The sequence below is a fragment of the Nocardia sp. NPDC004860 genome (assembly GCF_040609015.1).
Classification (GTDB): domain Bacteria; phylum Actinomycetota; class Actinomycetes; order Mycobacteriales; family Mycobacteriaceae; genus Nocardia.
This window is the reverse complement of record NZ_JBEXJI010000025.1, coordinates 1-115343: the sequence shown is the minus strand read 5'-3', so window position 1 is coordinate 115343 and position 115343 is coordinate 1. Positions and strand designations below refer to the sequence as shown.

The window sequence follows — 115343 nt, the reverse complement described above, 5'->3', positions numbered from 1 at the left end:
GAAAGCTGGTTCGTCAGCTTCGAAGTGGCGGCATCGGCCGTGGCGGAGGTCCGATCGACCAGCAGCACATCGATGGGCTCGAACAACGACTTGCCCTGATACTGCTGCCCCAGCCAGTCCGCGACATCCCCATTGGACTGCAACATCCACACCCCGATCGACCCGTACGCCGTCGAGACGCTCGTCCCCGCCACCGGTGGCGTCCCCGTCGAACTCTGGGACGTCCCAGTGGGCAGATCGGACGATCCGGTCGGCAGCGCGGCAGCCCCCGGCGCCATCACGACAACCGCCGCCGCAGCCACCGCCAACGGAATCGACCGAAGCTGAATGACAGAGCGAGACAACATATTCACCTTTCACCGACGATCCACAGGTCTTAGCAGAGAAAAACCGACCAAAGGACCGTTATGCCCGAGGAAGCCTCGGACCGATGGGTTCCGAGGCGGCCGGTCAGTGGAGTGGGGCCGACCAGCGGAGGCGGGTGCCGGTGTCGTCGGGGTTGGGGAGGATGGTGAAGGTGCCGCCCAGTTCCTGGGCTCTGCGGGCGAGGTTGGAGAGGCCGCTGGGGGTGATGTTGTCGGGGATGCCGGTGCCGTCGTCGGAGACGGTGATGGTGAGGTCGTCGGCCACGTCGACGGTGACGGCGAGGGAGTGGGCGTCGGCGTGGCGGACGGCGTTGGAAACCGCTTCTCGGACAACGGCTTCGGCGTGGTCCGCCAGGACGGGGGCGACGACGGAGAGGGGGCCGGAGGTGCGCAGGGAGGTGCGCAGGTCGATGTCGGCGGTGTGCTGGGCGATGACGTGTTCGAGGCGTTGACGCAGGCCGGGGGTCTGGCCGTTGCCGCCGTGCAGGTCGAAGATGGAGGTGCGGATTTCCTGCACCACATCCTGCAGGTCGTTGACGACATCCGTGAGGCGGCGGCGGATTTCGGGGGCGCGGGTGCGGGCGATGGTGCCCTGCAGGCTCAGGCCCGCGGCGAAGAGGCGCTGGATGACGTGGTCGTGCAGGTCGCGGGCGATGCGGTCACGGTCGGTGAGGACGTCGAGTTCGCGCACCCGCTGCTGGGCCTCGGCCAGCTGGATGGCCAGGGCCGCCTGCTCGGTGAAAGCCGCTGCCAATTCCAGGATTTCGTCCGAGAACGGGGGAGCGGAGATGGGGCGGACGATGACCAGCACGCCGAACGTGGAGCCCTGGGCGTGCAGCGGGAGGATCAGGGTCGGGCCGGGATCCGACAGCGGCTTGCCGAGATCGATGCCGGACGCGTCGTCGAAGCTCAGCGGGGTGCCCTCGGTGAACACCCGCCCGATCGCGGTGCCGGTGGTACGGGCGACCGGGCTACTGGGCCCATCGCCGGGCCCCGCCCAGCGCGCGATACGTAGCTCCTCCTCCGCCGGCATATCCGGATCGTCGTCGACGGCCAGGAAGGCGCGTTCGGCCTGCGTCAGCGTGCGCACATGCTCGACCACGTGCGCGAGCACGTCATCGGCGGCGGTCCCGGCCAGGAACGCGGTGGCGGTGTCGCGGGTCGCCTCGATCCACGCCTGCCGGGTGCGGGCCGACTCGTAGAGCCGCGCGTTGTCGATGGCGATGCCGGCCGCCGCGGCCAGCGCCTGGACGATCACCTCGTCGTCCTCGTTGAAGGGCAGCCCGTTCTTCTTCTCGGTCAGATACAGGTTGCCGAAGATCTCGTCCCGAATCCGCACCGGCACCCCGAGAAAGGTGTGCATGGGCGGGTGATTGGCCGGAAAGCCCACGGACGCAGGATGACTGGCGATGTCGTCGAGCCGGATCGGCTCGGGCTGGTGGAACAGCAGGCCCAGCACACCGCGCCCGGCCGGGAGGTCGCCGATGGATTCGGCGGTCACGTCGTCGATGCCCTCGTGCACGAACTGGGTGAGATGCGCGTCCACGCCGCGCACGCCCAGCGCGCCGTAGCGGGCCTCGACCAGGCTGGTGGCGGTGCGCACGATGGTGCGCAGCGTCTGGTCCAGATCCAGTCCGGCGGTCACCGACAGCATGGCCTCCACGAGACCGTCCATCCGGTCGCGGGCGTCGATGATCTGATCGACCCGATCCTTGACCTCGGTCAGCAGTTCGCGCAGTCGCAACTGCGACAACGTGCTTCGCACCGAATACGAGTCGTCGGAGAGGGCAGTCATCTGGAGGCGTCCTGGGTCCGGAGTGGGTGAAGCTGGGATACCGCTCACCCACAGTGTATTTGGGCCGTCGGAAGTTTCCGCCTGCGGCGCGGCGGGTGCGGCGAAGGCCCCGATCGGCTCATCCGGCCGCCGTTGCCGGATGGTGCAGCGCGTCCAGCGCCGCCGCGAGCAGCCGATGTGCCTCGGCGGCAATGGCGTTCAGGGCCGGCTGCGCGAGTGTGCCGGCCTGCACCTCCGGATCGGCCGCCTCGACCACGACCCCGGTGTCGTCGCCACGCAGCACGACCCGGCACGGTAGTAGCAGGCCGGCCTGCCGGTCGGCGGCGAGGGCTCGAGCGGTCAGCCGGGGATGGCAGACCTCCAGGACGAGGTAGTCATCCAGGTGCTCACCCGTTCTCTCCCGCAGGATCGCGCGCAGGTCGATCTCGGCGACGACACCGAAACCCTGGCAGCGCAGCGACTCCCGGGTGCGCTCGACCGCGTCGGCGAAGTTTCCGTCCATGTGCGTGGTGATCGCGGGCGCGGGCGCGACCGGCACCCGGATCTCGGTGATCAGCTGTCGCGGGTCGCTGACCTCGTCGGGTCCGATCAGATACGCCTCGGTGGGCGGCCCGATCGGTTTGCATCCCGACTGCCGCACCCACTCGCCGAGCGCCCGATAGGCCGCGTCGAGTCCCTGGTAGCCGCCGCGATGGCAGGTGCGCGCCACCAGCATCGGCGGCATCACCACCAGCTGTGCCCCGGACGCGGGCCCGAGGTTCGGCGCGGGTTCGATGGGCAGCCCGAAATCGACCCGGATGGTGTCCTCGACGGGGAGTTCATGATGAAAAGTCAGGGTGGGAGCGCCGGAAGCGGTCAATCCGGCCCGCTCTGCCACTTCCGTCATGCGTTCCACTCCGGCGGCTATGGTGTCGCTGAGCCGGTCCGGCCGGATCTGGAGGGGGATCCGCATCACCGTCTGCGCCGCCGTCTCGCACAGATCGATTCGATAGGTCATCGCGTCTCTCCTTGTCGAGGGTGTCTCCTCAGACTCCGGCGCGCGACAGCTCGGGCCACAGAGGCGAAAGTCCTGTCGACATGGGTAGAACCGCAGTTCGCGCTCGGGACAGGACCTAAGGCCCTGTCGGGCGCGGGAATTCGATGGTCATATGGAGGCTGGTACGCCCAGTGAACCGATGACGGGAGATGGCGGCATGACAGGTTTCCGGGTCGACGAGGTCGCGCGCCGCGTGGTGAACCTCTCCCGGGTCGAGTCGCTGCGCCTGCTGTCCGGTGTGCCGTTCGGCCGCGTCGTCTTCACCCGCGATGCGCTGCCTGCGATCCGGCCGGTGAACCACATCCTCGACGGGGACACCGTCATCGTGCGCACCCAGCTGACCTCGCGGCTCACCTCGACGGTGCGCGCCGACTCCGACGTGGTGGTCGCCTACGAGGCCGACGACATCGATCGGACGACCCGGCTGGGCTGGTCGGTGGTGGTGACCGGCATCGCGCGGACCATCACCGACCCGGACCTGGTGGCCCGCTACGATGCGCTGGTAAAGCCTTGGGCGGACGGGAACATGGACACCATCGTGGCCATCGAGCCGACGCTGGTGACCGGTATCCGGTTGGTCGGGCGGGCATCGATCGGGGCCGAGCCGCTCCGGTGAGCGACGCTCCGGCTACCATCCACGCTGCCGCGTCTCGGATGGTGTGCCGATCCGACGACGCCGTCCGACCCGACCGATCCCGAGAGGACCACCATCATGTGTCAACCGACCCCTTGCGACTGCGGCAAGATCACCTGGGCCGGCTGCGGCGAGCACATCGACCAGGTCAAGGTCAGCGTCCCCGCCGAGCAGTGGTGCGACGGCGAGCACGAGACCGCCGGCGAGTAGCCGCCGATCGCCGCCCGCGACCATCGGCCCGCGGCGGGGCGGTCTTTGGACCCCCGGTCCCATGACCATCGGCCGCAGTGCCGGCACCCCGGTGATTCATACCGTGAGGGTGGGCGGCGATCCGCCGCCCGGTAACCGCACCGCCGGGAGATGGCAATGGCTGAGCAGGAATACGACGATCCGCACCGACTGGTCTCCGCGGGAGTGGTCGTCGGCGTGGACGGGTCGTCGGGATCGGACATCGCGCTGCGCTGGGCAGCCGACCTGGCGGCGCGCCGGGGACGCACGCTGCAGGTCGTCCACGGGCTGGACCTGGTGGGCACCAGTGCCGTGATGGGCCCGTACGCGGTGGTGACACCCGAGGTGATCGACGCTGCACAGGCCAAGGGCCGGGACGTGGTTCGGCATGCGGTCGAGACCGCGCGGGCCGCGCACCCCGATCTGCAGGTGACGGCGCACCTGTTCAACGATTCCGCCGCGGGATTGCTGATCGACTTCAGCGCCCGCGCCTACGCCGTGGTGCTCGGCGCCACCGGGACCACCGGAACCTTCGCGCATCTGGGCTCGACGCTGCTGTCGGTCGCCTCGCACGCGACGGGCACTGTGTTCGTGGTGCGCCCGGATCACCAGGCGGACAACATCGTTCGTGATTCCGGTCCGGTGGTGGTCGGCATCGATTGCGGCCCGGTGAGCGAGCCCGCCATCGCCGCCGCGTTCGCCGAGGCGTCGGAGCGGGGCGCGGACCTGGTGGCGGTGCACGTCTGGAGTGACTGGAGTGCGGGGATCTTCGCCGGCGATCATCCGACTCCGATGCTCGAGGATGTCGAAGCCGTCGAGGAGTCGGTGCTGGCCGAGCGGCTCGCCGGGTGGCAGGAGAAGTACCCGGATGTGACCGTGGTCCGCCGCGTCCACTTCTCCGCTCCGGCTGCGCACCTGCAGGATTGGTCCAAGCACGCACAGCTGATCGTGGTCGGCAATCGCGGCCGCGGGGGATTCCTGGGCTTGCTGCTCGGGTCGACGGCGCACTCGCTGGTGCAGCACGCCCACTGCCCGGTCATGGTCGTCCACGCGGCCGACTGACGCCCGCACCGCCGATAACCGTCGGCCCGCCCGCACCCTCGTGAAACCCGTTCGACCACCGTCATTCCGCGGTACCGGGCGCATTCCCGCCGTCAGCGGGTTTCGATCATGTCCCCGAAGTGTCCCGCACGCCAGATGATGCGGTTCCGCACTTCGGTCATACGCCACCCATCGGGGGTGCGGGCCAGATCCGCGGTAACGACGCCGCCTGCCGTGAACGACCGCTCGAGCATGCTCGACTCGACCGGCATGCCCTTCCACAGATGTATCGCAACAAGATTGGCCCGCACGTCGGCCGTATCACCGTCGATCGCGACATCATGACCGCTGAGCAGATGCTGAGTGGCGTCGAAGCGAGCGAAGCTCACCGCATGACTGCCCGCGATACTCGCGGGCCCCGCCACAGCCACCCCGTTCGGCCGCACGATTCGCCCATTGCTGGCAAAGATCTGCTCGAAACGTGTTACGTCGAAACACATTTCGTCCAGAGCGCGAAAATAGCCGTTGAACACCTTGGTGATCCGCGCAGTGTCCACCCAGTAGCCAACTTCGATCTGATCGATTCTCGGCACAAGCTCCTCCTTCTAGCAGTCGCCCCCGACGCTAGATCCTGACCCAACGTCAGTTTCAAGTCCGCGCCGTCGATTCAAATCCGATCCCGGATGGCCGCAACGTTTTGCCGATTTCTACAAGCAGAGCAACGCCACCTCACCGTTACCGATGTCGTCGACCTCGGCAACGGCACGCTGACCGCTGATGCCGAGGCATCGATCAGCGGTGGTCAGCCGCAGCGGGCGGTCGTGCCGTTCGTCGCCGAGGGTGGCAGGTGGAAGGTGCAGAAGGAGTGGTTGTGCAACATGCTGTCGTTGGGTAATCAGACCTCTCCGGCGTGTAGTTGATCCGGAATCGTTGGGTTCTTGCTGGTCCGGGATGAATCGTGGGGGCGGCGGGGCGTTCTTGACAGGCAAGTGGTGACTTGCCTATGGTCGGGTGGTGGGCGATATTTTCAAGGCCCTCGCCGATCCCACGCGGCGGATCATTCTCGATGAATTGGCCGAGCGGGATGGGCAGACGCTGTTCGAGATCTGTGCCCGGCTCAGTGGGCGGCATCAGCTGAGTTTGACGCGGCAGGCCGTGTCGCAGCATTTGGCCGTGCTGGAGGAGGCCGGGCTGGTCGAGACGCGGAAGCAGGGCAGGTACAAGTTCCACCACCTCGATACGACTCCGCTGGCCGCCATTCAGGAACGGTGGCCGGTGCACAGGAAAGGGTAAGGGCCGTGCGGATTTACATCACCAGCGTGTTCGTGGACGATCAGCAGAAGGCGCTCGACTTCTACACCGGGGTACTGGGCTTCACCAAGAAGCATGATGTGCCGCTGGGCCCGGGGGCCCGTTGGCTGACCGTGGTGTCGCCGGAGGATCCGGAGGGCGCGGAGTTGCTGCTCGAACCGGATGAGCATCCGGCGGTCAAGCCCTACAAGGACGCGCTCGTCGATGACGGCATTCCGGCCGCCTCGTTCCAGGTGCCGGATGTGCGGGCCGAATTCGAGCGGCTGAGCGGTCTCGGGGTGACGTTCACGCAGCAGCCGCTGGCGGCGGGACCCGTCACCACCGCCGTATTCGACGACACCTGCGGGAATCTGATCCAGATCGTCACCCCGGCCTGACCCCTCCGCTCAGACGCGGGCGCGCTCACGGGCGAGGGAGCGGTCGCGCTGCTCCTCGAAACGCGGAATCTGCACCTGGTGGAGATTGTCGAGGTAGCGCGCCAGCCGCTCTCGCGCCTGTTCACCCTGGGCCCCGAAGTCGGTGCGGCCGAAGACATTCCAGTGCCGCAGCACCGGCATCAGCACGTCCTCGTAGTGCTGGCGCAGATCGTAGATCCCGTGCTTGGCCATGAGGACGCCGTGGCGGCGGAAGTTGGGCATGCCGGTGCCGGGCATGCGGAAGTTCTCGACGATCAGGTCGATGGCGGCCATGGCCTGGTCGGGCACGAGGTCCAGGGCCGCGCCGCACAGGGTGCGATAGAAGATCATGTGCAGGTTCTCGTCCAGGGCCAGCCGCTGCATGATGCGGTCGGCGACCGGGTCCGCGCAGACCTCGGCGGTGTTGCGGTGGCTGATCCGGGTGGCCAGCTCCTGGAAGCTGACATAGGCCACCGAGTAGAGGAAACCGGCATGCGCGGCCGCGGTGCCCGGATCGACGGGCGCGGCGAAACCATTGGTCATATGGGTCATCCGGTCGTTCTCCAGTGCGACCGGATCGACGCCGCGGGTGACCACCAGATAGTCGCGCAGGACCACGCTGTGCCGGTTCTCCTCCGCGGTCCAGCGGCCCACCCACGTGCCCCACGCCCCGTCGCGGGAGAAGTTCTCGGCGATCTCGCGGTGATAGGAGGGCAGATTGTCTTCGGTGAGCAGATTGGTGATGAGCGCGGCCTTCGCCACCTCGGAGAGCCCGGATTGGTCCGGATCCCAATCGATTCCGCCGAGCTGCGCGAAATTTCGCCCCTCGTCCCAGGGCACGTAATCGTGCGGATGCCAATCCTTGAACACCGACAGATGCCGGTCCAGCGCCTGCCCGGCGACCGGCTCCAGTTCCACGAGAATCTCCCGCTGCGTCAGCTCACGCGCCACGAGTACTGTCCGCCTTCCTGTCCGATGAGTGAGGGCCGTGCGGCCACCGCCCACCGTTCCGCGCCGCGCCCGCCGGCGACAGAGCCGAAGGTCCTCACCGGACCGGGACTTGGATCTCGAAATCGGTGAAAGGTGCGGCTCGCCATGTGATCCCGGGACCTTCGGCCCTGTTTGCGCCGCAGTGACCGGTGCTGACATGGGAGCGTCGACATCAGGGTCGATCACCACCAGGAGGTCGTGCAGCGTGCATGCGAACGAGGTCGCCACTATGGCGGGACCGGTCGTCGAGGTGATCGTGGACGGCACGATTTCCGGGCAGGAGATGGACCGGGCTCGCGCCGAGCTCGCGGAGGTATTGCGCCGCCACGGCCTGGCCGGCAGCGCGAGCCTGCGGCTCACCCGCGACGCCCACGTCGCCGGCACGTCGGTCGCGCAGGTCAACCTGTGCGTCGCCGGGACTGCGATGCGCTGCCAGATCCACGGCCCCGGCACTGTCGTCGTCCGCCTCGCCGCTGAACGCCTCGACCGCGCGCTGAATCGTCAACTGGCGCAAGCACCCCCGCGCTGGGCGCCCGACCCGGACCGCGCGCCACTGGTCACCATCGGCGAGGAGCGCCCCATCGTCCGCCGCAAGCACTGCGTGCCACACCGGTGCGACCCGGCGGCCGCCGTCGCGACCATGGACGCCCTGGACTACGACGCCCACCTCTTCACCGACCTCGACACCGGCGAGGACGCCATCGTGTATTGGGCCGGGCCCCTGGGCGTCCGGATGGCCCGCCAGCGCCGGGCATGCCCGCCTCGCGATTTCGAGCATCTCCCACTGACCATGAACCCCCACCCGACCCGCACCCTCACCGAGTCGGCCGCCGCCCTCCGCCTGTGCGGCTACGGCCTGCCCTTCCTCTTCTTCACCGACGCCGGGGACGGCCGCGGCCGTCTGCTCTACCGCCGCTACGACGGCGACCTCGGCCTGGTGGTCGCGACATCCGCTCTGCCGGTGTCGTAGCGGCGGCCCACCGGGTCGGGTGATCGGTCACAGCATCCTCTCAGCGACGTTCCGCTAAACCTCGAGTACGGCTTCGTAGGCTCACCGCCGACGTCACGACAGGAGAGTGCGGATCATCATGGGACCCACCACCATCAATGGGCTACCGGCCCACGTTCTCTTCGTTCACGCTGTGGTCGTGCTGGTGCCGGTGACCGCACTACTCGTCGTGGCCGCGGTGCTGTGGCCTTCGGCGCGGCGCCGGATCGGCGTGCTGTTGCCGGGGGTCGCCTTCCTCACCCTGGTGTTCGTGCCGCTGACCACCCACTCCGGTGAATGGCTCGAACACCACATGTCGCGAGATCCGCTGTTGCGCGTCCACACTCACCTCGGTGACGATCTGATCGTCTGGTCGGCGGCGACGTTCGTGTTCGCCACCGTGTGGTGGGCGATGCACAGTGAGCGCGCGCGGGACCTCCTGCGGCGGCGGGCGCCGCGGGTCGATGCGGTCTCCGGTCGCCGGGCGATCGCGGCCATGGTCGCGGTGGCTGCCCTCGCCGTGTCGGTCGGATCCGTCGTGCAGGTCTATCGCATCGGGGACAGCGGGGCGAAGGCCGCCTGGCACGATCGAACCGTTTCCCAGGCCCGGTGATCCCCGGTTGCCCGGCATGTCAGAGGGCGACGCGGCCGAAGAGGACTGACTCCATGAGGCGGATCACCCACTGGCGCGGGTAGATTCGCTCGTCGTCGCCGAAGACGCGGCCGTAGTCGACGACCAGCCCGAGGGCGGCGTGCACGAGAATGTGCCCCTCGGCGCGACTGAGCTCGGGGCGGACCCGGGCCAGCAGGGCCGCCCATTCGGCGACGACGAGACGTTGCACGACCCGCAGTGTCGCGCGTTCGTCGTCGGGGACGTGGCCGAATTCGGCGAAGTAGACGAAGATCAGCTCCCGTTCGTCGAACGCTCCGGCCACGTACATGTCGACGAGTTTGGCCAGAGCGTCAGCGGGACCGGAGGATTCGGCCAGAGTCGGGCCGATGACCGCCGACATGCGGTCGGCGGCCCGGCGGAACGCGGCATTGAGCAGGTCGCTCTTGCCGCGGTAGTAGCGGTACACCGCCGAGGGCGAGGGCAGGCCCGCGGCGGTGGCGATGTCCTCGACACTGACATTCGGGTAGCCGCGTTCGTAGAACAGCCGGATCGCCCGATGCAGCAGCAGTTCGTGCTCGAGTATCGGCGGTACCTCCACCGCGCGCAGCGCGGCCGCCGGGAGTCCGGGTGCGGGCAGATCGGCCTCGACCAGCGCCCAGCAGGCCGAATTCAGCAGGGCGGCCGTGGCTTTCGCGCCGAGGGTGATGCGGTGATCGCCCAGGGCGCTCGCCGTGCTGAAGACGCCCACTGCCCGGACCCGCCGCGCGTGGTCGGACAGTTCGGGCCGCACCTCACCCATCAGGCCGCCCAGCGCGGTGAGAGCGGTCGCGAAGTTCCCGTCCACCGTGCGCTTGTCGGCGTCGTCGAGGTAGCGGAACTCCCAGCGCGCCAGCCCGACCGTGGTCCGGTTGGCGATGGTGCCCGCGATGATCCCGTCGATCGCGTGCCCGAGCCGTCGCCGCGCGGGCCAGGCCGCGGCCTCCGGCGGCAGGCGCACCGCGGCCACGGTCAGTGCGCCCAGCCGCAGCAGTTCACTCGCGAACAGCGCGTACTTGCTCGGGTAGTGCCGATACAGCGCGGCGGAGGTGATCCCGAGCCGGGCCGCGATGTCCTCCATGCGCACCCGGTGATACCCGAGCGCGGCGAACTCCGCGGCCGACACCGCGGCGATCTGGGCCCGCCGGTTCTTGGGGCGTCGCCGCACCGCCCGCGCTCCCGGGTCGGAGGCGGGCGTGGTGGCGCGGTTCACGACTGCGGCTGTTGTGCCAGCGGCGAATTCACCTTGTTCACCAGCCACCGGCCGCCGGACCGCTCCAGCCGCATGACCATGGACAGCTGCCCGGGCGCGGGCTTGCCCTGGGTGCCGAGGCTCGTGATGGTCTGCCCGATCACCACGATGGCCTCGGCGGAATCGCGGTCGGCGGTGCGGACCGCGCACTGCACGTCGGTGGCCTTGGACACCACCTGGCCCTGGGTGAGCACGTCCCGCAGATCCTTGCTGGTGGAGTCGAATTGCTTGCGCCAGTCGCCGGTCGCGCCGTCCAGGACGGCGGTGAAGTAGGCGTCGAGATTCTTGGCATCGTAGGTGGCCAGCAGCGGGGCGTACTTGCAGGCCGCGGCCCGGGCCTGCTCCTGGGCGTTGAGCAGATCGCGGTGGTGCGCGTCCTGCTGCTGGAAGACGAAGCTCGAGCCGATCGACCCCGCGAGCGCGAGTACCACGGCGGCCCGGGCCACGACGCGGCCGCGCTTGCCCAGTACGGGTCCTCGCGGAAGCCGCGACTTCCTTACGCGCGCAGCGGCTTTGGGCGCTCCGGCGGGCGCCTGCGCAGCCTCGGTGTCGGCAGGCTCGGCCTGCTCCGCTTCTATGGCGGCCTTGTTCGCAGCACTGCTGCTGGTCTCGGCATCCGATTCGATGATTGCGGCGCTCGTTTGCGCGGCGTCGGCGCTCATGTCGACGTTCTCGGCGCTCGCCCGGTCGGCTTCCGCAGCCGGATCGTGCTGAATCGTGTTCTCGTTCATGAGAAGTCTCCTAACGGAGGACGGGCTGGGACATTTCGTTGCCGGTGGCCCCCGGCGGCTTGGTCACCCCGTTGTCGGGCACGTCGGGCCGTGGCGCGTCGGCCGAGCCGCGGATCTGTAGTGCCGGATTCGAGGTGACGCAGTAGTTGTAGAGCCGGACGCGGGTATCGGCCTGGACATCGGTCGACACCACCGGGATGGTGTCGTAATCGCAACTCGGCCGGGGCCAGGGGTCGACCAGGGTGTTGTACGCGCCGTCGTGCGCGGGAATCCCGAGCGCCTCGGTGCCCACCCGCAGGGCGGGGAACAGCGCGGCGATGGCCGGCGCGCGCAGCTTGGCGGCCTTGGTGACGGCCACGAAGTTGGTCACCAGATTGGTGATCGGGTCCTGGGTCTGGGTGATGAACCCGTTGAGGGTGGCCAACTGTCCCGGCCCCCGCTGGAGCAATGTACGCAATTCCTGGTCGGCGGAGGCGAACTGGTCGAACAGCACGCTGCCCGCCTTGGTCAGCGTGCCCAGGTCGGGCTGGGCGTGCTGGGTGGTGCCCGCGATGACCTCGAGGTTCTCGATGAGCCGGCGGGTCTGGGGGAGCAGGTCGTCGAGCCCGTTCATGGCCCGGCTGATGCCGGAGATCATGTTGCGTAGCCGATCCGGTCCGCCGGTCAGCGCCTTGTCCAGCTCGTCGATGATGACGTCGAGCCGGCCCGGGTTCATGCCGCCGATCAGATCGCTGAGATTGGTGAACACCGACTGGATCGGCACGGGCACACTGGTGCGCGCCCGCTCGACGAGCGAGCCGTCGTGCAGATAGGGACCGGTGTCGGAGTCGGGCCGGAAATCCAGGTACTGCTCGCCGGCCGCCGAGAGTCGCCCGACCGCGACGGTGCCGCCGATGGGAAGCTGTGCGCTGTCGTCGATCTCGGCGACCGCGGCCACACCGTCCCCGGCGACGTGCACGTCGGTGACCTTGCCGATCCGGCTGCCCCGGAAGGTGACGTCATTGCCGGGTAGCAGCCCGCCCGAGGACGCCAGCTCGACGGTCACCTTGTAGGTGTGCGGAATCGGGTTGAACCGCAGCACATATCCGCCGATGTAGCCCGACCCGAGCACCAGCACGACGACGAGCCCGATGTTCGCGATGGCGATGCGATGCCGCACCACCCAGTGCCACAGTGGCGGATTCACCGATCCCCTCCCTGCTGCGCCGGGCCGGGCTGCGCCGGATCCGGTTGTGCGTCCGGCTGCCGCGGCGGGCTGGTCAGCCGGCCGAACACCTTCTCCAGCACCTGCGCCAGGCTGCCGACGAACTGCCCGGCGTCGCCGAGTTCGGGCCAGCGGCTGCCGCTGGGGTCGGTGAGCGCGCCGACGCTCAGATACGACACGGTCGCCGCGACCGCCAGCGCGGGTCCGCGCAGGCTGGCCATGAGCGACGGGTAGATGGTGTGCAGCCCGTCCAGCGCCCCGGTCAGCTGATCGCTCTGCGCGAATCCGGACATGAGCGCTTGAATGCTGTTGAACAGGCTCACGAAATCCCGGCCGCTGGTGTCGGCGAAGTCGCCGAGTGCGTCGGTGGTGGTGGCCACCTTCGACAGCAGGTCCACGATCTGCTGATTGTTCTCGGTCAGCAGGGCGATGAGCGCGGGAAAGGTGTCGGCGGCGGCGCCGAGTTGCGCCTTGCGCCGGGCCAATTCGCCCGAGAGCGAGTTCATCCCGCCCAGCACCTGGTCGATATCCCCGGTGCGGGCATTGAGCGCTGCGATGGCGGCGGTCATCTCGGTGATCAGATGGGACAGCTCCGGCGCCCGGCCCGCGAACATGGAGTTCATCTCGCCGGTGATCTTGGCGGCCTGATTGATGCCGCCGCCGTTGAGCAGCAGCGAGATCGACATCATGAGCTGCTCCACCGACGCGCCCGCCGCCGTGTGATCGGTGCCGATGGTGTCGCCGTCGCGCAATGGATCCCCGGCCTCCTGCGCGGAGGGCAGCGTCATGGCCACGAACATGTCACCGAGCGGGGTCGCCTGCCGCAGCTCGACCGTGGTGCCCTTCGGGAGCCGGATGTCGTCGCGGATGAGCATCTGCACGTCGGCGATGAAGTTCGTGCTCTTGATCCTGGTGACCACGCCGATATCGGTGCCGCCGATCTTGACGTGCGCGTGGTCGGGCAAATTCAGCGCATCGGCGAAGGCCGCGTGAATCGTGTACCCGGGCGCGCCCAGGCCGGGCTTGGGCATGGGGAGCGTGTCCATCGTGACCGCGCACCCGGTGGTGGCGAGCAGGGTGGCGGCGGTGAGCAGTCCGCCGAGAGCTGATGTGCGTAGTCTCATTTCAGGTTCGCGATTCCCAGTAGTGCGGCGGTGAGGCCGAAGTCGGGGCCGAAGTCCAGGACCTTGCCGGTGCGGCAGCCATCGAGGCGCATCTGGATGCGCTCGCAGAAGGTCGACAGGATCTCGCCGTCGAGCAGCGACTTGTCCAGCAGGCCGTGCAGCCGCAGCGCCTGATCCTCCTTGCTGGTGGCATTGGCGATGTTCTGGAACAGCAGCGGCCCGACGTCCACGATCTCGGTCAGACCGCGAGCATTGGCGCGCATCTGATCGGTGATGGCCACGAAGCGGGTGAGCGCCCCGGCCAGCTGATCCCTGTTCTGCCCCACCAGGGTCGAGGTATTGGTGACGAAGTCGTCGAGCTGCCGCAGCACCGCCTCGATGCCGGGGGCCTGGTCGCCCATGAGGTTCACCAGCTCGGTGAGCCGCCCGCTGAAGTCCCGCACCGTCTGATCGTTGGCGGCGATGACCTGGGTGATGTCATTGAGTTTGATGATGGTGTTGGAGATCTGATCCTTGTTGGCGAAGGTCACCTCGAAGGCCGAGGACAGCTGGTCGAGGGTCTTGCGCAGCTTGTCGCCATTGCCGTTGAGCAGCGGGAACAGCACCCGGCTGGCCATCGGGCCGGTGGTGTTGTCGCCCTTCAGCGCCTCGCCGAGCTGGGAGAAGGTCGCCAGGATGCGGTCCAGTTCGACCGGAACCCTGGTGCGCTGCAGCGGAATATAGGCGCCATCGGTCAGGGTGGGGCCGTCGCCGGTGTAGGCCGGGGCCAGCTCCACGTGACGATTCGTGATCAGCTGCGGATTCACCAGTGCCGCAATGGCATCGGCGGGAATCTTGACATCCCGGTCCAGCGACATGGTGACCTGGACGTAACTGCCCTTGGGCGTGACGGTTTCGACGGTCCCGACCGGAACCCCGAGCACCGCAACGTCATTGCCCGCGTACAGGCCCGCCACGTTCTCGAAGTCCGCGGTGACCTTCATCTGCCCGCCGAGATACTCCTTCGACAGCGAGGACACCGAATCGGGCAGCATGCCACACGCCGAGGCGAGCAGGAGTGCGCCGCAGGCCGCGGCCAGCTTCATTCGTCTGCGCAGTGTCATCACTTGCACCCCTGCACGGCCTGCGCGAAGCACAGCCAATTGTCCGGGAACAGCCACGGCGCGTACACATTTCCGTACGGGCCGTCGCCGAGCACATTGTTGAACTGCCGCAAGGTCACCGGCATGATCTGGTACAGCCGGTCGAGGTTGCCCTTGTTCTTCTCCAGGCCCTCCGACATGGTGTTCAGGTCGGTGATGAGCGGGCCGAGCTGGTTGTTGTTCTCCAACCCCATCTGCTGCAACAGCTTCGACAGCGACGCCACATTGTCCAGCAGCTGTTTCAGCAGCGTCTGGCGCTGCTGCACCGCGCTGCCGATGGCCTCCCCACGGGTCAGCAGCAACAGCACGCTGTTCTGGTTGTCGGCGGTCAGCTGCGAGACCGTGTCCATGCTCTTCAGCAGGGTGTCCACCTCGTCGCGCCGGTCATTGATCACCTTCGCCAGCGCGCCCACACTGTCGAGTGCCTGCACGGTCAGCTCGGGGGAGTCGCCCATCTGCTGATCCACCAGATCCAGCGCCTGCCGTAGCTTCTGCGGGTCCAGCTTCTCGACGCGCTCGAAGCTGTTCTTGTACTGCGGATCCTGGATGACCTTGCCCAGGTTGTAGGGCACCGACGTGCGGTCGAGCTTGATCCGGTCGCCGGGCAGGGCCCGGCCGGCGCCGGGCGTCAGATCCACGTGTAACCGGCCCAGGATCGTCGACATCTTGATGGCCGCGCGCGCCTCGTCACCGAGCTGGATGTCGCGGTGCACCCGCATGTCCACCAGCACCTTGCCGTTGTCGAGCTTGACCGCGCTGACCTGACCGACCTCGATGCCCGACACGTCCACGGTCGCGCCCGGCCGCAACCCGGCGGCCTGGGCGAACTCGGCGTGAATCGTCTTGTCGCCCAGCTGCGCCTGCTCGATCAGGGTGGAGCCGACCAGCAGCAGCACCACGAATGCCGAGGCGATCAGACCCAGCCGCAGATAGCGGTTGCGCAGGAAGCCGGGATAGCGGATCGGGGGCCGGCGCAGCGCCGGAACGCGTGGCCGCCTCATCGGCACACCTCCGAATGGGATTGGCCGCCGATCTGATTGAACAGACCGGGCGGGAGCAGCACGCCCCACAGCGAGACGTCGAGGCTGCACAGGTAGGCATTGCCGTATGCGCCGTAACTGCTGAAACGCGCGACGCCATTGAGCATGTCGGGCAGTTCGACGGCCGCTTTGTCCAGTGAGGCGCCGTTGAGCAGCAGCAGGGCGACACCGGCGGAGGCGTCGGTCTGGGCCCAGGCCACGCCGGGCTTCACCTGGGCGAGCACGTTCACCAGCGAATTCGTCGCCGTCGCAACGCGTTCCACCGACGACTTCAGCGTGGAGCCCTGCGTGTACAGCGCCTCGGTGAGCGCCCGCGCCTGGGTGATCAGCGTTTCCAGCTCGTTGCTGCGGTGGGCCAGCCCGGAGATGACGCTGCTGAGATTGCCGACCACCTGTCCGAGAATCTCGTCGCGCTGGCCGAACGTGCCGGCCAGCTGTGCGGACTGGGTCACCAGCGCGCTCAGCGAGACGCCATTGCCCTGCAGGGCCTGAATCAGGGTCTCCGACAGCGAATTCACCTGATCCGGTTGCAGCACGCTGAACAGCGGCTCGAAACCGGACAGCAGCGAGGAGACGTCGAAGGAGGGTTCGGTGCGCTCGATCGGGATCTGCCCGCCCGGCGCCATCGGCTCACCGGCGTCCTTGCCGGGCATCAGCGCGATATAGCGCTGCCCGATGAGGTTCTGGTACCGCACCAGCGCCTTGGTCGTGGTGGTCGGATGCTGGTCGTCCTCGATGCGGAACCCGACCCGGGCCCGGTAGCCGTCGGTGAACTCGATCTTGTCGACCCGCCCGACGCGCACCCCCGCCATGCGGATGTCGTCGCCGATCCGCAGCCCGAGGACATCGGAGAACACGGCGGAGTAGTCGTGCGTGCGGCCGGGCACCGAGCGCTGCAGCGTGGACCACATGGTGTAGGTCAGCACGATCGCCGCCACGGCGAAAAGGCTGAAGCCCGCCAGGGCTTTTCCGGATTTCACGAGGCTCCTCCGGTCTCGGCGGGGACCAGGGATCCACCGGCCAGAATGGGGGTGAGCAGCAGGACCTGTGCGGCATTGGGCCTGCCGCCGACCAGGGCGGCGACGGCGTCGGTGCCGCGCAGCCCGGCGGGCTGCGCCGCGGCCGGATTCGTCTCGGTGGCCGCGGCCGGTGCGGTGAGCCCGGGGATCGCCGGTAGACCGGGAATCGCGGGCAGGCCGGGTGCCGCCGGCGTGGTCGCGACGGGCGCGGGTCCCGCGGCCTCGAGCCGCTTGGGCATGAGCTGCTGCGGAAACTCCTGCGCCGGAGCGGTTTCCGGCACGGTCGCACCGCCGCAACGCGGCCCGGAGAGGTCACCGTAGTGCGGGCAGTCCGCCGCGGTGTACTGCTGGAACGGCGTGAAGGTCACGTCCATCCGCCAGACCATCTGCTTCTTCGGTCCGAAGGTGAAGGTGCCCTGCAGACGCTGCAACGCCGTATTGAGATTGGCGATGGCGGTCGGAATCGCCTGCGGGTCCTGGGCCAGGCTGCCGAACAGCTGGTCGAGGCCCGACACCAGGAACTTGCCGGAGTCGGGATTGCGGGCGAAGAGCCCGTTCACGGTGTCCACCGCGGTGCCGCCGCTGGTGAGCAGATCCATGAGCGCCGCGCGCTGCTCGGTGAGGGTGCGCGCGGTGGTCACCGACTTCGCCAGTGTCCCCACCAGATCCGGGGCCGACTCGCTCAGGGCGGTGGCCGCGCGACCGAGATCGCCCAGCAGATCCCCGATGCCCTCGATGCCGCGCACCTCGGTGATCCAGTGATCGAGCCGCTCCACGGTGGAACCGGGCACGCGCGCCGACGGATCCAGCGCCGCGGACAGCGTTGACAGCACCCGGCCCAGCTTCTCCGGCTGAATGTTGGTCAGCACCGTGCGCAGCACATTGAGCGTAGTCTGCAGCTGCACGGTCGCGCTGCCGGTGTCCTCGGGAATGGTCGCGCCCGCCCGCAGGGTGTCCCCGGTGGGCGTGGTGTCGACGAGTTCGACGGCGGTCACCCCGAACAGGTTGCTGGGAATGACCCGCGCCGCCACGGTCGCCGGAATCGTGCCCGCCACTTGCGGTTTCAGCGCCAGCTCGGCCCGCTGCCGCTCACCCTTGGCCACTACCGACACCACCTCGACGCGGCCGACGACCATGCCGCGGAATTTCACGTCGGCGTGGTCGGGCAGCCCGTCGCCGGTGCTGGTGAGCTCGGCGGTGACCGCCACCTTGTCCTCGAAGCGGCCGTTGTAGCGCATCGCCAGCAGATACAGCAGCAGCGATACGGTGGCGATCAGGGCGAGCCCGGCCAGCGTGAGCTGCCGGGCCGTGGGGCCCCGCCCGCTGGGATCGAGAATCATCGAAACACCTATCCCGAGATGCGGAAGCCGGGGTCGATACCCCAGATCGCAAGGGTCAGAAAGAGATTGACGAAGACCATGACGACGATGACCATCTTGATGGCCTGCCCGGCCGCCACCCCGACGCCCTCCGGCCCGCCGGTGGCGACGAAGCCGTAGTAGCACTGGATGAACGTCGCGATCATCACGAAGACCATGACCTTGAGCAGCGACCAGAACACGTCCGGTCCCAGCAGGAACTGGAAGAAGTAATGGTCGTAGGTGCCGGCGGTGGTGCCGCCCAGGAACAGCACCGACAGCTTGGTCGCCAGATACGCCACCCCCAGGCCCACGCTGTAGAGCGGGATGATGGTCAGCGTGGAGGCGATCATGCGGGTGCTGATCAGATACGGAAGCGGCCGGATGGCAAGGGATTCCAGCGCGTCGATCTCCTCGGAGATGCGCATGGCGCCCAGCTGCGCGGTGAACCGGCACCCGGCCTGAATGGCGAACGCCAGGGTGGCGATGACCGGCGCGATCTCGCGGGTGGTGGCGAAACCGGAGATGGCGCCGGTGAGCGGCGACATGGTGAGCAGGTTCAGCGCCGTGAACGACTCCATGCCGACGGTGATGCCGCCGAATCCGCACAGCGCCACCACCACGCCGATGGTGCCGCCGCCCACCACCAGGGAGCCGTTGCCCCAGCCGATGTCCGCGGTCAGGCGCAGCACCTCCTGGCGATAGTGCCTGAGTGCGAACGGAATCGCGAGCAGGGCCTGGAAGAAGGTGATGACCTGGTGGCCGAGGCGCTGATTGGCCCGCACTGGAACGGACACGACATTCGTGGCCATCCGCACCGGCTCGAGCGCGGGGGGAGTGTAGGTCGTGCCCACCTCACACCACCTTCGACGGCAACAGCGTGTTGTAGAGCTGGGTGAGCACGATATTGGTGGCGAACAGCATGAGCGCCGAGCTCACCACCGCCGAGTTCACCGCATTGGCCACCCCGCCGGGGCCGCCGTGCGCGTGCAGGCCGATATCGCAGGCGATCACCGCGGTCAGCAGGCCGAAGACGGCCGCCTTCAGCACCGCGACGACCAGGTCATCGGCCACCGCGAAGGACGCGAACGAGCCGATGAACGAACCCGGCGTCCCCGACTGGGCGTAGACATTGAACATGTAGGCGGTGGCGAAGCCGACGAAGACGATGAACCCGCACAGCAGCATGCTCACCAGCACCGCGGCCGCGATGCGCGGCGCGACCAGCCGCCGGACCGGGTCCACGCCCATGACCATCATGGCGTCGATCTCCTCGCGAATGGTCCGCGAGCCCAGGTCGGCGGTGATGGCCGACCCGACCGCGCCCGCGATCATCAGCGAGGTGACCAGCGGCGCGCCCTGGCGGATGATGCCGAGCCCGGCCACCGCGCCGATGAACGTGGTCGCGCCGACCTGGTTGACCAGCGCGCCCAGCTGAATCGACACCACCACCGAGATCGGAATGGCCACCAGCACCGTCGGCGCGGCCGACACGCTCGTCATGAACGCGCACTGTTTGATGAACTCCTGATACGGGAACCGCCGGCGCAGGATCGACACCACCAGCTGCCGCAGTGCGTCGCGGCCCAGATCGACCTGTCGCCCAAGGGTTTCCAGCGAGCGCTGCGGATGCCGCCGCCACAGCCCGCGCACGCTCTCACCGATCCGTTCGAGCTCGGTGGGTTCGGCATCCGCTGCGGCGGAGGGCTTTTCGAGTGTCGTCATCAGGCCATGTCCTCGAGATAGCGCTGCAGCAGGACCAGCAGATACCCGGCCACCGAGAGGCCCGCGGCCACGGTGCACAGCACGGCCACCCACAGCCCGAAGCGCAGCACGGGATTGACTTCCATACGCCCACCGAGGATCTTGATGCCGATCACCAGGATGTCGATGAGCCAGACCAGGGCCATCATCTACGTCATGCACACATTCGAGAAGGTGAGCACGGGCCAGCACACGATGGATCCCAGGAACGAGATGATCACGTCGATGCCGTGCAGCTGCTTCAGATGCGAGGTGTGGGTGAGGGTCCAGATCACCCCGACCAGCCCGTAGGGGATGCCGAGAATGATGAGGGTCCCCAGGAACTCCGACACCTTCATCTCGTAGCTGAGCAGCCGATCCAATCGTTTCAGCATGTCGCGTATGTCCTTTCGCTTCCCTGCCGGCCTCGGACGCGGTGCGTGCCTCATTGCCGGTGCCGCGCTGTCCCCGATGCCGGTGCGCCCCCGGGCCGCTTCGCGAGAGCTGCCCGCAGCAGCGTATGTTACTGAGAATTCTTATAAGTGGAAGCGGTTCAGATGATCTTTTTCGGCCAATATGCTCTGCAGTAACGCCCGTGTCGGCTCGTTACTGCCGGAGCCGAGTATCTAAGTTATCTGTAATTCCTATGTCAAAAGACTGTCTGAGTGTGAGAATAGTCAGTAACATAGCAGCCGTGCCGGGGTGCTCGGCGCAGGTTCGGTGAGGAGTATCCAGGCAGGGGTCGGATACGCCGTGACCGCCACGGAGAGAGGGAACCCAAATGACGACCGGGGCAGCGCAGCCGTCCGGCTGGAATGATGATGAGGCACAGTCGAATCCGGATCCGGCGGGGGGCAGGGGCAGACCCCGGGTCCGGCGGATCTCGGTGGCGTCCGCACCGGCAGCCGGGGACGCGGCGACCCTGACCCTGGAGCAGACGCGCATCCACATCCCTGGCGTGCACCGCCCGGACACCAAGCGGCCGCCGAAACTCGAAGACGCGCTGGACTTCTGGCAGTTCTCGGGGGCCGCCGCGAATGTCGCCATGCAGATGGCGCGACCCGGCGTCGGCCACGGGGTCGCCGACAGCAGGGTGGAATCCGGCGCGCTCATGGTGCATCCCTGGAAGCGGTTGCGCACCACGGCCTCCTATCTGGCGGTGGCCATCCTGGGCACGCCCGAGGAGAAGATCGCCTTCCGGGAAGCGGTCAATGTGGCGCACCGCCAGGTGAAGTCGGAACCCGGTGCCGCGGTGAAGTACAACGCCTTCGACCGCGACCTGCAGATGTGGGTCGCGGCCTGCCTCTACATCGGGTTCGAGGACTCCTACCAGCTGCTCAACGGCCGGATGAGTCCCGAACAGGCGGAGGCGTTCTACTCCACCGCCGCACCGCTGGGCACCACACTGCAGGTGACCGAGGAGATGTGGCCCGGGACCCGCGCCGAGTTCGACGAATACTGGGTCGGGGCGTGCCGTCAGGTGGCCGCCGACGACAAGATCCGCCGCTTCATCGAGGATCTACTGCACCTGCGGATGATCCACTGGTATCTCCGGGTCATCTTCGGCGGACTGCTGCGCTTCCTGACCGTCGGCTACCTGCCGCCTTATTTCCGTGAGCAACTCGGTGTGGAGTGGACGGCCGCCGACCAACGCCGCTTCGAGCACCTGTTCCTGTTCGTCGGATTCGTCAACCGTTTCATCCCGAAGTTCCTGCGCACCATGGGCACCCGCACCATGATGGCCGACGTGCGCCGGCGCATACACCGGCACAAGGCACTGATCTGACAGCCGGTCCGGTCAGTTCGATTGCACCCCCTGCGGCTGGGTCCAGCGGTCGATCACCCCCTGCATGGTGCAGGCCGAAATGGCCAAAAGCCTGACGACGTCAGCGATTTCGGTACTCACGTCACGCAGGGCCGCCGCCTCGGCGGGGCAGTCCATCCCGAAGCAGCGGGTGTACAGCGCGCGCAGCATCCGGTCCGTGTCGCCGGAGATCCGGTTCAGCTCCAGCCAATACGCCGGCATGGTCCGTGGTGACCGTACGAGCGCCAGGCTCTGGGAGGTCGCCCAGGCGGCGTCGGCGGTCCGGCGGATGAGATCGAGGACCTCGTCCGGAAAGCCGGTGAGGCCATGGATCTCGATCAGCCGGCCCACCGATTCCAGGCGGTCCACCGCGTAGTCGAGTGCGCTGGCCACCCGGTAGAGCTCGGTGCGATCGGGCGTCTCGTAGCGTTCGGCGACCAGCAGGCACACCAGCTGTTCGGTCAGTTGGTGGCTGACTCGCGCGAAGGCGGAGAGCCGGACCCGCACGCCGTGCGGGTCGGGTACGTCGAGGCGGATCTCCTCGAGGGTGCGGGCGGCGGCGACGAGATTGTTGGCGGCCGAGGCGAAATAGAGCTCGATCGCCGGCCCCGGACGGGGCCGGCGCAGCTGTTCGTGGGTCACGCACTCACCGGCTGGGACAGGTCGTAGACGGTGGTTCCGCCCACGGTGACGGTGGCGAAGTGGGACTTCACCCACTCGGTGATCTGGGCGGCGGTGGAATTCGAACCGCCCATGGCGAAGCCCTCCAGGAAGTACCGGACCTGACCTGTCGATACATACTGCTGGAACTGCTGGAGCGTGGGAGAGTTGTCGCCGCCGGAGAAGCCACCGATGGCCATGACCGAGGTACCGGACTTCAGGGCGAGCGTCGCCGCCGACATCGAGCCGACCGACGCGGCGGACCACCGTCCGCCGGTGTGCGAGAGCAGACTGACCAGCTCGGCATTGCTCCCCGTATCGGAACCAGGTCCGTTCCCGCCCGGCGCGGCCGACGCGTCACCGGGGCCGCCACTCGGAAAGCCTTCGGGCCGTTGGCCGGAGTCCTCGGCCGGCGACTGGGCGGGAGCGTCCACGCCGGAGCCGGGACCGCCCGCGGGCATCGCTCCGAAGGACTGGCTGGTGGGTCCCGAGTTCGGACTGCCACCGCTGTGGCCCTGACCAGCGGTCGCGATCGCCCACGCTCCGGTGCCGCCCAGCCCGAACAGCAGGCCGGCGGTGGCCAGTGCGAAGGCGTAGCGGCGGGAGCCCCGGGTGCCCGCGACCAGGGCCAGTGCTACCAGGATCGAGCCGGCGAGGATCGTCCAGCGCAGCCACGGCAGCCAGTCGGGAGTGCGGTGCAGCAGGACGAAGGACCAGGCGCCGGTGACGGCGGCCATGGCCGCGAGCGTCAGCCGTGCGGCGGGATGCCCTGCCCGGGACCACAATTCACGCAGCGACAGGGCGACCAGCGCGCCGATGGCCGGGGCCAGCGCGACCGTGTAATAGGGGTGCACGATGCCGCTCATGTACGAGAAGGTCAGTCCTGTGACCAGTAGCCAGCCGCCCCACAGGAGGAAGGCCGCCCGGGTGCGGTCCGTGCGCGGGGCGCGGCGGGTGAGCCAGAGCCCGGTGACGAGCCCGATCAGCGCGGCGGGCAGCAGCCAGGAGATCTCCGCGCCCATCGCCGAATTGAACAGGCGGGTAATGCCATTGGCGCCGCTGAAGCTGGGGGCGCCGTGCATGCCCTCCGGCAGGTCGAACCCGCCCCCGCCCCCGCCGGAGCCCGGGTTGCCGTGGCCGCCGAAGATCCGGCCCAGGCCGTTGTAGTCGACCGCCAGCTGCCAGAGGCTGTTGGTGGTGGAACCGCCGATGTACGGCCGCGAACCCGCCGGCCACAGCTCCACCAGCGCGATGTACCAGCCCGCCGAGAACACCACGGCGACGCCGGCCAGGATCAGGCTCCAGATCCGCTGTCGCAGTGGCGCGTTGGCCGCGATCAGATATGCCAGGGCGAGACCGGGCAGGATGAGGAACGCCTGCATCATCTTGGTGAGGAACCCGAAACCGACTGCGACACCGGCCGATACCAGCCAGAGCGTCGACGCGGAGAGCAGACGGTCCCCGGTGGCCGTGATCGCGCGGACCGTGCAGTAGGCGGCCGCGACCAGCAGCAGGACCAACAGCGCGTCCGGATTGTCGAATCGGAAGATGAGCACGGCCACCGGGGTCAGCGCGGCGATCGCCCCGGCCACCAGCCCCGCGCCCGGCCCGCTGAGCCGGCGCACTGTCGCGACGAGCAGACCCGTCGAGGCGACGCCCATCAGCGCCTGCGGCAGCAGGACCGACCACTGGGAAAAGCCGAGCAGTCTGCCGGACAACCCCAGCACCCACAGCGCCGCGGGCGGCTTGTCCACGGTGATGGCATTGCCCGCGTCGAACGACCCGAACAGCAACGCCTTCCAACTCTGCGACCCCGCCTGTGCGGCCGCCGAGTAGTACTCGTTGGCCCACCCCGAATTGGTGAGGTCCCACAGATACAGCACCGCGGTCACGGCCAGCAGACCGAGCAGACCTGGCCGCGCCCACCGTGGTTGCTCCGGATGCCCGAAGAACGCGCGCCCGAACCAGTTCTCACGATCCATTCCGCTGCGCTCGGTCAGCCGGTGCGCCCCGGCCACCCCCGGCCGCTGCGTCGTCGATGTCATATCCACGTCCCTTCATTCACCGCGATGCCGTTGCTCCGGCGCGGTTCTCGCAGCCGATCCTGATCGCCCGCCCTCGGGGGAATGTGGTGCGAACCTGGGAACCAGCTGGCAATGCCGCGTGAGCACCCTGCGCCTCCGCTGTGCCCCGAACCCGGCGCACGGACGCGGCCGGATCCAACCACGGCGTCGCACCCGTTCCGGGCTGCTTTGATGGTCGTCACCGCATGCACCGAGTCCCGGCTGCGGGCTGAGCGGTGGTTCTCGAGTTGGCCAGAGGTTGGGCGGATACGGTCGGGGCGGTTCGGCGGTTGCGGCGCGGCGGAAGGAGTTCGGGGTGGTCAGGGAGCCGGAGGATGCGGGGTGGGAGGAGCGGCGCGTGCTGGTGCAGGGGTACGCGGAGCGGCGCTGGGCTGTGTTGAGGTGGGTGGCGTGAGCGATCTACCAGCCGGCACGGCGACCCTGGGAGGTGGTGCGGCGCGGCGGGTTCGGGGTCTGCGGCGGTGGACCCTGCGGACGCGACTGCTGGTGGCGGTCGTGGCGATCGCGGTGGTGGGGCTGACGGCGTTCGGGGTGCTGAGCGTTGCTGCGCTGATGCGATCGGAGCTCGCGCGGATCGATGGGCAGTTGAATTCGGTGGCGGCGGATATGGCCGCTCAGAGCCACCCGCCTCCGCCGCCGCGGTCCACCTCGACGGTGCAGGGATTGCCGTCGACGTTCCAGATCCAGTTCTTCGACAGTGCGGGACAGCAGGTCGGGCAGATCGGGGTCGGGGCGAACGATCTGGCCCTGCCCGCGATGGACCGGGCCGCGGTCGAGGCGCGCGGGAGCAAGATCTTCGAGGTCGACGACTCGCACGGGACACCGTGGCGGGTGCGCACTGTCGCGCAACCGCTCAACGAGGACCAGCCGGACGGCGGGCAGGCGGCGGTCGTCATGCCGCTGGACGGCTACTACGCCACCGCCCGGGAACTGCGCATCATCGAATTGGTCGCGGGCGCCGGGCTGATCCTGGTACTGGGCGGCGTGGCGGCCTGGCTGGTGCGGGTCGGCCTGCTGCCGCTGTCGCGCATCGAGCACACCGCCGAGGCCATCGCCGCCGGGGATCTGGAGCGCCGGGTCGAGTACGCGGACACCCGGACCGAGGTCGGGCGGCTGGGGACCGCGTTCAATGTCATGCTCGAGCGGTTGTCCACCACCATGCGGCGGCTCGAGGAATCCGAGTCGCGCATGCGGCTCTTCGTCGCCGACGCCTCGCACGAACTGCGCACGCCGCTGACCTCGATCCGCGGCTACGCCGAGCTGTACCGGATGGGCGGCGGCGCGGACCCGGCCCAGGTCGCCACCATGATGCGGCGCATCGAGGACGAGGCCGCGCGCATGGGCGTGCTCGTCGACGATCTGCTGCTGCTCGCGCGGCTCGACGAACAGCGCCCGCTCGATCTGACCGACGTGGACCTGTCCACCGTCGCCGACGAGGTGGTGCGGGACGCACGGGTCCGGCAGCCGGAACGCGTTGTGCGGCTGCGTCTTCCGGACGAACCAGTCCACGTCGTCGGCGACGGGCACCGGCTCCGTCAGGTGCTGACCAACCTGGTCGGCAACGCGCTCGTGCACACCCCCGCCGCGGCGCGGATCGATGTCCGGATCCGGCGGGGCGCGGTGCCCGCCGAGACCGCGGGCGGCCGGGCGGATTTGCCCCGGACCGGGGCGGCCGATGTCGAGCCGCGCGGCGCCGGGGTGGTCGCGGCGGCCGGGGCGGAACTGCCCGCGGGCGCTGCGGCCGTGATCGCCGAGGTATCGGACACCGGGCCCGGCATCCCGCCGGGGAAGGCCGAGCACGTGTTCGACCGCTTCTATCGGGTGGACGAATCCCGTTCGCGCGCAGGTGGTTCCGGCCTCGGCCTGGCGATCGTCGCGGCCGTGCTGACCGCGCACGGCGCACGGATCCAGCTGCTCACGGGCACGGGGTCCGGCACGACGTTCCGGATCGTGTTCCCGATATCGGACACGCCCGGTGCCACCGGCCGGCGTTCACAGGAAACGCCCAGCTGACGCCGAGCTGGAGCGGTGGTGGCGGCAACCAGGATGACCGGTATGAATCGGTGTGGGACGCGGGTGCGCATAGGGTGGCGAGCGTGAGCGATCGCGCCCCGGCGGGGGCGGCGACCGTGCTGGTCGTCGACGATGAGCCCTACATTCTGGACCTGCTCTGTTCCGCGCTGCGGCTGAGCGGGTTCGAGGTGTACTCGGCCGACACCGGGCGCGGCGCGCTGGAGGCGGCGACCCGGCGGCGACCCGATGTCATGGTCCTCGATGTCATGCTGCCGGACCTGGACGGATTCACCGTCGCCCGGCGGCTGCGCGCGGCCGGCAGCGAGGTGCCGGTGCTGTTCCTGACCGCCCGCGACGCCGTCGAGGACCGCATCGCCGGCCTCAGCGCCGGCGGCGACGACTATGTGAGCAAGCCGTTCAGCCTCGAAGAGGTGATCCTGCGGTTGCACGCGATCTTGCGCCGGACCCGGCCCGGCGACGAGGACGGACCCGGCCGGCTGCGCTTCGCCGACCTGGAACTCGACGCCGGCACGCACCTGGTGTTCCGCGCCGGGGAACAGATCTGGCTGTCCGCCACGGAATTCAAGCTGCTGCACTACCTGATGCTCAATGCGGGCAAGGTGGTGAGCAAACGCCAGATCCTCGATCGCGTGTGGCAGGCCGAGGAGGGCCGCGCCGACCGGGTGGTGGAGACCTTCGTCAGCCAGCTGCGCCGCAAGATCGACACCGGCCACCCGCCGCTCATCCACACCGTGCGCGGCGTCGGCTACACCCTGCGCGAATCCCCCTAGCGCGGACTCCGGTGATCACACCCGATCGAGGAAACCGTTGCCGTAGTCGATGTTCCGGGCATCACGCAGATCCGCGTCCGGTGTGAATCGCACCGTGTCGGTGCGATCCCACAGTTCCATTCCGGCCATGGCGGACCGGCAGTCGCGAATGCAGCGGCGGACGCCATTGCGGATTCTCGGCGGCAGCCGCAGCGCATCCATTTCTGCCGTAATTGCCTGAGCCGCGGCCTGATTGTCGGCGATTCGGACGTCTATCGAACGGCGGACTTCCGTCACCGCCTGCGGCAGATCCATTCCCAGATGATGCTGCAGAGTCGTCATCAGATTGATGGTGTCCTCGGAGTCGGTTTCGATTGCCAGTGAATGCAGATCATTGATCAGGCACATGATGTCCGCGGTGGTGGCGATTATCTCCTGATACGCTGGACCGTAATACAGGGCGTCGGGAATTTCGGTGTGTTCGATCACCTCTGCCAAATCCACCGTCGGCAATACGGTGCACGCGTCCCGGCGCAGTCGCGGATATTCGTCCGGGCTCGGCGATTTGCCCGCCTGACGAAATGCATTCTCGCGTGCGTGACCGACCAGCCACAATTCCAGATTCAATGCGAATCGGCGTGCCCAAGCCTCGGAATTACGCGGGAAGGTACGGGTGCAGAGATTGGACAGAGCTGCGATGACGGGCGGCACCGGACCCGCGACCCCGCGCTCGTGCACCACCTGCAATGCAGCGTGCCGGAGGCGGTCGTAGTCGTCGAGCCGGCCTGTGGCGATGGCCAGATCCTGCAGATCGTCGAAGACGAAGAATACGGTGATCCATTCGGCGACCAGGAGCATGTCGGCGAAAGACGAAGTGGGGCACCAATACGCCGAGAATCGCGCGTAGCCGAGCGATTCGAACTTGCGGGCGGCCGCCTCGTCCTGGAGCAATCCAAAACGCTGTGCCCAGATCTGAACTCTTTCCTGCGCCCGGTCGCTCATCGTATGCCGTTGCGGCGAGAACGGAAGCGGGATCTCCAGGTGCCGCAAGTCGTGTTCGTTCATCGGTAACACCTGGGTTCACTCGGGTGGAGGCGGGATCCCTCCGGCGGTCAGCATAACCGACATTTCGGGCAGATATTCGCGGATTCGCAAGATCCGCAGAGCGGCAACCAATTTCGCCGGGACCGCGGACGGCCGCACAACAGCTGCCGGAGGTGCGGTGAAGGGGTTCCCGTCTGGTCCGCAAACCCTGCGAGCCATCGGGTACGAGGAATCCACCGCCGCGGTCCGCAAGCCCGCCCTGATGTCGTTGTGGCAGTTGATCAAGGTCGCCGACGAGGACCTCGACGGCATGATAAGCGGGTCGCCCTACGCTACGGCCGGCGTGGTCGGACGGCTGTGGCAAACACCCCGAGTGCTGCCCGCGACGCTGGCGTGGCTGGCGCTGAATGCGTTGGCGCGCACCCAGAACGGCGACGGCAGCTGGGGGGAGTCCGCACGCCCCGAGGCGGTATCGGGTGCTGCCCAGGCTGGCGGCGGTGTGCGCGCTGCGGGGGCTCGCCGAGGACGCGCCGATCGATCGCGAATGCGTGCGCGGCGCGGCGTGGCGTGGGAGCGAGTTCCTCTTCGCGGTTCCGGAAGTCTTTCTTCCGGAACGACTGCCCAGTCTAGAGGCGATCGAGTGCACGATTCCGGCACTGCTGGAACGACTTGCGAAGGTGTCCGATGCCGACGACGATCACTGCCGCTCGCCCTGCGCGCGGCCCGAATGTTCCAGCAGGCCAATGCCGAACACTGCGCACGCTTGCAGGGCGGCGCCGTCTGGCGCGATATCCCCTCGAACTGCTCGATACCCCGCCCCGGGGCTGGACGGGCGATCTGCGCGCCCATGGCGGCGCGGTTGCGTGCTCGCCGGTGCTGACCGCGACGGCCCTCGGGTGGCGCGGCGCCGAATTCGCCGGAGCCGAGTGGTATCTCCGCCGCGAAGGCGTTCACCGGCAGGGACTGTGGCCGGTGCTCGCGCCTGCGGTCATCTCGAACGGGAAACGGCGGTAACGCTTTTCGCGCGCGTCTCAGCTTCCCGTTGCCGCCCGGATTCACCGCGTCATTGAGCACCTCGCTGCGGTCGGCCCTCGGCGCGGAGGGCATGGCGTCGGCCCCGGCCTGCCCCCGGACGCGGACGAGACGGCGAAGACCCAGCGGCCGGGCGGATCCTGGGGCGTGTGGCATCGCAGCGCGGAGGAGACGGCGGGCGCGGTGCACGCGCTGTGCGCCTGCGCGGAACCGTCGGCCGAGCGTTCGGTGGCCGGTGGATTGCGCCGGTCTCACTTTTTCTTGCCGATTGCTATGACGCCGGGACGGCCGATTCGACGCGAACCCCATTGTGGCACTACAAAGATCTTGGATCGCCGCTTAGAATCGGGCGTCTGTATACATTGACCGCCCTGCTCATGAGCGGTTCACCGCTACGGTGAGGCCATGGCGGGGACCTTGGTCACCGACCACGGACGGAACTCGTTCGAAACGTGGTTGCTGAGCGATATGTGGTGGGAAGATTACCGACGTGGAGCAAGCCGTTTTCGGCGCTGTCGAGATCTCGTCGTCCTCGACCCTTTCGCCACGTCAGGCGTTCGAGCAGTGGGAAGCCCTGATGGCGGATGCGGTCGCACCGTCGGTGATCGAGCCATTGCGCACAGGTCACTGGCACGGACAAGTCGCCACAACTCAATTCGACGGATTCGCGGTGTCGCGCATGCAGGCCAGCGCGCAACGGGCATTGCGGACAAAAAAGATGGTGGCGCAGTCGGCCGGTGAGTTCTTACTGGTGAATATCGTGCTCGAAGGAACGAATTGGACCGAGCAGCGCGGCCAGACGGCCGAATGCAAGCCCGGCACCATCTCGTTCTTCGACAGTGGCGTGCCGCTGGAGAGCCGCACCACCGACAATTGCCTGTCGACGCTGGTACGCGCCCCGCTGCAGCTGGTGCTCGAGCACTCCGGCCTCACCCGCGACCAGCTACCCACCGCCACCGCCGTCCCCGCCACGGGGGCGCTGGGCGTGGTCGCCGGTTTCTTCCGCAATCTGGCCGAGCTACCCCCCGACGACATCGCGCGTGCGGTCACCGTCTTCGGCAGCGACGCCGCCGGCATGATGGCGTCGGCGTTGCTGCTGGCGAACGGCGAAAGTTCGCCCGGCCCATCGGATTCGCTCTATACCCGGCAGCAGGTGCTGGCCTACATCCGCAAGAACTTCACGAATCCGGACCTCTCGGTCGACGAGATCGCGCATGCCTGCCTGATCTCGCGGCGCACGCTGTACCGGGTCTGCGAGGGCTTCGGCGAGCCGGGCGGGATCGTCCGCCGCACCCGGATCGCCCATGCCCGCCGCCTCATCCGCGCCGACCCCTCCCGATCCCTGGCCGCCGTCGCCTCCGCGTCCGGTTTCGCGACGGACCGCCACTTCTATCGAGCGTTCCGCGAGGAAACCGGGCTTACCCCTGGCCAATTCCGCGACCAGCTCAGCCCCCGCAACCGCATGCGCTGAGCCACAAAAGGATTGGGGAGCCGTCACCACCTGCGCTCGAATGCGCACCCGGTCCTGCACCAGGGCGGACCGACACCGTCGTATGCCACGACACCACCGTCTCCCGCGCCGCGTCCGCGCGATACTGCAGATGCACCCCGCGCACGGCGGGAGCCTCCGAATCCGTTGGCTTCGGCCATAATTCGGTTGCTACGCTCCCGCCCTCAGAGCGCAACGCCACCGTGCCCGCCGCCCCGCTTCGATCCCCGCCGCCGCGGCCCCGGCCGTCGCCGTGAACAACCCGCGCCGGCTGACTCCCCGGCCCGCCCCCCTGACCGCTGCTCTCCTCTGCCATGCCCCGCAAGCTAGCCGCGCCCCGAACGCCCCGCCATGCGACAATGCCCACTCCTGCTGGCCCGAAATCGTGGCTGACGCACAGCGAATACCAGGTGGACGGCATGAACGGAGAGGGGAATGTGGCGATCGCTGTCGAGATCGACGGCAGCGCAGCGGTTCCCGTGCTGAGGGGTGATAGCTTCGCCGACGCCACGGCCTGACCCTCACCCGCCGTGATGAGATTTCGTGTGGCCGAAGAGAATGCCACGCCGACGGATCAGAGTTGGTAGCTGTCGATATCGAGGTCGGCCGGGGTCTCGCCGCCGGCGCGGGTGAAGGCAGTCAAGGCGCGGATCAGGCCGGAGCGGTCGGCTTTCGGCATCTGCTCCACCACGGCGGCGAGCTCGCGGCGGCGGTGCGCGGTCACCGCGTCGACGACTTCGCGTCCGTGCCCGGTCAATTCGATGATGAGCTCGCGGCGGGAGTCCGGATTCGGTTTGCGGTCCACCAGTCCCGCGCCGACCAGCCGGTCCACCATGCGGGCCGCGGTCGACGGCTGGACATCCAGCGCGGTGGCCAGCGTGACGACCTTCGACGGCCCCCGGGTCGAGAGGATCATCAGGGTGCGGAACTGCGGGATGGTGATGGAGTCGTCGACCAGTGCCAGCGAGCGCGCCGAGAGTGCGACGAGCAACCGCGACGCGCCCAGCAGGGCATCGGTGATCTCGTCCACCGACTCCACGGCCACCGCGTCCTTCGCCGCCACCACTACCTCCGCACGTTCTGCCGCTGCCAGATTGCTCCTATCCTGCCGGTTGCTCCGTGGGCGTGTGCAGCGGCATCGGCTTCGTGATGGAATCGAACTCACGCAGATAGCAACTGTTGCATACTGCTTGTATCGGGTAGGGTCTCCGAATCGTGGGAAATCGTGCTGCACTCCGTCTGCGGACCGACGGGTGCCGGTGGGGAATGGTCACGGTGATCGGCGTGGTCGCGGGGTATGCGTCGGTGCTGCTGGGCAATCCCCGCCACTTCTATACCGATGACACCGAATCGCAATACGCCCCGATGTGGGTGATGCTGGGACGGCACCTGCACGACGGGCGCTTCCCGGCGCTGGTGCCGTGGGAATGGATGTCGGGCAACTACTCCATGGAGGAGGCGGGGCTCTACAATCCGCCGCAGCTGCTGGTCGACTGGTTCGCGCCCACGATGGACAATCTTGCGCTCTACGTGACCATCGTGAAGCTGATCTTCTCGATCATCGCGGCGCTCGGCGTGTTCCGCGTGTGCCTCGCGTACGGGGCGCGCGGATCGTGGGCGGCGCTGGCGGCCATCGCTTTTCCGCTGTCGGGCTGGTTCCTGTTCTTCGACGAAGCCAGCTGGGCGACCTCGCTGACCGGTACCGCGTGGATGCTGCACGCGTGGGCCGCCGCTATCGGGTACACCCGCACGCCGGCGGACGAGCGGCGCTGGACCACCGGGCCGATACCGGTGTTCGTGTACCTGTACCTCGCCATCTCGGTCCAATATGTCTTTCCCGCAGTCGAATCCGCGCTGATGATCGGCACCGTGGCGGTCGGCGAGGTGGTGCGGCAGCGCACCTGGCGGCCCGCGCTGCGGCTGCTGGCGGTGGCGGCCTGCGCGGGGGCGGTGGGGCTGGAGACGTACCTGCCGGGCATGCTGTCCTCACCGGTCACCTGGCGCGGCAACGAACGCATTCTGTCCGAGGACTTCCTGACCGTGCCGTGGTCGGAGTCGCTGAATGCCAGCCTGCCCAGTACGGTTCCGGCATTCACGGGCTGGTGGGGATACGTACAGCCGTTCCCGATGGTCTACATCGCCTGGTTCCTGATTCCGCTGCTGGCCTTCATCGATTGGGGCGCGGTGCGGCGGTCGGCGCGCGAATACGCCGGACCGGTGTTGTTCGCGGTCATCTTCCTGATGTGGACCGCGGGGCCCGGGCGGATCGGCCCGCTGCGCTGGCCCGCGCGGATCCTGCCCATGCTGGCGGTCGGGTCGCTGGTGCTGGTGTGCCTGTGGCTGAGCCGCCACGGACGTTTCGGGGTCCGGCGCCGTGGCGGGGCGACGGCCGTGCTGCTCGGGCTGCTGTTCGTCCGATCATTCTGTGCCGCACCGCATCTGGTGGTCCGGCATCTGACCGCGGTGGCTGCGGTGGCCGCCCTGACCGCCGCGTTCGTGTGGCTGATCCGCACCCGCGGACCGGCGGCGGCCGGTGCGCTGGCGATCGTGGCGATGTTCCCCATCGCCTACAGCCAGGTGCGCCTGCAGGCGCCCACACCCATGTCGTATCACTTTCCGGAGCGGCGATCGCAGATGACCGCGGCCTTCCCGCATTTCGACGGCGTCACCCTGCAGCTCGCCGACCGCGCACTGGTGCCCCCGGGCGAGCAGAGCGCCGCCGGGGCCTGGAGTTCCCTGGCATTCGGCAACTACGCCAAGAACCTGCGCCTGAACTATGTGAACGCCTACACGCCGATCGGGTACCGGGAGTTCAGCAGGCTGCTGTGCATGGGCTGGGACGGCAGCACGTGTCCGGCCGCGTTCGGCGCGGCCTTCGCCGTCGAACCCACCACGGGGCGACCGTATGTCGACCTGATGAAGGTGGATCGCGTTGTGCTGCAACGCGCCCAGTATCCGGATGCGGGCGAGCAGCCCGCGCCGCCGGGCTGGAAGTGGGTGGACTATCCGGGCCACGAGCGCTACATCTGGGTGCTCGAACGCGACAACGGCCCGATCTCCACCACACCCGGCCCCTCCGATGCGCGCGATGTCACCGCCACCCAGGTCGGGCGCGACAGTGTCAGCAGCCACCTGCGCGTCACCTCGTCCGACGGTGGCCGCCTGGTCTTCGCGCGCCTGGCGTGGCCCGGCTACCGCGTCACCCTCGACGGGCACGACATCGGCTTCTATACGGTCGCGAATACCTTTGTGGCCGTGGATATCCCGCCGGGCACTTGCGATGCCGACCTGGTGGTCGCCTGGCGTCCGCCGGGCTGGAAGATCGGCATCGCCACCGCACTGGCCGGATTCGTGGGACTGGCCCTGCTGCATTGGCTGTACCGCCGTGAGCGCCGATACGACGACCTCGAAACTGGGCTGCCCGCAGACGATTTCGACCCGCTCACCGAGCCGCTGACACCGGTCCAGGTCTGATCGGCAGAGGCGTGGATGGGTGGCGGGTGCTCGGGTGTGACCGATTTCTCCTCGATGCCCGATGCATGGCCGTGATCACACTTGCCCGTTGTGCCCGAATGTTCGCTGTGCGCGAAGCCATTCGACGAGCGGTGCCGGGACGGGGTTTGATGGTTGCGTATCGGTAGCGGTTGCCTATCACCGCGAGCCGGTGGCGTTTCGCGGTCCAGCAGCGACCAGAGGACGGGGATAGGCTGACCAACGTGCAGAGGGAGCGATCGTGAACGAGACATCCGGCGCCGCCCTGCCTTCCACCGCTTCCGATGCGGACCCCATGATCCCGGAGGAGGCCTCGGAACGGCTGACGGCGGAATTCGGCTCGGTGGTGGACGCCACCACCGTCGCACGCATCCTCGACAACTCTTTCGCTCACCTCGACGCCATCGGCATCGACCGCGCCCGGCTGGCCGGGGTCGCCGAGCGGTTCGCGCGAGAACGGTTGACGGCCTTGGCCCGCGTCGAGGGACGTGCCATCCGCACCGGTCCGGCCGTGGTGTTCGTATGCACGCACAATGCGGGACGTTCGCAGATGGCGCTCGGATTCTTCAATCGACTGGCCGGGGACCGGGCGTCGGCGTGGTCGTGCGGCTCGGCGCCGAACACTGTGGTCAATCCGCTCGTCGTCGCCGCCATGGCCGAGCGCGGGGTCGACATCGCCGACGAATTCCCCAAGCCGTGGGCCGATGAGCTGATGCGGGCCGCCGACGTGGTCGTCGACATGGGCTGCGGTGACACCGATCCGATCATCGCCGGGCACCGCTTCGAGCAGTGGCCGCTGCCCGATCCGGCGGGCGGGGGCATCGAGGAGATCCGCGGCATTCGCGACGCGATCGAACTCCGGGTTCGCCGCCTGGTGGCCAATCTCGGTCTGGTGGCCTGACCAGCGCCTTTCCCGGCCCCACGACCTGGTGTGCCTAGGATGGGGACCATGCTGGAGATCAGGCAGCTGAAGATCTTCAGGGCGGTCGCGCGGACCGGGTCCTACTCCGCCGCCGCCCGGCAGCTCGGCTACACCCAGCCCGCGATCAGCCAGCAGATCAAGGCCATGGAACGCGTGCTCGGCACCGCGCTGGTGACCCGGTCGGGCCATCAGCTGCAGCTTACCGAGGCCGGTGCGGCGCTGGCCCGGCACGCCGCGACTGTGCTCGGCAGTCTCGACGCGGCCGAGGCCGAGATCCGGGCGCTCACCGAACTGCGGGCCGGGACGGTCCGGCTGGCGGCGTTTCCGAGCGCGTGCAATCTGCTGGTGCCCAAGACCATTGCGCGCATCCAGGCCGCGGAACCCCGGCTGAAGGTCGCCCTGATCGAGGCCGAGCCGCCGGAATCGGTGGCCATGCTGCGGGCGGGGGAGTGCGAGATCGCGATCGTCTTCGACTATCCGCACGGCAAGGTGCCGGACAGCGAAAGCTCCTGTGACGCAGCCAGTCCCGACCTCTCCGAGCTTAATGCGCACACCCTGCTCACCGATCGGCTGCGGGCACTGCTGCCGGCCGGGCACCGCCTGGCGGGGACCGCGCGCACCACCCCTATGCAGCTGTCGGAACTGGCGAAGGAGACGTGGATCGCGGGCTGCCCGCAGTGCCGGGGACACCTCGTCGACGCCTGCGCGGACGCGGGATTCCATCCCGACATCGCCTATGCCACCGAGAATCCGGGCGCGGTCGCCGGATTGGTCGCCGAGGGGCTGGGTGTCGCGCTGGCCACCGAACTCGCGCTGTCCGGTGTGCCGGCGCCGGGAGCGGTGCGCTCGCTGCCGGTGGAACCCGCCATGGAGCGGCGGGTGCTGGCGGTCACCCTGCCCAAACTCGAGGCGGTTCCGGCGGTGCGCGCGGTCATCGGCGGACTGCGGGAGTCCGCGCGGCTGGTGGAGGCCGCCGTCTCGCACTAGCCCCCGATGGTGGCCTCGGCGCACGGGTCACCGCAGCGGGCCATTAGCGGAGCTTTCACCCCCTATTACAGCTGCTTGGGAAATATCGCCCCAGGTCACACTGGGAAACTCGGATTCCCGGCTAGCGTCGAAGGTGCCCCGCTCCGCTTCGCCGGCCTGAACCAGAAGGACACCGAGATGGCTGTGATCCAGGACGACACGCTCGCCGACGAGACCGACATCGACCGCTCCGACCCGGAGTACCGGAGCTGGCTGCGCGAGGCCGTACGCAAGGTGCAGGCCGACGGCAACCGCTCCGCCGACACCCACCTGCTCACCATCCCGCTACCGCCGGAATGGGGCATCGACCTCTACCTCAAGGACGAATCCACCCATCCCACCGGCAGTCTCAAGCATCGGCTGGCGCGGTCGCTGTTCCTGTACGCGCTGTGCAACGGCTGGCTGCGGCCCGGCCGCCCGGTGGTGGAGGCGTCCAGTGGATCCACCGCGGTGTCGGAGGCGTACTTCGCCAAGCTGATCGGCGTGCCGTTCGTCGCCGTCATGGCGCGCTCCACCGTGCGGTCCAAGATCGACCTCATCGAATTCCACGGCGGCGCCTGCCATCTCGTCGACGACCCCAGCGAGGTGTACGAGGTCGCGGCCCGGCTCGCCCGGGAACGGGGCGGCCACTACATGGACCAGTTCACCTACGCCGAGCGCGCCACCGACTGGCGGGGCAACAACAATATCGCCGAATCGATCTTCCGCCAGCTCGAACAGGAGCGTTACCCCGAACCGAGCTGGATCGTCGCCACCGCGGGAACCGGCGGCACCTCCGCCACGCTGGCCCGCTACGTCCACTACACCCAGCGCGACACCGGCATCTGCGTCGCCGACCCCGAAAACTCGGCGTTCCTGGAAGGCTGGCGCACCCTCGACCGAAACACCACCTCCGCCAGGGGATCCCGCATCGAGGGCATCGGCCGCCAGCGCATCGAACCCAGCTTCCTCCCGCACGCCATCGACCGCATGATCCGCGTCCCCGACGCCGCCTCGGTCGCCAGCGTCCACCTCCTGCAGCGCCTGCTCGGCCGCCGCTGCGGCGCCTCCACCGGCACCGGGGTCTGGGCCGCCTTCGCCGTCATCTCCGGCATGCTCGCCCGAGGCGACCGGGGCAGCGTCGTCACCCTCCTCTGCGACCCGGGCGAACGCTACCTCGACAAGTACTACAGCGAGGCCTGGCTCACGGGACAGGGCATCGATCCGACGCCGTATTCTGTTCGGCTGGAACAGTTTCTGCTCACCGGTGAGCTCTCCCGTTGATGCATCGGTTCGATGCCGCCGGTTGCGCTACCAATACTGATGGCGCTTTCCGTCGGTGTCGGCGATGAAGACGACCGCGGCCGCGCCGGACAGGTCGGCGGGGGTGAGTGGGATGTGGCCGGGCACAATCGGTGTGCTCGTGCCGGTTGACGGGGAGAGCGCGGCGCGCAGGGCAGGCGCTGGGAAGAGGCTGCGGTGGGGTGTGGCTGTCGCCAGTGAGTGCTGGAGCGTGTTCGGGTCGGGGGCGGGGCTGGCGTCGGTTGCCACGAACAGGTAGCGGTCCGCCAGCGTCATGTGGACGAGCGCACCGGCATTTCCCCAGCTCTTGGTGTCATCGTGGGCGGGGCTCAGGTGGGCGTTGTGGGCGAAGACCAGGGATGGGCCCCGGTGTTGCTCCTGGGCGACTATGGCGAGCAGGTTGCCGGCCATCATTTCGGCGCGGACGCTGAGGACGGTGTCGATGCGGTCGGGAGTGTCGGTGGCCATGGCGGCGTGGTAGCGGAGCAGGCCCTGGGCGGTGCGGGCGTAGGACACGGCTCGGTCGTAGGCGGCGGGGTCGGCGGGGCGCAGGCCGGGGGAGGCGCGGTGCAGTGCGCCGGCGAGGTCGTCGGCGAGGAGGCGGAGGGCGTGGGCTCGGGGGGTGTTGCCGATGGATGCCGCCGGGTCGTACATGGCGGCCGGATTGGTCCAGTCGGCATCCTCACCGGCCAATTCGTCGAGTTTGCTCACTGATTCGGGACGCAGGGCGTCGGGCAGGCAGTCGGCGGCCCGGGCGAGGGCATGGCGTGGGCCGGGGGCGCCGGCGTATTCCACCGGGGCATCGAAGCCGTGGAAATGCACCCGATCCTGCGGCGCGCGGGCGGCATTGTGCGCGCGGAGCCATTCGACGAGTTCCCGATTGCCCGGCACCGCGCCGAAACCGTGGCTGAACCCGGTGGCGAGCACGGTGTCGATCTCGGTGGACGCGCCGCACACGTAGTCGTCGACAATGGACGCGGCGAAGTAGTCGGTCTCCAGAACGATTGACCGGTAACCCCGTTCGACGAGGTGGCCGAGAACATCGTTGCGCAGCAGCGGGAATGCGGCGATGCCGTGTGTCGGCTCGCCGAGCGCGAACAGGGCGGGCGGTTCGGTGTGGGTGGCGAGCAGGTCGTCGAGGGCGCGGCCCAGGTTTTCCGGGTCGTCGATCGGGCGGCCGATGGCCTGTAGCGCGGTGGCAGTTGACATGGAGACCCCTTCCAGAAGGAACTGCCTTCGACACTATCGTTGAAGGTTCGTGTGAAACTTGCCCGAACCTGACCCCGTATCAGGTGGCCGAACCCTCAAACGGAGGTGCGATCTGCGACCCATCGATCTCGCGCGGGAACACGGATTGTCCGCACAGGCCATCCGGAATTACGACGAGGCAGGCGTCCTCCCGCCCACCGAACGCAGCGAGACGGGCTACCGGCTCTACACACCCCTGCATGCCCAGGCCCTGCGCGCCTTCCTGGCGCTACGCCGTGGCCACGGCCATCAGCCGGCCACCGACATCATGCGTGCGATCCACCGCCGCGACACCGACGCCGCCTACCGGCTCATCGACGCCACCCACCTCGCCCTGCACACCGAACGCGCCACCCGAGCCGACGTCGCGAGGGCCCTGCACAGCCTGTCCACCCCGATCCCGCCGGATGCCCCGCGCAGGTCGCTGACCGTGGGCGAACTCGCCCGCCGCCTCGACCTGCACCCGGCGACCCTGCGCACCTGGGAAACCGAGGGCATCCTGCATCCCGAACGCGATCGCGCCACCGGCTACCGCCACTACGGCCCGGACTGCGTCCGCGACGCCGAGATCGCCCGCCAACTGCGCCGCGGCAACTACCGGCTGTCCCAGATCACCCAATTCCTCGCCGCACTCCGAACCGCTGGCGGCACAGCAGCTCTGACCGTCTTCCTCGACGCCTGGCAAGCACGCCTGACCACCCGCAGCCGCGACCTCCTCACCGGCGCAGCCCAACTCGACGCCTACCTCGCTCTGCTCGATCAGCGCGACCCCGAGGCGATTCGGGATCGGTGATGGCCATGTTCCCGGGGGGACAGGGACTTTCGGCCGTAACGGAACCCCGCGGCACGCGGCATGCTCGACGGCAGCGATCGGAGCACGGGCACATCGTCCGGGGTAGAGCGGGAAGGAAGTGGTCGATCGGACGGATCCACAGCGGTGACCCCACGCCCCCGTTGACGCACCCTCGGTGTTGTCAGGCGTCCGCTCAACGGGGGCATCCGCGCGTCTACCGAAACTGCCACCGCGGTTTCGGTTCCTCGATGAGCAGGCCCAGCACCCCGCACCCGTGCGGCAGAGCGCCGATGAGCACCCGGGTGGCGGTTCGGGGAGCGAGCGCCTCGGGTTTGCGTCAGGGGTGGAGGGGTTGCCGGCGCGGGACGACGCGGCGCCGGCTGATGCGCCAGCCGGAAGCGGTGCGGACGACGATGTCCTCGTAGGTGACACTGGCGGTGGTGCCGTCGGTCGCGACCGCGAGGCCCTTCGACAGAGCCTGCACGGTATCGGAATCGGTCGGCGACACCACGATATTGGTGACGTGATGTCCCAGCGGGTTGCCGTCGCCCAGTTGGAGCGCCATATCGCGCAGGGCGTCCCGGCCGGTGACCACGCCCGCGCCGTAGGCGGTCAGGTCGTAGGCGACGTCCTCGGTGAAGACCTCCCCGAAGCGGTCGACGGCGCCGGCATCGCTGAGATGTCCGTGCAGGGCGAGCAATTCGTGAATGGCCAGCCGGTCGGCCGTGGAGATCGACATAGCACGCAGTGATACGCGGCCGCGGGCGCGATCGCCAGTTCTTTTGCGGATCAGGGCAGGGACAGCGACGCGGCGGTGAAGCGCCAAAGGCGTTCGGCGGCAAGGTCGACGGGCGGACGGGGGTGTACGCGCAACTGCTGGGCGATGCCGTGACGCAGGCCGCCGATGACATACGCGCCCGCGCTGTCGGGGTCGAGATCGGCGGGGATCTCGCCGGTGGCCTGCCCGCGGCGGATATTCGTGGCGGCCGCGTCGCCGAGATTGCGGATGTAGACGGCCTCGATCTCGGTGAGGCCCGGATCGGGCGCCGCGCGGTTGAGCAGCAGCGCCGCGAGCGGGTGCTCGAAGTGGAAGGCCACGAAACAGTGGGTGCGGGCGCGCTCGCGGGTGGCCCAGTCGCTGTCGGCCGGGAGCCGGTCGTCGGCGATGGCCCGGCTCAGGCCCTCGTAGAAGTCGTCCCAGATGGCCGCCAGCAGACCGACTTTGGAGCCGAAGTGGTGGTACAGCGCGCCGGTGCTCAGGCCGGTGCGGCGGGTCAGCGCGCTCAGCTCCAGGGTGCCGTTGGCGTGAACCAGTTCGTCGCGCGCGGCGTCGAGTAGTTGTTGACGTCCGATCGGTGCTCGTGCCACAGTCGAACAATAACAGAACTCAGTTATGTAAAGGATGGCGGGATGAGCGCGAAGGTGACATCGCTACGCGATCTGGACGGCGATCTGGCCGGAACCTACCGGCGCACCGCGAGCAGCGGCGCGAGCGTGGATCCGGCGGTGGCCGAGGCCGATCTGGCCGCCGTCGAGCGGGACGGCTATGTGATCCTGCCCGACATGCTGACTCCGGCCGAACTCGACCGGATCCGGGAAAGTGTTGTGCCACTGCTGGATCGGATCGGCCGGAACAACTTCGAGGGGCACTCGACACAGCGCATCTACAGCGTGCTGAACAAGACTCGCGCCTGCGACCGCATCGCCGACCACCCGCGGGTGCTGGCCCTGCTGGACCGGCTGTTCCTGCCGAACTATCTGCTGTCCATGCTGCAGGTGATCAACATCCTGCCCGGCGAGCAGGCGCAGATGCTGCACACCGACGACGGCTTCTACCCGCTGCCGCGGCCGCGAAAGGGGTTGGGGGCGGCCACCATCTGGGCCATCGACGACTTCACCGCCGAGAACGGCGCGACCGACATCATTCCGGGCAGCCACCTGTGGGGCGACCGCCTGCCCGGGGAATCCGACCGTCGCGAACCGGTGGTGATGCCGGCGGGTAGCTGCGTATTCTTCGTCGGCACTCTCTGGCACGGCGGCGGTGCGAATCGCTCCGCGCATCCCCGCCTCGCGCTCACCGCCCAATACTGCGAACCGTGGCTGCGCCCGCAGGAAGCGTTCACGCTCTCCATGACCCGCGATACGGTCCGCGCGGTGTCCGAGGATATTCGCCGAATGCTCGGCTACAGCATTCATCCGCCGTTCATCGGACAGGTCGACGGCATGCACCCCAAGCGGCTCCTGGAACCCGGGGCACCCGCTCTGTAGTGCTCAGCTCGCCAATTCGCGGGCCAGCTGGACGGCCGCTTTCATATCCGGCGCGTACCCCACGCGCCACTGCAGCCGATCGACCGGCGTCACCGAGACCCGATAGCGATTCTCGACCCGTTCGAACTTGACGATGACCCGCTCACTCAATGGGGCGTCGGGCTTCATGACTTGTCTCCTGACCCCTGTCAAAGCGTCCGGGACGACAGATGAGAATTTACGAGGTAAGAGCGGGTAACTGCTTGCTATCCAATAACTGTAGGAAAATCTGCGCCCGCTAGATACGGGCAAATGTCACATTCCGGACGCACTCTCCCGGCCGCCGCCGCGCCGCGGGCGCACCGGCGAGGTGGCCGCGGCGGCGGTCGTCGGGGATGTCAGTTGGCGCGACGACGGCGAGGGGCGCCGTCGGTGCGCTGGGATGCGGTCCGGCCGGACGTGCCGCGCGTCCGCGGTTCGGCGGGGGCACCCTGCCGCGCATTGGCCGTGCCGCGGCGCTCGGTCCGGGCGCGGGTGCCCTGGTTCTCGTCGCGGGTGACACCGGTACGCGGATTGTGGCCGTTCGAGGTGTTGGTGGCCGAGGCGCGAGGCTTACCGCCGGCACGGCTTCCCGCGCGGCGGGCGGGCCTGCCGTCGGTGGCGGTGTCGGGCTTCCGTACCGCGGGGCGGTCGGGGGTGCGCGCATCGTCGGCGTGCTGGGAGCCCTGCCTGCGGCGGTTCCGAGGTGCGGTCTGCTTGGCGTCGGCCGCGGCCGGGCGGGTCCGCTTCTTGGGCTGGCGGGCGCCGCGTGCGGGGGAGGCGGCCGAGGTGTCCACGCGGTGCGGTGCGGCGGCCTCGGCCGCGGGGAGGGCGACCAGCGGGGCCACCTCGCCGATCAGCTGCGTGACCGCCGGGGAGTCGGCGGTGACCGACTGCGGGGTGGCGGTGATCTTGGCCTTGCGCATGAGCGCGGCGAGGTCGGTGCGCTGGTCGGGCAGGACCAGGGTGATGACGTCGCCGTGGTTGCCGGCGCGGGCGGTGCGGCCGGAGCGGTGCAGGTAGGCCTTGTGCTCGGCGGGCGGATCCACGTGGACCACGAGTTCGACGCCGTCGACGTGGACGCCGCGGGCCGCGACATCGGTGGCGACCAGGACCTTGGCGGTGCCGGCGGCGAAGGCGGCGAGGTTGCGATCGCGGGCCGGCTGGGTGAGATTGCCGTGCAGGTCGACGGCGGGGATGCCGGCGGTGGTGAGCTGGCGGGCCAGCTTGCGGGCCTGATGTTTGGTGCGGGTGAACAGGATTCGGCGTTCGGACCCGGAGGCCAGGCGGTGCACGACCGCGCGCTTGGCCTCCGTGGTCGGCACCTCGAACACGTGGTGGGTCATGGCGGCGACCGGCGAATTCGCTTCGTCCACAGCGTGTTTCACCGCATCGGGGAGGAACCGCTGGACCAGCTTGTTGACGCCGTTGTCCAGGGTGGCCGAGAACAGCAGGCGCTGACCGTCTTCGGGCGTCGCGGCCAGGATGCGGGTGACGCCGGGCAGGAAGCCCAGATCGGCCATGTGGTCGGCCTCGTCGATGATGGTGATCTCGACCGAGTCGAGGCTGATCAGGTCCTGCCGCATCAGATCCTCGAGGCGGCCCGGGCAGGCGATGACGATGTCCACGCCCCGCTTCAGTGCCTGTACCTGCCGATGCTGGGAGACACCGCCGAAGATGGTGGTCACCGACATGCGATAGGCGGCCGCGAGCGGCTCCAGGGTGGCCGCGATCTGGGTCGCCAGTTCCCGGGTCGGCGCGAGCACCAGCCCGGCCGGGTGATTCGGCGCACACCGCTGGGCGCGCTCGCCGAGGCGATCCACCATCGGAATGGAGAACGCCAGGGTCTTTCCGCTGCCGGTCCTTCCGCGCCCGAGCACATCGCGCCCGGCCAACGAATCGGGCAGGGTGTCGGCCTGGATGGGGAAGGGCTCAGTGATGCCGGCGTTGGTGAGCGCACGGACCAGAGGGTCGCGGACGCCGAGCGCGGCAAAGGAGGCAGGGGCAGAAGTCATCGGTGTTGCAGTGCCTTTCGGGCATCGGGGTGTGCCCGAGCCGTGCTGCGGATCTCGGATCCGCGCCGGGGGCACAAAGGTGGCGAGATTGCCAGTGGGCAAAATCGATCGCCGTAAGGAAAGCTAAGCCGCGCAGTGGGGGCTGCTTGGAAGTTCGTAGCGATCTACGACGCTGATGTGACCGTGCGTTTGTCCGGGCCCGGCACATCCATGATCAACAACGTGTTCGCTGGGAGTCTACCCGGTATCGGAAGTGGCCCCGAACGCGGGGAGCGCGGGTAATTGGGGTAGGGGCCGGGCGTGCAGCCAGCTGTCCCAGAGTGATCGCAGTGACCTGGTGCTGTAATGCCCTGCCAGATCGGTGAATTCCTCGGTGGTGATCGAGGCGTGGCGGTACCGCGCGGTCCACTCGCGCAGCAGATCGAAGAAGACGGGATCACCGAGTGTGAGCCGCAACGCATGCAGTGTGAGCGCACCGCGCTTGTACACCCGGTCGTCGAACATGTGATCCGGTCCGGGGTCGGCGAGCAGGAGGTCCTGCGGCAGTCGCGTTAGATTCCGGTGTGCGGTGCGCGCCAGCTGGTCCGCGCTCGGCCCGCCGGCCGCCTCCGACCAGATCCATTCCGCGTAACAGGCGAAGCCTTCGTGCAGCCAGATATCGCGCCAGCGTGCGATGGTCAGGCTGTTGCCGAACCACTGGTGGGCCAGCTCGTGCGCGACCAGCCGCTCGTAGCCGCGCCGCCCGTCGCAGTGGTTCGCCCCGAAGACCGAAATACCCTGCGCCTCAATGGGAATCTCGAGTTCGTCATCGGTGACCACCACCGTGTACGCCTCGAACGGGTACGGCCCGAACTTCTCGGCGAAGACCTCCATCATGCGCGGCTGCCGCGCGAAGTCGTGCTCGAAGGCGGCGCGCAGCCGCGGCGGCAGCACCGCCTGCATGGGCACCGCGCCGCGCGGCGCGTCGACCCGCTGCTTGCGGTACTGGCCGATCTGGATGGTGGCCAGGTACGTGGACATCGGCTCGGGCTGCTCGTACACCCAGGTGGTCTGGCTGGCCTTGGTCTGCTTGCGCACCAGGGTGCCATTGGCCTGCGCGTAGTACGGCGAGTCGGTGGTGATCGAAATCCGGTAGCTGGCCTTGGAACTCGGATGATCGTCACATGGGAACCAGGAGGCCGCGCCATTGGGCTGGCTGGCCACCAGCACGCCGTCGGTGAGCTCCTCCCACCCGACCTCGCCCCACGGGCCGCGCAGCGGCCGAGGCGGGCCCGCGTACTGCACGGTGAGCGCCAGCACCCCGCCCGCCGGAATCCGCTGCCGCGGCGTGATCACCAATTTGCCGCGCTGATGGGTGAATTTGGCGGGCTTGGCCCCGTTCACGAACACCTTGGACACCGCCAGCGCCTGAGACAGGTCCAGCGCGAACCGATCTCGCACGCCGGTGGTGACCGCGGTGATGTCGGCGCGCCCGGCCAGCCGGTTACTGGCGACCTTGTACACCAGCTCCAGCTCGTAGCGGGAGACCCGGTAGCCGCGATTCCCGTTCTGCGGCAGGTAATCGTCGATGGGCTGGTCGAGCCGGTCGGGCATCATCGACCGCCCTCCGGCCAGGGTGCGATGGGGTTGCCCCACCAGCGCGTGGACGGCGGCACGCTGTCGCCGCGCATGACCAGCGAGGCCGGTCCGATGGTCGCGCCCGCGCCGATCACGCTGGCGGGCAGGGCGACACAGTGCGGTCCGAGAGTGGCGCCCGCACCGAGGGTGACGGTGTCCATGGCCATGATGCGGTCGTGGAACAGATGGGTCTGCACCACGCAGCCGCGTTCCACGGTCGCGCCGTCACCGAGTGTCACCAGGTCAGCCTCCGGAAGCCAATAGGATTCGCACCATACCCCGCGGCCGATGGTGGCGCCGAGTCCACGCAACCAGACATTCAGCACGGGCGTACCGGTCGCGGCGCGCGCGAACCACGGTGCGGCGACATGCTCCACGAAGGTGTCGGCGACCTCGTTGCGCCACACGAACGAACTCCACAGCGGATGCTCCTCGGTGCGAATCCGGCCCACCAGCAGCCATTTCGCGAGCACCGAAGCCACGCCGGCCGCCGCGCCCGCCGCCAGCAGCACCACACCGCTGAGCAGTGCGGCGGGCAGGTGGCCGAGGGTCCGGGCCAGCCAGGCCAGGGCGAACAGCACGCCCAGGCCGATCGCGAAGGTCACGAACACCGGGATCAACCGGCAGGTCTCCACCACCGCGCGAGCCACGCGCAGCCGGAACGGCGGATCGAAGGTGCGTGCGGTGTCACCGGATTCGGCGGCGCGGCGCAGGCGGGTCGGCGGGCTGCCCAGCCACGACGAACCGGCCTTCGCCTTGGACGGCGCGGCCGACAGCACGGCGACCAGGCCGTTCTTGGGCACCCGCCGCCCGGGCGCGGTCATGCCGGAGTTGCCGAGGAAGGCGCGCTTGCCGACCTTGGCCTCGCCGATGCGCAGCCAGCCGCCGCCGAGTTCGTAACTGGCGACCATGGTGTCGTCGGCCAGGAACGCGCCGTCGGCGACCACGGTGAACTTCGGCAGCAGCAGGACCGTCGAAACCTCCACGCGCTTGCCGACCTTCGCGCCCAGCAGGCGCAGCCACACCGGAGTCAGCAGGCTGGCGTAGAGCGGGAACAGGAAGGTGCGCGCGGAATCCAGCAGCCGTTCGGTGGCCCACGCCTGCCAGCCCTGGCGGCTGCGCACGGGGTGGTGGCCCTCGGTCAGCCCGATACCGAGCAGCCGCACGGCCACGATGGTGACCGCCGCGTACACGCCCAGCACCAGCAGCATGGCCACCGGCAGGACGGCGAAGGCACGCTCGAATCCGGCTGCCAGCGTCCGGGTGTCGCGAATCCACCAGGCGATCAGCAGACCCCCCGTGCCCAGCGCGAAGACCGGCACCGCGGCCAGCACCATGGAGGTGATGCCGAAGATCGCCACCCAGTGCGCGGCCCGTGCGGGCGTCTCGTCGGGCCAGCGATGCTGTGCCCGGCCGACTTTCACGGCGGGGGAGCCCGCCCACTCCTGTTCGGCCTTCACCTTGCCCGACACCGAGGAGCCGGGCGCGATCTCGGCATTGCGTCCGATCCTGGTGCCGGGCAGCAGGATCGAGCGGGCGCCGACCACCGCGCCCGGCCCGATCTCGATCGGCCCGATGTGCACGAGATCGCCGTCGATCCAGAAGCCGGACAGGTCCACCTCGGGTTCGACGCTGCAGCCGTCACCCAGCTCCAGCATGCCGGTGACCGGCGGCAGCGTGTGCAGGTCGACGCCCCGGCCCACCTTCGCGCCCAGCGCCCGCGCGAACGGCACCATCCACGGTGCGCCCGACAGGTTCTCGGCGCCGCTGGCCTCGGACAGTCGCACCGCCGTCCACAGCCGCAGGTGCACCTGCCCGCCGCGCGGGTAGGTGCCCGCGCGCACGCCGCGCAGCAGCAGCCGGGAACCGGCCACGCACAGCGCCATCCGCCCGGGCGGGGAGATGAAGAGCAGGAACGCCACCAGCATCCACCACCACGACAGGTGCGGCAGCCACGGCAGCGACCCCGACCAGGCGGCGACATTGCCGACGATCGCCAGCCAGGTCAGCCATTGCAGACCGGTCAGGGTGGTGAGCGGAATCGTCGCCAGCACCTGGAACAGCTGCGCCGACCGGGGCACCGGCCGGACCAGTCGCTCCTCGACCGCCGCGGTCGGGGCGAAGCCGTCGAGCAGGGCGGCCAGGGCGCCCAGCCGTGGATGGTCGTAGAGGTCCGCGACGGCGATGCGCGGCTGCCGTTCCCGCAGCGCCGCCACCAGCTGGGCGGCCGCCAGCGAGCCGCCGCCCAGATCGAAGAAGTCGGCGTCCGGGTCGGTGACCTCCGCGCCGAGTATCGAATCCCACAGTCCCGCGACCCACCGCTCGGTCTCCGACAGACCGCTCTCGGGAGTGGCGGCGATGGCCTTGGGCAGCGGCCAGGGCAGCGCGTCGCGGTCGACCTTGCCGGAGGTACGGGTGGGCAGTTCCCCGACCACGGCCAGTCGCGGCACGAGCGGGGCCGGAAGCTGTTCGGCGAGAATGGTTCTCGCGGCGGTGAGGTCGTAATCGGCGCCGGGTCCGGTCAGGTAGCCGACCAGGATCTTGTTGCCCGCCTTGGTGGTCCGGATCGCGGCCGCCGCGCCCGTCACACCCGGCAGATGCTGCAGCGCGTTGTCGATCTCGCCGAGCTCGATGCGGCGGCCACCCAGTTTGATCTGATCGTCGGCCCGGCCCAGGAAGACCAGTCCCTCGCGATCGTTGCGCACCAGATCGCCACTGCGGTAGGCGCGTTCCCAGCCGACCGACGGCAGTGGCGCGTACTTCTCGGCATCCTTGGCCGGGTCGAGATAGCGCGCCAGCCCGACGCCGCCGATGACCAGCTCACCGGATTCGCCCTCGCCCACCGGATCTCCGGCCGCGTCGACGACGGTCAGGTCCCAGCCGTCCAGCGGCAGCCCGATCCGGATGGGGAAGCCGCCGTCCAGCAGCGCGGCGCAGGCCACCACGGTGGCCTCGGTGGGGCCGTAGGTGTTCCACACCTCGCGCTCGGAATGCTGGTTGCCGGCAAGCCGTTCGGCCAGCTCGGGCGGCACCGCCTCACCGCCGAAGATGAGCAGTCGCACGGGTTCGAGCGCCTCGGCCGGCCAGGTGGCCGCCAGCGTGGGCACGGTCGAGACGATGCTGATCTCCCGGCGGACCAGCCACGGCCCCAGATCGGCGCCGGTCCGCACCAGCGCGCGCGGCGCCGGGACCAGGCAGGCCCCGTGCCGCCACGCCAGCCACATCTCCTCGCAGGAGGCGTCGAAGGCGACCGACAGTCCGGCCAGCACCCGATCCCCGGGCCCGATCGGCGCGTCCTGGAGGAACAGCCGCGCCTCGGCATCGACGAACGCCGCGGCATTGCGATGGGTCACCGCAACACCTTTCGGTGTGCCGGTGGAGCCGGAGGTGAAGATGATCCACGCGTCGTCGGCGGGCGTCGGCACGGCCGTCGACGTCACCCGATCGCCGGATTCCCTTGCCACTCCGGTGGATTCGATCCCGGCCGCGGTCACGATGGCCGAGACCCGGGCCTCCCCGAACACCAGCCGCGCGCGTTCGTCGGGATCATCGGCGTCCACCGGCACGTACGCGGCTCCGGCGTGCAGGACCGCCAGGATCGTGATGTACAGCCCGCGCGTGCCGGACGGCATCCGCACCCCGACCCGGTCGCCCGCCCGCACCCCGGCCGCGGCCAGGCGCTCGACCTCGAGCGCGATCTCCGCGAGCAGCTCCGCGTATCCGAGTTCCACCTCACCGTCGTCGAGGGCGGGTGCGTCGGGGTACGCCGCGGCGGTGGCGGCGAGAATATCGACCAGTGTGCGGGCCGGCGGTGCGAGGGCGGCCCGCAGCATCGGGGTCGCGACTATCTCGGTATCGGCCTGCTGTTGCGGCATTAGGTGCTGCCCACCTCTCGTGGAACCATCCGGCGCTTGTGCGTTGGTTGTTTCATACGAGAGTTACCGACAGGCAAACTGTGAGGCGGCCATTGGTCCACGGTACCGGTATGTCCTGGTCGTCCCGTGTTCACCTGGCGGCTACACGTGGATTCATCGGGCGGCTAGGCGTGGAACTGGGCGAAGAATTGCCAGATCACGTCGGTGGCGTCGAACTGGTGGGTGACCTTGCCGACAATCACCTGCGGCAGGTATTGCGGGCCGTCCGGCCAGGTGTGGCCGCCCTCGGCGATCGAATAGAGCTCGACCTCGGCGCCGTTCGCGCAGTCGGAGGACTGGACGGTCACGGTGGTGCCGTCGTCGGTGCGCTGCGGGAGCGTCGTCGTGGTGGCCGCGTCGCAGGAGTTCTTTTCCCGCCACAGCTGCTGGGTGGCGTCGACCGAGAGCACCGGGCTCGAGCCCGCACCGTGGTGGCCGGAGGTGACGCGCACGACACCGCCGCCATAGGGGACGATCGGGTCGGAGGTGCCATGGATCTCCAGGACCGGCAGAGAATGGGTTGGGGTGCAAGCGGATACGTCGGCCTGCGGGAGCGGGCCCGCCACCGGGGCGATGGCCGCCAGCTTCCCGGACAGGCGGCAGCCGAGGTCCTCGGTGAACATGCCGCCATTGGACATGCCGGTGGCGTAGACGCGGGTGGGGTCCACGGAGTCGTTCGCGATGATCCGGTCGATCACGGCCGCAACGAAACCCACGTCGTCGATATTCGCGGCGCTGGCATTGGTGTCGTCGCCACGGCCGTCGTTCCAGGACTTCTCGTAGCCGTTCGGGTAGACGGCGATGAAACCATCGGCGTCGGAGGCCTTGTCGAAGCCGAACGAACCGGCCATGTTCTCGGCATTGCCGCCGCCACCGTGGAAGGCGAGCACGGCCGGCAGCAGGCCCTGCGGGCGGTTGGCGGGGTAGTGGACGATGTATTGCCGCTGCAGTCCACCGTATTCGAGGGTGACGGTGGTGTCGCCGGCGGCGCGGGCCTGCGGGTGCCCGCACCCGGCGGCCATGAAGGCGGTGGACAGCAGGATCGCTGCGGCGAATCTCGGTGCGTTCACGCGAGTGATCGTAGAGAGCCAGCCTGAAGCTGAGCTGAAGCTTTGTGTCAGCTGTGAGCCCGGATGGCGGCCAGTGCCGCGGCGGCGACTTCGCGTGGGGGAGCGCCGATTTCGATGCTGAGAATATGCTCGTCGGGACCCGGCGCCTCGAGGGTGCCGAGCTGGGAATCGAGCAGGCCCGGCGGCATGAAATGGTCCATGCGCGCGGTGAGGCGGCGCTGCAACTCGTCCCGGGAGCCCGTGAGATGCACGAAGGTCAGCACCGCGCCGGGATGTCCGGCGAGGCTGCGGCGCAGCACGTCCCGGTAGGAACGCTTCAAGGCCGAGCAGGTCACGACGGCCGAGCGGCCCGCCGTGAACTCGTCGGACATCCAGGCCGCGATGGCCTCCAGCCACGGCTCCCGATCGGCGTCGGTGAGGGCGTGGCCCGCGGCCATCTTCGCGATATTGGCGGGCGGATGCAGGTCGTCGCCTTCCAGGAGATCCCAGCCCAGGCTGCTGACCAGCATGCCCGCGACCGTGGATTTCCCGGATCCGGAGACACCCATGAGCACCACGATCTGCGGTCGCGCGGGGGTTGCCATCGCTGCTCCTAGACGACCGCGCTCAGGGCGAGCACGCCCGCCAGCCCGGCCAGTGAGATCACGCATTCCATCAGGCTCCACGACTTCAGCGTCTGCACGACGTCCAGGCGCAGATACTCCTTGACCATCCAGAACCCGGCGTCGTTGACGTGCGACAGGAACAGCGAGCCCGAGCCGATCGCCAGCACCATGAGCGACACGTGGGAGGTGCTGAGCCCGGCCGCGACCGGAGCGAGAATGCCCGACGCCGTCACCGTCGCGACGGTGGCCGACCCGGTGGCGACCCGGATCAGCGCGGCCACGAACCAGGCCAGCAGCAGCACCGGCAGGCTGCTGTCGCGAATCGCGTCGGCAATGGTGCCGGCGATGCCGGTGTCGACCAGCACCTGTTTGAAGCCACCGCCCGCGCCGACGATCAGCAGAATGCCCGCGACCGGCGGCAGCGCGCTGTTCATGGTGTCGGCCAGGGCGTCCCGCGTCATGCGGCCGCCACGGCCGAGCACGATCATGCCCACGATCAGCGCGATACCCAGTGCGACGACCGGGGTGCCGAGCACATCCAGGACCTTCTTCACCTGGGATCCGGACTTCGGCGACACCACGTCGAAGACCGCGCTACCCAGCATCAGCACGACCGGCAGCAGGATGGCCGCCAGCGTGGCGGTGAAGCTCGGCCGCGGCCCCTTCGCCGCAGCGGGCTGCTCGGCGGGCTCACCGGTCGAGAACAGTTCCGGGACCGGCACATTCACCCAGCGCGCGGCCAGCTTCCCGAACAGCGGCCCCGCGATGATCACCGTCGGCACCGCGACCAGCACACCCAGGCCCAGCGTCAGTCCGAGATCGGCTTTCAGCGCCGCCACCGCGACCAGCGGACCCGGGTGCGGCGGCACCAGCCCGTGCATGGCCGACAGGCCCGCCAGCGCCGGAATCGCCACCGCCATCAGGGGAAGTCGCGACCGGTTGGCGACCAGCAGGATGACCGGCATCAGCAACACCACGCCGATCTCGAAGAACATGGGCAGGCCGATGATCGCGCCCACCAGGCCCATCACCCACGGCAGCGCCCGCGGCCCGGCCCGGTTCACCAGGGTGTCGACCACCTGATCCGCGCCGCCGGAATCGGCGAGCAGCTTGCCGAACATGGCGCCGAAGCCGATCAGGATGCCGACGCTGCCCATGGTCGAGCCGAAGCCCTTGACGAAGGAGGCCACGGTGTCGGCCGCGCCCAGCCGGGCGACGACCCCGACCGCGACCGCGCCGATGGCCAGCGCCAGGAACGGATGCATTTTCAGCCAGGTGATCAGGCCGACGATGAGCGCGACACCGAGCACGGCCGCGGTGATGAGCTGGGCGCTGCCGGTGTGCCGGGTGGCCGTGTCGGCCAGGTTCGCGACAGCGAGGGGTTCGAGGTTGGGCATGACGCTTCTTCGAGTCGAGGTGGAGTGATCCAGGGCACAGAACCCAATATGGAGGACTATATCAAGCCGTTCCGCAAATAAGTACTACGTATTCCCCTCTGGATGCCGATAGATATGCCTCGGATGTGTGACACTGAAGCCATGGTCGACCGCGCCGAGTCCTTGCCCCTGCACGAGTCGGTGCTGGATCGGCTCGGTGCCGACATCGCCTCCGGTGGCATCGCGCCCGGCACGCGCATCTCCTCCGACGAGATCGCCACCCGCTTCGACGTCTCCCGCACCGTTGCCCGCGAGGTCGTGCGCGTGCTGGAATCCCTGGGCATGGTCAGCATCCGCCGGCGCGCGGGCATCACCGTCCTGGACCCCGCGCACTGGCATGCGCTGGACCCCAAGCTGATCCGCTGGCAGCTCGCCGGCCCCCACCGCTTCGCCCAGCTGGCGGGGCTGGCCGAACTTCGTTCCGGCATCGAACCACTGGCCGCGCGCGGGGCCGCCGCGCACGCGACGCCGGAGCAGTGCGCGGCCCTGACCGCGGCGGTCATGGGTATGTCGGCCACGGCCCGCGCCGCCAACACCGCCGCCTATCTCGACCACGACATCGCCTTCCACGCCACCCTGCTGGCCGCGTCCGGCAATCCGCTGCTGCAGGTCTTCGCCCCGATCATTCGCGAAGTCCTCACCGGCAGAACCGAACACGAGCTCATGCCGGCGCAGGCCAATCCGCAGGCCCTGCAGCTGCACGCCGCCGTCGCCGCGGCGATCCAGTCCGGTGACGGCCCCGGCGCCGAATCCGCCATGCGCGAGATCGTGTCCGAATCCGCCACCGCGATCGCCTGCCTGCGGCCGGCGACGTCCGAATAGCGCTGCGGCCAGGGCACAGTGCTCGCGCAGGGCATACAGCGCTCGCTCAGGGCACGATCAGATACCACTCCGCCCACGGGCCCTGCAGCGGCCAGCTGTTGGCGAACAGCTTGGCCAGTCCCATCCCGACCCACAGGTCGACCGTCTGGGTCTCACCCGGACCAGCACCGGTGCGGACATACACATCCCGCGAGCCGCCGCCCGCGGAACCCAGCCAGCCCAGCACGATGTGATTGCCGCACGGCCCACCCAGATACCCCAGCGGTGTCACGTGCGCGGTCACATGGCCGGGCATGCCGTGCGCGACCTCCAGGCCCACCGTGATCTGCCCCGCACAGAAATTCGCGTCCCCGAAGGTGAACACCGTGGTGCCGAAGGGCGCCCACTGCGGCAGCCAATCCGCCTGCGCCGGGGCCGCGCCCACCCCGCCGATGCCCAACGCGAGCCCGGCGGCCGCGATCACCCCCGCCAGCATCCGTACAGTCCTCATCATCGGATGTCCTTCCGGCCGGCCGAATTCCACGACCGCACAGCCCGGCTCCTGCCATCCGGCCCGAGACGACCCCCGGCGACTCGCCCCGTTGCGCGCGTAAGCCGTTCCCCTCCAGCGTATCCAATCCGCACACCCCGTTCACCCCCGTTTCGTGCCGGATGCCGGGCCGCGGAACCGGGTGGGGCGGGGCGGCGGACTCGGCCCCGGGTGCCCGGTATTGTCTGCGGTGCACGTGGATCGGGAGGATTTGGTTGGCTGAGCAGCTCCGGACCGGCGTGGTCTTCGCCGGATATCGGGTCGAGCGACTACTGGGTGCCGGTGGGATGGGCGAGGTGTATCTGGCCCACGATCGGGACCTACCCAGGTTCGTCGCATTGAAGCTGCTCAATCGCGTGGCCAGCGATGACGACGAGACCCGGCAGCGTTTCCTGCGGGAGGCGAACATCATTGCCCGGCTGTCGCATCCGAACATCGTCACCATCTACGCTCGCGGCGAGGAACAGGGACAGCTGTGGCTGGCCATGGCCTACGTCGACGGCTCCGATCTCGCCGCGGAACTGCTGGGCGGGCCCCTGGAGCCCGCCCGCGCCGCCGCCATCACCGCCGACCTGGCACGCGCCCTGGACTATGCCCACGAGGCGGGCGTGCTGCACCGCGACGTCAAGCCCGCCAATGTGCTGCTGACCGCCCAGCCGCGAGAGTGGGCGCTGCTCACCGACTTCGGCATCGCCGAGTCCCGGCACGAGGTGCGCGGCATCACCGAGAACGGTGAGGTGGTGGCCAGTTTCCAGTACACCGCGCCGGAGCGTTTCAGTGGCGAGGCCCGGGTCGACCGCCGCGCCGACGTCTACTCCCTCGGCTGCACGCTGTTCGAAATGCTCACCGGCGCACCGCCGTTCGCCGACACGGATCTGCCGCGGCTGATCTACCGGCACGTCCGGGCGCCGGTGCCCTCGGTGCGGGAACGGAATCCGGCGCTGCCCGCCGCCCTGGATCCGGTGCTGGCTCGGGCGATGGCGAAGAATCCCCGGGCCCGCTTCGCCACCTGCACCGAGCTGTCGGTCGCGGTGAGCGAGGCGATCGAGGGCGCGCGGCCTCGGACACCGGCGCCGCCGCCTCGGGAGACGCACAGCCACAAGGCGACTCCATCGTCGCGCCAGTGGACCCGCTCGCGCACCCTGCTGGTGTTCCTGGCCGTGGCGCTGCTGGCCGGAGCGGCGGCGGCCGCCGTCGGAATCCTGACCACGCTCGCCGACTCCAGCCCGCACAGTGCGGCCGGGGCCCCGACCAGCTCCACGGCGGCAGCACCCACCCGCCGCAGCACGAGCGTCGTCCCCACCTCGATCACCACCTCCGCGGGCGCGGCCGCGGCCGCCGACGGCTGCCAGTCCCGCCGCACCCCCGACGGGGTGACCGGTACCGATCCCGGCGGCATCGCCAGCGGCCCCGATGCCGTCCTCGCCTTCGAGTACGCCTACTACGTGCTCCGCTCCGGCAGCGTCGCACGGGAATTCGTGGCCGAGGACGCGGCGAATGTCGCGGACGCCGCCAAGATCCAGAGCGGCATCGACTCGCTGCCCATCGGCACCCGCTACTGCGTGCAGGTCAGCCGGATCGCCGCCGCCGACGACGACCACTGGGCGGTGAAGGTCGCCCAGCAGCGTCCCGGCGAACTCCAGGACGTCTTCACCCAGACCGTCACCACCCGCACCGTCGGCAGTCGCACGCTCATCACCTCGATTGTCGAGGAGTAGGACCGGTGGTTGCCGTTTCACAAAAGGGGTGGGTGTGCTGCGAGGCTGCTAGGGTTCGAAGCGTTGACTCGACGGGGACGACCCGGTGGGTCCGGTGAAAGTCGTTCGTCGGTAGGGAGTTTCGGACTTGGAGTCGACAGGATCGTGGGGCGTGGTCTCGGGAGCTGGGGGATGCCCGGTGCGCGGAGGATCGCCGGTCGGAGTGGCAGAGCCCCGGATGCTGTTGGGAACACCGGAATTCGCGGCCGATCCGCACCGCGCCTATCGCGAGATGCGTCGGAAGCACGGCTCCATGGTGCCCATCGAGCTGGCGCCCGGCGTGCCCGCGACGCTGGTGGTGAGCTATCGGACCGCGCTGCGAATCCTCAATGATCCCGAGCACTTTCCGGCCGATCCGCGGGTCTGGCAGGAGGGCATCCCCGAGGATTCGCCCATCCGGCCGATGATGCAGTGGTACCCCAACGCGCTGCGCAACGCGGGCGCCGAGCACACCCGCTACCGGCAGGCCTACACCGCCGGTATCGACGGGATCGACCTGCACGCCGTGCATTCCACGGTCGAGGAGATCGCGGGCCGGCTCATCGCGGGCCTGGCCGTCGAGGGCGGCGCGGACCTGGTGTCGCAGTACGCGCTGCCGCTGGTGTTCGAGGTGCTCAACCAATTGGTCGGCTGCCCAGCGGATATCGGCCAGCGGGTGGCTACCGGCATGGCCGCGCTGTTCGACACCGTCAATGCCGCGTGGGGCATGCAGACCCTGGCCGAGGCGCTCATGGAGCTCATCGCCATGCGCCGCGCCGAGCCCGGCGACGACGTCACCTCGCGCATGGCCCATCACTCGTCCGCGCTGAACGACGAGGAGATGCTGTATCAGCTGGTCAGCTTCTACGGCGCGGGCCTCGAGCCCATGCAGAACCTGATCAGTAACACCCTGCTGCTCATGCTCACCGACGACCGTTTCGGCGGAGACATGCTGGGCGGCAGCCTATCCACCCGCGACGCGCTCGACGAGGTGCTCTTCAACGACCCGCCGATGGCCAACTTCTCCATCAGTTACCCGCGTCAGCCCATCCTCATCGACACCACCTGGTTGCCCGCCCATCAGCCGGTCCTGATCAGCCTCGCCGCCTGCAACAACGATCCCGAGATCGCGGGCGGCGACCGCACCGGCAACCGGTCGCACCTGGCCTGGAGCGCGGGCCCGCACGCCTGCCCCGCCCGATCGGTGGCCTACCTGGTCGCGCAGACCGCCATCGACCAGTTGCTGGACGCGGTGCCGGACCTGACGCTGGCCGTCCCGAAACACGACATCTCCTGGCGACCCGGCCCGTTCCACCGCGCCATGGTGGCACTGCCGGTCGAATTCCCGATCAGTCCCGCGCTGCGCGCGATGTAAGGAGCGCTCCATGTCCCAGAGCCCGATCGTGCTGGATGTCACCGGCACCGATATCCAGGGCGAATCCGCCCGGATTCGCGAGCAGGGCCCGATCACGCTGGTCGAGCTGCCCGGCGGCGTGACGGCGTGGTCGGTCACCGACCAGGCCGTGCTCAAGACCCTGCTGGCCGATGCCCGCGTCTCCAAGGATCCGCGCCAGCACTGGTCCGCGTTCATCAACGGCGAGATCACCGAGGCCTGGCCGCTGCTGCCCTGGGTGGCCGTGGAGAACATGTTCACCGCCTACGGCGCCGACCACCGCCGGCTGCGAAAGCTGGTGTCCCCGGCCTTCACCCACCGTCGCACCACCGCCATGCGCGAGCGCATCGAGGCCATCGTCGCCGAGCTGCTCGACGAGCTGGCCGCGCTCCCGGCGGGCTCGGTCGCCGATCTGCGCTCGCTCTACGCCTACCCGGTGCCGATCCGCGTGATCAGCGGCCTCTTGGGGGTGCCCGAGCACCTCGACGCCGCCATCCACAAGTGCGTCGACGGCTTCTTCGACGGGTCCCTGTCCGCCGAGGAGTCCATGGCCAACTTCCTCGAAATGTACGAGCGCGTGGGCGAACTCGTCGCCTACCGCCGCGACAACCCGGGCGACGACATCACCAGCGCCATGATCGCCGCCCGCGACGACGAGGACGGCTCGCAGCTGGCCGACAAGGAACTCGTCGAAACCCTCATGCTCGTCATCAATGCCGGGCACGAGACCACCGTGAACCTGCTCGACCAGGCCATCGTCGCCCTGCTCACCCACCCGGAGCAGCTGGCCGCGGTCGTCGCCGAGCAGGCGTCGTGGAACGACGTCATCGAGGAGACCCTGCGGTTCCAGTCGCCGGTGGCGCACCTGCCGCTGCGATACGCGGTGGAGGACATCGAGATCGACGGCTTCACCATCCCCAAGGGCGAGGCCATTCTGGCCTCCTACGCGGGCGCCAGCCGCGACCCGCGGATCCACGGTGCGACCGCCGACAGCTTCGACATCCACCGCGACACCAAGGACCAGCACGTCGCCTTCGGCTACGGCGCCCACCACTGCCTGGGCGCCCCGCTGGCCCGGCTGGAGGCCGCCATCGCGCTGCCCGCCCTGTTCGAGCGCTTCCCGAACCTCCGGCTGGCCACGGACGCAATGGAATTGACCCCGCTGGGCAGCTTCATCTCCAACGGGCACACCAGCCTGCCGGTGCGGCTGGGCGGCGAGTAGTCACGACCGTTCGCGGGCCGGGTTCGCGCCCGGCCCGCGAACACGGCTCCGCGGCGGGGCTCGACACCGGCTCGGCCTCGGGCTTCGAGAGGAATCAGCCTGCGGCGATGGGCGGCCGTACGGTGCCGAATCCGGTGGCCTGCTCGAAGGCGTGCCCGACCTCCAGAACCAGGCGGTCGGCGCGATGCGGTCCGACGATCTGCAACCCCACCGGCAGCCACGCCGTGGTGAATCCGGCGGGCACCGACAGGGCCGGACATCCGGTGGCGCTGATGAAATACGCCGACCGCATCCAATCCAGATAGGTGTACATCGGCTCGCCGTCCACCGTGTCCGGATACTCGAGCTCCACATCGAACGGCGGTACCTGGCTCACCGGCAGCAGCAGCACGTCATAGCGTTCGAAGAACTCCCGCATCCGATGGAACAGCATCGTGTGCAGCACTTCGGCTTCGGCGATGTCGCGCCCGCTCAGCGCCAGCCCCTGCTCGATGTTCCACACCAGCGACGGCTTGACCCGATCCCGGTACGCCAGTATCGGTTCCAGCGCCAGCGCGAACAGCCACGCGCGCAGCGTCCGGAAAACCTGTTCTGCCCCCGACAGATCCGGGCAGTCCGCGGTCACGACCGCACCGAGTTCGGCGAACACCCGGACCGCGGGTTCGAGCACGTCCCGCACCGCCCGATCGACCGGCACCGCGCCGCCCAGATCCGGCGACCACGCCACCCGCAGCCCGCGCAGATCCCGGTCCAGGGATCCGGTGAAGATCGAGCCGGGTTCGGCGATCGCGATGGGACTGCGCGGATCCGGGCCCGCCAGCACCGACAGCAGCAGCGCCGCATCGGCCACCGTGCGCGCCATCGGCCCCTGCACCGTCAGCGTCGCCCATGCGTGCGGATCCGGCCAGGTCGGCACCCGGCCCGGCGACGGTCGGAAGCCCACCACATTGCAGAACGATGCCGGATTGCGCAGCGACCCGCCCATATCGCTGCCGTCGGCCAGCGGCTGCAGACCGCACGCCAGCGCGGCCGCGGCGCCACCGCTGCTGCCGCCCGCCGACTTGCCGAGATCGTAGGGATTGCGGGTGGCGCCGAAGATCGGATTCACGGTGTGCGAGCCGGCCCCGAACTCCGGCACATTGGTCTTGCCCACGGTGATGACCCCGGCCGCGTGCAGCCGCTCGACCAGCAGCTCGTCGCGCTCGGGGATCTGCTGCGCCAGCAGCGGGCTGCCGTAGGTGGTGCGGATGCCCGCGGTGTCGTGGGTGTCCTTGTGCGCCATCGGAATTCCGTGCAGGGGACCGGGTTCGGCCCCGGCGGCCACCCGCTGGTCGGCGGCGCGGGCGGCGTCGAGCGCCTGCTCGCCGACCAGGGTGACGATGGCATTGACCTTGGGATTGATCCGCTCGATCCGATCCAGGTGGGCGCGTACCACCTCGACGGCCGAGACCTGGCGGGTGCGCAGCCAGCCGGCCAGCTCCCGCGCGGACGCGTAACAGATGTCGGAATCCACCGGCGCTCCTCATGATCCGGATGCGATTGCCTCGGCTCCCATAGTGACGCCCGCGGCCCGAATCCTCGACCCCTGTCGTGCACCCGGATGCCCGGCTCGATGGCTGCCGCGTGATTGCGGGGTGGATGCGGGACCCGCGCGCGGTGTGGTTCTCCCGCTTCCCGGGGGCCGGGGGTTGGACGACGAAGCTTCGGCGCGATACTGGCTGTGCTCTTTCCGCGTGTGTTCAGTGATCCAGATCCGTCACACAGGAGGAACGAAACATGGTCATCATTCCGACCCATCACCGCTCCACCGTCACCGCCGCTGCCGTCGCGGCCCTGGGCGCGGGGGTGCTGCTCGCCGCGGCGCCCGCGCTGGCCGCCAACTCCATCACGGTCGAATCGGCGGGAGCCTCGTCGATCGGCATCGACTACATGTGCGAGGCGTCCGCGGGCGTCGCCGGCATCCTGGCCATGGTCGGCGATCCGAACGCGGACCGGCCGGCCGCCACCGGCCAGCAGGACTCGTTCACCTGCGACGGCTCCCAGCACGCCGCGACCATCGCGCTCACCCCGGTGGCGGGGGAGACGCCGCTGGTAGCGGGCGCCCCCGTGCAGGTCCGGGTCGCGCTGGTCGATCAGAGCCAGACCGTCGTCTCCGGGACTGCGAGGTTGCTCACCCTCGGCTGAGCCTTCGGTGCGCAAGCTGTTTTCTGCCCGACAACATTCGGAAACCTGCCGTTAGAAAGCGGCTGCCAGACTCGCCGCCGCGCGCCCGATGAGCATCCCGTCGGGCCGCGGACGGCCGTCGCCGTCGGAGCAGAACAGTCGCCAGGTCAAGCGCGCCGGCGGCACGCGAGAACCAGGACCCCGGACGTGCGATACCGCTCGATGATTTGCAGCATGGCAGTAATGGCTGCGGCGGGGCTCGTCTCGCTGTCCTCGACACCCTTCGATCCGGTGGCGCGTGCCCAACCGGATGTGATGGCGCCCGCCGGTCCGGGGACCGTACCGGCGGCGCCGGACGGTTCGGCCATTGTCGGCAGCCGGCGCGTCGACGATCGGCACCTCGAACTCACCGTGCACTCCGCCGCCATGAACCTCGACTTTCCGGTGGATGTGCAGTTGCCGGCCGACCGGTCCGCACCCCGCCCAGTGCTCTACATGCTCAGCGGCGGCAGCGGCGGCAAGGGCGCGGCCTCCTGGGATCGCCGCACCAATGCCTTCGACTTCCTGGCCGACAAGGACGTCAATGTCGTGCAGCCCATCGGCGGCGCGGCGTCCTATTACGCCGATTGGCGGCAGCCGGATCCGCGACTGGGCGTCATGAGGTGGTCGACCTACCTCACCGAGGAGCTGCCCCCGCTCATCGATGCCGCGCTGGGCACCAATGGCGTGAACGGTCTTGTCGGAGTATCGATGTCGGGGACGTCGGTCCTGCAGCTGCCGATCGCCAAACCCGGCCTGTACCGCTCGGTGGCGGCCTTCAGCGGCTGCGCGCGGATCGCCGATCCGGTGGGCGAGATGTATGTCCGGATCACGGTCGGGTTCGGCGGTGGCGACGCGGGCAATATGTACGGCCCGTCCGGCGACCCGATGTGGGCGGCCAACGACCCCTATCTGCACGCCGAGGCACTGCGCGGGCTCGACCTGTACCTGTCCAGCGGCAATGGCATGCCCGGGCCGCACGACAAGGCCGGGGACCGCCACTTCGCCGGTGCCGGAGACAGTCTCGCGAACCAGATCCTGGTGGGCGGCATCCTCGAGGCCGCTGTCGACCAGTGCACCCACGCCATGGCCGACCGGCTCGCCGACCTGGGTATCCCGGCCACCGTGGAACTGCACCCCTACGGCACCCACTCCTGGGGTTACTGGGACGACGAGCTGCCCGCTTCCTGGCCGGTGCTGGCGCACGGGCTCGGGTTGTAGCGCGAGCCGGTCAATTCTGTTCCGGCGGTAGCTGTTCCAGCGCCCATCGGGCCCAGTCCCGGTTCATGGCGGTGGCCCGGGCGCCGTATTCCAGCGCGAGGTGGCCGTATTGTGACAGGTTGCTGTCGGTCCAGTCGATGTTCTGCTCGAGTTCGCCCAGTTCGGCGTGGGCATGTTCGGCGCGTTCCGCGATGCCGGCCAGGTAGGCGCGGGCCTGTTCGGGCGGCAGGATGCCGAGGAAGAACACGCGCAATAGCGTGTCATTGCGCGTCACCTGTTTCGGCCGGGTGGTGGTGAGCCAGGTGCGCAGGTCGTCGAGCCCGGCGTCGGTGATGGTGTATTCCTTGCGGCCGCGCGGGCCTTCGTCGCTGACGGCGATGAATCCGGTGTCGGCGAGTTTGGTGAGCTCGGTGTAGATCTGGCTCTGTGTCGCGGGCCAGACATTGGCCAGCGAGTGCTTGAAGGTCCGCAGCAGGTCGTAGCCGCTGGCGGGACCGTCGGACAGCAGCCCGAGCAGGGCGTACCGGAGACTCATGCGCTCATCTTACATTCCAGTATTGACATGTCGAGAATGGAGGCCCAAGCTTGGACATGTCAGAACTGGAATGTCGCGACGTCGAGGAGCCCGCTCCTTCGGCAGGCAGGTATCGAACATGACCACACCTCCCCACCTCACCGGCAACTACGCGCCCGTCGCCGACGAGCTCACCACCCTCGACCTACCCTGCACTGGAACGATTCCCGAGGAACTCACCGGCTGGTACCTGCGCAACGGGCCCAACCCGCACGCGGCGGCCTCCAAACACTGGTTCCTCGGCGACGGCATGGTGCACGGCGTGCGGATCGAAGGCGGGCGCGCGGTCTCCTATCGCAATCGGTGGGTGCGCACCAGCACCTTCACCGACGGCGCCCGGGGCATCGACGAGCAGGGCCGGCGGGATTTCACTGCGGGCGTGGCGAACACGCACGTCATCCGGCACGCCGGACGCACGTTCGCGCTCGTCGAATCCTCGTTTCCCTGTGAATTGACCGCCGATCTGGACACTCTGGGTCCGCACGATTTCGACGGCAAGCTCACCACCGCCATGACCGCGCACCCGAAGACCTGCCCGGTCACCGGGGAGTTGCACTTCTTCGGCTACGACTTCTTCGAGCCCTACCTGACCTATCACCGCGCCGACGCGGCCGGCACGCTCGAGCTCAGCCGCCAGATCGAGGTCCCGGCCGCGACCATGCACCACGACTTCGCGCTCACCGCGAACCACGTCGTATTCATGGATCTGCCGGTGGTTTTCGACCTGCCGACCGCCATGACCGGTGCTGGCATGCCGTTCCGGTGGAACGACGACTACCAGGCCCGTCTCGGCATACTGCGCCGCGATGACCCGCACGGCGACGTGCGCTGGTTCGCCATCGAACCCTGCTATGTCTTCCACACCCTCAACGCGCACGAGGAAGACGGCCGGATCGTGCTGCACGCCATGCGCTATCGGAGCATGTGGCGCACCGACTCCCGCGACTTCGACGAGGGCGCGACCCTGTGGCGCTGGACCATCGACCTCGCCACCGGGGCGGTCCGCGAGGACCAACTCGACGACCGCATCGCCGAATTCCCGCGCATCGACGACCGCCTCGCGGGCCTGAACGCCCGCCACGGCCACGTCTCGGTCTCCGACGGCGGCACCGGCGCGCTGCTCCGCTACGACCTCCACACCGGCTCGAGCACCGCCCACACCTTCGGCCCCGGCCGCCTCCCCGCCGAGGCATCCTTCGCCCCCGCAGACGAAACCCCGGGCGGCGCAGGCTATCTCATGTCCTACGTCTACGACTCCGCCGAGGACCGCAGCGACCTCGTCATCCTCGACGCCACCGACCTGGCGGCCGCACCGGTGGCCACCATCCACCTGCCCCGCCGCATCCCGTACGGCTTCCACGGCAACTGGCTGCCCGACCACTGAGACGCGGGAGTGGGCGAGCCGCCGACCCCTGCCGGTTCCCAGCCCTGCCCGCGGGGGGACGACCTCGGGCGCCCACCGGAGAACTCGATCCCGCCCAGCTGCACGAGGCGGCGGCCACCGATCGCGCTCTCCCACATGCCTTTCTGGATCTACCCACGACCGCAGCGTCATTGCGGGCGAGTTGACCTTCACACCACGGTGATTCAGCGGGTGCGCGACAGGGTCAGTCCCAGCCCTTCGATACTGAACTCGTTCGTGGTGACGCGGACCGGCGTATCGGTGAAACGGCGTCCCGCGAGGGCGGTCTGGAGGAACTCACGGACCGGCGCCGGCTGATCGGGGAGCGTGGCGAGGGTGTCCGCCGGGATCTCCACGGTGCCGTCGAAAGCCCTGGGCTGATCGGTGATTCCGGACGCCTGGACCGTCTGGCGGAGTCCGTCCACGGTGTGCAGGGTCAGGTCGAGGTGGCTGCCGTTGGCGAAGTCCAGGCGCAGCGGGGTGGGGGAGACCGCGACATCGAAGGACTCGATCCGCACGGCCACGCCCGACGCGGTCCGGCCCGCATAGGTGTACGGCGATGCCGCCACGGTGTCATCGGCCGAGTGGTCGGTGCCGGGGTTGTCCAGCAGACGGCCTGCCAGCGGAAGATCGGTGGGTACGAAATCCCAATGGTCGGCGGCGAGTTCCTTCACCCAATAACCGGTGCGCCCGCCGTCGACGCCCTCGACACGCAATTCGCGTGCGTCGGAACCGATTCCGGTCTTGTGCACGGAAATCCGATCGGTGATCCGGCCGGGGATCCTCGGCTGCCGCAGCCAGTCCGGCGCAGGCAGCTGGATCGCCGCGTAGTGATCGTCTATCCGCTCACCGAGCATGTCGGGCGCCGCGGGCCGTCCCCGCTGATCCTCGTAGGAGTAGCGGAAGAACACCTTGTCCGCGCCGGAGATGTCGAAATCGTAGAGCCGCGTGTAGAGATTGCCGAACCGATCCACGACCAGCGTGGTCGATCCGCTGGTGGACAGTGCCACCGCGCGGAAGCGGCCCTGGTCGGGTGTGGACATCTCGTAGCTGTGGTCCAGCGGCAGCCACGGGTCCACGTAGTGGATGCGGTGGCCGTCGTCGGTGAGCGCGAAGACGTGCGACACCTTCGCGCCGCCGACATTGTGATCATTGCCGGCGGTGTCGCGCCAGAGGCGATCCTCGTTGGGCGACAGCACCGACCAGGTCCAGGCGATCGTGCCCGGCGGTAGGGTGTTGCCGGGGCCGGTCCACAGCGGTGTGCCGTAGCGGCTGCTCCAGTTCCAGTCCGCGGGTGCGCTCAGGATGTGGTCCATGGTGAAGAAGCGGCCGTCGACGTCGATGGCCATGAGTTCGTCGTCGTCCGCCGAGACGCCGGCGATCCGGCCCGCCATGCACCCGGGCAACGGCAGCGTGCGCCAACCGCCCTGCGCGGCCGCCTGTTTCACGTAGACGGACCCGTCGCGCACGGCGAAGGACCAGCGGCGGTTGAATGTTTCCGCGGTGGTCCGCAGGAAGACCTGATCCGGTAGCGGGATCGCGGCGGCCGGGAATGCGTCGAGCCCGGCCGTGGTCTCGTCCGCGCCCAGTTCGGGCGTGCCGACGGTGCCGAGCAGCGCGCACGCGGGCGGTTCGGCGGACGCGATCTGCGGGGGCGCCGCCACCGCGAGCGCGAGTCCGGCGGCCGCGGCGAGCACGCCGCGCCGTACTGCGGGTTCGGGCATCACAACCACCCGAGGGAGCCGAAGACGATCAGGGCGAGGGTGTCGATCCCCGCAATCGCGCCCACGGCAATGGCTTTCGCCCGCACCGTCTTCAGGTCGTGGACGTAGAAGCAGGCGACGAAGAACGGCACGTATCCGAACAGCCAGATGAGGTACGGGAAGCCCGCGTGCCACCAGGACCAATCCCAGGTCAGCACACCCGCCTTGTTCAGCAGCACCTCCACGCCGACCGCGGCCGCGGAGTTCGCCGCGATGAGGACCGGCCGGTTGGGCAGGCCCAGGATGCGAACCTCCTTGGGCGGCAGCATCTTCGCTGCGGCCACACCCATGATGGCGAACATGAAGCAGATCTCGATATTGAGGCCGATCAGGATCTGATACGCCGTGGGCCCCGTCGCGCCCCACACCGGCGCGCGCCCGGTGGCGTGGAAGACCAGCGAGTTCCAGATCTCGTTGAACCAGTCCATGCCCCACAGGGCCAGCCCCGCGAACAGCACATTCCAGTTCCGCCGTTCGACCTCGGTCGCATAGACGTAGATGACGACGAGCAGCAGCGGAATCACGTACCACTTGAACTGGCTACTGTCCCGCAACAGCTCGAGCGCGGCCCGCGCGTGATCGGTCATCGCCGAACCCCTCCTCATCACCGTTGAGCCTGGCGAGTGTGTGACAAATCAACGTGAAATGTCAACATGTAAGCCCGAATTGCCGGTGCCGGGGTCGGCCTGGATTCGGCGTCGGCCTGACCACGCCCGGCGGATCCGGAGAAGGTCGCCAAGGCGTTCCTGGTCGCGGTCGGGGCCGCCGGGACCGGACCTGACGCGACACCATCCCGATGTGGCAGTGGATCGGTGACGATCCGGCCATCGCCTTCAGCTACTGAGATCGCAGCATTCAAGTACCGGCCGGTGCGTCCGTATTATTTTCCTGCTGTCGGGCAGACGTCCTTCATTGGCGGACCGGGCAATGTGGCCGCGTCGTCGTGCGAGAGGTGAATTCCGGTGATGGTGGATTCGTCCAGCGCTTCCTGATATAGATCGTTTGCTTCGTCGTCCTTGTTCGCGCCATTGTTCAGGTCGATGCAGACGCTGGTCGCCAGGGAGTGAATGGCGGCGGTCGAGTCGATAGCTGCGCTCACAATCCCATGTCGAATCCGAATATGTACCCGGTGGGTATAGGTTCCTACGCGGCAATCCGACCCGCCGTCATCCCGATTCGTCGTCGATTGGAATGCGTGTCGTTCCCTATTCGCCACGGGCGGCGGGCGCCCCGCCGAACCACCGGCGAGGCACCCTGCGAGCGGCCCTCGCCGGGATTTTCCGCCGCACGCCGACCGGCTCCGGGGAGTGTGACCGCCGTTACCCGGTTCCCCGTCTGCGGTAACGAGGGATGTGCTCGATTCGGTCCCAGGAGGTGGCCCCGGTAAAATCGGTGGTTCTTGTGTGCCGCGATGGCGCACACTCGTTCAGTTAACTACCGGCATCCGCTGTACCCGAGGAGACGCTTGTGATCACCGCGACCGACCTGGAGGTCCGGGCCGGAGTCCGCACCCTGCTGACAGCGCCGGGGTCGGCGCTGCGGGTGCAGGCCGGGGATCGGATCGGGCTGGTGGGGCGCAATGGTGCCGGGAAGACCACCACCCTGCGCATTCTCGCCGGTGAGGGTGAACCCTACGCGGGCAAGGTCATCCGTTCGGGCGAAATCGGCTATCTGCCCCAGGATCCGCGCGAGGGCAACCTCGATGTGCTCGCCAAGGATCGCGTGCTGTCGGCGCGCGGGCTCGACGCCCTGCTGCGCGATATGGAGAAGCAGCAGGCGCTCATGGCCGAGGTCGCCGACGACGCCGAACGCGAGAAGGCCATCCGCAAGTACGGCCGGCTCGAGGAGCGCTTCTCCGCCCTCGGCGGCTACGTGGCCGAGAGCGAGGCCGCTCGCATCTGCCACAGCCTGGGCCTGCCCGACCGGGTGCTGAACCAGCAGCTGCGCACCCTCTCCGGCGGTCAGCGTCGCCGAATCGAGTTGGCGCGCATCCTGTTCAGCGCCTCCGACGGCAGTGGCGGCAAGTCCGACACCACGCTGCTGCTCGACGAGCCCACCAACCACCTCGACGCCGACTCCATCACCTGGCTGCGCAGCTTCCTGCAGAACCACGACGGCGGCCTCATCGTCATCTCCCACGATGTCGACCTGCTCGGCGACGTGGTCAACAAGGTGTGGTTCCTCGACGCCGTGCGCGGCGAGGCCGACATCTACAACATGGGCTGGAAGAAGTACCTCGACGCCCGCGCCACCGACGAGCAGCGCCGTGTCCGCGAGCGCGCGAATGCCGAGAAGAAGGCGTCCGCGCTCAAGCAGCAGGCCGCCAAGCTCGGCGCGAAGGCCACGAAAGCCGCTGCGGCACACCAGATGGTCAAGCGCGCCGAGCGCATGCTGGCCGAGGCCGACGAGATCCGGGTGGCCGACAAGGTCGCGCGCATCAAGTTCCCCGAACCGGCTCCCTGCGGCAAGACGCCACTGATGGCCACGAACCTGACCAAGCTCTACGGGTCGCTGGAGATCTTCACCGGCGTGAACCTGGCCATCGACAAGGGCAGCCGGGTCGTGATCCTCGGCCTCAACGGTGCGGGCAAGACCACCATGCTCCGGCTGCTGGCCGGGGTGGAGACCCTGACCGCGGGGCAGATCGAGCCCGGACGCGGCCTGAAGGTCGGATATTTCGCCCAGGAGCACGACACTCTGGACGATCAGGCCACGGTCTGGGAGAACATCCGCCACGCCGCACCCGATGCGGGCGAACAGGATCTGCGCGGTCTGCTCGGCGCGTTCATGTTCTCCGGCCCGCAGCTGGAGCAGCCCGCCGGCACCCTGTCCGGCGGTGAGAAGACCCGTCTGGCACTGGCCGGTCTGGTCTCCTCGGCCGCGAATGTCCTTCTGCTGGACGAACCTACGAACAACCTGGACCCCGTCTCGCGTGAACAGGTGCTCGACGCGCTGCGCAGTTACGCGGGCGCGGTCGTACTGGTGACCCACGACCCGGGTGCGGCCGAGGCGCTCAACCCCGAGCGGGTCATCATGCTCCCCGACGGCACCGAGGATCACTGGTCGCAGGACTACCTGGAACTGATCCAGCTGGCGTGAGAATGCGCCTCCCACACCGAAAAACGCGTGGTCGCCAAAAGTCGGTGACTCACATCACAGCGTTTCGTTGATCACAGGCATCCGAGTCTCTAACCTGGAATGAGGCGCCCACGGCGACTCGGAGGAAGCCATGAGTGACAGGCCCGCACAGGGTAAAGCCGTATTGGGTAAAGGCACGCGCGTCACCGGGAAATCCCGCGATCGCCTGCAATCCCAGTTGAAGAAGCAGTACGAGGCCGGAGCCAGCATCCGGTCCCTGGCCCGGGAGACCGGGCGGTCGTACGGCTTCATCCACAACGTGCTCGTGGAGTCGCATGTGCAACTCCGCAGCCGGGGCGGTGCGAACCGCCGCAAGGCCGCCAAGGCCGGCAAGTAGCGTCTTTCCCTTTTCCGGGAGTGGATTGCGGGTTCTCGACCGGCGAAAGCCGGTCGACGACTTGCGATTCAGGACGACCAGCCGCGAATTCGGGCGCTGCGGTGCGAGGTTCGACGATTCGCCGTGATGTTCGAGGAAGCGCGATGGTGTGCGGCCGCTAGGGCATCACGGTCCCGTCGCCGAGAACCAGTAGGTTTGCGAGGCTCTGGAAAATCGGCAGACCGGTCTTGATTTCGAGATAGGCGAACTGCCCCTGGGGGTTCACCTCCAGGAAGTAGAACTCGCCGTCGAGACCCACCCGCAGGTCGAGCACGCCGAAAGCCAGCCCCAGCGCGCCCATCAGCGTGGTCAGCGATTTGCTCACCGAGGCGGGCAGGCGATCGGCGGTGAAGGCCACCGACGTGTCCAGGCGCGAATCCACCCGTCCCACACCGGATTGCGAGTCGATGCGCACCACCCACTCGATGCCGTCCACCCAGACGATGCGCAGATCGCTCTCGGCCTGGATGTAGTCCTGAAAGATGGTGGGGGAGTTGCGGATCGTGGCCAGCCGGTCGAAATCCGCCGGGGTGAACAGCCGGGTCTCGGTGAACGCGCCGCGCCCGGTGCCGGTGCGCTTGTAAACCACTGACCCGGGCCGGGATTCGATGAAGGCGCGCGCCTCGTCGGGATCATTGGTGACGAGGGTCTCCGGGACCGCGAAACCGGCGCGGTAGGCCGTCTCCAGCTGCACGACCTTGCGGCTCGCGGTGCGGTCGGCCCCGGGGTCGTTGACCCACAGGGCCGGGATCGACCACAGCAGTCCCTGGAGGAAACCGTCGCATTCGGCGCGGCGGTAGGTATCGTCCTCCTCGGACAGACCGGCCGGTACAGCGCAGGGGTGGGGCCGGCGCCACCACACCGAGGTGACGTCGTCGAGCCCGAAGACGTGCGACAGGCTGCGGTAGGAGCCGTCCCCGCCGAGTCGGAAAGTGCCGTTCTCGCGCGGGAAGTCGCGCATATCGAGGCGAATCGGGTTGTGCCCGTGGTGTTTGCGCAGGGTGGCGGCGAGGGCGTCGCCGTGGAGGTCCTCGGCCTCGGTGACGATGAGCACCGATCCCATGGTGCGGGCGGCCATGCGCGATTCCGTCAGTCCAGGCTGTCGCAGGCGATGCCGTCGTCGCTGCCGAGGTGCGACCGGGTCTGGCAGCAGGTCATGGTGGCCCCGCCAGCACCGGGGCGAGTGGTGAGATCCAGTCCGCGGGCCCAGATTTCGGTGAGCTCGCGCAGTTCGTCGTCGCCGCGCGCGGGACTGTGGTCCGGCGACAGGGTGAGGGGACGATCGGTGACCTCGACACGACGGCGCCGCGTGAAATCGGCAGTGGCGCCGGACCGTACGCGCACCAGCACCGGGCGGCCCTCACAGCTGCCCTGCGCCGTCGCAGCATCCCACCGGGTGATGTCGAGGACATCGGTCCGATGGAAGGTCCAGGTGGTGCCGTCGCCGACACGCACGCTGATACTTCGCTCCGTGGCCGCGACAAGGTAGCCGGGTAGCGATGGCGAGGTGCTGGCGAGGGTCGCCGATCCCGTTCGGTGCAGGGCGCCGGTCATGCTGAACTCCGATCTGCTCGGGATTTGCTGCGGGGCCGAGCGTGATCTGAATCATATCCCGCTGGGCACCGAATTCGGTCCGCAACGAAAGATTTCAGCTACTCCGGCAAACTCTGGCCGGTTTTCGGAAACCGCTCCCGCCGAAAGATTTTCGCAGAAAAACCCGGACCGGCCGGTGTGCTCGGCGTCCGATCAGAGACCGAGGATGTCCGGCGAGTCGGCCACCGCCCGCAGGGCCGCACCGGGATCCGCAACCAGTTTGCGGGCGGCGAGATCGAGAATGCCGGAGACGGCATCGATCTCCGCCGACACCGTGCCGTCGAGTTTCACAATCTGCTGGCGCATCCGGAAGATCTTGCCGCCGGTCCATTCGAATTCGCAGCTCACCGTGACCTCGTCGCCCAGATGCAATTCGCGCAGGTACTTGAGCGTCTGTTCCAGCACCACCGGCCCGATTCCCGCGGCCACCATCTTCTCGCCCGGCAGCCCGCCTGCTCGCAGTAGCTCCCAGCGCGCGTGCTCGGCGTACTGCAGATAGACGGCCTGATTCAGGTGCCCATTGATATCGAGCTCGTACCCGCGGACGGTGATGGGGACAGAGAATGCCATGAACGTACCAACCCGGCTCGCGGCGATGATCATTCCGCGTTTTCGGTGGTCTGTGGCACACCCCTCGTCGGCGACCGCCGGGCTACCGGGGAGTCAGGACGGCCTTCTCGCGTACAGCGGCAGGTTGCCATGCCACTCTCGGTGCCGGTGCGTGACCGGTGGATCGGTCATCGTGCCCTGGATTGCGCGCTCGGGATCGTGGCGGTGCAACGGAACCGACCGGTGTGGCCGGTGTGCCGTACGGCCCGCTGCGGGAATCACGCGACCACTGGCACGGTTCGGCGGATTCCCTGGCGGCAGTGCGGGTTTCACGGCATCGCGGGCCCGCGAGGGCGCGGGGTCAGGCGCGGTTGGCGTTGCGCTCGGCCCACCACTGCGGCGCGTCGATGAAGTGGTTGTCGTATTCCTGCTGGGCGGCCTCGATATCGGCCGGGGTGGCCTCGCCGTGGGCGAGCCGCTCCAGGAAACGGAAGTAGCCGTGGCGTTCGACGCCGGGCATGAGGGCGATGAGGATGCGGGCCGGGCTCTCGGGCGCCGCGCCGAAGGCATGCGGCATGAACTTGGGGACGACGATCGCGCCGCCCGCGCCGACGGTGACGATCTTGTCCCCGGCCAGGACCTGGAGTTCGCCGTCGGCCACGTAGAACAGCTCGTCGGAGAGGGTGTGGTAGTGCGGCATGGCGCCATCGGCGCCGCGGGTCATGGTGACCTCGACGGTGCTCACCGACCCGCCCGCCTCGTTGGAGTCGATGAGCAGCCGCACCGAGACGGGCTCGCCGCCGATGATCTCGGCGTCCTGCGGCTGGCGGATCGGGGCGGGGCGGGAAGCGGTGGTCATGTCGGACTCCATATGATTCGGTGGGAGATAATTCGCTACCGAACTATATGTCATCGAATAGAGTGTTGTCCATGGGTGAGAAGAAGACCGACGCCGTGGATGTGATCCAGGAGCAGTGGCGGCGGGAGCGGCCGGACCTGGACGGCGCGGCCATGGCCATCATCGGGCGGCTGGGCCGGCTCACCGTGGTGGCGACCGAGCGGATCGAATCCGTGTTCACGGCACACGGATTGCAGCGCGGCGAGTTCGATGTGCTTGCGACACTGCGGCGTTCGGGGGAGCCCTACGAGCTCAACCCCTCCGGCCTCGCGGACACCCTGATGATGTCGCGAGCCGGCATGACCGGCCGCCTGGACCGGCTCGAGAAGGCGGGACTGGTCCGGCGGATCGCCGACCCGGGCGACCGGCGCGCGATCAAGGTCGCGCTCACCGATCGGGGCCTGCACCTCATCGACATCGTGGTGACCGAGCACTTCGAGAACGAAACCCGGATTCTCTCCGTGCTTTCCGACCAGGAGCGCGCGTCCCTCGATCGCATCACCCGGCGCCTGCTGACCGAGCTCGAACGCGAGGGCTGACCCGGGCGCCGGTACGAGCCGCGGGCCGCTCCCTCGGCATGCCGGACGCGCACGGCACTCCGACGTCGCCGCGCGCGAGTGCCCGGCGACTACGGGTTCGTCACTGCTTGCGGCGGACCGAGGCTTCCACGAGGTCGAGGACGGCTTCGAGGTTGTCGTTGGCGTGGCCGGAGGCGATGCGGGCGATGAGGCCGTCGAGGACCAGGTCCAGGTAGCCGAGGAGGACTTCGGTGGGGACGTCGTCGCGCAGGGCGCCGGCGGCCTTGCGGCGCTCGAGGCGGGCGACGGTGGCCGCGGTGAGCTCTTCGGAGCGTTCTTCCCAGTTGGCCCGGAATTCGGGATCGTTGCGCAGGCGGCGGGCGATCTCCAGGCGGGTGCCCAGCCAGTCGAAATCCTCTGGGCGGGCCAGCATATCGCGCATGACCTGGATCAGGCCCTGGGTGGCCGCGACCTCGGCCATGCGGCCCGCGTCCTCCTGGGCCAGGGCCAGGAACAGGGCGTCCTTGTCGCGGAAGTGGTGGAAGATCGCGCCCCGCGACAGACCGGTCGCTTCTTCCAGTCGACGCACGGTGGCGCCCTCGTAGCCGAACTCGGCGAAGCAGCGGCGGGCTCCGTCGAGAATCTGGCTGCGCCGGGCGGCGAGGTGGTCGTCACTGACCTTGGGCACTGGCTCCTCCGAAACGTGTTGTGCGGGTTCTCCTTATCGATCTTGCGACCAAATCGGGGAACCCGCACGAGCGACGAGCGAAGCGGCCCGGGAGCGGGCCGCGTGGCGGGCGGCGGACCTGCGACAATCGCGAGATCCGCCGCCTGCCACCACGTCCCGGCTTCGAAACAGCCCTTCGAAACCGAGGCGGTATCGCGGTGACTAGCCGCGAATCATGTTGCGCAGCACGTACTGCAGGATGCCGCCGTTGCGGTAGTAGTCCGCCTCACCGGGGGTGTCGATGCGGACGACCGCGTCGAAGACGACCTTCTCGCCGTTCTCCTTGGTGGCGGTCACCTTCATGGTCTTCGGAGTCACACCCTCGTTCAGCTTGGTGATGCCCTCGATGTCGAAGACCTCGGTGCCGTCCAGGCCCAGCGACGCGGCGGACTCGCCGGCCGGGAACTGCAGCGGCACAACACCCATGCCGATCAGGTTCGAGCGGTGGATGCGCTCGAACGACTCGGTGATGACGGCCTTGACGCCCAGCAGACGGGTGCCCTTGGCGGCCCAGTCACGCGAGGAACCCGAGCCGTACTCCTTGCCGCCCAGCACGACCAGCGGGATGCCCGCGGCCTGGTAGTTCTGCGAGGCGTCGTAGATGAAGGCCTGCGGGCCGCCGTCCTGGGTGAAGTCGCGGGTGTAGCCACCCGAGACGTCGTCCAGCAGCTGGTTGCGCAGCCGGATGTTGGCGAAGGTGCCGCGGATCATCACCTCGTGGTTACCACGACGCGAGCCCAGCGAGTTGTAGTCCTTGCGCGCAACGCCATTGGCGTCCAGGTACTGCGCGGCCGGGGTGCCCGGCTTGATCGGACCGGCGGGGGAGATGTGGTCGGTGGTGACCGAGTCGCCCAGCAGCGCCAGCACGCGCGCGCCCTTGATGTCCTCGACCGGGGCCGGCTCCATCGACATGCCGTCGAAGTAGGGGGCCTTACGGACGTAGGTGGACTTCTCGTCCCACGCGAAGGTGTCGCCCTCGGGGGTGTTGAGACCCTGCCAGCGCTGGTCACCGTCGAACACGGTGGCGTAGGACTTGGTGAACATGTCCCGGCTGATCGCCGACTTGATGGTGTCGTCGATCTCCTGCGCGGACGGCCAGATGTCCTTCAGGAAGACGTCGTTGCCGTTCTGGTCCTGGCCCAGGGCGTCGGTCTCGAAGTCGAAGTCCATGGTGCCCGCGAGCGCGTACGCGATGACCAGCGGCGGCGAGGCCAGGTAGTTCATCTTGACGTCGGGGGAGATACGGCCTTCGAAGTTGCGGTTGCCCGAGAGCACCGCGGTGACCGACAGGTCGTTGTCGTTGATCGCGGCCGAGATCTGCTCCGGCAGCGGGCCGGTGTTACCGATGCAGGTGGTGCAGCCGAAGCCACCCACGTAGAAGCCCAGCTTCTCCAGGTACGGCCACAGGCCGGCCTTCTCGTAGTAGTCGGCGACGACCTGCGAGCCCGGAGCCATGTTGGTCTTGACCCACGGCTTGGACGCGAGGCCCTTCTCGACGGCGTTGCGGGCGAGCAGGGCCGCGCCGATCATGACCGACGGGTTGGAGGTGTTGGTGCAGGAGGTGATGCCCGCGACCACGACGGCGCCGTGATCCAGGACGAATTCACCGCGCTCCGGGTCGGAGACCTTGATCGGCTTCGACGGGCGACCGGCGTTGCCGTTGGCGGCGGTCGGCACGGCCGAACCGTCGGAGGCGGTGCCGGAGGCGACCGGGTCGCTGGCCGGGAAGGACTCTTCCAGCGCCTCGTCCAGGGCGGTGTGCGGGACGGGGTCGTTGGTGTAGGTGCGGATGTCCTGACGGAACTGGGTCTTGCTGTCCGACAGCAGGATCCGGTCCTGCGGGCGCTTCGGGCCGGCGATGGACGGCACCACGGTGCTCAGGTCCAGCTCCAGGTACTCCGAGTAGGCCGGCTCGTTGTCGGCGTCATGCCACAGGCCCTGCTCCTTGGCGTACGCCTCGACGAGCGCGAGCTGCTCGTCGCTGCGGCCGGTCAGGCGCAGGTAGTTGATGGTCTCCTCGTCGATCGGGAAGATCGCGGCGGTGGAGCCGAATTCGGGGGACATGTTGCCCAGGGTGGCGCGGTTGGCCAGCGGCACCTCGGCGACGCCCTTGCCGTAGAACTCGACGAACTTGCCGACCACACCGTGCTTGCGCAGCATGTCGGTGACGGTGAGCACGACGTCGGTGGCGGTCACGCCCGGCTTGATCTCACCGGTCAGCTTGAAGCCGACGACCCGCGGGATCAGCATGGAGACCGGCTGGCCCAGCATGGCGGCCTCGGCCTCGATGCCGCCGACGCCCCAGCCCAGCACGCCCAGGCCGTTGACCATGGTGGTGTGCGAGTCGGTGCCGACGCAGGTGTCGGGGTAGGCCTGGCCGTTGCGGACCATGACGGTGGGGGCCAGGTACTCGATGTTGACCTGGTGCACGATGCCGACGCCCGGCGGGACGACCTTGAAGTCGTCGAACGCGCCCTGGCCCCAGCGCAGGAACTGGTAACGCTCGCCGTTGCGCTCGTACTCCAGGTCGACGTTGCGCTCGAGGGCGTCGGCAGTGCCGAACACGTCGAGGATGACCGAGTGGTCGATGACCATGTCGGCGGGAGACAGCGGGTTGACCTTGTTGGGGTCGCCGCCGAGGGTGGTGACGGCCTCACGCATGGTGGCGAGGTCGACGATGCAGGGCACGCCGGTGAAGTCCTGCATGATCACGCGGGCGGGCGTGAACTGGATCTCGGTGTCCGGCTCGGCGTTCGGGTCCCAGTTCGCGAGGGCGCGGATCTGGTCGGCGGTGATGTTCGCGCCGTCCTCGGTGCGAAGCAGGTTCTCCGCGAGGACCTTCAGGGCGTAGGGCAGCTTCTCGGTGCCGGGCACGGCCGAGAGGCGGAAGATCTCGTAAGAGTTGCTTCCGACCTCGAGGGTGCCCTTGGCGCCGAAGGTATCGATACTCGTCACGTTCAGCTCCACTCGTCTGTGAATGGGAGGGCCACCGGCGGGGCTGTGCCGATGGCTCGTCGAGGCGCGGGCCTCGTCCGTTTTCCGACATTAACAGTACGCTTGTCCTGTGAGCACATCGGGGGGCGGGTTATCGGGCCGTCGGGCCCGGGATTCCGCCCAGCGCGAGATGCGATTTCGCGCGATCGGTGAGGTGATTCGCATGGCGCGGTGAGGTGATATGACACGCCGTCCCGTACCCTGCGTTTCGTGACCGCTCCGCACTCCTCGGTTTTCACGCCCTCGAAGGCGGAACTACCGCCGAACACCGACCTGAATGCCATCATCGCCGATCTCGCCGATGATCATGTCGCCGCCCCCACCGGACGCGACCAGGAGGCCCTCGCCGCCATCGCCGCCGACGCGCGTGAGCACGGCGTTGAGCTCGACATCATTGTGGTGCAGGGCAATCCGGGCATCGAGGCGAACCTGCGCGATCTGGCCAACGAGGTCGGCAAGATCGAGCACGGCACCGTGGTGGTCTTCAGCGACGACTGGGTGGGCACCTACAGCGACCAGTTCACCCGTGGGCACCTGGAGTGGGCCGAGGACAAGGCCAAGTACCGCGGCCCCGAGCACACCACCGACGCCGCGCGGGTCTTCGTGGATCGGCTCGAGCAGCCGGAGACCGTGTCGTGGACGGTGATCACGCTGGTCATCCTGGGTGTGCTGATCGCGACGATCGGCGGGTTGTATGCGGTGAAGGTGCGGCGCGGGCAGCGGCCGGCGGGTGCGCCGACGCCGGTCGGGTAGCGCGTTCGCGCTGGGAGGCGGTGTCTCCGTTCGGGGTTCGGGTTCGTCCCGGGCCCCTTTTTTCATGCCCGGATCGGGGTGTGCCGGGTCCGGTTTGTCCGCGACACGCCGAAAATGTACCGAGTGTCGCGTGTTGTGACGCGTGGTGATTGTGGGATTTACCTGCAACTTCTTGGCTACCAGCGAATTACATGCATGTGATTATGGCGTGCCTGAACGGCGGGATCCTGAACGTGCCGTACGGTTTCGCGATGGCACGGTTGGGGATTTTGTGCCGGATGGGACTCCAGGGAGGTGCGATGCGACGACCGGCGAAGCGACTACGTCGCCCGGCGCGAGTCGCTACGGAGTTGCTCGTAGCGCTCATCGTGCTGGCACTGCCCATGGCCGGCGGGCACGCGGTACCGCCGCCGCCCCCCAACCCCAGCGACAGCGACCTCAATGCCGCGGGCGCCCAGGTCGACGCCGGTGTCGGCGCGGTCGGCGCTCTCATCAACCAGGTGGCCGCCGCCGAACAGCAGCTGCAGCAACTCGACGACGCGGTCGCCGGTCGCCGCGAGGCCGTCAACAAGGCTCTGGTGGATCTGCAGTTTGCCCGCGACGCCGCGGACGCCGCCACCCGCGCCGTCACCCAGTGCCAGCAGGATCTGACCGACGCCGGCGCGAAAGTCGATACCGCGCACGGGAATTTCGACAAGTACGTCGCCCAGGTCTACATGCGCCCCGGCTCCACCTCACTGGTCAGCTATCTGGCCGCGCCCAGCCCCGAAATCGCGCTCAACCGCGCGCAGGTGCTGACCATCGCCTCCAAGAACCAGCAGCAGGTGGTCGACGGCCTGCGCCACGCCCAGATCGATCAGGCCAACAAGACCTCCGCCGCCAAACAGGCACAGCAGGCCGCCGACGCGGCCGCGGCCGCCGCCGACGCCAAGAAGACCGAGGCCCAGAACGCGGTCACGGCCGCCCAGGCCGAACTCGACCAGCAGAACCTCCGCCGCAACGACCTTGTCGGGCAGCGTGATTCGGCCCAGCAGCGGCTGGACGCGGCCCGCGCCAACGTGGCGGGCCTGCAGAGCCAGCGCGACACCTTCGTCGCCTGGGACCAGCAGCGCAAGGCCGAGGAGGCCGCGGCCCGTGCCGCCGCGGTGGCCGCCGCCGCCCGCGTGGCCGCCGATCGCGCCGCCGCCGATCGCGCCGGCCAGGTCGGCCAGGGCCACCGCCCGCACGTCGTACAGGACACCTCACCCCCGCCGAAGCGCTCCATCCAGCCCAACCGGCCCCAAGGCTCCAACTCTCAGCTCATCGAGACCGTGGTCGACCGTGCCATGTCCCAGCTGGGCGTCGTCTACGCCTGGGGCGGCGGCGACGAGAACGGCCCGACCCTCGGCATCCGTGACGGCGGCACCGCCGACAGCTACGGCGACTACAACAAGACCGGCTTCGACTGCTCCGGCCTGATGATCTACGCCTTCGCCGGTATCGGCGTCTCCCTACCCCACTACTCCGGCTACCAATACACCATGGGCACAAGGGTTCCCGTCGCCGAACGCGCCCGCGGCGACATGCTCTTCTGGGGCCCCGGCGGCAGCGAACACGTCGCCCTCTACCTCGGCAACAACAAAATGATCGAGGCCCCCCAAAGCGGCGAGGTCGTCCGCGTAGCCGCCGTCCGCGAAGACGGCATCATGCCCTACGCAGTCCGCATCGTCACCTGACCCCGTTGTTGAATGTAGGTTCTCGCCAAACATGTCCCTCGGGACTTTCATTTCCTGCAGATTCAGCAGCCAGTCTCACGCTTCTGTCCCGCATTCTTCTCACCATCCTGTCCTTGTCCTCATGCCCAGCGCTGCACGCCACGGCAAGATCGTCCACCCGGCTCGGCCACGAGGACCGAAAGGCCGGGGGCTTCACCCCACCGTTTCGGTGATCGTCGCTTTCGTCGGATCCCCCTCATCACCGTGCGATGGGTCGATAGGCCGGCAAACCGGGCGCCGCGACCTGTCCTCGATCCGGCCCGACGCCGCCCGCGTTCGCGAGATGCACGACGCCATCGCGTGGATGGGCAACGAGGTGCCCCCCTCATCGACTGGTTGGCCGCTCAGCGTGGCCCCGGAAAGTAAGGGCTCCGGCCCGCCGACGCCACAGCTGCCCCCGACGTAATGTTCGAAACCACCTACAGCGGAACGGATCACGTCATGGGCACACCACCGCAGCCACCTACCGACGACGACTACTGGAAGCCGCAGGCGCCCGGCGCGATTCCCCCGCCGCCACCGGAATACCTTCAGGGCAGTGGCGAATACATCCCGCAATTCGACTGTCCCGAGCAGGCGGTGCGGCCCACGCCACCGGTGCCGCGCTACCAGCCCTATGCCCACATTCCAGTGAGCTCGCCACCGGAGGGCAAGGGGCTGGCGATCACGGCCCTGATCTTCGCTGTGCTGTCACTCGGAGTGCCGTGCCTATTCGGTTGGGCCGGGATCTTTCTCGGGGCTCACGGCCGCCAGAAAGGGACATCCGCTCGGCAAAGTGGCGATCTGGACGTCCATCGTCTGCATGTTCACCGGGTTTGTGCTCGCAGCCCTGGCGAACAAGTACTGGCTGTAGCGCGGGCGGTTCTGGCGCTGCAGTGATTTGGCTGATGTCGGGACCAAACCTGTTGCGAGTTGACATGATTCTTCGTCGGGGAAAGGGGCCTAGCCCAACGTGAAGTTCCCGATGCTGCTGCCACCGATGCTGTTGCCGTCCGTGTCGAGCAGGTCCGTGGAGATACCGGCGGAGTCGCCGCTGTGGAAGGTGAGGCCGCCGAAACCGGACGGCTTTACCAGCACGTTGACCGTGTGATTCTGTGAGTTGCACGTCGGCGTGGCGGAGCCGGCGCCGTACGCACCCGAGGTTTTGTCGCTGACCACCACCGTCAGCTGTACGGCACCACTCGAGGGGTCGCAGGTATAGGTAACCGACACGGTCACGTTGCCGCCGCTGGCGGTGGCGCTGTTGATCGTGGTCATGGGCGCCGTCGCGTTGGCCACGCCGGTGAAGAGGACGGTGGTAAAGGCTGTCGCCGCTGTGATCATCACCGCGCGGCCGAGAAGCTTGTGGCTCATTTTTCTTCTCCCATACCGGATCCCGCCGTGGAATCCCCGCTCGAAGCTACACAGGAGCAGCCTGGCCGGAATCCCTTGAAGTGGAGAATTCTGCCGCCGGACACGCGACGGAAACCTTGTTGCACAACAGATTTCGCACAGAACTCGGTCGGTGGAGTGAATGGGCAACCGTCGAAATGGCCACTTGCTCAGGGGCATTGGTGGTCGACGGTATGACGACTTGCCAGCCTATCGGGGCCGCGCCTGGGGATCGGCAGCGTCGAGGCCTCGTAGGAAAGGGAGGGGGTGCCAGGCTGCGACCGTGCCGTCGAACCTATGCCTTCGCGCTTGCGGCGCGGGCTGCGCGGCGCGACAGTTCAGCGAAGGCGTCGCGTAGCGGATCCGGGCGTATGACTTCGATTTCGGTGTCGAAGCGCGCCAGCGTCGCTGCGAGTGCGGCCCAGGACCAGGAGCCGGTCAGCAGTCTGGTTCGGGTGGGGCCGAGTTCCTCGACGATGCCGTCGGCAGCGAACGGGGCCACCTGGGTGGCGGGGAGGTCGAGGATCACCTCGCCGTGGCATGGCCAGGTGTTCGCGCTCTCGGAGCCTTTGAATCGGGCGGAGAGAAAGGTGGCGATGTCGCCACCTGGCAGTGGCCTTGGGGTGAAGCGCGGCCCGTTGGGGACACGAAGCGTCATCCGGTCGGCGCGGTAGATACGCCAGTCCGAACGCTGCGGGTTCCATCCGATGAGGTACCAGCGTCCACTGTGGACCACCAGGTGGTGGGGCTGCACTCGCCGCGGCGGCTGCGGATCGGTGTCGTGCGGCGGGATCGGCGACTGGTAGTCGAACCGCAGCTCCTCTCTGGATCGGATGGCCGCGCTCAGCGTGAGCAGAACGTGGGCGTCGATTTGGGGGTCGGCCCCGCGCGCGGCTGGTTCGACGGCCGTGATTTCGAGCATGTCGATGCGTTGGCGCAGGCGGGATGGCAGGACCTGGCGGACGGTCGTCAGCGCTCGTGCCGCAGCCTCTTCTATACCCGCCCCTGTCCCGGCCGCGATCCGCAATCCCACGGCCAGCGCGATGGCCTGCTCGTCATCGAACAGCAGCGGCGGCAGTTCGATGCCCGCTTCGAGCCGGTAGCCGCCCTCGGGTCCCTTGACCGCTCGGACGAGGTAACCGAGCTCGCGCAGGCGATCGACGTCGCGGCGCACCGTGCGTTCGCTGACACCGAGCCGCTGGGCGAGCAGGCCTCCCGGCCAGTCACGGCGGACCTGCAGCAGCGACAGCAGTGAGAGCAGGCGGCGGGAGGTCACCGTCGAGGAGGCGGTCGGCATGGTGGTCAGACTGCCACAGGTAGCGGACATTCTCTGTCCGGTATTGCTGACAGGGTGGCTCTCGTCGCGGGAAACACCCCGCGTCGAAACCGCTTGTGAAGGGATCGAATCACCATGTCGGTAAACGCTGTTGCCCACCTCAACTTCCACGGACAGGCTCGTGCGGCCCTGGAGTTCTACCAGTCGGTGTTCGGCGGGCAACTCTCTGTGGCCACCTACGGTGACTTCGGGATGCCCGCCGAGTTGCCGGACGCCACCAGGGTCGTGTTCGGCCAGGTCATCGCCGACAACGGATTCCGAGTAATGGCCTACGACGTACCCGGTGAGAACGCACCGGTCGCCCAGAGCGCGCCCACCACCCGCCGCGAGAACGGCACCACCATCACCGCGGAGCCGTTCTTCCTCTCCGTGCGCGGTGACACCGTCGAGGAGGTCGGTGTGTTGTGGGGACGCCTCGCGGCCGGTGGAGCCGTCATCGAGGAATTCGGTCCGGCCCAGTGGGCGCCCGCCTTCGGGATGCTTCGCGATCGCTTCGGTATCACCTGGATCCTCGACGTCGCGCGAGCAGCCCGATAACAGTCTCCCGATCGCCGAGCCGGCCATGACTCGGCGGCGACCCGACTGCGCCGGACGGAAACCACTCCACGCCGGGGGCACACTTCAGCGCACCTCGAGTGGGTCGACCCGCTCGGCACCCGTCGGTACAGCTGATGCGGGCTCGCTAATGTGTGGAGGTGAGCGATTGGCGCAGTGACCGGATCGGCAGCGCCTTGCGTGGGGCGAATCCGACAGTGATGTGTCGGCTGACGGCCGGGTTCGCCGTCATCGGTGATACTCAGTTCCTGCCCGGCTATTCACTGCTACTGACCGATGATCCTGCGGTGCAACGCCTTTCCGAGTTGTCGCGCCCGCGGCGTGCTGCGTTTCTCGCCGATATGGATCGGTTGGGGGAGGCGGTCGAGCGGGCGTGCACCCGACTGGATCCGGCCTTCCGGCGGGTGAATCTGGAGATCCTCGGCAACACCGATGCCTTCCTGCACGTTCATGTGTGGCCGCGATTCGATTGGGAGCCAGACGATCTGGTGGGCGGCCCGGTGTGGCTCTATCCGCCCGATCGGTGGACCGATGAGCGCTACGCACTCGGCACACGCCATGACCAGATCCGGCAGGCGATCACCGGCGAGCTGCATACGCTGTCCGCCTGAGACCGGCGTGCCCGCGCCTACGGTCGTATCGGCGAGCTCGATGACAGCGGGCGTTCGGTCTCGCGAAAAACTCTTGCTCCGCTTGGTGTTCGGGCTTCCCGGCACCGCTTTCCCGGTCCGCCACTCACAAGGAGGGGAGATTTGCCGACGGTGAAAAGCATTCAATCCCAGATCGGACATGAAAACCGTCCTGGTAATTACACGTTTCGGTGACCAATGCTGGGCGTCGGAGATACGACGATGCCAGGCCGGAAGAAATCGGGATGCGGAGTCTGTGGCGACACCGGCGAGTAGATGGGATGTTCATGTGTACATCGACTTCGACTCTGTTGGGCGTGACAATTGGATTGCTGAGCGTTCGGGTCGGGAGTCGGTGCGGGCGGAGACGGTTTGCGGCTCGCGAGCCGGTGGGATTGTCGTTCGGTCGGTTGTGTGGCCCGGCGGCGGGTTGGGAGAGTCCGGCACATACGGCGCCGATCGGTATTGCGGGCGGTGGAGACAGACGTTTTCGCGTGTGCGGACGACGTGGATTCGGTTCACACGGAAGGAGCTCACGATGCCCACTACTGTTTACGGCGCCGCGACCACGGCGGCCGAGATCGTCGCCGATATTGATCTTCAGGGCCGGACGCACCGAGCTCGCCGATGCACCGGGGCTGACTCCGCGGTGATGACCGCGCGCGATGTTTCCCGACAGGTCTACGTCATTTAACGGATTCGGGACGGGGCGGTGTGGCCATAACTTCGTCCCTTCCGGGGTGCCGATCGGGTCCCGAGAGCAGGAGGTATCCGAGTGCGAGTAGATGTGCATGCCCACTATTGGACCGACGACTATCTTGACCTGCTGGTCGAACTGGGCAAGACCGACACCGATACTCAGCGTGGCATGGGTGCCGGCGGGGGCACCGAACTCGAGGCGCGGCTGCGGCTGATGGACCGCGCCGGAGTGGATATGCAGATCTTGTCCGCGGCGCCCCGGCTGCCCAATGGTCGAAACCGCGAAAAGGCTGTTGCCGCAGCACGCTTCGTGAACGACCAGTACGCGGACGTGGTGGCGCGCCACCCGGATCGCTTCCTGGCCTTCGCGACGATGCCCATGCCGCACATCGACGAGTCGATCGCCGAACTCGGCCGCGCGATCGACGAATTGGGCATGGCCGGCGCCGTCATGAATACCACGGTGCTCGGACGGGCCCTGGTGGACCCGGAATTCGCTCCGGTGTTCGCCGAACTCGATCGTCGCGGCGCGGTGCTGTACCTGCACCCCGCGGGCAACAGCGCGTGCAGTCCGCTGATCGCCGACTATCACCTGACCTGGATGGTCGGCGCGCCGATCGAGGACACGATCAGCGTCATGCAGTTGATCACCCACGGATTTCCGGTGCGCTACCCGAACATCAAGGTGATCAACTCGCATCTGGGCGGAGCCCTGCCGATGCTGGTGCAACGTGCCGACAACCAATACCGTTGGGAGGCACCGCAAACCCCGGACCTGCCGAGCACTCTGGCCCGCCGGATGTGGTACGACACCGTCGGGCACGGCCATCTGCCGGCCTTGCGTGCCGCCATCGACTCCTTCGGTGCCGACCGGCTGATCCTGGGCACCGACTTTCCCTACGAGGCCGACGACATCTTCGTCCGCGCCGTCGACTACATCAACAGCCCCGGCATCGCCGCCGCCGATGCGAAGGCGATCCTGGAAACCAACGCCGAGTACCTCTTCCGCATCTCTCGTCGACATGGCTGAAACTGATTCGGCGCAATCGACTTCGGTCCGGTTCGACCCTATGCTGAGCGACCTCGTGGACGTCTTGACCGACCTCGTCGGCTTCGGCGAGGTCAACACCTGCCTCAGCGCCGAGCTGTCCCGGCTCGACCTCCGGTATCCGATGCCCGGCGACCACCCAATGCTGGGACGCAGCGTCCCCGACCCGGACGTCAGTTCCGCGGCAGGCGACAAGCGACTCTTCGACCTGCTCGTCACGGCACGCCCTGTCCCGCTCGCCTCGGCGGCCGGTGATTGTCCCGTCACCGGTCTCGAGGTGCCTCGGGCAGCCGGCGACGCGCCGGACGCCGCGGCCGCGCTCACTCATTCGGGTGAGTGCGACAGCTACGTCGACTGCGGCAAAGTGGGGACATGCGGGAGCGCCCAGCGACCAGCGAGGCGGTTACAGACCGGGAATGGACGCGAGGGAGGTTCGATGACCAGGACGCACATGATCGTGCTGCCCGGCGGTGGATACGCCGAACACGCACCACACGAAGGAGAACCGATTGCCGACTGGCTGCGCTCCATCGGCGTCCAGGCAAGCGTCTTCCGGTATCCGCTCAATGTCCGGCACCCGGTTCCATTGAGGGCCTTACGCGCCGACATCCGGCGCCGACGGGCCGAGGGCGCACAACGAGTCGGGCTCGTCGGATTCTCCGCCGGCGGCCATCTGGCCGGAATGGCGGCGTTGGCGCCCGGCGCGGACACCGACGAAGCGGTTCAGTTCGCCGTGCTCGGCTATCCGATCACGTCGATGGAGACCGAGACCTACCGTCCTTCCCGGCTGATCCTGCTCGGTGCGGATGCCGGCCCGGAACTACGCCGGTCGACCTCGCTGGACGCCCTCGTTACGCCGCAATCACCCCCGTTCTTCGTCTGGCACACCGCAGAGGACGCCTACGTACCGCCCGAACACACCTACCGACTGGCTTCTGCATTGGCTGCGAACGAGGTACCCCATGCAGTGCATGTGTTCCCGCATGGCCCCCATAGCCTCGGCCTGGCACGCGGTGCCGGTGACACCGCGATCTGGACCACGCTGACCCATCACTGGATCCATGAACAAATGAGAGCCTGAAGCGGTTTGTTCGGTCGCCGCAGGGACTGATCAGGACCACCTGACGATCATGCGGCGCGGCCGGCGTGGCGGCGGACGCGCGGGCCGCCACGCCGCACGGTGAAAATCGGTGGACCAGAACACCTTCGGTGAACTCGGGTTATCCCGGACAATCGACCATCTTCCTGCCGGCCCGTTCCGCAGGATGGTCGTGGTGACGGGAGTGGTGGCCAGCAGCGCACCGCCTCCGGCGACCGGGTAGGCGATGGCGGGCTCGACCACCCGCGCGCCCGCGCGGTCGGCAGGCACCAGCATGAGCAGCTCGTGTTCGGTTGCGGCCAGAGCTGTTTGGGCGACATCGCCGGGTTCGCGCAGCAGGAACCACCGCGACCAGCGCCGGAACAGGTCTCGACGCTGGTCGTCACCCGCGAGTACCCGGATGGTGAACGCCGGGCCGGAGGTTTCGGCGAGATACAGCACCCCTTCACCCGGGATGCGTTCGGCGGCAGGGAGTTCGGTGAGGCAGGTGACAGGTATACCGCAATCGATGAGCGCCGCTCGCCGAGCCCGGCCGCGGGAGTATCCGCGCCAGCGCGTCCCTGCGCTGCCGGGTGCGGACCGCCCACAGCGCGGTCAGCGGTGCGGCGATGGCGACGACCTGCACGATTCCCACGAGCGCATCGCGCAGTCCCGGGGGCAGCGCGGTCACGGCCTGTAGCAGTCCCTGCTGCGAGGTCCGCGCGAAATAGCGTGTCGCGGTGGCCAATACGACCGTTACCGTCAGCACAGCGACGGCTGCTGCCAGTCGAAGGGCATCGGCCGCGCGGCGGACGTCGCCCGGTGGCGGGGCGTCGATCACCGGTGGGACATCGGCGACGGTCCGGGTCGGCATGCAAACGCCCCTTTCACGGTGCTGCGGCCGGTTCTCATCCTTGCCGTCCCGGCCGAGATTCGCAGGGCTTCAGTTGTTCGGTGAGCTCGCTACCGGCTGCGGCATCATGGCCTGCCACAGGGGGGTCGGGTCGCCGTGGGTGGCCCGGCGGAATTCCTCCCAGTACCAGTCCTGGCCGAGCAGTTGCTTGAGGCGGGGGATGGCTTCGCCGTCAGGGCCACTGTAGTAGCGGACCTTGCGGGTGTTGCCGTCGGTGACCATGCGGAAGATCACGTCGGCGGTGAGGGCCGGGTCGGAGCGGACCAGGTTCAGCGACCCGAAACGCGTCATGGAGTCCAGATATTCGGCCGGGACGTCGGCGGCGCGGTCGACCTTGTCGAAGATGCGGGTGTCCATGTTGCCGGGCAGCAGCGCTTTGACGACGACCCCGAATTCGGCGAGTTCGGTGTGCAGGCCCTCGCTGAGCGAGACGACCGCGGCCTTGGACGCTTCGTACACGGAGGTGTACGGATACCCCTGGTCGGCGCTGATCGAGCCGACATTGACGATCACGCCGGAACCCTGCTTGCGCAGGATCGGGATGAACGCCTTGTTGAGCGCGATGAGCCCGAACACATTGGTCTGGAACTGCCGGCGCGCCTGGTCCATGGTCGTGGCCTCCAACGGACCGGCCTGGTAGTAGCCGGCGTTGTTGACCAGGGCGTCGATGCGGCCGAACTGCGCGAGCGCGAGTTCGCCGAAGGCCAGATCGGCGTCCTCGTCGTTCACGTCGAGCAGCAGGGTCGCGACATTGCCGATTCCCTTGTGCACGTCCAGATCTGATTCCTTGCGGACCGTCGCCACGACATTCCATCCGGCCGCGGCGAACCGCTCGACGCTGAGACGTCCGAAGCCGCTCGAGGTGCCGGTGATCACGATGGTGGGCTGGGACATTGCCACTCCTCACTGGTGGGTGCTGGTGGGACGAAGGGGCCTTCGAACCCACTGGAGTTAGTACAACACTGTTTCGTTAATAGCGCAACAGTGTTGCGCTATGCTGCTGTCATGAGTCCGACCCCACCCCTGCGTGCCCGCAGTGCCGAGGCCAAACAGCAACGTGAGCAGGCGATTCTCGATGCCGCGCGGACGCTCGCCGGTGAACGCAGCGTGCGTGAGGTCACGCTCACCGATATCGCCGCTGCCGTCGGCATGCACAAGTCCGCCATGCTGCGCTATTTCGAGACGCGGGAGCAGATCTTCCTGGCGCTCACCGCCGAGGGCTGGCGGGATTGGTCGGCCGAGGTGGGAACCCGGCTGGGCGAATCGGCCGATCCCGATCCCGGGGCGATCGCGTTCGCGCTGGCGAGTTCGCTCGTCGCGCGCCCACTGTTCTGTGACCTGCTCGCGCAGGCCCCGATGAACCTGGAACGCAACGTCTCCCTCGAGACCGCCTACGCGTTCAAAACCGAGGTGCTCGCCGAAGTCGCCACTCTGACAGCCACTTTGCGTCAACTGCTGCCGATCACCGAAATTGCGGCGACCGATGTCGTCTCCACGGCCACCAGCATGGCCGGGGCGCTATGGCAGATGGCCGCGCCCGGTACCGGCCTGCGCGCACTCTACGAGTCCCGCCCCGAACTGGCCCACGCCGTGGTCGACGTCGAACCGAAACTCACCCGCATCCTCACCGCCCTGCTGATCGGGCTCGAGACGGCATCCTGACTGCTGGTCCTTCAATCGAGATTCGCACGGGCGCAGCGGAATTGAACATGTGAGGTACCGGGTCCGGATCGCCGTCGTCTGCTCATGTTCCGTGGATCGGCTCGGGGGGTCCGGCAAGCTCGGTCTGACGCCACTGGCCCGGCGGTTGCCCATGGTGGCGGCGGAAGGCGGCGGCGAAGGCGTTGGGTGAGGTGTAGCCGGTACGGTCGGCGATCTGGGCGAGGGTCAGCTCGCCGGTACGGAGATGGTCACGAGCGAGGGTCATTCGCCATTCGGTGAGGTACTGCAGGGGAGGTTGGCCGAGGGCTCGTTCGAAGTGCCGAGCGAATGCAGGACGTGAAAGTCGGCTCAGAGCTGCCAGTTCGGGCACCGTCCATGGATGACCGGGGTCGGAGTGGATGGCGTGCAGTGCTGGGCCCAGCCGGGAATCGCCGGCCGCCCGGTACCACGCGGGCGCTGTCGGGTTCTGTTCGAAACAGGCACGCATCGCCAGCACCAGCAGCACATCGAGAAGCCGGTCGAGGACGGTTTGCTGTCCGGGGGCCGGTCCGCTCAGCTCGCGCGACAGCATGGCGATGACATCGTGCAGGGGATCACCGGCGGCGGTGCGCAGGAGCAGGATCGGGGGCAGGGTGCGGATCAGGCCTTGGCCGACGTCGCCGGCGAATCGATATGCGCCACACAGGAATACCGTCGCGTTCCGGAGGTCGGCGTGCTGGTCGTCGGTGTGGAGTTCGCGGAAGCGGTCCGGTGGGATACAGGTTGCTCGCGCGTCGTGTGCGATGTGGTGGTCGGGGCCGCCGCGGACCAGTGCCAGGTCGCCGGGAGTCAGTTCGATCGCGCCCGTGTGATCGTCGTGCCACAGCCATGCGCGGCCCTGTACGACGGTGTGCGCGGTCAGCTGGATGGTGCCGGGCAGCCGCAGCCCCCACGGTGGCTGCGCGACCGAGCGGGCGAACACCCCACCCGACGCGCGGGCACACGCTAAATGGTCTTGCAGAACATCCACTTGATGAGAGTATCTCATTGTAATTGGAGCGTTTCGCACATTGATAAGCTCAATCGACGCCGCCAGGATGATCGTATGAAGAATCCGACTGCTATCACCCTCGTGCTCGGCGCCACCGGTAAGACCGGTTCGCGCGTGGCGAGCAAGCTGCGCGCGGCCGGGATCGGGGTGCGCACCGCGGCCCGAACCGGCGCCGACGTCCGCTTCGATTGGGACGACTCCCGCACCCATGCACCCGCGCTCGCGGGTGCCGAGCGGGTCTATCTCGTCGGTCCGGTCGGGCGTATCGACTTCGCCGGGCAGGTCTCGGCGTTCCTGGATCAGGCCGAGGTCGCCGGCGTCGGTCACATCACCTATCTCAGCGCCTACGGGGTCGACGCCGCGCCACCGGAAATGGCCACGCGCAGTGTGGAACTCGACCTGATCGGTCGCCCGGGGCTCGGCCACACGATCCTGCGCCCGGCGTGGTTCATGCAGAACTTCAGCGAAACCTTCCTGGCTCCGGTCAACGGAGTCATCGCGGTCCCCACCGGCAATGGCGCGGAGGCGTTCATCGATGCGGACGACATCGCCGCGGTCGCGAGCGCGACCCTCGCCGATCCGCTCGCGCACGCGGGCGCGCAGTACACGCTCACCGGTCCGGAAGCGATCACCGTCGCGGACGCGGCCGCCATCATCAGCCGCGTCTCGGGTACCACGGTGACTCATCTCGACATCGACCGCGATGAATGGATCGCCGCCGCCATCGCGGGCGGAATTCCGGACGAGTATGCGTCGGTGCTGCGCATGCTGACCGAAACCATCGCATCCGGACATGGTTCACGGCCGACCGGTGATGTGGAGAAGGTAACCGGTTCGGCGCCAACGGACTTCACCGATTTTGCTCACCGCACGGCAGCGGCCTGGGGTGAGGAGACATCCCGATGACCCGGATCGGCAATCTCGAGGATTTCCGTGCCCTGGACCCGTTCTTCCGAATCATCGAGCAAGGCGTCGACGGCCTCGTGGACGGCGACCATTTCTTCGACATGCTCGCCGAGGATGTCGTCATCGAATACGTGATCACGGTTCCCGGCTATCCACGCCGGGTGATCGGCCGGCAAGCCGTCGCCGACCTGTATCGCCCCTACGGCGAGACCTTCGTCCTCGACCGCTGCCACGACCTGGCCGTCCACCACGACAAGGACACCGGCGTCGTCGTTCTCGAATACGCATCCCAGGGCCGCACCGTCGCCACCGGTGCCGTCTACGCCAACCGCTATATCTCGGTGCTGACCATCGCCGATCGCAAGATCGTGCACTGGCGCGACTACCTCGACCCGCTGGCGGTCTTCGACGCGATCGGATGGCCCACCGACACCTGAGGTCTCCCCTTTACGCCTCCTGGCAGGATTTCGCGGCGGTGCGGATGACGTCGATCACCAGGCCGGGCTGGGACAGCATGGGGACATGGCTGCTGGCCACCTCGTAGGTGCTGGCGTTCATGCGTTTCGCGCAGAAGCGTTCCAACTCGGGATGCACGGTGCGGTCGTTGCCGGCCACGATGTACCAGCTCGGCTTCGACTTCCATGCGGTGCCCGAGACCTGCTGGTCGAAGAGGTCCGCGGTGGGTACGCCCTGGGTCGCCAGCACGAGTTGCTGCTCCTGTTCGGGGAGATCGCCCGCGAAGTACTCGATACCGTCCGGTCGCAACCAGATTCGACCCTCGGCGATCTCGATGTGCGCGAACAGATCCGTCGTGGGGAACTTGGCCTGCAGACTCTGCGACGTCTCGTCCTCGTCCGGGGCGAGCGCGGCGATGTAGACGAGTCCCGCGACACGGTCATCGGTCCCCGCGGCCGTGATGACGGTGCCGCCGTACGAGTGACCGACGAGGATGGCCGGGCTGCTCACCCGGCCCAACGCCCGCTTGACCGCGGCGACGTCACCTTCCAAGGTGTCGAGGCTGTTCTGCGTGGACACCACCTCGTGCCCCTCCGCCTGCAATGTGGGAATCACCTTGCTGAAGCAGGACCCGTCGGCCCACAAACCGTGAGCGAAGACAATGCTCGGTGTGGTCGGCGTCGACATGATGCGCACCCTTCCTCGGCACGGATCAGCCGGATCCGCACCGCACTAGGTTGGTTCTCCGTCTTCGAGCCGTGACGGCCGGATCGGCCCCCACAGCCATCATCGTCCTCCCACGACCCACACCGGGGCCGAGCTTTCGCGAGGTTCTGTCGAACCCACCCTTGCGCACACGCCATTCGAAGAGCCGGCGTCGGCCGCAGCCGGGGTGCGTGCCGCGCGGCGGTGGGTGCGAGGCCGGGAACGCCGGAGGCACTGACCTCGGTCGAGCCGGTCGCGGTTATGGCCGGGTCTTCAGCCCGAGAGCGGGTACGAGTCGGCGGCGCAGGTAGCCGCGCAGGCGTTCGGAGTCGCTGGTGGCGGGGGTGTCGAATTGCAGGATCGAGATGAGGAATCTGATAGTCGTTTCGGCGATTTCGTCGAGATCCAGTTCCAGGTCGGGCTCGTATCGGCGGATGGGTTCGAGATAATGCCGGGCCAGGCGCAGTGACTCCGGTGTCATCAGCGTGGCGAGCCACTCGGCGTCGGCGGAGTCTGCCGAAGACAGGGCGGTCCGCTGGGTTTCACGCAGTAGCCGCGCGCCCGCGACGGTGGCCTCCACCACGAAATCCGCTGCCGTGGACGCATGGCTCGCCTCGTCGACGATGTGCTGGAACAACCCGGCCGAGACATGCGTCGCGGCGAGTTCGATCAACTCTTCGCGGCCGCTGAAGTGCGCGTAGACGGTCGGTCGTGAGACCCGCGCCTCGGCGGCAACCACGCTGATCGACGTACGCGCGCGCCCCAACCGGATCAGGCATCGGGCGGCGGCCTCGACGAGCCGCTGCCGCGCGCCCGCGCCGTCCATGGGTGGATCCCCACCCCAGGCCAACTTCGGAGCTGTCACAGTGGGTCATCCTAGGTGCTTTACAGATTTATCCAGAAGTGTATAGCTTGTAACCCATGGCTGAGTCGCTCTCGTCCGTGGATCTCACCGATCTGGACAACTTCGCCGCGGGCTTCCCGCACGGCCTGTTCGCCCTGCACCGCACCGAATCTCCCGTGTACTGGCACGAGCCCACTGCGCACACTCCCGACGGTGAGGGGTTCTGGTCGGTGGCGACCTACGCCGAGACCAAGGAGGTTCTGACCAGTCCCGCGACCTACTCCTCCGAGACCGGCGGCGACCGGCCCTACGGCGGCACCGTGCTGCAGGACCTGCCGATGGCGGGTGTGGTGTTGAACATGATGGACGATCCGCGGCACTCCAGGATTCGGCGTCTGGTGTCGAAAGGCTTGACGCCCAGGACGGTTCGCAACCTGGAAGAGGATCTGCGGGCGCGTACCGGGCGCCTGCTGGACACCGTCGTCACTGGCGGCGACCACGACTTCCTCACCGAGATCGCGGCCGAGCTTCCGATGCAGGCGATCTGCTTCCTGCTGGGCATCCCCGAGGCGGATCGTCACCGTCTGTTCGGGCTCATCGAGCATGTCTTCGACATTCCCGACGGCCAGGACTACCTGACCACGAGCCCGGAACGGACGGCGGCTATAGGGGAACTCTACGAGTACGGCCTGGCGCAGATCGCCAAGCGCCGGGCAGATCCGGGCGCGGACATGCTGTCGCTGGTCGTCCACGCGGAGATGCCGGACGAGGACCCGCCGCGCCTGTCCGACGAGGAATTGCGATCGTTCTTCAATCTGCTGTTCTCCGGCGGCTCCGACACCACCCGCAACGCCATCGCGGCCGGACTTCTCGCGCTGATCGAAAACCCTTCGCAGCTGGCCGAATTGCGTGACAACCCGGAACTGCTGCCGGTCGCTATCGAGGAGATCGTGCGCTGGACCGCGCCGTCTCCGTCCAAGCGCCGCACCGTCACCCGCCCCGCCGAACTGGCCGGGCACCGGCTGGAGCCGGGTCAGAAAGTGTTGGTCTGGGAGGCCTCGGCCAACCGTGACGAGCTTCGATTCGACCATGCCGACCGCTTCGATATCCATCGAGACCCCAACCCGCACTTGGGATTCGGACAAGGCATTCATTTCTGCCTCGGCGCGCATCTGGCCCGGTTGGAGATGCGGGTCGTATTCGAGGAGCTGTTCGCCCGCTTCGACGGCTTCGAACTCGCCGGACCGGTCGAGTGGACACGCAGCAGCCGCCACACCGGACTGCGTCACCTGCCGCTGCGCATGACCGCACGCTGACCGAATCCATTGCTGCCCTGCGGCACTCGTCAACCAGACCCTCGTGCAGAAGAAAGTTGTTTCCATGGGCAGAGCTCGACAACTCGCCGACCGCTATGTGGACAGGGTCAACGCCGGTGACCTCGATGGCATCGTCGCACTGTTCGCCGACAATGCCGAGTTGCTCAATCCGTTCGGGCATTTCGCCGGTTCCGAGCAGATTCGCGGCTTCTATGAGAAGACCATCCTCGCGGTCACTCCCAGGGTCACCGCCGCCGGGTGGATCGAGCAGGACAACCGAATCGCCTTCGAACTCCAAGCGCGAGTCGACGGCTACGACGCGGTCCGATACGCCATGGACCATCTCACCGTCGCGGCCGACGGCGACCACATCGCACGCATGGCCCTCTACTACCGCCACGTTTCGCAGTGACCCCGAACGTTTCGAAATAGATTGCACAAGTGGGAGATCCGCGTCCGATCGATGTGCCGCGGGACTCAGGGGAGCTGGGGCGCGTGGCGGTCCAGTCGACCATGAGATTGCGTTCGGCGAACAGCGAGACGCCGCCCTGCTTGATCATGGTGTCGAGGTAGCGGATCCAGGCCGTCATGATGGTGCGGGACCCGTCCTCGTTCTCGGTCGGGTGACTATCGCAATGGCCACTACGGCATCACCGAAGAAGACCAGAGGGCAGCCACCATTTGTGCGATGCCTCGGAAATGCCTCCGATTTCGCTCCACAACGCCAGCAGCAGAATGGATTCCAGCGCGTCCCGGAAACAGCCCCATTCGGCATCTGTGAACTCGACCTGAACCAACCCCGCCCGTGGTGCATCGGTGAGCCATATGGCAGCGGTGGCGGGCAGTTCGCATACGTGGTCTCTCCGCGTCGAGCTTTCGTGGAACGTGTGTGGCACTTGCTCGTTTCGCGGCGCTGAAGAAAGCGGCGATTCGATGAGAATCCGGCGCCGCCAATTCTCATAGGAGTCGTCGGCATTGCGATTCGCTCACCGCCCTTGCCCGGGTTCAGGTCCGTGGTCAGGAGTGCAGCGCTGGCTCGAACTGAGTAATTCGATGACAAGTAGCTGACGGCTGGCGCGGTTAGCGGGATATCGGCCGGATGCATTCGGAAGCGGAGGGTGCTGCGCAACGTCTGGTACGGCCACGGATTTGCCAGGTGCGCATGGAATTCGGCATTTCTTCCCGATCCGGCCGTGCCTGCCGCTTAAGCTATCTACGCCGTACGACAAATGCTCGATGTAGAGAAGCTTTGAGTCCAGGAGGTGCGGAATGCCGGAAGCCAGCCGTTGGTGCCGCTCACGTCCACTATTGATTGCGAGTTTTTTGCCGGTTGCCGTCATCCTCGGAACCGGAGTCGCCGCGGCATCCCCGGATGGCACCGCGCCGCCACCTGCCGCGCTACCCACGACAGCGGACTGGCTATCGCTCAGGCAATTCGCGCAGGGGCAGGATCCGTTCGCGCTGCCGACCGAACTCGCTCCGCTCGTCCAGTCGCGGGTCGGCGTCGCACCCGCGGTCGATATGAGCAGCGGCGATCCAGCCTTCGGCCCGGCGAATCCGCTTGCCGCCGCGGGTTGGGCCGGAATCGACAATGTGGACGCGGCGGACTCGATGCCGGCCGTGGATCAGCAACCGGTCCAGTCGTTCTGCGCGTACCTCCCGGTGGATCCCCAGAGATGCTCCGTCGCCGTCGTCGATGCGGGCGTCGGTGCGGCAATCGGTGCAGGCCTCGGCGCGGGAGTGTCCGCGCCCGTCGCGATAGGTGCGGGCCTGGTCGGGGCGGCCGCCGGGTTCGTCGTCGGTATCCCGTTCCTGCCAACCGGTTTGGTTGTCGGCCCGCTCCTCGGCGCGGCTGTCGGCGTGGCGGTCGTCGCCGGACCGGCCGCCCTGCTCGGTGGGGCGCTCGGGGCGTCGGTCGGGGCGATACTGGGCCTCGCTTCGCCCCTCCCGCCGCCGGGCGGCCCGGCCGATGGATCCGGCGCGCCCGTCACGTCGCCCTGAAGGACGCGGTCATCGCTCCAATCGTGTGTTGAGAATCCGGGCGATCTGAGCAACCGCGCCCGGTTCGGTCATCGCGAGGTGGGCCGCATCGATGTCGAAGGTCGAAATCCGGCCACGGACGACCTGCGCCCACCCCTCGTGACCCGCAGCATCGGATCGCCTGTCCTGTGTCGCGGTGAAATAGAGCATGTCGCTGTCCAGGACCGCCGGACGCCACGCACTGGCTGCCCGGATCGCCAGGTTGTAGGCGTCGGTCAGGCGCTCGATCCTGGCGGCGTCGATGCCCAGGCCGCCCCCGAAGTGCCGTTCGATCAGATCGGCAGCCTCCTCGGCGGTCGCATCGGCGCTCACGAAATCGACGCCCATGACCGGGCCGAGATTGCTGATCAGCTCTCCGGCCGTGACGGCGCGGACCGTCGACTCGTCGACACCGCCCACTTCGGCATCCAGCAGTGCCAGTAGCGCGACCTCTTCACCGGCGGCGCGCATCTCGACGGCAATCGCGTGGGCGATCACGCCACCCAGCGACCAGCCGAGGAGGTGATAGGGGCCGTGTGGCTGAACCGCGCGAATCTCCTCGAAATAGCGTTCCGCCATGTCCCGGATCGACGTCGGACCGGGGTCCTCGCCGCCGATCTGCGGCGCCTGAATGCCGTAGATCGGCCGGCCGGCGGCAAGGTACCTGTCGAATGTGCGGTAACACCACGACAGGCCCAGGGCCGGGTGGATACAGAACAGTGGCGGTTGCTCACCGCCGGTCCGGATCGGCAGCAATACGTCGAAGCCGATGTCGGTCCGCTCGACGGTGGTACCGGAGCGCATTCCGGATTCGATCCGCTTCGCCAGGTCGGCCGGGCAGGGATCGGACAACATCCAGCTGATCGGAACCTCGTAGTCGAGTCCCTTGCGCAACTCGCTCACCACTTGCACCGACTTCAGCGAGTTGCCACCCAAGGCGTAGAAGTCGTCGTCGGCGCCCACCCGTTCCACACCGAGTACCGCTTCGAAGGCCCGCGCGACCTCCTCTTCCAGCCACGACGAGGGCTCCCTGAACTCTCGCACCGCGAGCACCGGCTCGGGTAGTCGCGCACGGTCCAACTTGCCCGACACCGTGAGGGGCACCGTGTCGAGCGCCATCACCGTGGTGGGCACCATATAGTCGGGCAGTTCGCTTGCCGCGTGCGCCAGGACCGCCGCGGCGTCGATCGTCGCGCCCGCGGCGGGCACCACGTAGCCGACGAGATGGTCCGCCGTACCGGTGGTGTGCACCACGGCGATCGCGCGGGCGACGCCCGGGTGCTCGGCGAGTACGGCCTCGATTTCACCGAGTTCGATACGCAGGCCGCGCAGCTTCACCTGGAAATCGGTGCGGCCCAGGTATTCCAATTCGCCGCTGTGGCGCCAGCGCACCAGGTCGCCCGTGCGGTACAGGCGTCCGCCGTCACCGTAGGGGTCGGCCACGAACCGTTCCGCGGTCAGGCCCGGACGTGACTGATAGCCGCGCGCGAGCTGGGCGCCCGCCAGGTACAGTTCCCCGGCGACACCGGGTGGTACCGGATGTAACCGGTCGTCGAGTACGTATGCCCGCGCGTTCCATACCGGTGAGCCGATCGGCATGGTGCCGCTGTCGGATTCGATCACCCGATGCGCGGTTGCGGCCACGGTGAACTCGGTCGGCCCGTACAGGTTGTGCAACTCGACCCCGGGCCAGGTTCGCCGCACGTCGGCCACCACATCGGGCCCGAATGCCTCACCACCCACCAGGAGCGTCCGCACCGACTCCAGCGACTCCGCCGGCACCGCGTCCGCGAATACCGCCAGCATCGACGGTACGAGGGCGGTGATCGTGACCCGCTGGGCAGCAATGGTTTCGGCGAGATACGCGAGGTCGGTATGCCCGTCGGCGCGCGCGATCACCAGCCGCGCCCCCATCGCCAGGGTCGTGAACACCTCCCATACCGACATGTCGAACGTAGCCGGGGACTTCTGCAGCACCACGTCGTTCGACGTCAACGCGTAGGTCTCGGCGTGCCACCGCAACTGGTTCACCACCGAACAATGCGATACCGCAACACCTTTCGGCCGGCCGGTCGACCCCGAAGTGAAGAGCACGTAGGCGACGTTGTGCGGTCGCAGCGGTCCGAGCCGATCGGCGTCGGTGACCGGCGCGTCATCGAATCCGGACAGCTCCAGCCCATCGAGGGACGAGAGTTCCAACACCGGCGCGGCGATCGACAGCATGTACTCGATGCGGTCGGCCGGCAGGTCCGGATCGACCGGCACGTACCCACCGCCGGCGGCGTGCACCGCGTACATGGCGGTGACCTGGTCCAGTGAACGCCGCATACGCAGCGCCACCAACGACTCCGGACCCACTCCACGGCCGATCAACCACCGCGCCAACCGGTATACGCGAGAAGCGAATTCCGCATAACTCAGCGACTGTTCGCCGAATACCACCGCGGGCCGATCGGCATGCGCCCGCACCGAGTCGGCGAAGACCGAGGCGAGCGTCTCGTCCGGAGGGAGCCGGTGATCGGTCGAATTCCACTGCGTCAGAACGGCTTCGCGTTCATCGGTGCCGAGTAGATCCACCTCGTGCACCGGCTGCGTCGAATCGGCCGCCAGTGCGCCGAGCAATCGCAGCAGGCGATCGGCGATCCTGGTCACCGTGGCCGCGTCGAAGAGGTCGCTCGCGTACGTGACCGCGCCGCTGATGCCGGCCGGGGCACCGGTGGAGTCGTAGGAATCCGACACCGTGACCAGCAGATCGAACAGCGCGGTGTCGGTCTCGGCCGTCACGGCCGATACCGAGAGCCCCGGCAGGTCGAACTCGGCCTTGGCGAGGTTCTGGAATGCCAGCATCACCTGGAACAGCGGATGGTGAGCGTGCGACCGCACCGGGTTCAGCTCCTGCACCAGCCGCTCGAATGGCACATCGGCGTGCCCGAACGCGGCCAGATCGGTCCCGCGCACGTGCTCGAGCAGCTGGGTGAACGTCATTCCCGGGGTCAACCGGGTCCGCAGCACCAGGGTGTTGACGAACATCCCGACCAGATCGTCGAGTTCGGGCTCGCCGCGTCCCGCGTACGGAGTGCCGATCGCTATGTCGTCCATGTCGGCCAGCCGGGCCAGCGTGGCCGCCAGCGCCGCGTGGAAGACCATGAACAGCGTCGTGTTGTGTGCTCGCGCGACCTGCTGCAATGCCGCGTGCAGATCGGCACCGACGGTGATCGGCACGGTCGCGCCCGCATAGGTCTGCACGGGCGGCCGCGGCCGGTCGGTCGGTAGCTCCAGCAACGGCGGAAGCTCCGCCAATTCGAGTGTCCAGTAGTCGATCTGGGCGCGTAGCACCGAGTCGGGATCGTGTTCGGTCCCCAGCACCGTTCGCTCCCAGATCGCGTAGTCGGCGTACTGCACCGGCAGCACGGGCCAGCTCGGTGTCTCCCCGAGCAGGTGTGCGGTGTACGCGGACATCATGTCCCGGGCCAGCGGGCCGAGCGACGACCCGTCGCAGGAAATGTGGTGCACCACCACGGCCAGGACCCACTCGTGCTGCCCGAGCTCGAACAACCGGATCCGCAACGGTGCGTCGACCGTCACATCGAACACCGTCGAGACGGAGACCGACAACGATTCGGCCAGTTCCGATTCCGTCACCGGGGTCACGGTGACCGGCGGAATCGCCTCGGCTGTGCGCAGGACGACCTGCGACGGCTCGCCCTCGGCATACGGGTAGACGGTCCGCAATACCTCGTGCCGGTTCAGCACATCCGCGATGGCCGCGCGCAGCGCGTCGAGATCCAGCTCTCCGGACAGCCGCAGGATGATCGGAATACTGTAGGCGGCCGAGCCGGGCTCGAGCCGGTTCAGGAACCACATCCGTTGCTGTGCGTACGACAGGGGAATGCGCTGCGGCCGTGGCTGTGCGGTCAGCGCCACCCGCCCGGTGTGGGCCCGCGATTCGGCGCGCGCGGCCAACCTCGCGACCGTCGGCGCCTCGAAGATCATCGACACCGGGACGGTCGCGTCGAGCGCGGCACCGATCCGGGCGGCGACGCGAGTCGCCACCAGGCTGTTGCCACCCAGTTCGAAGAAGTCGTCGTCGGCGCCGATCGGACCGTCGATGCCGAGAACGTCGGCGTAGACGCCGGCCACTATCTCCTCCACCGGTGACGCCGGGGCCCGGAATCGCCTGGCCTGCACGACGGGTGCGGGCAGGGCCGCGCGGTCGAGCTTTCCATTCGGCGACAAGGGGATCGCGTCGAGGATCATCACCGCGGCGGGCACCAGGTACGACGGCAGCATCTCGGCCAGCGCCGCCCGCAACTCCTCGCTCGAGAGGCTCGTCCCGATTTCGGGCACCACATAGGACACCAGCTGCGCCGAACCCGTGCCCGTATGCCACGGCGTCGTGATCGCGTATGCCACGTCCGCCCGCGCGCTCAGCGCGGCGTCGATCTCGCCCAGCTCGACCCGGTAGCCGCGGATCTTCACCTGGAAGTCGTTGCGCCCCAGGAATTCCAGGTCGCCGCCGGCATTCCAGCGCACCACATCACCGGTGCGGTACATGCGGCGCCCGGGTTCCCCGAACGGGTGCGCCACGAAACGCGCCGCACCCACCGCCGCCTTGTCCAGGTACCCGCGCGCCAGTGCCGGGCCTGCCAGATACAACTCTCCGGCCACCCCCACCGGGACCGGCTGCATCCGGGCATCCAGGACCAGCGCCTGGATGCCCGGCAGCGGGGCACCGATCGTCGGCCGGTCACCCGATCGCAGCGCACCCGTCGCCGTGGCGACAATCGTGGCCTCGGTCGGCCCGTACAGCTCCCGGAACGTCCGGGCGCCGGCGGGATCGGTTCCCGCCCAACGGTTCACCAGATCCGCCGGGACTTCGTCACCGCCGGACATCACCACCCGCACGTGGTCCAGCCCGGCCGGATCCACCGACGCCAGCGCGGCAGGGGTCATGAAGGCATGGGTCACCCGCTGCACGCGCAAGAGCTCGGCCAACTCTGCACCGCCGTAGATCCCCGTCGGCGCCACGACCAGCGCACCGGCCCGGCTGACCGCCATCACGGTCTCCAGCAGGGCGGCGTCGAACGACGGCGACGCGAAATGCAACACCCTGGACGTGTGCCGGAGGTCGAGGGCGGCGCGGAGCCACGAGACGAAATCGGCGATGCCGGAATGGGTGACGGCGACGCCCTTCGGCACCCCGGTGGATCCGGAGGTGAAGATCACGTAGGCAACGTTCGAGGCCCGCAGCGGCCGGAGTCGCTCGTCATCGCCGACCGGGCCGCTCGCCAACCCGTCGATCCGTGCGGCCACGGCCTCGTCGTCGAGCACGATCCAGTCCACCGTATCGGGCATCCCGGCAGCTGCCGACGACACCGTCACGCCCAGCGTCGCACCAGAATCCGCCACCATCTGCGTGATCCGGCCTTCGGGATAGCTGGGGTCGACCGGCACGAAGGCCGCACCCGACTTCACCACCGCCCACCACGCGACGACGGACTCCATCGACCGCGCTGCCGCCACCAGCACCGAATTCTCCGGTCCGGCGCCTCGGCTGATCAGCAACCTCGCCAGCCGGCTCGATCGCTCGTCCAGCTGTGCATACGACAACGTGGCATCTCCCGCGACGACGGCAATACCGTCGCCGTTGTCCCGGACGGCCGAGGCGAACACCTCCGGCAGCGATCCGCACGGCTCCGACGCCGCCGAGGTGCGTTTGCCCACCCGCGAGGTGAGCGCCGAGCGCTCGTCGGCGTCGAGCCAGTCGATGTCCCCGACCACAATGGCCGGATCGTCGACGACGGCTTCCAGGACCCGCACCAGCCGCCGGGCGATTCCCGCCGCGGTCTCCTCGTCGAAGAGATCCCGTGCATAGCTCATCATTCCCGAGATACCTTGCGCCACACCGGAATCGAACGATTCCGACAGCACCAGTTGCAGGTCGAACTGGGTCGCCCCGGTATCCACCTCCGCCCGGGCGACCCGGACATCGGGCAGTGTTACCTCGACGTTCGACAGGTTCTGGAACGCCAGGACCACCTGGAACAACGGATGCCGCGCCGCGGATCGCTCCGGCTTCAGCTCCTCCACGACCCGCTCGAACGGCACATCCGCGTGCTCGAATGCCAGCAGGTCCGTGTCACGCGCGCGCGTCAGCAACTCGGTGAACGGCTCGCCGGTATCCACCCGGGTCCGCAATGCCAGCGTGTTCACGAACATCCCGACCAGCTCGTCCAGGCCGGGCTCGCCCCGCCCCGCGACCGGGGTGCCGATCACGATGTCCTCGGTGTTGCCGAGCCGCCCCAGAACCGTTGCCAGCGCGGCATGCATCACCATGAACAGCGACGATCCCCGCGACCGTGCCAGCGCGAGCAGCTGCTCGTGCAGCCTCGCACCGATCTCCAGCGGTATCCGGCCGCCCGACAGCGAGGCGACGGCCGGGCGTGGCCGGTCCGCCGGGAGGTCCAGCCGGTCCGGTGCGCCGGCGAGCGTCGAGCGCCAGAAGTCCAGCTGGGTGGACATCAACGACGCCGGATCGTCTGCGGCCCCCAGCATCTGCCGTTGCCACCACGCGAAATCCGCGTACTGCACCGCGAGTGGCTCCCACTCCGGCGCGTGCCCGGCCAGCCGCGCGGCATACGCCACCATCACGTCATGGGCCAGCGGGCCCATCGACTGACCATCGCCGGCGATGTGATGGACCACCAGCACGAGCAGGAATTCTCCTGTGTCACTGCCGGGTTCGGCGTCGAGCTCGAACAATCCGACTCGCATCGGCACTCGGGCGGTCACATCGAATCCGCGTCGCACGAACTCGCCCACCACGTCCGGGACCGCATCCGCTGATACCCGCACCGGCTCCACCGGCACCGCGGGCTCGTCGACGACGACCTGCCGCGGCTCACCGGAGACTTCCGGATAGATCGTCCGCAAGACTTCGTGCCGTGCGGCCACGTCCGCGAGCGCGGCCGCCAGCGCTTCGGTGTTCAGCCGCCCCGACAACCGCAGCATCACCGGAATGTTGTAGGCCGGAGAATCCGGCTCGAACCGGTTCAGGAACCACATCCGCTGCTGCGCCAGCGACAGCGGCACGGGGTCGGGGTGCACGCCGGACACCAGGGGCAAGCGGCCCCCATCGCCGAGTGACCCAGTGCGCGTGGCCAATTCGGCGACGGTCGGCGCCTCGAAAACCGATCGCACCGGCACTCGCACGTTCAAGGCCGCACCCAGGCGCCCCACCACCAGCGAGGCGCTCAGCGAATCGCCGCCCAGCGCGAAGAAGTCGTCGTCGGCGCCCACCCCGTCCACGTCGAGCACCTGCTCGAATGTTCGCGCGACCAGCTCTTCCATCCCCGGTGCCGGTGCCCGGAACTCGCGCACGACGGCAACCGGCTCGGGCAGCCGCTCACGATCCAGCTTCCCGTTGGCGGTCAGCGGTACCTCGTCCAGCACGATCACCGCGGACGGCACCATGGTCCGGGGCAGCGTCTCGGCCAGTGCCGCACGCAACTCCGCGCCCGATACCTCGGTTCCGGCCGCGGGCATGACATAGGACACCAGCTGCACCGACCGGCCGTCCTCGCGGCGCGGCACGGTGACCGCGTATGCCACATCCGCACGCGCGCCCAGCGCCGCGTCGATCTCCCCGAGCTCGATTCTGGTGCCGTGCACCTTGACCTGAAAATCGTTGCGTCCCAGGAATTCCAATTCGCCATCGGCGCTGCGGCGCACCACGTCACCGGTGCGGTACATGCGCTGACCCGGCCCCTCGAACGGGCATGCGACGAACCGCGCCGCGGTCAACCCCGTCCTGGCGACGTAGCCATCGGCCAGTCCGGCGCCGAACAGGTACAGCTCGCCCGCGATACCGTCCGGTACGGGTCGCAGCCAGGTATCGAGGACCACGGCCGCGACGGTACCGACCGGCCTGCCGATCGTGATCGCGGCACCGGGCGCCAACGCAGCGCTGGTGGTAGCCCAGATCGTGGTCTCGGTCGGCCCGTACAGATTGACCATGGTGCGGCGCGGCGCCCACCGATCGACCAGTTCGGTTCCGACCGGCTCACCGGCTGCCGCGAGCACCCGCAGCCCGTCGAGACCGTCGGGCGAGACCGTCGCCAGCGCCGAGGGGGTCACGATGGCGTGCGAAATACGTTCATGCGCAATCAGATCCGCCAATTGGGGGCCGGCGTAGATCTCGGCGGGAGATATGACCAGCCGGCCGCCCGAACCGTGCGCCATCAACAACTCGAACACCGAGGCGTCGAAGCTGGGCGAGGCGACCTGCAGGACCACCGACATCGGGTCGGCGCCGAACAGTCGCCGTTGCGCCGCGACGATTTCGGCCAGGCCGCGATGGCTGACGAGTACGCCCTTGGGCGTTCCGGTCGACCCGGAGGTGTAGCTCACGTAGGCGATCTGATCCCGCCGGATCGGCCCGCCGCGTTCGGCATCGGTGATCGGCAGGGCGGGCGCCGAGTCCACGGTCCCGAGCGCCTGGTCCTCGTCGAGGATCAGCCACTCGACTCCGCCGGGAGGACGTTTCCCGGCGGACGTATCGGTCAGTCCGAGCACGGTTCCCGAGTCGGACAGCAGAAATTCGATTCGCTCCGAGGGCAGGGCCGGATCGATCGGCAGGAATGCGGCACCGGTCTTCGCCACGGCCCACACGGTGACTGTCGCCGCCGGGGAACGCGGCAGCACGGCGGCGACGACCTGTCCCCGCCGGGCGCCGTGCCGCAGCAGGACCCGGGCCAGCCGGGTGGATCGCTCGTCGAGCTGGCGGTAGGTCATGGTGGTCGTGCCGTATCGCACGGCGATCGCGTCGGGATCGGCGGCAGCGGAGTCGGCGAGCATCCGGTCCAGCGTGTCCGGGATCGTCGCTTCCGCACGGGAATCCGGCCACGATGGCCGCGGTTCCTCGTCGAGCGGTAGCTCACCGAGTCGCGTATCGGCGTTCGCGGCGAACCGGCACAGCAACTCGACGAAGCGGTCGAGGATGCGGCGCGCCGAGACGGTGTCGAATTCACGGTCATGGAACCGGAGGGTGATCCGCAGTCCTTGTGGCTGGCCGTGCTCGGACTGCGTGGGTTCCACGATCAGGCTCAACGGGTACGGTGTCGCGTCCAGTTCACTGAGTTCGTTCACCCGCAGGCCCGCCGAATCGACGAGTTGCTGCAGTGCCGTCCGGTCGACGGGGAACGACTGGAAGGTGAGGGCGGTGTCGAAGAGTTCGGGCAGGCCGGCACTGCGGTGGATCTCGGGCAGGCCGATATGGTGATGCTCCAGCATGCGGGCGTGCCGCTCCTGAATGCCGATCAGCAACTCGCGAACCGTCATCGTGGGTTCGAGCGGGACGCGCACGGGAATCGTATTCAGGAACATGCCGAGCGCCTGATCGACCAGCGGCAGTTCCGGGGGGCGGCCCGACACCGAGGAACCGAAGATCACATCGGTCTCGCCGGTGAGTACCCGCAGATTCAGGGCCCAGGCCGCGGCCACGGCCGTATTGATGGTGACGGCCGTCTCCGCCGCCACGCGACGGAGTGCTCCGAAACGATCCGCCGTCACCTCGGCCCCGACCGCGGCGGCGGATACCGCGCCCGCCGCGTCGGCGTCGCGGGACACCCGGGTGGGTGCATCGACATCCGAAAAGGCTTGCGCCCATGCCGCTTTGGATGCCGCGCTGTCCTGCCTACCCAGCCAGGCCAGATAGTCGCGGTAGGAGGGCGCGGGTCCGGCGGAGTCGATATGTTCGGGAGAACCGTAGTAGTCGAGCAGTTCTCGCATCAGCAGCGGCATCGACCAGCCGTCCAGGATCACATGGTGATTCGTGACGAGCAGCCGGAAGGACTCCGCATCGAGACGGATCAGCGTCAAGCGCAACAGCGGGGGAGCCGACAGGTCGAATCCCGCCGCCGCGTCCGCCGCGGCAATCGATTCCGGGTCGGCCGGGGATTCCGCATCGCCGCCAGCGGCGAGATCGATCTCCCGGAAGTCGACGTCGGCATGGTCCAGCACGATCTGGCACGGCCCGGCCGATGTCTCCGCGAAAGCGGCCCGCAGGATGTCGTGCCGGTCGACGACGGCCTGCGCGGCACGCCGCAGGCGCTCACCATCGACCGCGCCGGAAAATCCGATCATCGTCTGGACGGTGTAATCGTCCGCCGCATCCGGATCGAACGTCGAGTCGAAGTGCATCCCGGATTGCATGGGCGACAACGGCCATACGTCGGACAGCCCGGGGTACTGCCGCTCGAGCCGATCGATGTCCTGCTGGGTGAGCGCGACGAGCGAAGAATCCGAGGCGCGATACGCGCGATCCGCTTTCGGGAGCCGCGGGGGTTCCTCGATGGTCACCGGAGCCGCGTCGCCGCCCGCCATCACGGCGAGAGCAGCAACTGTCTTGCCTTCGAACACATCTCGCGGCGTCAGCGTGAGCCCGGCGGATCTCGCCAGCGCCACCAGCCGCATCGAGACGATGCTGTCCCCGCCGAGGGCGAAGAAGTTGCTGTCGGCGGACACGGTGTCGAGATGGAGCACATCGGCGAAGAGTTTCGCCACGACCTGCTCCGTCGGCGTCGACGGCGGTCTGCCGCCCGTGGCACCGGCATCGAAGGCGCGCTGCTGCAAGGCCTTCCGATCGACCTTGCCCGTGGGCGTGCGCGGCATCTCCTCCAGCCGCACGATCGCCGCGGGATTCATATAGCGCGGCAGCCTGCCCGCGAGATCGCCTTCGATGGCCGCCACATCGACTGCAGCGCCCGGCGCGGAGACGACATAGGACACCAGAACCGGTTCGCCGGCAGGCCCTTTCACCGCCACGGTGGCGACGCTCGCCACGTCCGGGCGCCGGGCCACGTGCGCATCGATTTCCCCCGGCTCGATCCGCAGGCCGTGAATCTTGACCTGCTGATCGCAGCGGCCCAGATATTCCAGTGCCAACCCGGCGGGTCCGCGCACCCAGCGCACGGAATCACCGGTGCGGTAGATCCGTTCGCCGCGGGTCGATCGCGGATCCGCGACGAAGCGGGACGCGGTCACGCCCCGGCGACCGACGTATCCGCGGGCGAGTCCGGGTCCGCCGATATAGAGTTCGCCCGCGACACCGACCGGCACCGGTCGCAGCCACGGGTCCAGCACCATCGCGGACGCGCCCCGGATCGGGCCACCGATCGTCACCGGGGCGCCGGGTGCGAGGACATCCGATCCCGTTGCCCAGATCGTGCACTCGGTCGGCCCGTAGTGATTCATCAGCCGTCGCCCCGGGGCCCACCGGCTCACGGTGTCCGGCCCGACCGATTCACCGACGACCGCGAGCGATGTCAGCGACGGTATCCGGGACGGATCCATGGTGTTGAGCACGGACGGGGTGATGATCGCGTGCGAAACCTGCTGCGACCGCAGCAATTCCTCGAGGTCGGTCCCGGCGAATACCTCCGGCGGCGCCACCACGAGACAGGCGCCGCTGCTGTGCGCCAACAGCAACTCCGACACGCAGGCGTCGAATCCCGGCGACGCGACCTGCAACACCACCGAATCCGGAGTCGGTGCGAAGGCATCGGCCTGCGCCGCGACCAGATCGGCCAGACCTCGATGGCTGAGGTGGACCGCCTTCGGCGTGCCGGTCGATCCGGATGTGTAGATCACGTATGCCGCATTGTCGGCCGACAGGCGGTCGCCCCCGGCCATTCCGGACGGGCGGGGGAGACCCTCGTGAGGGTCCGATGTGGCAGCGTCCAGGATCAACCAGTCGACGGTATCCGGAAGCTGCTGTGCCACAGCGCTTGTCGTCACACCCAGCGTGGTCCGCGAGTCGGACAGCAACTCCCCGATCCGCGCGGCGGGGTTGCCGGGATCCAACGGCAGGAAGGCGGCACCTGTTGTCGCCACCGCCCAGATCGCGACGACGAGTTCGGCCGAGCGGGGCAGGGCCAAGGCGACGATCGACTCGGCGCGAGCACCGCGCCCGACCAGCAGGCGAGCGAACGCGTCGGCGCGACGCTCCAGCTCACGATAGGTCCACATGCTGTCACCGCACCGGACAGCCACGGCATCCGGATACCTCCGCGCGGTCCCCGACAGGATGTCGCGGAGCACGAGGTCCGCGGCCGGCTGCTCGCTGCCGACCGAAAGCAGTTGCGCGCGTTCGGAATCCCAGCAGGAGGAGATCGAGGAGACCGTCCGGGCGGGATCGCCGACGATCTGCGTGAGCAGCAACTCGAAGCGTTCGAGCAGCGTGCGGGCCTCGTCCGAGTCGAATCGTTCGGTGGCGAATTTCAGTGTCACCGTGTAGGTTCCGGCCTCGCCGGTGTCCGGTCCGCCCTCACGACTCGACCGCGGCGGGGTCACCTGCAGGCTCAGCGGATACGGCGTGGCATCGTGCGCGACGATCTCGACGAGCCGCAATCCGGCGTCGGAGAGATCGTGTGCCAGCAGTTCCCGGTCGAACGGATAGGACTCGAGCACCGTCGCGGTATCGAACATGTCGGTGATGCCGGCGGCCCGCTGCAGCTCCGCCAAGCCGATGTGCTGATGATCCAGCATCGCCGCCTGCTCGGATTGCACGCGGACGAGCAGGTCGCCGATGGTCTCGTCGGGTTCGAGCCGGACGCGGACGGGCAGCGTGTTGACCATGAGCCCGACCATGCGCTCGACATCCGGAATCCGCGGCGGGCGGTTCGACACCGTATTGCCGAACACCACGTCCGGCCGTCCGGCCTGGACGGCCACCAGCAATGCCCACGCCACGTGCAGGGCCGTGTTGGGGGTGACGCCATGCGAGCGGCCGAGGCCGAGAATCGCGGCGGTGGTCGCGGCGTCCAGGTTCAGGCCGACTTCGTCGGCATGCGCGGTGACGGTCCGATCCGGCCCGTTCGTGATGCGTGTCGGACTGTCGATTCCGGCGAGCATCTCCCGCCACGCGGCGGTCGCGGCGTCTCGGTCCTGAGCCTGCAGCCACTGCAGATACTCACGGTACGAATGAGGGGGTGGGAGCTGGGCCGTATCGCAGTCGGATATGTACAGCGCGAGTAGCTCGTGGATCAGCAGGGGCATCGACCAGCCGTCGAGCACGAGGTGGTGGTTGGTGACCAGCAACTGGAACATATCGACGCCGGTGCGGACGAGGTGGAAACGCACCAGCGGCGGGCGGGCCGGATCGAACGGGGCCGCGGCCGCCGTCGCGAGTCGCCGCAGTGCTTCCGCCTGCCGGCCGACACCGCTGATATTCGACTCGCCCCAATCGATCGTGGTGTCGCGCAATACGATCTGCCGTGGCCCATCGTCACTCTCGACGAACGCGGTCCGGAGACTGTCGTGCCGGTCGATGAGCACCTGCGCGGCCCGCCGCATCCGGTCGCCATCCACCTGCCCGGTGAACGTCAGCGCCGCCTGCACGATGTAGCCGTCGACGCCGTCCGGGTCGTAGATCGTGTGGAACAGCAGCCCGGACTGCAGGGCGGTGAGTGGCCACACATCGGTCATCGACGGGTATTCCCGCAGCCAGCGGTCGATATCGTCCTGCGATACCGCGGTGAGCGGGAAGTCGGATGGCGTGAAGCTGTCGGTGGTTTCGGATCGGACGTGATCGGCCAGCGCCCCCAGGGCCCGAGCCCACAGCCCGGCGAGCTCGTCGACCTCCTCACCCGTCAACACCTGTGAGGCGAACTCCCAGGTCGCAGCGAGTTCGAGCCCGCCGTTGCCTCCTTCGGCGATCGCATTGATATCGAGCACGGCCGGCAGCGCCATCGCCGGATCGCTCGTCGCGGTCAGCGCGGTGAATTCGGTGGTAGGTGCCCAGGGCCCCGAGCGGTCACGGGAACCCACCCGCCCGAGGTAGTTGAAGCTGACCTGAGGTTCGGGCAGCTCTGCGAGCTCGGCGCGGCCCTGGGAGTCGAGATGACGCAGTACCTGATAGCCGATGCCGTTGCCGGGCGCCGCGCGCAGCTGCTCCTTCACCTGCCTTATCGCCAGTCCCGCACTCACGCCGCCGGCCAGCGCATCATCGAGATCGACGTTCTCCCAATCGATCCGGACCGGGAATCGGGTGGTGAACCAGCCGACGGTGGCGCTCAGATCGGCGCCGGGTACGGCCGACTCCTCGCGGCCGTGTCCTTCCAGCGAGATCAACTCTCCGGCCGCCGCCGTGCCGCGCCTGCGCCGCCACTCACCGAGGGCGAGCACCAGAGCTGCCACCAGCGGATCGTTGGCACTGCAGTGGAAGCGGTCCGGGATGGTGGTGAGCACCGCCTCGGCAACCGCTGCCGGGATACGCTGATCGACCCGGCCCGCCGTGGCCCCGATGTCACGGTCCGGGATCAGACGACGCGATCCGAGTAGCTGATCGCCGCGCTCGAGGACGTCTTTCCACAGGTCGAGCTCCGCCGCCCGCCTGCCCGGGGCCTGCTCGACCAAGCCGTGCGCCCACCGGCGAAACGAGGTGGTGAGCGGGCCGAAATGCGGCTCGCCGCCGGCGGAGACCTGCGCCCAGGCCTGCGCGAGGTCGGTGAGGATGATGCGCCACGACACCGCGTCGACGGCGAGATGGTGGATCACCAACCACATCAGGTCGGGTCCAGAGCCGCTGCGATCGTGAATCCAGACGGCCTGCACGAGCACACCGTTGCCCGGGTCCAATCGATCCGCGGCTCGGTTCAGGTGCCGGTCGACGTCGGCGGCGTCACGTCGATCGATCCGGACTTCGACCAGCGCGGCCTCCGGGTCGACCGCTTCCCGATCGAGTACCTCGACGAAGCGATCGGCCGAATCGCCGCCGCGCAACACCGCGCGCAGCATGTCGTGGCGGTCCAGCAGGGATCCCAGCGCGCGTACCAGACCCGCTCGATCGACCCCCTCGGGCAGCTGCACCAGTGCGGCCTGCGCAAATCGGTCGTAATGACCCCGATCCAGCATTGCGTGCATGATCGGCGACAACGGCATCGGCCCGACGCCGCCACCGGGCAACTCGGCCAATCCGGGGGCATCGCCGACTTCCGTCGCCGTGGCCGCCAGGCCCGCAACGGTCTTGTGTACGAACACGTCCTGTGTGGAGAAGCTCAGGCCTTCGGCCTTGGCTCCCGCCACCAGCCGGATCGACAGAATGCTGTCGCCGCCGAGGGCGAAGAAGCTGTCGTCCGCCCCGACCCGGGACACGCCGAGTACCTCGGTGAACAACCGTGCGATCGTCTTTTCCCGGGCCGTGGCCGGTGCCCGCCCGACCGGCGCGGCCCCGAATTCGGGCTTCGGCAGAGCGCGGCGATCGAGCTTGCCGAAGGCGTTCACCGGGAGGCTGTCCAACGGGAGGACCACCGCCGGGACCATGTGCGGCGGCAGCGAATCGCGAGCGAAGCGCAGGATTTCGACCGGATCGATCCGACGGCCGCTGACCGGGACGACATAGGACGCCAGCACGGTCGTGCCGACGTTGTTCTGCACCGGCACCGTGACGCACAGGTCCACGTCGTCGTGTGTGGTGAGCGCGGCGTCGACTTCACCCGGTTCGATCCGGTATCCGCGGATCTTGATCTGGAAGTCGCTGCGGCCCATCAACTCCAGCGTCGTCTCGCCGTTCTCGCCGGTCCAGCGCGCGATATCGCCGGTGCGGTACATGCGCGCGCCGGTGCCGCCGTACGGATCGGCGACGAACCGGGCGGCGGTCTCGACGAACAGATGGCTGTATCCCCGGGCCAATCCCGGCCCGGCGAGGTACAACTCGCCCGCGGTGCCCCTGGGCACCGGCTGCAGCGTCCGGTCCAGCACCATGGCCGAGACGCCGCGGATGGGGCCACCGACCGTGTGGGCGCGGCCGGGTCTCAGCATGGCGCCGGTGGCGGTCACGGTGGATTCGGTGGGACCGTATTCGTTGTACATGGACGCCGACAGGGTCCACCGTTCGACGAGGTGTGGTGGGCATACGTCGCCCCCGACCACGACCACCTGCACGTCGGTCGGCAGCTGCGGGTCGACCGTGGCCAGCATCGTGGGCGTCAGCGTCAGGTGGGTCACGTGCTCGTCGGCCAGCAGCTGCGTGAGCGACTCACCGCCGGTCACCTCCGGCGGCACGATCACCAACGTGGATCCGTTCGCGAAGCAGGTCAGAAACTGTTCCAGGGAAGCGTCGAAACTGGGCGAAAGGGCATAGGACACACGGGATTTCGTGTCGATGCCGTACGTGGAGGCGCGATCGGCAATGAGATTCGCGAGGCCGGTGTGCGTGACCTGCACGCCTTTCGGCGCTCCGGTGGATCCCGAGGTGTAGGTCATATAGGCGACGTTGGACGGTCGCAGTGGGCGGATGCGGTCCACATCGGAAATCGGCCCGCTCGCGGTGTCGCTGTCGGCCAGGGTCGCGGGGTCGTCGAGAACCACATGGTGAATCCCCCGCGGGAGCCGCCCGCGCAGGGCGTCGACCGTGATCGCCACGGTCGCGCCGCTGTCGGCAACCATGTGGTCTATCCGCTTCGACGGGTACTCGGGGGCCAGCTGGACGAAGGCCGCCCCACTCTTCGCGACCGCCCATGTCGCCACGACCGATTCGACCGAGCGTCGCAGCATGATCGCCACCGCCGTGTCCGGACCACACCCCAGCGCGATCAAATGCCGGGCCAGTTGCGAGGATCTGGTGTCCAGCTCGCCGTACGTCATCGTCTGGCCGTCCGAGACGATCGCGCACCCGCCACTGTTCCGGCGCGCGCTTTCGGTGAGAATCTCTGGAAGCAGCCGTGTTTCGACCGCGCTGGGCCCTCGCACGGGTAGTAGCGCAGAGCGTTCCTGAATTTCGAGTAGCGGCAGTCTGCTGACCTTGCATTCCGCTCCGCCGGCGAGGAATTCGTGCATGAACATGCGGAACCGTCGATGGTGATCAGCGAGCTCTTCAGGGCTGTACGAATTCGGATTCCCCTGGAAGTCGATATGGGTGCTCTCTCTGCCCGCCCCCGGGTAGATATTGACGAAGAGGTCGGCGGTAGGTCCGGAGGTGAGGACGTGCAGGCGGCCTGTCGTGTTGCCCAGTACAACCTCGTTCTCGACCATCATGAGGTTCACGGCGGGCCCGAATGATGCCGCCTCGTCGCGCGCAATCCCCATGTCATGGAATATGTCCTCTTGGCGGTAGCGCTGCCGCCGGAGTGCACTCGTCAACTCGCTTTTCACCGCGGCGATCAGTTCACCGACGCTTTGGCCGGCGACCTGCACTCGCAGCGGGACCACATTTGCCACCATCCCCCCGGAACGGCGCAGCACGGCAGAGTGCCGACCCGACACGGGCAGGCTCAGCAATACTTCATCGCTTCCGGTCATCCGCGCGAGATATGCCGCGAACGCCGCAACGATGATCGGAGTCACGCTCGACTCGTGCTCGAACGCGACGTTTTCGAGTAGCTGCGCGGTGTCGTCGGCCAGCTCTGTGCTGACCAGCGTGGGATGAATGGTGGGTTTGCTCACGCGGGCGGCCAGACTGACGACGGGAGGTGCGCCCGCGAGGTGCTCCCTCCAGTGTTCGCGGTCATTGTCCAGACGCGTCGAATCGCGGTATGCCAGATCTTGCTCGACGACTTCCCGCAGGTCCTGTGCCTGGCACGGCGCCGGCTCCTCGGACTTCACCCAAGCGTTGTACAGCTCGGTCATCCGATGCAGCATTGTTACCGCGGCGAATCCGTCGAGCGCGATGTGGTGTGCGCGCTGATACCACAGGTAATGGTCCTCGCCGACCCGGAACACGATGCTCGTCATGAGGTTGTCGTTCAGCAGGTCCAGTGGAGCGGAATAATCCTCGACCATCATTCTGTGCGCGGTCGCAACGGGATCGACGTGCCGGCGCAGGTCCATGACCGATACCGGGCCGCCATTTTCCTCGTCGACGAACTGGCAGGGCTCTCCGTCGACCTCGATCAAGCGCATATGCCCGGAGCCGAACTCCCGGCCGGCGGTTCTGCATGTCTCGGCAAGCAGTTCCGCATCCAACTCGCCGACGATCTCGACGTATTGGGCGACAGATATCGGCGTGGATTCCGCGAGATGCTGGGCAAACCAGATTCCCCGCTGCGCCGAGGTCAGCGGAAGAATATCGGCCGGCGATGCATTACTGCTGGGCGTGTTGGAACTGTTACCCGAATGTGTGTGCCTGGAGGATTGACTGGAGGATTGAAATGTGCCAGTTGGCAACGATTTGGAACGGTCGGGACTGCCTTCGATGCCACTCTTCGATTGGCGCATTTCGACCTCCGCAAAATATCGTTCATTTCAGGAACTCAAAACGCCCGAGGACCGGCGGATACGCTGTCGCGCGCCGGTCCGGGGACCACGAACGAGGCCAGGGCGGGGACCATTTCCAACACCCGCATAGTGCTGAATACGTCGAGTCCGCCGCCAAGATCATTACAGCCGATGTCGGCCGATTCGGGACTCATTACGCCGATGGCTAATTTCCGGACAACAGTTGCGGTACCTTCGACCGGCGCTCGACCGTCGACCGATACACGATGGCAACATCCCCGACCCCGATATCGCCCCCCGACTCCTCGGCGAACGGTCCAGTACGTCGACGACCCCGGCATCGACCACACCCCGTCGCAGACCCCGCTGTACCGACCGGCAACCCTTCCCTGGCGGTCCCTCCGCCGACTCAACCCCGCGCACCACCGTCTGCTCCGTTGCAGCTTCGACTGAGGCCATGCCGGACATCCCTACGTCAAAAGCGACTGTCCATTATGATTCGACGCCGACGCCGCAACCGATTGGTCTCTCGACCAAAATTTTTGAAACAGATGCACTCCAGTCATGCATGCCCACGGTGCCGAGCGCCTCGGCACCTGGTCCGACCTGCGTGATGAGTGTTTCTTCGCTTCGGTTCGGCTGGTGGCGTGACCTGGCGACATGCCGGGAGCTGCCCTCGTTGACGGCATCGATCGGCGATGAGTGGGCAGTGAGCGAACAGTCTGCAATCCCTGGTTCGTTCCACCGGGGCCTTACCTCATTCCACTGTTTCAATCAATGATTGAAACAGTGATTGAAGACATGCTTAGCTGCCCTCATGACCGAGAAGCTCTCAATGGAAGGCCTGAGCATGAACAAGCGAGTCGCGGGCAAGGTGGCCCTCATCAGCGGAGGCGCGCGTGGCATGGGCGCGGCGCATGCCCGTGCTCTGGTCGAGCACGGAGCCCGCGTGGTGATCGGCGACCTGCTCGAGACCGAAGGCAGAGCGCTGGTGGCCGAATTGGGTCCGGCGGCTCGCTTCGTTCACCTGGACGTGACCGACCCCGAGCACTGGAAGCGGGCCGTGAGTGTCGCCGTCGAGGAGTTCGGTTCGCTGACCGTCCTGGTGAACAATGCCGGAATCGTCAACGGCAACACCATCGTCGACTTCGAACTGGCGGCCTGGCAGCAGATCGTCGACATCAATCTGACCGGTACCTTCCTCGGCATTCAGGCCGCGGCCACGGCGATGATGAATGCCGGCGTCGGGTCGATCGTCAATATCTCGTCGGTCGAGGGCCTGCGCGGCAGCGTCGGACTGCATGGCTACACCGCCACCAAGTTCGCGGTCCGCGGATTGACCAAATCGGCCGCACTCGAGCTGGCGCAGCACAATATTCGCGTGAACTCGGTCCACCCCGGCATGGTGCGCACACCGATGACCGAGGGCATCCCCGAGGACTTTCTGCAGATCCCGCTCGGCCGCGCCGCCACCGCCGATGAGGTCGCCAATCTCATCGTCTACCTGGCCAGCGACGAATCGAGCTACACGACCGGCGCGGAGCACGTGATCGACGGCGGACTGATCGTCGGCGTCCCGCACAAGACGCTCGGATAACGCTGCTACCCAACGGATTCGAGGACTTGATTCATGACCAACGCTGTTGATCTGCAGGCTCTGGCCGCGCAGGTGGCCGGGAAGCTGACCGGGCCGGGTGGGCCGTTCGAGATGACGGTCGAGCCGGTGCTCGGGGTGCCGATGCCGGTGTTCGAG

Annotated in this window: 97 protein-coding genes (1 of these 97 running past the window's edge); 45 read left to right on the top strand and 52 right to left on the bottom strand. The window is 68.2% G+C overall.

Translation table 11 applies throughout. The features are described from left to right. The 3 genes from ABZV44_RS33960 to ABZV44_RS33950 form a co-directional block, all read right to left on the bottom strand. Positions 1 to 194, bottom strand: the start of a protein-coding gene (locus ABZV44_RS33960; protein WP_354845534.1) for a hypothetical protein. Its footprint begins 391 nt before the window's first position; 194 of the gene's 585 nt are visible here — the first part of the coding sequence; its start codon is at positions 192 to 194; its stop codon lies beyond the left edge, outside the window. A gap of 256 nt (positions 195 to 450) precedes the next feature. Then, complete coding sequence (locus ABZV44_RS33955) at positions 451 to 2160, bottom strand: GAF domain-containing protein (protein ID WP_354845531.1); 1710 nt, start codon at positions 2158 to 2160, stop codon at positions 451 to 453. A 118-nt stretch (positions 2161 to 2278) separates the two neighbouring features. Then, complete coding sequence (locus ABZV44_RS33950; protein WP_354845529.1) at positions 2279 to 3157, bottom strand: DUF302 domain-containing protein; 879 nt, start codon at positions 3155 to 3157, stop codon at positions 2279 to 2281. A gap of 196 nt (positions 3158 to 3353) precedes the next feature. Between ABZV44_RS33950 and ABZV44_RS33945 the strand changes: the two genes are divergently transcribed. The 3 genes from ABZV44_RS33945 to ABZV44_RS33935 all read left to right on the top strand — a co-directional run bounded on the left by ABZV44_RS33945 (position 3354) and on the right by ABZV44_RS33935 (position 5120). Beyond that, on the top strand, positions 3354 to 3812 hold the full coding sequence (locus tag ABZV44_RS33945; RefSeq protein ID WP_354845527.1) for a pyridoxamine 5'-phosphate oxidase family protein: 459 nt from the start codon (positions 3354 to 3356) through the stop codon (positions 3810 to 3812). A gap of 96 nt (positions 3813 to 3908) precedes the next feature. Continuing rightward, complete coding sequence (locus ABZV44_RS33940; protein WP_354845525.1) at positions 3909 to 4040, top strand: hypothetical protein; 132 nt, start codon at positions 3909 to 3911, stop codon at positions 4038 to 4040. Between the two features lie 156 nt (positions 4041 to 4196). Beyond that, entirely contained in the window at positions 4197 to 5120 is a 924-nt protein-coding gene (locus ABZV44_RS33935) for a universal stress protein (protein WP_354845523.1), read from the top strand. 92 nt (positions 5121 to 5212) lie between these two features. Here the strand turns inward: ABZV44_RS33935 and ABZV44_RS33930 are convergent, their stop codons facing one another. Beyond that, positions 5213 to 5692, bottom strand: coding sequence for a nuclear transport factor 2 family protein (locus tag ABZV44_RS33930; RefSeq protein ID WP_354845520.1), 480 nt, complete (start codon positions 5690 to 5692; stop codon positions 5213 to 5215). Between the two features lie 90 nt (positions 5693 to 5782). Between ABZV44_RS33930 and ABZV44_RS33925 the strand changes: the two genes are divergently transcribed. From ABZV44_RS33925 to ABZV44_RS33915, 3 genes are all read left to right on the top strand, one after another. Further along, on the top strand, positions 5783 to 6019 hold the full coding sequence (locus tag ABZV44_RS33925; protein ID WP_354845517.1) for a hypothetical protein: 237 nt from the start codon (positions 5783 to 5785) through the stop codon (positions 6017 to 6019). 94 nt (positions 6020 to 6113) lie between these two features. After that, positions 6114 to 6392 carry a metalloregulator ArsR/SmtB family transcription factor gene (locus tag ABZV44_RS33920; RefSeq protein WP_354845514.1) on the top strand — a complete coding sequence of 93 codons (279 nt, stop codon included), beginning with the start codon at positions 6114 to 6116 and terminating at the stop codon, positions 6390 to 6392. Positions 6393 to 6397: 5 nt separating this feature from the next. Further along, complete coding sequence (locus tag ABZV44_RS33915) at positions 6398 to 6787, top strand: VOC family protein (protein WP_354845511.1); 390 nt, start codon at positions 6398 to 6400, stop codon at positions 6785 to 6787. A 9-nt stretch (positions 6788 to 6796) separates the two neighbouring features. On the opposite strand, the gene ABZV44_RS33910 is transcribed toward ABZV44_RS33915, so the two are convergent. Next, on the bottom strand, positions 6797 to 7756 hold the full coding sequence (locus ABZV44_RS33910) for an acyl-ACP desaturase (RefSeq protein ID WP_354845508.1): 960 nt from the start codon (positions 7754 to 7756) through the stop codon (positions 6797 to 6799). Between the two features lie 244 nt (positions 7757 to 8000). On the opposite strand from ABZV44_RS33910, the gene ABZV44_RS33905 reads away from it, so the two are divergent. Then, positions 8001 to 8765 (top strand): sigma 54 modulation/S30EA ribosomal C-terminal domain-containing protein, encoded by a 765-nt coding sequence (locus tag ABZV44_RS33905; protein WP_354845505.1) that lies wholly within the window; start codon positions 8001 to 8003, stop codon positions 8763 to 8765. 118 nt (positions 8766 to 8883) lie between these two features. After that, on the top strand, positions 8884 to 9396 hold the full coding sequence (locus ABZV44_RS33900; RefSeq protein WP_354845503.1) for a DUF2231 domain-containing protein: 513 nt from the start codon (positions 8884 to 8886) through the stop codon (positions 9394 to 9396). A 19-nt stretch (positions 9397 to 9415) separates the two neighbouring features. On the opposite strand, the gene ABZV44_RS33895 is transcribed toward ABZV44_RS33900, so the two are convergent. From ABZV44_RS33895 to ABZV44_RS33840, 12 genes are read right to left on the bottom strand one after another with little or no spacing between them, the layout of a single operon-like run. After that, a complete protein-coding gene (locus ABZV44_RS33895; protein WP_354845500.1) occupies positions 9416 to 10645 on the bottom strand; it encodes a helix-turn-helix domain-containing protein in 1230 nt (409 codons plus the stop codon). Beyond that, positions 10642 to 11415 (bottom strand): hypothetical protein, encoded by a 774-nt coding sequence (locus tag ABZV44_RS33890; RefSeq protein WP_354845498.1) that lies wholly within the window; start codon positions 11413 to 11415, stop codon positions 10642 to 10644. Before ABZV44_RS33890 ends, ABZV44_RS33895 begins: the two co-directional genes overlap by 4 nt. A 10-nt stretch (positions 11416 to 11425) precedes the next feature. Next, entirely contained in the window at positions 11426 to 12601 is a 1176-nt protein-coding gene (locus ABZV44_RS33885) for an MlaD family protein (RefSeq protein WP_354845496.1), read from the bottom strand. Then, complete coding sequence (locus ABZV44_RS33880; protein WP_354845493.1) at positions 12598 to 13743, bottom strand: MCE family protein; 1146 nt, start codon at positions 13741 to 13743, stop codon at positions 12598 to 12600. Before ABZV44_RS33880 ends, ABZV44_RS33885 begins: the two co-directional genes overlap by 4 nt. Continuing rightward, positions 13740 to 14846, bottom strand: a complete 1107-nt coding sequence (locus ABZV44_RS33875) for an MCE family protein (RefSeq protein ID WP_354845491.1) — start codon at positions 14844 to 14846, stop codon at positions 13740 to 13742. The genes ABZV44_RS33880 and ABZV44_RS33875 overlap by 4 nt, the downstream gene beginning before the upstream one ends. Beyond that, a complete protein-coding gene (locus ABZV44_RS33870) occupies positions 14846 to 15886 on the bottom strand; it encodes an MCE family protein (RefSeq protein ID WP_354845489.1) in 1041 nt (346 codons plus the stop codon). Before ABZV44_RS33870 ends, ABZV44_RS33875 begins: the two co-directional genes overlap by 1 nt. Next, a complete protein-coding gene (locus ABZV44_RS33865; RefSeq protein WP_354845486.1) occupies positions 15883 to 16905 on the bottom strand; it encodes an MlaD family protein in 1023 nt (340 codons plus the stop codon). The genes ABZV44_RS33870 and ABZV44_RS33865 overlap by 4 nt, the downstream gene beginning before the upstream one ends. Further along, a complete protein-coding gene (locus ABZV44_RS33860; RefSeq protein WP_354845484.1) occupies positions 16902 to 18284 on the bottom strand; it encodes an MCE family protein in 1383 nt (460 codons plus the stop codon). Before ABZV44_RS33860 ends, ABZV44_RS33865 begins: the two co-directional genes overlap by 4 nt. Positions 18285 to 18292: 8 nt before the next feature. Beyond that, a complete protein-coding gene (locus ABZV44_RS33855; protein ID WP_354845481.1) occupies positions 18293 to 19156 on the bottom strand; it encodes an ABC transporter permease in 864 nt (287 codons plus the stop codon). Position 19157: 1 nt separating this feature from the next. Further along, positions 19158 to 20027: an ABC transporter permease gene (locus ABZV44_RS33850; RefSeq protein ID WP_354845479.1), complete on the bottom strand. Its 870-nt coding sequence runs from the start codon at positions 20025 to 20027 to the stop codon at positions 19158 to 19160. After that, the gene (locus ABZV44_RS33845) at positions 20027 to 20215 is read right to left on the bottom strand and encodes a hypothetical protein (RefSeq protein WP_354845476.1); all 189 of its coding nucleotides are present in this window, start codon (positions 20213 to 20215) and stop codon (positions 20027 to 20029) included. Before ABZV44_RS33845 ends, ABZV44_RS33850 begins: the two co-directional genes overlap by 1 nt. Beyond that, positions 20216 to 20440 carry a hypothetical protein gene (locus ABZV44_RS33840; protein WP_354845474.1) on the bottom strand — a complete coding sequence of 75 codons (225 nt, stop codon included), beginning with the start codon at positions 20438 to 20440 and terminating at the stop codon, positions 20216 to 20218. A gap of 386 nt (positions 20441 to 20826) precedes the next feature. Between ABZV44_RS33840 and ABZV44_RS33835 the strand changes: the two genes are divergently transcribed. Further along, positions 20827 to 21831: an oxygenase MpaB family protein gene (locus ABZV44_RS33835; protein WP_354845471.1), complete on the top strand. Its 1005-nt coding sequence runs from the start codon at positions 20827 to 20829 to the stop codon at positions 21829 to 21831. A 12-nt stretch (positions 21832 to 21843) separates the two neighbouring features. Here ABZV44_RS33835 and ABZV44_RS33830 read toward each other — a convergent pair whose 3' ends face one another. Continuing rightward, positions 21844 to 22491, bottom strand: a complete 648-nt coding sequence (locus ABZV44_RS33830; RefSeq protein WP_354845469.1) for a hypothetical protein — start codon at positions 22489 to 22491, stop codon at positions 21844 to 21846. Next, positions 22488 to 24491, bottom strand: coding sequence for a glycosyltransferase family 39 protein (locus ABZV44_RS33825; protein WP_354845615.1), 2004 nt, complete (start codon positions 24489 to 24491; stop codon positions 22488 to 22490). Before ABZV44_RS33825 ends, ABZV44_RS33830 begins: the two co-directional genes overlap by 4 nt. A 492-nt stretch (positions 24492 to 24983) precedes the next feature. Here ABZV44_RS33825 and ABZV44_RS33820 point away from each other — a divergent pair, with 492 nt between their 5' ends. Then, positions 24984 to 26606, top strand: a complete 1623-nt coding sequence (locus tag ABZV44_RS33820; protein WP_354845466.1) for a HAMP domain-containing sensor histidine kinase — start codon at positions 24984 to 24986, stop codon at positions 26604 to 26606. Positions 26607 to 26689: 83 nt separating this feature from the next. Continuing rightward, positions 26690 to 27397, top strand: coding sequence for a response regulator transcription factor (locus ABZV44_RS33815; protein ID WP_354845463.1), 708 nt, complete (start codon positions 26690 to 26692; stop codon positions 27395 to 27397). A gap of 15 nt (positions 27398 to 27412) precedes the next feature. Here the strand turns inward: ABZV44_RS33815 and ABZV44_RS33810 are convergent, their stop codons facing one another. After that, positions 27413 to 28441, bottom strand: coding sequence for a hypothetical protein (locus tag ABZV44_RS33810; RefSeq protein WP_354845461.1), 1029 nt, complete (start codon positions 28439 to 28441; stop codon positions 27413 to 27415). A 663-nt stretch (positions 28442 to 29104) separates the two neighbouring features. Between ABZV44_RS33810 and ABZV44_RS33805 the strand changes: the two genes are divergently transcribed. The 3 genes from ABZV44_RS33805 (at position 29105) to ABZV44_RS33795 (ending at position 31459) form a co-directional block, all read left to right on the top strand. Continuing rightward, entirely contained in the window at positions 29105 to 29434 is a 330-nt protein-coding gene (locus ABZV44_RS33805; protein WP_354845458.1) for a hypothetical protein, read from the top strand. A gap of 508 nt (positions 29435 to 29942) precedes the next feature. After that, the gene (locus ABZV44_RS33800) at positions 29943 to 30923 is read left to right on the top strand and encodes an AraC family transcriptional regulator (RefSeq protein WP_354845455.1); all 981 of its coding nucleotides are present in this window, start codon (positions 29943 to 29945) and stop codon (positions 30921 to 30923) included. Positions 30924 to 31300: 377 nt separating this feature from the next. After that, positions 31301 to 31459 (top strand): hypothetical protein, encoded by a 159-nt coding sequence (locus ABZV44_RS33795; RefSeq protein WP_354845453.1) that lies wholly within the window; start codon positions 31301 to 31303, stop codon positions 31457 to 31459. Positions 31460 to 31515: 56 nt separating this feature from the next. Here ABZV44_RS33795 and ABZV44_RS33790 read toward each other — a convergent pair whose 3' ends face one another. Beyond that, complete coding sequence (locus ABZV44_RS33790) at positions 31516 to 32004, bottom strand: MarR family transcriptional regulator (protein WP_354845451.1); 489 nt, start codon at positions 32002 to 32004, stop codon at positions 31516 to 31518. 203 nt (positions 32005 to 32207) lie between these two features. On the opposite strand from ABZV44_RS33790, the gene ABZV44_RS33785 reads away from it, so the two are divergent. The 4 genes from ABZV44_RS33785 to ABZV44_RS33770 all read left to right on the top strand — a co-directional run bounded on the left by ABZV44_RS33785 (position 32208) and on the right by ABZV44_RS33770 (position 37644). Then, a complete protein-coding gene (locus ABZV44_RS33785) occupies positions 32208 to 34415 on the top strand; it encodes a hypothetical protein (RefSeq protein WP_354845449.1) in 2208 nt (735 codons plus the stop codon). A 259-nt stretch (positions 34416 to 34674) separates the two neighbouring features. Further along, entirely contained in the window at positions 34675 to 35334 is a 660-nt protein-coding gene (locus tag ABZV44_RS33780) for an arsenate reductase ArsC (RefSeq protein ID WP_354845447.1), read from the top strand. Between the two features lie 48 nt (positions 35335 to 35382). Continuing rightward, a complete protein-coding gene (locus tag ABZV44_RS33775) occupies positions 35383 to 36342 on the top strand; it encodes a LysR family transcriptional regulator (RefSeq protein ID WP_354845444.1) in 960 nt (319 codons plus the stop codon). Positions 36343 to 36519: 177 nt separating this feature from the next. Further along, the gene (locus tag ABZV44_RS33770; RefSeq protein WP_354845441.1) at positions 36520 to 37644 is read left to right on the top strand and encodes a PLP-dependent cysteine synthase family protein; all 1125 of its coding nucleotides are present in this window, start codon (positions 36520 to 36522) and stop codon (positions 37642 to 37644) included. A 27-nt stretch (positions 37645 to 37671) separates the two neighbouring features. Here the strand turns inward: ABZV44_RS33770 and ABZV44_RS33765 are convergent, their stop codons facing one another. Beyond that, positions 37672 to 38871 (bottom strand): erythromycin esterase family protein, encoded by a 1200-nt coding sequence (locus ABZV44_RS33765; protein WP_354845438.1) that lies wholly within the window; start codon positions 38869 to 38871, stop codon positions 37672 to 37674. Positions 38872 to 38983: 112 nt separating this feature from the next. On the opposite strand from ABZV44_RS33765, the gene ABZV44_RS33760 reads away from it, so the two are divergent. Beyond that, a complete protein-coding gene (locus ABZV44_RS33760; RefSeq protein WP_354845612.1) occupies positions 38984 to 39703 on the top strand; it encodes a MerR family transcriptional regulator in 720 nt (239 codons plus the stop codon). A gap of 337 nt (positions 39704 to 40040) precedes the next feature. On the opposite strand, the gene ABZV44_RS33755 is transcribed toward ABZV44_RS33760, so the two are convergent. Then, positions 40041 to 40442 (bottom strand): nuclear transport factor 2 family protein, encoded by a 402-nt coding sequence (locus ABZV44_RS33755; protein WP_354845435.1) that lies wholly within the window; start codon positions 40440 to 40442, stop codon positions 40041 to 40043. A 50-nt stretch (positions 40443 to 40492) separates the two neighbouring features. Next, positions 40493 to 41071, bottom strand: a complete 579-nt coding sequence (locus tag ABZV44_RS33750; RefSeq protein ID WP_354845433.1) for a TetR/AcrR family transcriptional regulator — start codon at positions 41069 to 41071, stop codon at positions 40493 to 40495. 42 nt (positions 41072 to 41113) lie between these two features. Here ABZV44_RS33750 and ABZV44_RS33745 point away from each other — a divergent pair, with 42 nt between their 5' ends. Then, a complete protein-coding gene (locus tag ABZV44_RS33745) occupies positions 41114 to 41971 on the top strand; it encodes a phytanoyl-CoA dioxygenase family protein (protein ID WP_354845431.1) in 858 nt (285 codons plus the stop codon). 3 nt (positions 41972 to 41974) lie between these two features. Here ABZV44_RS33745 and ABZV44_RS33740 read toward each other — a convergent pair whose 3' ends face one another. The 7 genes from ABZV44_RS33740 to ABZV44_RS33710 all read right to left on the bottom strand — a co-directional run bounded on the left by ABZV44_RS33740 (position 41975) and on the right by ABZV44_RS33710 (position 52607). After that, positions 41975 to 42139, bottom strand: a complete 165-nt coding sequence (locus ABZV44_RS33740) for a hypothetical protein (RefSeq protein WP_354845429.1) — start codon at positions 42137 to 42139, stop codon at positions 41975 to 41977. 209 nt (positions 42140 to 42348) lie between these two features. Continuing rightward, positions 42349 to 44004, bottom strand: coding sequence for a DEAD/DEAH box helicase (locus ABZV44_RS33735; protein WP_354845426.1), 1656 nt, complete (start codon positions 44002 to 44004; stop codon positions 42349 to 42351). A gap of 237 nt (positions 44005 to 44241) precedes the next feature. Further along, positions 44242 to 45600, bottom strand: coding sequence for a M1 family metallopeptidase (locus ABZV44_RS33730; protein WP_354845423.1), 1359 nt, complete (start codon positions 45598 to 45600; stop codon positions 44242 to 44244). Beyond that, positions 45597 to 49496: a Pls/PosA family non-ribosomal peptide synthetase gene (locus ABZV44_RS33725; protein ID WP_354845421.1), complete on the bottom strand. Its 3900-nt coding sequence runs from the start codon at positions 49494 to 49496 to the stop codon at positions 45597 to 45599. Before ABZV44_RS33725 ends, ABZV44_RS33730 begins: the two co-directional genes overlap by 4 nt. A gap of 164 nt (positions 49497 to 49660) precedes the next feature. Then, positions 49661 to 50605, bottom strand: a complete 945-nt coding sequence (locus ABZV44_RS33720; protein ID WP_354845418.1) for a PHB depolymerase family esterase — start codon at positions 50603 to 50605, stop codon at positions 49661 to 49663. A 47-nt stretch (positions 50606 to 50652) separates the two neighbouring features. After that, positions 50653 to 51189: a gluconokinase gene (locus tag ABZV44_RS33715; protein ID WP_354845415.1), complete on the bottom strand. Its 537-nt coding sequence runs from the start codon at positions 51187 to 51189 to the stop codon at positions 50653 to 50655. Between the two features lie 8 nt (positions 51190 to 51197). Then, positions 51198 to 52607: a gluconate:H+ symporter gene (locus tag ABZV44_RS33710; RefSeq protein WP_354845412.1), complete on the bottom strand. Its 1410-nt coding sequence runs from the start codon at positions 52605 to 52607 to the stop codon at positions 51198 to 51200. A gap of 123 nt (positions 52608 to 52730) precedes the next feature. Here ABZV44_RS33710 and ABZV44_RS33705 point away from each other — a divergent pair, with 123 nt between their 5' ends. After that, positions 52731 to 53468 (top strand): FCD domain-containing protein, encoded by a 738-nt coding sequence (locus tag ABZV44_RS33705; protein ID WP_354845409.1) that lies wholly within the window; start codon positions 52731 to 52733, stop codon positions 53466 to 53468. A 46-nt stretch (positions 53469 to 53514) separates the two neighbouring features. Here the strand turns inward: ABZV44_RS33705 and ABZV44_RS33700 are convergent, their stop codons facing one another. After that, positions 53515 to 53958 (bottom strand): hypothetical protein, encoded by a 444-nt coding sequence (locus tag ABZV44_RS33700; RefSeq protein WP_354845406.1) that lies wholly within the window; start codon positions 53956 to 53958, stop codon positions 53515 to 53517. Between the two features lie 254 nt (positions 53959 to 54212). Between ABZV44_RS33700 and ABZV44_RS33695 the strand changes: the two genes are divergently transcribed. The 3 genes from ABZV44_RS33695 (at position 54213) to ABZV44_RS33685 (ending at position 58348) form a co-directional block, all read left to right on the top strand. Next, positions 54213 to 55715 carry a serine/threonine-protein kinase gene (locus ABZV44_RS33695; RefSeq protein ID WP_354845404.1) on the top strand — a complete coding sequence of 501 codons (1503 nt, stop codon included), beginning with the start codon at positions 54213 to 54215 and terminating at the stop codon, positions 55713 to 55715. Positions 55716 to 55932: 217 nt separating this feature from the next. After that, positions 55933 to 57108: a cytochrome P450 gene (locus ABZV44_RS33690; RefSeq protein ID WP_354845609.1), complete on the top strand. Its 1176-nt coding sequence runs from the start codon at positions 55933 to 55935 to the stop codon at positions 57106 to 57108. A 10-nt stretch (positions 57109 to 57118) separates the two neighbouring features. Then, entirely contained in the window at positions 57119 to 58348 is a 1230-nt protein-coding gene (locus ABZV44_RS33685) for a cytochrome P450 (RefSeq protein ID WP_354845401.1), read from the top strand. A 94-nt stretch (positions 58349 to 58442) separates the two neighbouring features. On the opposite strand, the gene ABZV44_RS33680 is transcribed toward ABZV44_RS33685, so the two are convergent. Then, positions 58443 to 59861 (bottom strand): amidase, encoded by a 1419-nt coding sequence (locus tag ABZV44_RS33680; protein WP_354845398.1) that lies wholly within the window; start codon positions 59859 to 59861, stop codon positions 58443 to 58445. Between the two features lie 263 nt (positions 59862 to 60124). On the opposite strand from ABZV44_RS33680, the gene ABZV44_RS33675 reads away from it, so the two are divergent. Continuing rightward, complete coding sequence (locus ABZV44_RS33675; RefSeq protein ID WP_354845396.1) at positions 60125 to 60532, top strand: hypothetical protein; 408 nt, start codon at positions 60125 to 60127, stop codon at positions 60530 to 60532. A 213-nt stretch (positions 60533 to 60745) separates the two neighbouring features. Next, on the top strand, positions 60746 to 61771 hold the full coding sequence (locus ABZV44_RS33670; RefSeq protein ID WP_354845394.1) for an alpha/beta hydrolase family protein: 1026 nt from the start codon (positions 60746 to 60748) through the stop codon (positions 61769 to 61771). Positions 61772 to 61781: 10 nt separating this feature from the next. Here the strand turns inward: ABZV44_RS33670 and ABZV44_RS33665 are convergent, their stop codons facing one another. Continuing rightward, complete coding sequence (locus ABZV44_RS33665; protein WP_354845391.1) at positions 61782 to 62306, bottom strand: PadR family transcriptional regulator; 525 nt, start codon at positions 62304 to 62306, stop codon at positions 61782 to 61784. 118 nt (positions 62307 to 62424) lie between these two features. Here ABZV44_RS33665 and ABZV44_RS33660 point away from each other — a divergent pair, with 118 nt between their 5' ends. Beyond that, the gene (locus ABZV44_RS33660; RefSeq protein WP_354845388.1) at positions 62425 to 63729 is read left to right on the top strand and encodes a carotenoid oxygenase family protein; all 1305 of its coding nucleotides are present in this window, start codon (positions 62425 to 62427) and stop codon (positions 63727 to 63729) included. Between the two features lie 203 nt (positions 63730 to 63932). Here the strand turns inward: ABZV44_RS33660 and ABZV44_RS33655 are convergent, their stop codons facing one another. The 3 genes from ABZV44_RS33655 to ABZV44_RS33645 form a co-directional block, all read right to left on the bottom strand. Next, positions 63933 to 65471 (bottom strand): hypothetical protein, encoded by a 1539-nt coding sequence (locus ABZV44_RS33655; protein ID WP_354845386.1) that lies wholly within the window; start codon positions 65469 to 65471, stop codon positions 63933 to 63935. Further along, positions 65471 to 66097: a hypothetical protein gene (locus tag ABZV44_RS33650; RefSeq protein WP_354845383.1), complete on the bottom strand. Its 627-nt coding sequence runs from the start codon at positions 66095 to 66097 to the stop codon at positions 65471 to 65473. Before ABZV44_RS33650 ends, ABZV44_RS33655 begins: the two co-directional genes overlap by 1 nt. A 293-nt stretch (positions 66098 to 66390) precedes the next feature. Beyond that, the gene (locus ABZV44_RS33645) at positions 66391 to 66609 is read right to left on the bottom strand and encodes a hypothetical protein (protein ID WP_354845380.1); all 219 of its coding nucleotides are present in this window, start codon (positions 66607 to 66609) and stop codon (positions 66391 to 66393) included. Positions 66610 to 66977: 368 nt separating this feature from the next. Here ABZV44_RS33645 and ABZV44_RS33640 point away from each other — a divergent pair, with 368 nt between their 5' ends. Next, positions 66978 to 68609 carry an ABC-F family ATP-binding cassette domain-containing protein gene (locus ABZV44_RS33640; protein ID WP_354845378.1) on the top strand — a complete coding sequence of 544 codons (1632 nt, stop codon included), beginning with the start codon at positions 66978 to 66980 and terminating at the stop codon, positions 68607 to 68609. A 130-nt stretch (positions 68610 to 68739) separates the two neighbouring features. Next, positions 68740 to 68985, top strand: coding sequence for a helix-turn-helix domain-containing protein (locus ABZV44_RS33635; RefSeq protein WP_033087059.1), 246 nt, complete (start codon positions 68740 to 68742; stop codon positions 68983 to 68985). Positions 68986 to 69142: 157 nt separating this feature from the next. Here the strand turns inward: ABZV44_RS33635 and ABZV44_RS33630 are convergent, their stop codons facing one another. From ABZV44_RS33630 to ABZV44_RS33615, 4 genes are all read right to left on the bottom strand, one after another. Further along, a complete protein-coding gene (locus ABZV44_RS33630) occupies positions 69143 to 70102 on the bottom strand; it encodes an MvdC/MvdD family ATP grasp protein (RefSeq protein ID WP_354845375.1) in 960 nt (319 codons plus the stop codon). Positions 70103 to 70113: 11 nt separating this feature from the next. Further along, on the bottom strand, positions 70114 to 70578 hold the full coding sequence (locus tag ABZV44_RS33625; RefSeq protein ID WP_354845372.1) for a hypothetical protein: 465 nt from the start codon (positions 70576 to 70578) through the stop codon (positions 70114 to 70116). Positions 70579 to 70770: 192 nt separating this feature from the next. Beyond that, entirely contained in the window at positions 70771 to 71187 is a 417-nt protein-coding gene (locus tag ABZV44_RS33620; RefSeq protein ID WP_354845369.1) for an acyl-CoA thioesterase, read from the bottom strand. A 340-nt stretch (positions 71188 to 71527) separates the two neighbouring features. Continuing rightward, complete coding sequence (locus ABZV44_RS33615) at positions 71528 to 72025, bottom strand: cupin domain-containing protein (RefSeq protein WP_354845366.1); 498 nt, start codon at positions 72023 to 72025, stop codon at positions 71528 to 71530. Between the two features lie 71 nt (positions 72026 to 72096). Between ABZV44_RS33615 and ABZV44_RS33610 the strand changes: the two genes are divergently transcribed. Then, a complete protein-coding gene (locus ABZV44_RS33610) occupies positions 72097 to 72603 on the top strand; it encodes a MarR family transcriptional regulator (RefSeq protein ID WP_354845364.1) in 507 nt (168 codons plus the stop codon). Between the two features lie 100 nt (positions 72604 to 72703). Here ABZV44_RS33610 and ABZV44_RS33605 read toward each other — a convergent pair whose 3' ends face one another. Beyond that, positions 72704 to 73270, bottom strand: a complete 567-nt coding sequence (locus tag ABZV44_RS33605) for a helix-turn-helix domain-containing protein (protein ID WP_354845361.1) — start codon at positions 73268 to 73270, stop codon at positions 72704 to 72706. 201 nt (positions 73271 to 73471) lie between these two features. Beyond that, positions 73472 to 76264, bottom strand: a complete 2793-nt coding sequence (locus ABZV44_RS33600; RefSeq protein WP_354845358.1) for an aconitate hydratase — start codon at positions 76262 to 76264, stop codon at positions 73472 to 73474. Between the two features lie 249 nt (positions 76265 to 76513). Here ABZV44_RS33600 and ABZV44_RS33595 point away from each other — a divergent pair, with 249 nt between their 5' ends. From ABZV44_RS33595 to ABZV44_RS33585, 3 genes are all read left to right on the top strand, one after another. Next, positions 76514 to 77056, top strand: coding sequence for a DUF6676 family protein (locus ABZV44_RS33595; RefSeq protein ID WP_354845355.1), 543 nt, complete (start codon positions 76514 to 76516; stop codon positions 77054 to 77056). A 299-nt stretch (positions 77057 to 77355) separates the two neighbouring features. Beyond that, positions 77356 to 78771 carry an NlpC/P60 family protein gene (locus ABZV44_RS33590; protein WP_354845352.1) on the top strand — a complete coding sequence of 472 codons (1416 nt, stop codon included), beginning with the start codon at positions 77356 to 77358 and terminating at the stop codon, positions 78769 to 78771. Between the two features lie 444 nt (positions 78772 to 79215). Continuing rightward, on the top strand, positions 79216 to 79689 hold the full coding sequence (locus tag ABZV44_RS33585; RefSeq protein WP_354845349.1) for a hypothetical protein: 474 nt from the start codon (positions 79216 to 79218) through the stop codon (positions 79687 to 79689). 63 nt (positions 79690 to 79752) lie between these two features. Here the strand turns inward: ABZV44_RS33585 and ABZV44_RS33580 are convergent, their stop codons facing one another. Both ABZV44_RS33580 and ABZV44_RS33575 read right to left on the bottom strand, forming a co-directional pair. Beyond that, positions 79753 to 80163 carry a hypothetical protein gene (locus ABZV44_RS33580; RefSeq protein ID WP_354845346.1) on the bottom strand — a complete coding sequence of 137 codons (411 nt, stop codon included), beginning with the start codon at positions 80161 to 80163 and terminating at the stop codon, positions 79753 to 79755. 313 nt (positions 80164 to 80476) lie between these two features. Then, positions 80477 to 81478, bottom strand: a complete 1002-nt coding sequence (locus ABZV44_RS33575) for a WYL domain-containing protein (protein ID WP_354845343.1) — start codon at positions 81476 to 81478, stop codon at positions 80477 to 80479. A 114-nt stretch (positions 81479 to 81592) separates the two neighbouring features. Between ABZV44_RS33575 and ABZV44_RS33570 the strand changes: the two genes are divergently transcribed. The 5 genes from ABZV44_RS33570 (at position 81593) to ABZV44_RS33550 (ending at position 85529) form a co-directional block, all read left to right on the top strand. Beyond that, the gene (locus ABZV44_RS33570; protein WP_354845340.1) at positions 81593 to 82054 is read left to right on the top strand and encodes a VOC family protein; all 462 of its coding nucleotides are present in this window, start codon (positions 81593 to 81595) and stop codon (positions 82052 to 82054) included. Between the two features lie 158 nt (positions 82055 to 82212). Further along, complete coding sequence (locus ABZV44_RS33565; protein WP_354845337.1) at positions 82213 to 82683, top strand: diadenosine tetraphosphate hydrolase; 471 nt, start codon at positions 82213 to 82215, stop codon at positions 82681 to 82683. A gap of 556 nt (positions 82684 to 83239) precedes the next feature. Then, complete coding sequence (locus ABZV44_RS33560) at positions 83240 to 83395, top strand: hypothetical protein (RefSeq protein WP_354845334.1); 156 nt, start codon at positions 83240 to 83242, stop codon at positions 83393 to 83395. An 81-nt stretch (positions 83396 to 83476) separates the two neighbouring features. Next, the gene (locus ABZV44_RS33555) at positions 83477 to 84430 is read left to right on the top strand and encodes an amidohydrolase family protein (protein WP_354845331.1); all 954 of its coding nucleotides are present in this window, start codon (positions 83477 to 83479) and stop codon (positions 84428 to 84430) included. A gap of 64 nt (positions 84431 to 84494) precedes the next feature. Beyond that, positions 84495 to 85529: a prolyl oligopeptidase family serine peptidase gene (locus ABZV44_RS33550; RefSeq protein WP_354845329.1), complete on the top strand. Its 1035-nt coding sequence runs from the start codon at positions 84495 to 84497 to the stop codon at positions 85527 to 85529. Between the two features lie 30 nt (positions 85530 to 85559). Here the strand turns inward: ABZV44_RS33550 and ABZV44_RS33545 are convergent, their stop codons facing one another. The 3 genes from ABZV44_RS33545 to ABZV44_RS33535 all read right to left on the bottom strand — a co-directional run bounded on the left by ABZV44_RS33545 (position 85560) and on the right by ABZV44_RS33535 (position 87333). Next, the gene (locus ABZV44_RS33545; RefSeq protein ID WP_354845326.1) at positions 85560 to 85988 is read right to left on the bottom strand and encodes a hypothetical protein; all 429 of its coding nucleotides are present in this window, start codon (positions 85986 to 85988) and stop codon (positions 85560 to 85562) included. 4 nt (positions 85989 to 85992) lie between these two features. Next, positions 85993 to 86400: a hypothetical protein gene (locus ABZV44_RS33540; RefSeq protein WP_354845323.1), complete on the bottom strand. Its 408-nt coding sequence runs from the start codon at positions 86398 to 86400 to the stop codon at positions 85993 to 85995. A 69-nt stretch (positions 86401 to 86469) separates the two neighbouring features. Further along, positions 86470 to 87333, bottom strand: coding sequence for an SDR family oxidoreductase (locus ABZV44_RS33535; protein ID WP_354845320.1), 864 nt, complete (start codon positions 87331 to 87333; stop codon positions 86470 to 86472). Between the two features lie 111 nt (positions 87334 to 87444). Between ABZV44_RS33535 and ABZV44_RS33530 the strand changes: the two genes are divergently transcribed. Then, positions 87445 to 88101: a TetR family transcriptional regulator gene (locus ABZV44_RS33530; RefSeq protein ID WP_354845317.1), complete on the top strand. Its 657-nt coding sequence runs from the start codon at positions 87445 to 87447 to the stop codon at positions 88099 to 88101. Positions 88102 to 88183: 82 nt separating this feature from the next. On the opposite strand, the gene ABZV44_RS33525 is transcribed toward ABZV44_RS33530, so the two are convergent. Further along, entirely contained in the window at positions 88184 to 89110 is a 927-nt protein-coding gene (locus ABZV44_RS33525; protein WP_354845314.1) for an AraC family transcriptional regulator, read from the bottom strand. A gap of 75 nt (positions 89111 to 89185) precedes the next feature. Here ABZV44_RS33525 and ABZV44_RS33520 point away from each other — a divergent pair, with 75 nt between their 5' ends. Both ABZV44_RS33520 and ABZV44_RS33515 read left to right on the top strand, forming a co-directional pair. After that, on the top strand, positions 89186 to 90037 hold the full coding sequence (locus tag ABZV44_RS33520; protein WP_354845311.1) for an NAD(P)H-binding protein: 852 nt from the start codon (positions 89186 to 89188) through the stop codon (positions 90035 to 90037). Then, positions 90034 to 90474 carry a nuclear transport factor 2 family protein gene (locus ABZV44_RS33515; RefSeq protein ID WP_354845308.1) on the top strand — a complete coding sequence of 147 codons (441 nt, stop codon included), beginning with the start codon at positions 90034 to 90036 and terminating at the stop codon, positions 90472 to 90474. The genes ABZV44_RS33520 and ABZV44_RS33515 overlap by 4 nt, the downstream gene beginning before the upstream one ends. Before the next feature lie 10 nt (positions 90475 to 90484). Here the strand turns inward: ABZV44_RS33515 and ABZV44_RS33510 are convergent, their stop codons facing one another. Both ABZV44_RS33510 and ABZV44_RS33505 read right to left on the bottom strand, forming a co-directional pair. After that, positions 90485 to 91180, bottom strand: a complete 696-nt coding sequence (locus ABZV44_RS33510; RefSeq protein ID WP_354845306.1) for an alpha/beta hydrolase — start codon at positions 91178 to 91180, stop codon at positions 90485 to 90487. A 277-nt stretch (positions 91181 to 91457) separates the two neighbouring features. Further along, positions 91458 to 92063, bottom strand: coding sequence for a TetR/AcrR family transcriptional regulator (locus ABZV44_RS33505; RefSeq protein WP_354845304.1), 606 nt, complete (start codon positions 92061 to 92063; stop codon positions 91458 to 91460). Positions 92064 to 92119: 56 nt separating this feature from the next. Here ABZV44_RS33505 and ABZV44_RS33500 point away from each other — a divergent pair, with 56 nt between their 5' ends. The 3 genes from ABZV44_RS33500 (at position 92120) to ABZV44_RS33490 (ending at position 95359) form a co-directional block, all read left to right on the top strand. Further along, on the top strand, positions 92120 to 93358 hold the full coding sequence (locus tag ABZV44_RS33500) for a cytochrome P450 (RefSeq protein ID WP_354845301.1): 1239 nt from the start codon (positions 92120 to 92122) through the stop codon (positions 93356 to 93358). Between the two features lie 64 nt (positions 93359 to 93422). Next, positions 93423 to 93770: a nuclear transport factor 2 family protein gene (locus tag ABZV44_RS33495; protein WP_354845298.1), complete on the top strand. Its 348-nt coding sequence runs from the start codon at positions 93423 to 93425 to the stop codon at positions 93768 to 93770. Between the two features lie 896 nt (positions 93771 to 94666). After that, on the top strand, positions 94667 to 95359 hold the full coding sequence (locus tag ABZV44_RS33490; RefSeq protein ID WP_354845296.1) for a hypothetical protein: 693 nt from the start codon (positions 94667 to 94669) through the stop codon (positions 95357 to 95359). A gap of 9 nt (positions 95360 to 95368) precedes the next feature. Here ABZV44_RS33490 and ABZV44_RS33485 read toward each other — a convergent pair whose 3' ends face one another. Next, on the bottom strand, positions 95369 to 113590 hold the full coding sequence (locus tag ABZV44_RS33485; protein WP_354845293.1) for an amino acid adenylation domain-containing protein: 18222 nt from the start codon (positions 113588 to 113590) through the stop codon (positions 95369 to 95371). A gap of 850 nt (positions 113591 to 114440) precedes the next feature. Here ABZV44_RS33485 and ABZV44_RS33480 point away from each other — a divergent pair. Beyond that, on the top strand, positions 114441 to 115187 hold the full coding sequence (locus ABZV44_RS33480) for a glucose 1-dehydrogenase (RefSeq protein ID WP_354845290.1): 747 nt from the start codon (positions 114441 to 114443) through the stop codon (positions 115185 to 115187). Positions 115188 to 115343 lie beyond the last annotated feature (156 nt).

Coding starts and splice junctions, on each gene's coding strand:
- ABZV44_RS33955 (WP_354845531.1), bottom strand. CDS start 2,160: ATGACTGCCCTCTCCGACGACTCGTATTCGGTGCGAAGCACGTTGTCG.
- ABZV44_RS33530 (WP_354845317.1), top strand. CDS start 87,445: ATGAGTCCGACCCCACCCCTGCGTGCCCGCAGTGCCGAGGCCAAACAG.
- ABZV44_RS33690 (WP_354845609.1), top strand. CDS start 55,933: ATGCTGTTGGGAACACCGGAATTCGCGGCCGATCCGCACCGCGCCTAT.
- ABZV44_RS33575 (WP_354845343.1), bottom strand. CDS start 81,478: ATGCCGACCGCCTCCTCGACGGTGACCTCCCGCCGCCTGCTCTCACTG.
- ABZV44_RS33755 (WP_354845435.1), bottom strand. CDS start 40,442: ATGTCGATCTCCACGGCCGACCGGCTGGCCATTCACGAATTGCTCGCC.
- ABZV44_RS33485 (WP_354845293.1), bottom strand. CDS start 113,590: ATGCGCCAATCGAAGAGTGGCATCGAAGGCAGTCCCGACCGTTCCAAA.
- ABZV44_RS33740 (WP_354845429.1), bottom strand. CDS start 42,139: ATGAAGCCCGACGCCCCATTGAGTGAGCGGGTCATCGTCAAGTTCGAA.
- ABZV44_RS33715 (WP_354845415.1), bottom strand. CDS start 51,189: ATGGCAACCCCCGCGCGACCGCAGATCGTGGTGCTCATGGGTGTCTCC.
- ABZV44_RS33775 (WP_354845444.1), top strand. CDS start 35,383: ATGCTGGAGATCAGGCAGCTGAAGATCTTCAGGGCGGTCGCGCGGACC.
- ABZV44_RS33480 (WP_354845290.1), top strand. CDS start 114,441: ATGAACAAGCGAGTCGCGGGCAAGGTGGCCCTCATCAGCGGAGGCGCG.
- ABZV44_RS33945 (WP_354845527.1), top strand. CDS start 3,354: ATGACAGGTTTCCGGGTCGACGAGGTCGCGCGCCGCGTGGTGAACCTC.
- ABZV44_RS33535 (WP_354845320.1), bottom strand. CDS start 87,333: ATGTCCCAGCCCACCATCGTGATCACCGGCACCTCGAGCGGCTTCGGA.
- ABZV44_RS33735 (WP_354845426.1), bottom strand. CDS start 44,004: ATGACTTCTGCCCCTGCCTCCTTTGCCGCGCTCGGCGTCCGCGACCCT.
- ABZV44_RS33845 (WP_354845476.1), bottom strand. CDS start 20,215: ATGATGGCCCTGGTCTGGCTCATCGACATCCTGGTGATCGGCATCAAG.
- ABZV44_RS33540 (WP_354845323.1), bottom strand. CDS start 86,400: ATGCCGACCCGGACCGTCGCCGATGTCCCACCGGTGATCGACGCCCCG.
- ABZV44_RS33745 (WP_354845431.1), top strand. CDS start 41,114: ATGAGCGCGAAGGTGACATCGCTACGCGATCTGGACGGCGATCTGGCC.
- ABZV44_RS33665 (WP_354845391.1), bottom strand. CDS start 62,306: ATGAGTCTCCGGTACGCCCTGCTCGGGCTGCTGTCCGACGGTCCCGCC.
- ABZV44_RS33880 (WP_354845493.1), bottom strand. CDS start 13,743: ATGAGACTACGCACATCAGCTCTCGGCGGACTGCTCACCGCCGCCACC.
- ABZV44_RS33890 (WP_354845498.1), bottom strand. CDS start 11,415: ATGAACGAGAACACGATTCAGCACGATCCGGCTGCGGAAGCCGACCGG.
- ABZV44_RS33810 (WP_354845461.1), bottom strand. CDS start 28,441: ATGAACGAACACGACTTGCGGCACCTGGAGATCCCGCTTCCGTTCTCG.
- ABZV44_RS33515 (WP_354845308.1), top strand. CDS start 90,034: ATGACCCGGATCGGCAATCTCGAGGATTTCCGTGCCCTGGACCCGTTC.
- ABZV44_RS33825 (WP_354845615.1), bottom strand. CDS start 24,491: ATGGATCGTGAGAACTGGTTCGGGCGCGCGTTCTTCGGGCATCCGGAG.
- ABZV44_RS33520 (WP_354845311.1), top strand. CDS start 89,186: ATGAAGAATCCGACTGCTATCACCCTCGTGCTCGGCGCCACCGGTAAG.
- ABZV44_RS33935 (WP_354845523.1), top strand. CDS start 4,197: ATGGCTGAGCAGGAATACGACGATCCGCACCGACTGGTCTCCGCGGGA.
- ABZV44_RS33795 (WP_354845453.1), top strand. CDS start 31,301: ATGCCCACTCCTGCTGGCCCGAAATCGTGGCTGACGCACAGCGAATAC.
- ABZV44_RS33835 (WP_354845471.1), top strand. CDS start 20,827: ATGACGACCGGGGCAGCGCAGCCGTCCGGCTGGAATGATGATGAGGCA.
- ABZV44_RS33785 (WP_354845449.1), top strand. CDS start 32,208: ATGGTCACGGTGATCGGCGTGGTCGCGGGGTATGCGTCGGTGCTGCTG.
- ABZV44_RS33725 (WP_354845421.1), bottom strand. CDS start 49,496: ATGCCGCAACAGCAGGCCGATACCGAGATAGTCGCGACCCCGATGCTG.
- ABZV44_RS33500 (WP_354845301.1), top strand. CDS start 92,120: ATGGCTGAGTCGCTCTCGTCCGTGGATCTCACCGATCTGGACAACTTC.
- ABZV44_RS33850 (WP_354845479.1), bottom strand. CDS start 20,027: ATGACGACACTCGAAAAGCCCTCCGCCGCAGCGGATGCCGAACCCACC.
- ABZV44_RS33670 (WP_354845394.1), top strand. CDS start 60,746: ATGGCAGTAATGGCTGCGGCGGGGCTCGTCTCGCTGTCCTCGACACCC.
- ABZV44_RS33705 (WP_354845409.1), top strand. CDS start 52,731: ATGTGTGACACTGAAGCCATGGTCGACCGCGCCGAGTCCTTGCCCCTG.
- ABZV44_RS33950 (WP_354845529.1), bottom strand. CDS start 3,157: ATGACCTATCGAATCGATCTGTGCGAGACGGCGGCGCAGACGGTGATG.
- ABZV44_RS33610 (WP_354845364.1), top strand. CDS start 72,097: ATGGGTGAGAAGAAGACCGACGCCGTGGATGTGATCCAGGAGCAGTGG.
- ABZV44_RS33615 (WP_354845366.1), bottom strand. CDS start 72,025: ATGACCACCGCTTCCCGCCCCGCCCCGATCCGCCAGCCGCAGGACGCC.
- ABZV44_RS33585 (WP_354845349.1), top strand. CDS start 79,216: ATGTTCGAAACCACCTACAGCGGAACGGATCACGTCATGGGCACACCA.
- ABZV44_RS33635 (WP_033087059.1), top strand. CDS start 68,740: ATGAGTGACAGGCCCGCACAGGGTAAAGCCGTATTGGGTAAAGGCACG.
- ABZV44_RS33660 (WP_354845388.1), top strand. CDS start 62,425: ATGACCACACCTCCCCACCTCACCGGCAACTACGCGCCCGTCGCCGAC.
- ABZV44_RS33700 (WP_354845406.1), bottom strand. CDS start 53,958: ATGAGGACTGTACGGATGCTGGCGGGGGTGATCGCGGCCGCCGGGCTC.
- ABZV44_RS33840 (WP_354845474.1), bottom strand. CDS start 20,440: ATGCTGAAACGATTGGATCGGCTGCTCAGCTACGAGATGAAGGTGTCG.
- ABZV44_RS33730 (WP_354845423.1), bottom strand. CDS start 45,600: ATGATGCCCGACCGGCTCGACCAGCCCATCGACGATTACCTGCCGCAG.
- ABZV44_RS33510 (WP_354845306.1), bottom strand. CDS start 91,180: ATGTCGACGCCGACCACACCGAGCATTGTCTTCGCTCACGGTTTGTGG.
- ABZV44_RS33875 (WP_354845491.1), bottom strand. CDS start 14,846: ATGACACTGCGCAGACGAATGAAGCTGGCCGCGGCCTGCGGCGCACTC.
- ABZV44_RS33625 (WP_354845372.1), bottom strand. CDS start 70,578: ATGACCGGCGCCCTGCACCGAACGGGATCGGCGACCCTCGCCAGCACC.
- ABZV44_RS33655 (WP_354845386.1), bottom strand. CDS start 65,471: ATGCCCGAACCCGCAGTACGGCGCGGCGTGCTCGCCGCGGCCGCCGGA.
- ABZV44_RS33770 (WP_354845441.1), top strand. CDS start 36,520: ATGGCTGTGATCCAGGACGACACGCTCGCCGACGAGACCGACATCGAC.
- ABZV44_RS33620 (WP_354845369.1), bottom strand. CDS start 71,187: ATGGCATTCTCTGTCCCCATCACCGTCCGCGGGTACGAGCTCGATATC.
- ABZV44_RS33925 (WP_354845517.1), top strand. CDS start 5,783: ATGGCCGCAACGTTTTGCCGATTTCTACAAGCAGAGCAACGCCACCTC.
- ABZV44_RS33805 (WP_354845458.1), top strand. CDS start 29,105: ATGCCGACGACGATCACTGCCGCTCGCCCTGCGCGCGGCCCGAATGTT.
- ABZV44_RS33560 (WP_354845334.1), top strand. CDS start 83,240: ATGCCCACTACTGTTTACGGCGCCGCGACCACGGCGGCCGAGATCGTC.
- ABZV44_RS33630 (WP_354845375.1), bottom strand. CDS start 70,102: ATGGCCGCCCGCACCATGGGATCGGTGCTCATCGTCACCGAGGCCGAG.
- ABZV44_RS33940 (WP_354845525.1), top strand. CDS start 3,909: ATGTGTCAACCGACCCCTTGCGACTGCGGCAAGATCACCTGGGCCGGC.
- ABZV44_RS33870 (WP_354845489.1), bottom strand. CDS start 15,886: ATGAGGCGGCCACGCGTTCCGGCGCTGCGCCGGCCCCCGATCCGCTAT.
- ABZV44_RS33685 (WP_354845401.1), top strand. CDS start 57,119: ATGTCCCAGAGCCCGATCGTGCTGGATGTCACCGGCACCGATATCCAG.
- ABZV44_RS33650 (WP_354845383.1), bottom strand. CDS start 66,097: ATGACCGATCACGCGCGGGCCGCGCTCGAGCTGTTGCGGGACAGTAGC.
- ABZV44_RS33675 (WP_354845396.1), top strand. CDS start 60,125: ATGGTCATCATTCCGACCCATCACCGCTCCACCGTCACCGCCGCTGCC.
- ABZV44_RS33710 (WP_354845412.1), bottom strand. CDS start 52,607: ATGCCCAACCTCGAACCCCTCGCTGTCGCGAACCTGGCCGACACGGCC.
- ABZV44_RS33590 (WP_354845352.1), top strand. CDS start 77,356: ATGCGACGACCGGCGAAGCGACTACGTCGCCCGGCGCGAGTCGCTACG.
- ABZV44_RS33580 (WP_354845346.1), bottom strand. CDS start 80,163: ATGAGCCACAAGCTTCTCGGCCGCGCGGTGATGATCACAGCGGCGACA.
- ABZV44_RS33570 (WP_354845340.1), top strand. CDS start 81,593: ATGTCGGTAAACGCTGTTGCCCACCTCAACTTCCACGGACAGGCTCGT.
- ABZV44_RS33495 (WP_354845298.1), top strand. CDS start 93,423: ATGGGCAGAGCTCGACAACTCGCCGACCGCTATGTGGACAGGGTCAAC.
- ABZV44_RS33765 (WP_354845438.1), bottom strand. CDS start 38,871: ATGTCAACTGCCACCGCGCTACAGGCCATCGGCCGCCCGATCGACGAC.
- ABZV44_RS33900 (WP_354845503.1), top strand. CDS start 8,884: ATGGGACCCACCACCATCAATGGGCTACCGGCCCACGTTCTCTTCGTT.
- ABZV44_RS33860 (WP_354845484.1), bottom strand. CDS start 18,284: ATGATTCTCGATCCCAGCGGGCGGGGCCCCACGGCCCGGCAGCTCACG.